At 67.5% G+C, this 115,343-nt stretch carries 97 protein-coding genes, 1 tRNA gene and 1 pseudogene (2 of these 99 running past the window's edge); 55 read left to right on the top strand and 44 right to left on the bottom strand.

Going from position 1 to position 115,343, the window contains the following annotated elements; all coding sequences use genetic code 11:
* From argH to OCQ_RS14650, 7 genes are all read left to right on the top strand, one after another.
* Positions 1-1,100, top strand: partial view of an argininosuccinate lyase gene (argH, locus tag OCQ_RS14680; protein ID WP_014385092.1) — the 3' portion only. Its footprint begins 331 nt before the window's first position; only the last 1,100 of its 1,431 coding nucleotides appear in the window; the start codon falls outside the window, past its left edge; the stop codon is at positions 1,098-1,100.
* A 111-nt stretch (positions 1,101-1,211) separates the two neighbouring features.
* Entirely contained in the window at positions 1,212-2,273 is a 1,062-nt protein-coding gene (locus OCQ_RS14675; RefSeq protein ID WP_008257616.1) for a type III polyketide synthase, read from the top strand.
* A gap of 129 nt (positions 2,274-2,402) precedes the next feature.
* Positions 2,403-8,792: a type I polyketide synthase gene (locus OCQ_RS14670; protein ID WP_014385091.1), complete on the top strand. Its 6,390-nt coding sequence runs from the start codon at positions 2,403-2,405 to the stop codon at positions 8,790-8,792.
* Positions 8,773-15,168, top strand: a complete 6,396-nt coding sequence (locus OCQ_RS14665; protein ID WP_008257611.1) for a type I polyketide synthase — start codon at positions 8,773-8,775, stop codon at positions 15,166-15,168. Before OCQ_RS14670 ends, OCQ_RS14665 begins: the two co-directional genes overlap by 20 nt.
* A 2-nt stretch (positions 15,169-15,170) precedes the next feature.
* Complete coding sequence (locus OCQ_RS14660; protein WP_014385090.1) at positions 15,171-18,272, top strand: type I polyketide synthase; 3,102 nt, start codon at positions 15,171-15,173, stop codon at positions 18,270-18,272.
* 160 nt (positions 18,273-18,432) lie between these two features.
* The gene (locus OCQ_RS14655) at positions 18,433-19,494 is read left to right on the top strand and encodes a type III polyketide synthase (protein ID WP_008257608.1); all 1,062 of its coding nucleotides are present in this window, start codon (positions 18,433-18,435) and stop codon (positions 19,492-19,494) included.
* A 56-nt stretch (positions 19,495-19,550) separates the two neighbouring features.
* The gene (locus OCQ_RS14650) at positions 19,551-20,843 is read left to right on the top strand and encodes an HNH endonuclease signature motif containing protein (protein WP_014385089.1); all 1,293 of its coding nucleotides are present in this window, start codon (positions 19,551-19,553) and stop codon (positions 20,841-20,843) included.
* 104 nt (positions 20,844-20,947) lie between these two features.
* Here the strand turns inward: OCQ_RS14650 and OCQ_RS14645 are convergent, their stop codons facing one another.
* From OCQ_RS14645 to OCQ_RS14610, 8 genes are all read right to left on the bottom strand, one after another.
* Positions 20,948-22,765, bottom strand: coding sequence for an ABC-F family ATP-binding cassette domain-containing protein (locus OCQ_RS14645; RefSeq protein ID WP_014385088.1), 1,818 nt, complete (start codon positions 22,763-22,765; stop codon positions 20,948-20,950).
* Positions 22,766-22,788: 23 nt separating this feature from the next.
* Positions 22,789-23,475 (bottom strand): PAS and ANTAR domain-containing protein, encoded by a 687-nt coding sequence (locus tag OCQ_RS14640; protein ID WP_179960077.1) that lies wholly within the window; start codon positions 23,473-23,475, stop codon positions 22,789-22,791.
* A gap of 90 nt (positions 23,476-23,565) precedes the next feature.
* Complete coding sequence (locus OCQ_RS14635) at positions 23,566-24,684, bottom strand: enolase C-terminal domain-like protein (protein ID WP_051019787.1); 1,119 nt, start codon at positions 24,682-24,684, stop codon at positions 23,566-23,568.
* Positions 24,681-25,697 carry an SDR family oxidoreductase gene (locus OCQ_RS14630; RefSeq protein ID WP_014380313.1) on the bottom strand — a complete coding sequence of 339 codons (1,017 nt, stop codon included), beginning with the start codon at positions 25,695-25,697 and terminating at the stop codon, positions 24,681-24,683. The genes OCQ_RS14635 and OCQ_RS14630 overlap by 4 nt, the downstream gene beginning before the upstream one ends.
* Before the next feature lie 33 nt (positions 25,698-25,730).
* Entirely contained in the window at positions 25,731-27,521 is a 1,791-nt protein-coding gene (locus OCQ_RS14625) for a glycoside hydrolase family 15 protein (protein ID WP_008257603.1), read from the bottom strand.
* On the bottom strand, positions 27,514-29,211 hold the full coding sequence (locus tag OCQ_RS14620; RefSeq protein WP_008257601.1) for a GMC family oxidoreductase: 1,698 nt from the start codon (positions 29,209-29,211) through the stop codon (positions 27,514-27,516). The genes OCQ_RS14625 and OCQ_RS14620 overlap by 8 nt, the downstream gene beginning before the upstream one ends.
* Positions 29,211-29,954 (bottom strand): gluconate 2-dehydrogenase subunit 3 family protein, encoded by a 744-nt coding sequence (locus OCQ_RS14615; RefSeq protein WP_008257600.1) that lies wholly within the window; start codon positions 29,952-29,954, stop codon positions 29,211-29,213. The genes OCQ_RS14620 and OCQ_RS14615 overlap by 1 nt, the downstream gene beginning before the upstream one ends.
* A gap of 17 nt (positions 29,955-29,971) precedes the next feature.
* The gene (locus tag OCQ_RS14610) at positions 29,972-30,478 is read right to left on the bottom strand and encodes a hypothetical protein (protein ID WP_008257599.1); all 507 of its coding nucleotides are present in this window, start codon (positions 30,476-30,478) and stop codon (positions 29,972-29,974) included.
* Positions 30,479-31,005: 527 nt separating this feature from the next.
* On the opposite strand from OCQ_RS14610, the gene OCQ_RS14605 reads away from it, so the two are divergent.
* Together OCQ_RS14605 and OCQ_RS14600 are read left to right on the top strand one after the other, a co-directional pair.
* A complete protein-coding gene (locus OCQ_RS14605; protein WP_232065662.1) occupies positions 31,006-33,993 on the top strand; it encodes an acyl-CoA synthetase in 2,988 nt (995 codons plus the stop codon).
* Positions 33,990-34,217: a Trm112 family protein gene (locus tag OCQ_RS14600; RefSeq protein WP_014382737.1), complete on the top strand. Its 228-nt coding sequence runs from the start codon at positions 33,990-33,992 to the stop codon at positions 34,215-34,217. Before OCQ_RS14605 ends, OCQ_RS14600 begins: the two co-directional genes overlap by 4 nt.
* On the opposite strand, the gene OCQ_RS14595 is transcribed toward OCQ_RS14600, so the two are convergent.
* The 4 genes from OCQ_RS14595 to OCQ_RS14575 all read right to left on the bottom strand — a co-directional run bounded on the left by OCQ_RS14595 (position 34,183) and on the right by OCQ_RS14575 (position 37,962).
* Positions 34,183-34,806 carry a TetR/AcrR family transcriptional regulator gene (locus OCQ_RS14595; protein ID WP_026071361.1) on the bottom strand — a complete coding sequence of 208 codons (624 nt, stop codon included), beginning with the start codon at positions 34,804-34,806 and terminating at the stop codon, positions 34,183-34,185. The two genes, OCQ_RS14600 and OCQ_RS14595, sit on opposite strands and share 35 nt — an antisense overlap.
* 283 nt (positions 34,807-35,089) lie before the next feature.
* Complete coding sequence (locus OCQ_RS14585; RefSeq protein ID WP_072501338.1) at positions 35,090-35,908, bottom strand: ABC transporter permease; 819 nt, start codon at positions 35,906-35,908, stop codon at positions 35,090-35,092.
* Complete coding sequence (locus tag OCQ_RS14580) at positions 35,842-36,606, bottom strand: ABC transporter ATP-binding protein (RefSeq protein WP_014382735.1); 765 nt, start codon at positions 36,604-36,606, stop codon at positions 35,842-35,844. Before OCQ_RS14580 ends, OCQ_RS14585 begins: the two co-directional genes overlap by 67 nt.
* Before the next feature lie 75 nt (positions 36,607-36,681).
* On the bottom strand, positions 36,682-37,962 hold the full coding sequence (locus tag OCQ_RS14575) for an ammonium transporter (protein ID WP_020188604.1): 1,281 nt from the start codon (positions 37,960-37,962) through the stop codon (positions 36,682-36,684).
* Between the two features lie 96 nt (positions 37,963-38,058).
* Here OCQ_RS14575 and OCQ_RS14570 point away from each other — a divergent pair, with 96 nt between their 5' ends.
* The 14 genes from OCQ_RS14570 to xerD all read left to right on the top strand — a co-directional run bounded on the left by OCQ_RS14570 (position 38,059) and on the right by xerD (position 51,909).
* On the top strand, positions 38,059-38,703 hold the full coding sequence (locus tag OCQ_RS14570; protein WP_014380308.1) for a DNA-3-methyladenine glycosylase: 645 nt from the start codon (positions 38,059-38,061) through the stop codon (positions 38,701-38,703).
* Positions 38,704-38,795: 92 nt separating this feature from the next.
* Entirely contained in the window at positions 38,796-40,058 is a 1,263-nt protein-coding gene (gene tyrS / locus OCQ_RS14565) for a tyrosine--tRNA ligase (protein ID WP_009955608.1), read from the top strand.
* A gap of 99 nt (positions 40,059-40,157) precedes the next feature.
* Complete coding sequence (locus OCQ_RS14560; RefSeq protein ID WP_009955607.1) at positions 40,158-40,532, top strand: DUF732 domain-containing protein; 375 nt, start codon at positions 40,158-40,160, stop codon at positions 40,530-40,532.
* Positions 40,533-40,560: 28 nt separating this feature from the next.
* On the top strand, positions 40,561-41,361 hold the full coding sequence (locus OCQ_RS14555; protein WP_225331121.1) for a tetratricopeptide repeat protein: 801 nt from the start codon (positions 40,561-40,563) through the stop codon (positions 41,359-41,361).
* A gap of 18 nt (positions 41,362-41,379) precedes the next feature.
* On the top strand, positions 41,380-42,387 hold the full coding sequence (locus OCQ_RS14550) for an HAD-IIA family hydrolase (RefSeq protein WP_014380305.1): 1,008 nt from the start codon (positions 41,380-41,382) through the stop codon (positions 42,385-42,387).
* A 12-nt stretch (positions 42,388-42,399) separates the two neighbouring features.
* Positions 42,400-42,585, top strand: a complete 186-nt coding sequence (locus tag OCQ_RS14545; RefSeq protein ID WP_009955065.1) for a hypothetical protein — start codon at positions 42,400-42,402, stop codon at positions 42,583-42,585.
* A gap of 8 nt (positions 42,586-42,593) precedes the next feature.
* Entirely contained in the window at positions 42,594-43,403 is an 810-nt protein-coding gene (locus OCQ_RS14540; protein ID WP_009955066.1) for a TlyA family RNA methyltransferase, read from the top strand.
* A gap of 23 nt (positions 43,404-43,426) precedes the next feature.
* Positions 43,427-44,326, top strand: coding sequence for an NAD kinase (locus tag OCQ_RS14535; RefSeq protein WP_014380303.1), 900 nt, complete (start codon positions 43,427-43,429; stop codon positions 44,324-44,326).
* Between the two features lie 25 nt (positions 44,327-44,351).
* Positions 44,352-46,118 (top strand): DNA repair protein RecN, encoded by a 1,767-nt coding sequence (gene recN, locus OCQ_RS14530; protein ID WP_014385081.1) that lies wholly within the window; start codon positions 44,352-44,354, stop codon positions 46,116-46,118.
* A gap of 234 nt (positions 46,119-46,352) precedes the next feature.
* Positions 46,353-47,534, top strand: a complete 1,182-nt coding sequence (gene steA / locus OCQ_RS14525) for a putative cytokinetic ring protein SteA (RefSeq protein WP_009955069.1) — start codon at positions 46,353-46,355, stop codon at positions 47,532-47,534.
* On the top strand, positions 47,535-48,479 hold the full coding sequence (locus OCQ_RS14520) for a copper transporter (protein WP_014385080.1): 945 nt from the start codon (positions 47,535-47,537) through the stop codon (positions 48,477-48,479).
* Positions 48,480-48,603: 124 nt separating this feature from the next.
* On the top strand, positions 48,604-50,355 hold the full coding sequence (locus tag OCQ_RS14515; RefSeq protein ID WP_014382727.1) for a CTP synthase: 1,752 nt from the start codon (positions 48,604-48,606) through the stop codon (positions 50,353-50,355).
* The gene (locus OCQ_RS14510) at positions 50,348-50,971 is read left to right on the top strand and encodes an NUDIX domain-containing protein (RefSeq protein WP_014382726.1); all 624 of its coding nucleotides are present in this window, start codon (positions 50,348-50,350) and stop codon (positions 50,969-50,971) included. The genes OCQ_RS14515 and OCQ_RS14510 overlap by 8 nt, the downstream gene beginning before the upstream one ends.
* Positions 50,968-51,909 (top strand): site-specific tyrosine recombinase XerD, encoded by a 942-nt coding sequence (gene xerD, locus OCQ_RS14505; RefSeq protein ID WP_008257558.1) that lies wholly within the window; start codon positions 50,968-50,970, stop codon positions 51,907-51,909. The genes OCQ_RS14510 and xerD overlap by 4 nt, the downstream gene beginning before the upstream one ends.
* A gap of 101 nt (positions 51,910-52,010) precedes the next feature.
* On the opposite strand, the gene OCQ_RS14500 is transcribed toward xerD, so the two are convergent.
* Entirely contained in the window at positions 52,011-52,760 is a 750-nt protein-coding gene (locus OCQ_RS14500) for an O-methyltransferase (protein ID WP_014385079.1), read from the bottom strand.
* A 234-nt stretch (positions 52,761-52,994) separates the two neighbouring features.
* Between OCQ_RS14500 and OCQ_RS14495 the strand changes: the two genes are divergently transcribed.
* The 7 genes from OCQ_RS14495 (at position 52,995) to OCQ_RS14465 (ending at position 58,514) form a co-directional block, all read left to right on the top strand.
* Positions 52,995-53,858: a ParA family protein gene (locus tag OCQ_RS14495; RefSeq protein ID WP_008257550.1), complete on the top strand. Its 864-nt coding sequence runs from the start codon at positions 52,995-52,997 to the stop codon at positions 53,856-53,858.
* A complete protein-coding gene (locus OCQ_RS14490) occupies positions 53,855-54,673 on the top strand; it encodes a segregation/condensation protein A (RefSeq protein ID WP_008257548.1) in 819 nt (272 codons plus the stop codon). Before OCQ_RS14495 ends, OCQ_RS14490 begins: the two co-directional genes overlap by 4 nt.
* Positions 54,670-55,446, top strand: a complete 777-nt coding sequence (scpB, locus tag OCQ_RS14485) for an SMC-Scp complex subunit ScpB (protein ID WP_014385078.1) — start codon at positions 54,670-54,672, stop codon at positions 55,444-55,446. The genes OCQ_RS14490 and scpB overlap by 4 nt, the downstream gene beginning before the upstream one ends.
* Positions 55,446-56,189 carry a pseudouridine synthase gene (locus tag OCQ_RS14480; RefSeq protein WP_008257544.1) on the top strand — a complete coding sequence of 248 codons (744 nt, stop codon included), beginning with the start codon at positions 55,446-55,448 and terminating at the stop codon, positions 56,187-56,189. The genes scpB and OCQ_RS14480 overlap by 1 nt, the downstream gene beginning before the upstream one ends.
* A complete protein-coding gene (gene cmk, locus OCQ_RS14475; RefSeq protein WP_139826592.1) occupies positions 56,186-56,857 on the top strand; it encodes a (d)CMP kinase in 672 nt (223 codons plus the stop codon). The genes OCQ_RS14480 and cmk overlap by 4 nt, the downstream gene beginning before the upstream one ends.
* On the top strand, positions 56,854-58,254 hold the full coding sequence (gene der / locus OCQ_RS14470) for a ribosome biogenesis GTPase Der (protein ID WP_008257539.1): 1,401 nt from the start codon (positions 56,854-56,856) through the stop codon (positions 58,252-58,254). Before cmk ends, der begins: the two co-directional genes overlap by 4 nt.
* A 183-nt stretch (positions 58,255-58,437) precedes the next feature.
* A tRNA-Pro gene (locus OCQ_RS14465) sits at positions 58,438-58,514 on the top strand.
* 154 nt (positions 58,515-58,668) lie between these two features.
* Here the strand turns inward: OCQ_RS14465 and OCQ_RS14460 are convergent.
* The 5 genes from OCQ_RS14460 to OCQ_RS26810 form a co-directional block, all read right to left on the bottom strand.
* Positions 58,669-59,963 (bottom strand): IS3 family transposase gene (locus OCQ_RS14460; protein WP_139826619.1). Its coding sequence is split into 2 segments (ribosomal slippage): positions 58,669-59,690 and positions 59,690-59,963, totalling 1,296 coding nucleotides; the frame shifts between segments, so codons are not numbered across the junction.
* Entirely contained in the window at positions 59,899-61,122 is a 1,224-nt protein-coding gene (locus tag OCQ_RS14450) for a tyrosine-type recombinase/integrase (RefSeq protein ID WP_041785031.1), read from the bottom strand. The genes OCQ_RS14460 and OCQ_RS14450 overlap by 65 nt, the downstream gene beginning before the upstream one ends.
* Positions 61,122-61,331, bottom strand: a complete 210-nt coding sequence (locus OCQ_RS26125) for a helix-turn-helix transcriptional regulator (RefSeq protein WP_008257535.1) — start codon at positions 61,329-61,331, stop codon at positions 61,122-61,124. Before OCQ_RS26125 ends, OCQ_RS14450 begins: the two co-directional genes overlap by 1 nt.
* A gap of 205 nt (positions 61,332-61,536) precedes the next feature.
* On the bottom strand, positions 61,537-61,971 hold the full coding sequence (locus OCQ_RS14445) for a hypothetical protein (RefSeq protein ID WP_041785691.1): 435 nt from the start codon (positions 61,969-61,971) through the stop codon (positions 61,537-61,539).
* Between the two features lie 660 nt (positions 61,972-62,631).
* Positions 62,632-62,775, bottom strand: coding sequence for a hypothetical protein (locus OCQ_RS26810; RefSeq protein ID WP_014385073.1), 144 nt, complete (start codon positions 62,773-62,775; stop codon positions 62,632-62,634).
* Positions 62,776-63,329: 554 nt separating this feature from the next.
* Here OCQ_RS26810 and OCQ_RS26740 point away from each other — a divergent pair.
* Both OCQ_RS26740 and OCQ_RS14440 read left to right on the top strand, forming a co-directional pair.
* Entirely contained in the window at positions 63,330-63,548 is a 219-nt protein-coding gene (locus OCQ_RS26740; RefSeq protein WP_162130191.1) for a hypothetical protein, read from the top strand.
* A gap of 620 nt (positions 63,549-64,168) precedes the next feature.
* The gene (locus tag OCQ_RS14440; RefSeq protein WP_041785028.1) at positions 64,169-64,447 is read left to right on the top strand and encodes a helix-turn-helix domain-containing protein; all 279 of its coding nucleotides are present in this window, start codon (positions 64,169-64,171) and stop codon (positions 64,445-64,447) included.
* Positions 64,448-64,916: 469 nt separating this feature from the next.
* Here OCQ_RS14440 and OCQ_RS14435 read toward each other — a convergent pair whose 3' ends face one another.
* The 3 genes from OCQ_RS14435 to OCQ_RS14425 form a co-directional block, all read right to left on the bottom strand.
* Positions 64,917-66,008 carry an ATP-binding protein gene (locus tag OCQ_RS14435; protein ID WP_232065606.1) on the bottom strand — a complete coding sequence of 364 codons (1,092 nt, stop codon included), beginning with the start codon at positions 66,006-66,008 and terminating at the stop codon, positions 64,917-64,919.
* 341 nt (positions 66,009-66,349) lie between these two features.
* Positions 66,350-66,847 carry a hypothetical protein gene (locus OCQ_RS27105; protein ID WP_014385068.1) on the bottom strand — a complete coding sequence of 166 codons (498 nt, stop codon included), beginning with the start codon at positions 66,845-66,847 and terminating at the stop codon, positions 66,350-66,352.
* A gap of 195 nt (positions 66,848-67,042) precedes the next feature.
* Complete coding sequence (locus OCQ_RS14425; protein ID WP_232065605.1) at positions 67,043-67,438, bottom strand: hypothetical protein; 396 nt, start codon at positions 67,436-67,438, stop codon at positions 67,043-67,045.
* A 507-nt stretch (positions 67,439-67,945) separates the two neighbouring features.
* Between OCQ_RS14425 and OCQ_RS27100 the strand changes: the two genes are divergently transcribed.
* Positions 67,946-68,293 (top strand): hypothetical protein, encoded by a 348-nt coding sequence (locus OCQ_RS27100; RefSeq protein WP_014385064.1) that lies wholly within the window; start codon positions 67,946-67,948, stop codon positions 68,291-68,293.
* A gap of 295 nt (positions 68,294-68,588) precedes the next feature.
* On the opposite strand, the gene OCQ_RS14415 is transcribed toward OCQ_RS27100, so the two are convergent.
* From OCQ_RS14415 to OCQ_RS14410, 3 genes are all read right to left on the bottom strand, one after another.
* Positions 68,589-69,275, bottom strand: coding sequence for a CAP domain-containing protein (locus tag OCQ_RS14415; protein ID WP_014385063.1), 687 nt, complete (start codon positions 69,273-69,275; stop codon positions 68,589-68,591).
* 293 nt (positions 69,276-69,568) lie between these two features.
* Positions 69,569-70,009: a lipoprotein LpqH gene (locus OCQ_RS26115; RefSeq protein ID WP_080588024.1), complete on the bottom strand. Its 441-nt coding sequence runs from the start codon at positions 70,007-70,009 to the stop codon at positions 69,569-69,571.
* A 121-nt stretch (positions 70,010-70,130) separates the two neighbouring features.
* Positions 70,131-70,625, bottom strand: a complete 495-nt coding sequence (locus OCQ_RS14410; protein WP_014385061.1) for a TetR/AcrR family transcriptional regulator — start codon at positions 70,623-70,625, stop codon at positions 70,131-70,133.
* Between the two features lie 1,526 nt (positions 70,626-72,151).
* Here OCQ_RS14410 and OCQ_RS14405 point away from each other — a divergent pair.
* The 10 genes from OCQ_RS14405 (at position 72,152) to OCQ_RS14360 (ending at position 82,946) form a co-directional block, all read left to right on the top strand.
* A complete protein-coding gene (locus OCQ_RS14405; protein WP_232065660.1) occupies positions 72,152-72,844 on the top strand; it encodes an MlaE family ABC transporter permease in 693 nt (230 codons plus the stop codon).
* A gap of 35 nt (positions 72,845-72,879) precedes the next feature.
* Positions 72,880-73,695, top strand: coding sequence for an ABC transporter permease (locus OCQ_RS14400; RefSeq protein ID WP_051019785.1), 816 nt, complete (start codon positions 72,880-72,882; stop codon positions 73,693-73,695).
* 5 nt (positions 73,696-73,700) lie between these two features.
* On the top strand, positions 73,701-75,173 hold the full coding sequence (locus tag OCQ_RS14395; protein WP_014385058.1) for an MCE family protein: 1,473 nt from the start codon (positions 73,701-73,703) through the stop codon (positions 75,171-75,173).
* A gap of 28 nt (positions 75,174-75,201) precedes the next feature.
* Entirely contained in the window at positions 75,202-76,230 is a 1,029-nt protein-coding gene (locus OCQ_RS14390; RefSeq protein ID WP_014385057.1) for an MCE family protein, read from the top strand.
* Positions 76,227-77,618: an MCE family protein gene (locus OCQ_RS14385; protein ID WP_014385056.1), complete on the top strand. Its 1,392-nt coding sequence runs from the start codon at positions 76,227-76,229 to the stop codon at positions 77,616-77,618. The genes OCQ_RS14390 and OCQ_RS14385 overlap by 4 nt, the downstream gene beginning before the upstream one ends.
* Positions 77,615-78,955 (top strand): virulence factor Mce family protein, encoded by a 1,341-nt coding sequence (locus tag OCQ_RS14380; protein WP_014385055.1) that lies wholly within the window; start codon positions 77,615-77,617, stop codon positions 78,953-78,955. The genes OCQ_RS14385 and OCQ_RS14380 overlap by 4 nt, the downstream gene beginning before the upstream one ends.
* Positions 78,952-80,112 (top strand): virulence factor Mce family protein, encoded by a 1,161-nt coding sequence (locus tag OCQ_RS14375; protein WP_014385054.1) that lies wholly within the window; start codon positions 78,952-78,954, stop codon positions 80,110-80,112. Before OCQ_RS14380 ends, OCQ_RS14375 begins: the two co-directional genes overlap by 4 nt.
* Position 80,113: 1 nt before the next feature.
* The gene (locus tag OCQ_RS14370; RefSeq protein ID WP_041785023.1) at positions 80,114-81,586 is read left to right on the top strand and encodes an MCE family protein; all 1,473 of its coding nucleotides are present in this window, start codon (positions 80,114-80,116) and stop codon (positions 81,584-81,586) included.
* On the top strand, positions 81,550-82,209 hold the full coding sequence (locus OCQ_RS14365; RefSeq protein ID WP_014385052.1) for a hypothetical protein: 660 nt from the start codon (positions 81,550-81,552) through the stop codon (positions 82,207-82,209). The genes OCQ_RS14370 and OCQ_RS14365 overlap by 37 nt, the downstream gene beginning before the upstream one ends.
* Positions 82,210-82,271: 62 nt before the next feature.
* Entirely contained in the window at positions 82,272-82,946 is a 675-nt protein-coding gene (locus OCQ_RS14360; protein WP_014385051.1) for a hypothetical protein, read from the top strand.
* Between the two features lie 606 nt (positions 82,947-83,552).
* On the opposite strand, the gene OCQ_RS14355 is transcribed toward OCQ_RS14360, so the two are convergent.
* From OCQ_RS14355 to OCQ_RS14345, 3 genes are all read right to left on the bottom strand, one after another.
* A complete protein-coding gene (locus OCQ_RS14355) occupies positions 83,553-84,782 on the bottom strand; it encodes a CaiB/BaiF CoA transferase family protein (protein ID WP_014385049.1) in 1,230 nt (409 codons plus the stop codon).
* A gap of 37 nt (positions 84,783-84,819) precedes the next feature.
* Complete coding sequence (locus OCQ_RS14350) at positions 84,820-85,599, bottom strand: FadR/GntR family transcriptional regulator (protein WP_041785021.1); 780 nt, start codon at positions 85,597-85,599, stop codon at positions 84,820-84,822.
* Positions 85,600-85,675: 76 nt separating this feature from the next.
* Entirely contained in the window at positions 85,676-86,671 is a 996-nt protein-coding gene (locus tag OCQ_RS14345; protein ID WP_014385047.1) for an LLM class flavin-dependent oxidoreductase, read from the bottom strand.
* Positions 86,672-86,848: 177 nt separating this feature from the next.
* On the opposite strand from OCQ_RS14345, the gene OCQ_RS14340 reads away from it, so the two are divergent.
* Both OCQ_RS14340 and OCQ_RS14335 read left to right on the top strand, forming a co-directional pair.
* Positions 86,849-87,862, top strand: coding sequence for a Rieske 2Fe-2S domain-containing protein (locus OCQ_RS14340; RefSeq protein WP_041785019.1), 1,014 nt, complete (start codon positions 86,849-86,851; stop codon positions 87,860-87,862).
* Entirely contained in the window at positions 87,852-88,463 is a 612-nt protein-coding gene (locus OCQ_RS14335) for a TetR/AcrR family transcriptional regulator (protein ID WP_014385045.1), read from the top strand. Before OCQ_RS14340 ends, OCQ_RS14335 begins: the two co-directional genes overlap by 11 nt.
* Here the strand turns inward: OCQ_RS14335 and OCQ_RS14330 are convergent.
* Entirely contained in the window at positions 88,447-89,064 is a 618-nt protein-coding gene (locus tag OCQ_RS14330; RefSeq protein ID WP_041785017.1) for an isochorismatase family protein, read from the bottom strand. The genes OCQ_RS14335 and OCQ_RS14330 overlap by 17 nt on opposite strands.
* Before the next feature lie 67 nt (positions 89,065-89,131).
* Between OCQ_RS14330 and OCQ_RS26110 the strand changes: the two are divergent.
* Positions 89,132-89,362 (top strand): annotated as a pseudogene (locus OCQ_RS26110) (acyl-CoA synthetase); the annotation flags it as partial.
* 1 nt (position 89,363) lies between these two features.
* On the opposite strand, the gene OCQ_RS14325 reads toward OCQ_RS26110, so the two are convergent.
* From OCQ_RS14325 to OCQ_RS14315, 3 genes are read right to left on the bottom strand one after another with little or no spacing between them, the layout of a single operon-like run.
* On the bottom strand, positions 89,364-90,476 hold the full coding sequence (locus tag OCQ_RS14325) for a cytochrome P450 (RefSeq protein ID WP_080588022.1): 1,113 nt from the start codon (positions 90,474-90,476) through the stop codon (positions 89,364-89,366).
* Positions 90,477-90,535: 59 nt separating this feature from the next.
* A complete protein-coding gene (locus tag OCQ_RS14320) occupies positions 90,536-91,333 on the bottom strand; it encodes an SDR family oxidoreductase (protein WP_014385041.1) in 798 nt (265 codons plus the stop codon).
* A 13-nt stretch (positions 91,334-91,346) separates the two neighbouring features.
* On the bottom strand, positions 91,347-92,174 hold the full coding sequence (locus OCQ_RS14315) for a mycofactocin-coupled SDR family oxidoreductase (protein WP_014385040.1): 828 nt from the start codon (positions 92,172-92,174) through the stop codon (positions 91,347-91,349).
* Positions 92,175-92,341: 167 nt separating this feature from the next.
* On the opposite strand from OCQ_RS14315, the gene OCQ_RS14310 reads away from it, so the two are divergent.
* Positions 92,342-93,169, top strand: a complete 828-nt coding sequence (locus tag OCQ_RS14310; protein WP_014385039.1) for an enoyl-CoA hydratase/isomerase family protein — start codon at positions 92,342-92,344, stop codon at positions 93,167-93,169.
* A gap of 45 nt (positions 93,170-93,214) precedes the next feature.
* On the opposite strand, the gene OCQ_RS14305 is transcribed toward OCQ_RS14310, so the two are convergent.
* The 4 genes from OCQ_RS14305 to OCQ_RS14290 are packed head-to-tail and all read right to left on the bottom strand — an operon-like array spanning position 93,215 to position 97,084.
* Positions 93,215-93,994 (bottom strand): SDR family oxidoreductase, encoded by a 780-nt coding sequence (locus OCQ_RS14305; protein WP_041785015.1) that lies wholly within the window; start codon positions 93,992-93,994, stop codon positions 93,215-93,217.
* A gap of 10 nt (positions 93,995-94,004) precedes the next feature.
* Entirely contained in the window at positions 94,005-95,102 is a 1,098-nt protein-coding gene (locus OCQ_RS14300) for an acyl-CoA dehydrogenase family protein (protein WP_014385037.1), read from the bottom strand.
* Positions 95,099-96,250, bottom strand: a complete 1,152-nt coding sequence (locus OCQ_RS14295; protein ID WP_014385036.1) for an acyl-CoA dehydrogenase family protein — start codon at positions 96,248-96,250, stop codon at positions 95,099-95,101. The genes OCQ_RS14300 and OCQ_RS14295 overlap by 4 nt, the downstream gene beginning before the upstream one ends.
* A 9-nt stretch (positions 96,251-96,259) precedes the next feature.
* Complete coding sequence (locus OCQ_RS14290) at positions 96,260-97,084, bottom strand: SDR family oxidoreductase (RefSeq protein WP_014385035.1); 825 nt, start codon at positions 97,082-97,084, stop codon at positions 96,260-96,262.
* 148 nt (positions 97,085-97,232) lie between these two features.
* Between OCQ_RS14290 and OCQ_RS14285 the strand changes: the two genes are divergently transcribed.
* From OCQ_RS14285 to OCQ_RS14275, 3 genes are read left to right on the top strand one after another with little or no spacing between them, the layout of a single operon-like run.
* A complete protein-coding gene (locus tag OCQ_RS14285; RefSeq protein ID WP_014385034.1) occupies positions 97,233-98,453 on the top strand; it encodes an OB-fold domain-containing protein in 1,221 nt (406 codons plus the stop codon).
* Positions 98,450-99,610, top strand: a complete 1,161-nt coding sequence (locus OCQ_RS14280) for a thiolase C-terminal domain-containing protein (protein ID WP_014385033.1) — start codon at positions 98,450-98,452, stop codon at positions 99,608-99,610. The genes OCQ_RS14285 and OCQ_RS14280 overlap by 4 nt, the downstream gene beginning before the upstream one ends.
* A gap of 12 nt (positions 99,611-99,622) precedes the next feature.
* Positions 99,623-100,432, top strand: a complete 810-nt coding sequence (locus OCQ_RS14275; protein WP_014385032.1) for an enoyl-CoA hydratase/isomerase family protein — start codon at positions 99,623-99,625, stop codon at positions 100,430-100,432.
* Positions 100,433-100,495: 63 nt separating this feature from the next.
* Here the strand turns inward: OCQ_RS14275 and OCQ_RS14270 are convergent, their stop codons facing one another.
* A complete protein-coding gene (locus OCQ_RS14270) occupies positions 100,496-101,161 on the bottom strand; it encodes a TetR family transcriptional regulator (protein ID WP_014385031.1) in 666 nt (221 codons plus the stop codon).
* A 112-nt stretch (positions 101,162-101,273) separates the two neighbouring features.
* On the opposite strand from OCQ_RS14270, the gene OCQ_RS14265 reads away from it, so the two are divergent.
* A complete protein-coding gene (locus tag OCQ_RS14265; RefSeq protein WP_014385030.1) occupies positions 101,274-103,394 on the top strand; it encodes a tannase/feruloyl esterase family alpha/beta hydrolase in 2,121 nt (706 codons plus the stop codon).
* A gap of 12 nt (positions 103,395-103,406) precedes the next feature.
* Here OCQ_RS14265 and OCQ_RS14260 read toward each other — a convergent pair whose 3' ends face one another.
* The 5 genes from OCQ_RS14260 to OCQ_RS14240 form a co-directional block, all read right to left on the bottom strand.
* Positions 103,407-104,234, bottom strand: coding sequence for a PaaI family thioesterase (locus tag OCQ_RS14260; RefSeq protein WP_014385029.1), 828 nt, complete (start codon positions 104,232-104,234; stop codon positions 103,407-103,409).
* The gene (locus OCQ_RS14255) at positions 104,231-104,971 is read right to left on the bottom strand and encodes a FadR/GntR family transcriptional regulator (protein WP_014385028.1); all 741 of its coding nucleotides are present in this window, start codon (positions 104,969-104,971) and stop codon (positions 104,231-104,233) included. The genes OCQ_RS14260 and OCQ_RS14255 overlap by 4 nt, the downstream gene beginning before the upstream one ends.
* Positions 104,972-105,080: 109 nt before the next feature.
* Complete coding sequence (locus OCQ_RS14250; RefSeq protein ID WP_014385027.1) at positions 105,081-106,223, bottom strand: acyl-CoA dehydrogenase family protein; 1,143 nt, start codon at positions 106,221-106,223, stop codon at positions 105,081-105,083.
* 25 nt (positions 106,224-106,248) lie between these two features.
* Positions 106,249-107,280, bottom strand: coding sequence for an acyl-CoA dehydrogenase family protein (locus OCQ_RS14245; RefSeq protein WP_014385026.1), 1,032 nt, complete (start codon positions 107,278-107,280; stop codon positions 106,249-106,251).
* A 53-nt stretch (positions 107,281-107,333) separates the two neighbouring features.
* On the bottom strand, positions 107,334-108,539 hold the full coding sequence (locus OCQ_RS14240; protein WP_014385025.1) for an acyl-CoA dehydrogenase family protein: 1,206 nt from the start codon (positions 108,537-108,539) through the stop codon (positions 107,334-107,336).
* A gap of 111 nt (positions 108,540-108,650) precedes the next feature.
* On the opposite strand from OCQ_RS14240, the gene OCQ_RS14235 reads away from it, so the two are divergent.
* The 4 genes from OCQ_RS14235 to OCQ_RS14220 are packed head-to-tail and all read left to right on the top strand — an operon-like array spanning position 108,651 to position 113,112.
* Entirely contained in the window at positions 108,651-110,144 is a 1,494-nt protein-coding gene (locus OCQ_RS14235) for an aldehyde dehydrogenase family protein (protein ID WP_014385024.1), read from the top strand.
* Positions 110,141-111,352 carry a CaiB/BaiF CoA transferase family protein gene (locus OCQ_RS14230; protein ID WP_014385023.1) on the top strand — a complete coding sequence of 404 codons (1,212 nt, stop codon included), beginning with the start codon at positions 110,141-110,143 and terminating at the stop codon, positions 111,350-111,352. Before OCQ_RS14235 ends, OCQ_RS14230 begins: the two co-directional genes overlap by 4 nt.
* Entirely contained in the window at positions 111,352-112,320 is a 969-nt protein-coding gene (locus tag OCQ_RS14225) for a VOC family protein (RefSeq protein ID WP_014385022.1), read from the top strand. The genes OCQ_RS14230 and OCQ_RS14225 overlap by 1 nt, the downstream gene beginning before the upstream one ends.
* A gap of 15 nt (positions 112,321-112,335) precedes the next feature.
* Positions 112,336-113,112 carry an SDR family NAD(P)-dependent oxidoreductase gene (locus OCQ_RS14220; protein ID WP_014385021.1) on the top strand — a complete coding sequence of 259 codons (777 nt, stop codon included), beginning with the start codon at positions 112,336-112,338 and terminating at the stop codon, positions 113,110-113,112.
* Between the two features lie 12 nt (positions 113,113-113,124).
* Here OCQ_RS14220 and OCQ_RS14215 read toward each other — a convergent pair whose 3' ends face one another.
* The 3 genes in view from OCQ_RS14215 to OCQ_RS14205 are tightly spaced (at most 15 nt apart) and all read right to left on the bottom strand, a layout consistent with a single transcriptional unit that may run on beyond the window.
* Positions 113,125-114,036, bottom strand: coding sequence for an SDR family NAD(P)-dependent oxidoreductase (locus OCQ_RS14215; RefSeq protein WP_080588021.1), 912 nt, complete (start codon positions 114,034-114,036; stop codon positions 113,125-113,127).
* Between the two features lie 15 nt (positions 114,037-114,051).
* Positions 114,052-115,245, bottom strand: coding sequence for an acetyl-CoA hydrolase/transferase C-terminal domain-containing protein (locus OCQ_RS14210; RefSeq protein WP_014385019.1), 1,194 nt, complete (start codon positions 115,243-115,245; stop codon positions 114,052-114,054).
* Positions 115,242-115,343 carry the 3' end of an acyl-CoA dehydrogenase family protein gene (locus OCQ_RS14205; RefSeq protein ID WP_014385018.1) on the bottom strand. The gene runs 1,044 nt beyond the window's last position, so the window shows 102 of its 1,146 coding nt (coding positions 1,045-1,146); its start codon lies off the right edge, out of view; it ends in the stop codon at positions 115,242-115,244. The genes OCQ_RS14210 and OCQ_RS14205 overlap by 4 nt, the downstream gene beginning before the upstream one ends.

The following is a 115,343-nucleotide window of genomic DNA, read 5'->3' as shown; positions in this document are numbered from 1 at the left end:
GCCGGTCGCGCAACGACCAGGTGGCCACCCTGTTCCGGATGTGGCTGCGCGACGCGGTGCGCCGGGTCGCCGCCGGGGCGCTGGACGTCGTCGGCGCGCTGGCCGCCCAGGCCGCCGCCCACCCCGACGCCATCATGCCCGGCAAAACCCACCTGCAGTCCGCCCAGCCGGTGCTGCTGGCCCACCACCTGCTCGCGCACGCCCACCCGCTGCTGCGCGACGTCGACCGCCTCGTCGACTTCGACAAGCGGGCCGCGATCTCCCCGTACGGCTCCGGGGCGCTGGCCGGGTCGTCGCTGGGCCTGGACCCCGGCGCGATCGCCGCTGAGCTCGGCTTCGCGGCCCCCGCCGACAACTCCATCGACGCCACCGCGTCCCGAGATTTCGCCGCGGAGGCGGCGTTCGTCCTCGCCATGATCGGCGTCGACCTGTCCCGGCTGGCCGAGGACGTCATCCTGTGGAGCTCGACCGAATTCGGCTACGTCACCCTGCACGACTCGTGGTCCACCGGCAGCTCGATCATGCCGCAGAAGAAGAACCCGGACATCGCCGAGCTGGCCCGCGGCAAGTCGGGTCGGCTGATCGGAAACCTGGCCGGCCTGCTGGCCACGCTGAAGGCCCAGCCGCTCGCCTACAACCGTGACCTGCAGGAAGACAAGGAACCGGTGTTCGATTCGGTGGCCCAGCTGGAGCTGGTGCTGCCCGCGATGGCGGGGCTGGTGGGAAGCCTGACGTTCGACGTCGACCGGATGGCCGCCCTCGCGCCGGCCGGCTACACGCTGGCGACCGACATCGCCGAATGGCTGGTGCGCCAGGGGGTGCCGTTCCGCTCCGCGCACGAGGCCGCCGGTGCGGCCGTGCGCGCCGCCGAGCAGCGCGGCGTCGGGCTCGACGAGCTGACCGACGACGAGCTGGCCGCCATCAGCGGCGACCTGACACCGCAGGTTCGCGAGGTCTTGACGATCGAGGGCTCGGTGGCGTCGCGCGACGCGTGGGGCGGCACCGCGCCGGTCCGGGTCGCCGAGCAGATCGAAAACGTCCTGGCCAGCGCCGGAACGCTCAAAGAGCGGCTCGAGGACCGGGCGCGCGGGAGCCGTTGAGATGACGTCGGTTTCCGTGCCCCGCGCTGTCGCGCCGACTAGACTGCGGGCTCAAAGCGATCCGGATGAACGTTTCGGGCCGGATCCCCGTGACCAAGGGGTGGGAAACCAATGAGCGTCGTCGCCGGCGTCTTCGGTGCGCTACCGCCGCACCGTTATTCGCAGCGCGAGCTCACCGACTTCTTCGTCAGCATCCCCGAGTTCGCGGACTACGAAGACATCGTCCGGCAGCTGCACGCCAGCGCCAAAGTCGACAGCCGCCACCTGGTGCTGCCGCTCGAGCAATACCCCACGCTGACCGACTTCGGCATGGCCAACCGGATCTTCACCGAGCACGCCGTGAACCTCGGCTGCGAGGCGCTGTCCGGCGCGCTCGACGAGGCGGGACTGCGGGCGCAGGACGTCGACGTGCTGATCACGACGACCGTCACGGGGCTGACGGTGCCGTCGGTGGACGCCCGGATCGCCGCGCGGCTCGGCCTGCGCGACGACGTGCGCCGGGTGCCGCTGTTCGGCCTCGGCTGCGTGGCCGGAGCGGCCGGTGTCGCCCGAGCGAACGACTACCTGCGTGGCGCGCCCGACGCCGTCGCCGCCCTGGTCTCGGTCGAGCTGTGCTCGCTGACCTACCCCGGATACAAGCCGTCGCTGGCGGGGATGGTCGGCAGCGCCCTGTTCGCCGACGGCGCCGCGGCGGTGGTGGCCGTGGGCGACCGGCGCGCCGAACAGCTCGCCGCCGCCGGGCCCAGCGTGCTGGATTCGCGCAGCCACTTGTATCCCGATTCGCTGCGCACCATGGGCTTCGACGTGCGTTCGGGCGGATTCGAGCTCGTGCTGTCGAAGGACGTCGCGGCGGTCGTGGAGCAATACATCGAGGACGACGTCACCCAGTTTCTCGGCGCCCATGGCCTGACGCCGACCGACATCGGCGCGTTCGTCAGCCACCCCGGCGGACCCAAGGTCATCGAGGCGATCAACGCGGCGCTCAGCCTGCCGCCGGAGGCCCTCGAACTCACCTGGCGTTCGCTCGGCGAGATCGGCAATCTTTCGTCGGCGTCGGTGTTGCACGTGCTGCGCGACACCCTCGCCAAGCCGCCGCCGAGCGGAAGTCCCGGCCTGATGCTCGCGATGGGGCCGGGATTCTGTTCCGAATTGGTGTTGTTGCGTTGGCACTGATGGTCGCTCGTGTACCTCCGTTCCTGCCCTGAGGCGCCCTCTTGGGGCGGCGGGGAGGTTGTGACGGTGGGTCGACCGACGGCCCTTTGGAGGAGTCGGCGCTGTGAGTGACACGAAAGGCCGCGTTCGATGAACGGCAACACCGAAGAGCTCGTCCGGGCCCTTCGCCAATCGCTGAAGGAAAACGAGCGGCTCAAGCGCGAGAACCGCCAATACCTCGCCGCCACCACCGAACCGGTGGCGGTGGTGGGCATGGGATGCCGCTATCCCGGTGGGGTGGACTCGCCAGAGGCGTTGTGGGAGATGGTGGTTGAGGGCCGCGACGTCATCTCGGAGTTCCCGTCGGACCGCGGCTGGAGCCTGGCCGGGCTCTTCGATGCGGATCCGGACGCGGTCGGAAAGTCCTACGCGCGCTGCGGCGGGTTCCTCTCGGACGTCGGGGATTTCGACGCCGCCTTCTTCGGGATCGCGCCCAGCGAGGCGCTGGCGATGGACCCGCAGCAACGCCTGTTGCTCGAGGTGTCGTGGGAGGCGTTGGAGCGGGCCGGAATCGATCCCGTCACCCTGCGCGGTTCCTCGACCGGCGTGTTCGCCGGGATCTTTCACGGCTCCTACGGGGGACAGGGCCGGGTGCCGGGACACTTGGAGCGATACGGCCTGCGCGGCTCGACGCTCAGTGTGGCATCCGGGCGGGTGGCGTACTCGTTGGGGCTCGAGGGCCCGGCGGTCTCCGTCGACACGGCGTGTTCGTCGTCGCTGGTGGCCCTCCATTTGGCGGCGCAGTCGTTGCGTTCCGGTGAATGCGATCTGGCGCTGGCCGGCGGCGTGACGGTGATGGCCACGCCGGCGATGTTCATCGAATTCAGTCGCCAGCGGGCGCTGGCCGCCGACGGCCGCTGCAAGGCCTACGCGGGCGCGGCCGACGGCACCGGGTTTTCCGAGGGCGTCGGCGTGCTCGTGCTGGAGCGGCTGGCCGACGCGCGCCGGCTCGGGCATCCGGTGCTGGCCGTGATACGCGGGTCTGCGGTGAACCAGGACGGCGCGTCCAACGGGCTTGCGACGCCCAACGGGCCCTCGCAGCAACGGGTGATCCGGGCGGCGCTGGCCAACGCGCGGCTGGGCGCCGCGGACGTGGACCTGGTGGAGGGCCATGGGACCGGCACCACGCTCGGGGATCCGATTGAGGCGCAGGCGCTTCTGGCCACCTACGGGCAGGACCGGCCCGCGGACCGGCCGCTGTGGCTGGGGTCGATCAAATCCAACATGGGTCACACGTCGGCCGCGGCCGGCGCCGGCGGAGTGATCAAGATGGTGCAGGCGATCCGCCACGGCGTGATGCCCAAGACGCTGCACGTGGATGAGCCGACGCCGCACGTGGATTGGTCGGCCGGCGCGGTGTCGCTGCTGACCGAATCGCGGCCGTGGTCCACGCCCGACCGGCCGCGCCGCGCGGGCGTCTCGTCGTTCGGCATCAGCGGCACCAACGCGCACGTCATCGTCGAGCAGTATGCGCCGGAGCCCGAAAGCGACTCGCCCCCAGGCGATGACGTGGTGGCGCCGTGGGTCCTCTCGGCCCGGTCGGCCGAGGCGCTTGCGAACCAGGCGGCGCGGCTGCTGGCGCACGTGAAGGCCCACCCCGCGCTGCGGGTGGTCGACGTGGGCTGGTCGCTGGTCGCGACGCGGTCGCGCTTCGAGCACCGCGCGGTGGTCGTGGGTGCCACCGGCGCGCAGCTGCTGCGGGGGCTGGCCGAGTTGGCGGCCGGCGAGCAGGGGGCAGGCGTCGCGGTGGGCCGGGCGCAGTCGCCCGGCAAGACGGTGTTCGTGTTCCCCGGCCAGGGCTCGCAATGGGCCGGCATGGGCGCCCAATTGCTGGACGGCTCAACGGTGTTCGCCGAGCAGCTGCACCGGTGCGCGGGGGCGCTCGCCGATCATGTCGACTGGTCGCTGATCGACGTCATCCGCGGCGCGCCGGGCGCGCCCGGACTGGACCGGGTGGACGTGGTGCAGCCGGCGCTGTGGGCGGTCATGGTGTCGCTCGCGGAGTTGTGGCGTTCGGTGGGCGTGGTGCCCGATGCGGTGATCGGTCATTCCCAGGGCGAAATCGCTGCGGCCTGCGTGGCGGGGGCGCTGTCGCTGGAAGACGCCGCCCGGGTGGTGGCGCTGCGCAGCAGGCTGCTGGTGGGGCTGTCGGGCCGGGGCGGCATGGTCTCGCTGGCCTGCGCCCTGCCGCGCGCCGAGCAGCTGATCGCGCCGTGGGATGAGCGATTGAATATCGCCACGGTCAACGGTGTTTCGGCGGTGGTGGTCTCCGGCGAGGTGGACGCGCTGACCGAATTGATGCGGCGGTGCGAAGCCGACAACATCCGCGCCCGCCGCATCGATGTCGACTACGCCTCGCATTCCGCCGCGGTGGACGCGATCCGCGAGCCGCTCGCCGCGGCGCTGGACGGCATTGCACCGCGGTCGTCCTCGGTCGCGTTCTTCTCCACCGTGACCGGTGAGCTCATGGACACCGCGGGACTGGACGCCGACTACTGGTTCCGCAGCATCCGGCAGACGGTGCAGTTCGAGCGGGCCGTCCGCGGCGCCTGCGAGGCGGGCTATCGGGCGTTCATCGAATCCAGCCCGCACCCCGTGCTGATGGCCGCCATCGAAGAGACCATGCCCGACGACGAACAGGGCTGCGTCATCCCGTCGTTGGGCCGCGACGACGGCGGCCCGGACCGCTTCTGGCTCTCGGCCGGGCAGGCGTTCGTGGCGGGCGTGGGTGTGGACTGGCGCGCCGCGTTCGACGGCCTGGGCGGCCGGCGTGTCGACCTGCCCACGTACGGGTTTGTGCGGCAACACTTTTGGCTTCCAGGCGGATCGACGGGCTCGTCTGACGCCGCCACCCTGGGGGTTAGCGGTGCCGAGCACGGGCTGCTCGGCGCGGTGGTGCCCCGGCCCGACTCCGGCGGTGTGGCGCTCACGGGCCGGGTGTCGACGGCCGCCCACCCCTGGTTGGCCGATCACGCGGTGGGCCAGACCGTCTTGTTCCCCGGCGCGGGATTCGTCGAGCTGGCCATCCGCGCGGGTGACGAGGTCGGCTGCGGCGTGCTCGACGAGCTGACCCTGTCGGCGCCCTTGGTGCTGCCCGCCGGCGACGGAGTGCAGGTGCAACTCGTGGTCGGGGCGGCCGACGAGTCGGGCCGGCGTCGGCTGTCGGTGTATTCGGATGCCGCGCAGCCGGGTTCGGAGTGGGTGTTGCACGCCGAGGGACTGTTGCGGCCGGGGGCGGTGACTCCGGCCGCGGACCTCTCGGTGTGGCCGCCCGTCGGGGCGACCGCGGTCGAGGTCTCGGGCGCCTACGCCGCGCTCGCCCGGCGCGGCTACGAATACGGCCGCGCATTCCAGGGATTGCGGGCGATGTGGCAGCGCGGGGACGAGCTCTTCGCCGAGGTCGCCGTGCCCGACGCCGCCGCGGCCGACGGCGGCTTCGGAATCCATCCCGTGCTGTTGGACGCCGCGCTGCAAGCGATCGGGGCCGCCGGCGAGCAGGACATGACCGTGTTGCCGTTCTCCTGGCAGGGCGTGTCGTTGCACGCGTCGGGCGCGGCGCGGGCGCGGGTACGGATCGCGCCCGCCGGCGCCGGGGCGGTCTCGGTGGAATTGGCGGACGGAGCGGGGCTGCCGGTGCTGTCGGTGGGCGCGTTGGCCATGCGCCCGGTCTCCGCCGAGCAATTGGCCACCGCGGCGGCACCCACGCAGCGCCCGCTCGCCCAGGGAGTGCTCGACCTGACCTGGTCACCGATCACGCTGGGCGGCGAGGACGACGGCGCAAAGGCCACGGTGTGGGAGTTGGCAGATCACGGCGGCGACGTGGTGAAGTCGGTGCACGCGGCGGCCGCCGAGGCCTTGGAGGTGCTGCAATCGTGGTTGCGCGCCGACGGCGACGGGGTGCTGGCCGTGCGGACCCGCGGCGCGGTCGCGCTTGCCGGCGAAGACGTTTCGGACCTTTCCGGCGCCGCGGTGTGGGGCCTGGTGCGCTCGGCGCAGGCCGAGCACCCCGGCCGCATGGTGCTGATCGACTCCGACGGGTCGCTGGATCCCCACGCGGTAATCGGTTGCGGTGAGCCGCAAGTGGTGGTCCGCGGGGGCGTCGCCTATGCGGCCCGGCTGCGGCTGGTGCGGGCGGACTCCGCGATCGGCCTGCCGGCCGGTGGCTGGCGGTTGGACGCCGGCGGCGAGGGCACCCTGGAGGACCTCGTCGTAAGCCCTTGCCCGCGAACCGAATTGATCGCGGGGCAGGTGCGGGTGGCGGTGGCCGCGGTCGGGGTCAACTTCCGCGATGTGCTGGTGGCGCTGGGGATGTATCCCGGCGGCGGCCAGCTGGGGGCCGAGGGCGCCGGTGTGGTCGTCGAGGTCGCCCCCGACGTGACCGGGTTGGCCGTCGGTGATCCGGTCATGGGGTTGTTGGGGGTCGTCGGCTCCGAGGCGGTGGTCGACCAGCGATTGGTGACACCGGTGCCCGACGGGCTGTCGCTGGTCGCGGCCGCCGGCGTGCCGGTGGTATTCCTCACCGCGCTGTACGGGTTGTCGGTGCTGGCGGGGCTGCGCTGCGGGGAGCGCGTGTTGGTGCACACCGCCACCGGGGGAGTGGGCATGGCCGCGGTGCAACTGGCGCGGCACTGGGGTGCGGAGGTGTTCGTCACCGCAAGCCGCGGCAAGTGGGATACCTTGCGCGCGATGGGATTCGACGACGACCACATCGGGGATTCCCGCACGCTCGAGTTCGAGGAGAAGTTCCGCGCGGTGGCGGGTGACCGCGCCTTCGATGTCGTGCTCAATTCCCTGGCCGGCGATTTCACCGACGCCTCGCTGCGGCTGTTGGCGCCCGGTGGGCGATTCATCGAGATGGGCAAGACCGACGTCCGCGACCCGCGCGTCGTCGCCGAACAATATGGGGGCGCCCAGTACCGGGCCTTCGACCTGTTGGAGGCCGGCCCGGACCGGACGGCGGCCATGCTGGCCGAGATCGTCGGATTGTTGACCCGCGGGGTCTTGACACCGTTGCCGCAGAAGACATTCGACGTCCGCTGCGCCGCGGCGGCCTACCGGTACGTCAGCCAGGCCCGCCACGTCGGCAAGGTCGCGCTCACCGTGCCGTCGGGGCCCGGCGAGGTGCTCAGCGGCTGCGGCGGCGGGCTGGCCGGGGGCAGTGTGGTGATCACCGGCGGCACTGGGATGGCCGGTTCGGCGCTGGCCCGCCACCTCGTCGACCGCTACGGGGTGGCCCACGTGGTGCTGGTCAGCCGGGCCGGCGCGGAGGCCCCCGGTGTCGCGGAACTGGTGGACGGGCTGAAGCGGGCCGGCGCCGACGTGTCGGTGGAGGCCTGCGACGTCGCCGATCCCGACGCGGTGGGGGCGATGCTTTCCCGGATACCGGCGCACTATCCGCTGCGCGGCGTCGTTCACGCCGCCGGGATCCTCGACGACGGGTTGATCTCGTCGCTGACCCCGGACCGGGTGGACGCGGTGCTGCGGGCCAAGGTCGACGGTGCCTGGAACCTGCACCAGCTCACCCGCGATCTGGATTTGTCGGCGTTCGTGGTGTTTTCGTCGATGGCCGGGATCGTGGGGACCCCGGGACAGGCCAACTACGCGGCGGCCAACAGCTTCCTCGACGGGCTGGCCGCCTACCGGCGCGCCCACGGCCTCGCGGGCCTGTCGCTGGCCTGGGGCCTGTGGGAACAGGCCTCGGCGATGACGGCGCACCTCGGCGACCGGGACAAGGCCCGGATGAGCAGGATCGGCCTGGCGCCGCTGCCCACCGGGCAGGCCTTGGCGGCCTTCGACGCCGCCATGCTGGTCGACCGTCCGGTGCTGGTGGCCGCCGCCGTGGACCGGGCCGACCTGTCGGACAACGTCGCCGCGCTGCCGCCGCTGCTGCGCGAACTCGCCGCCGGCCCGGCCCGGCGCGTGGTCGACGACACCGGCGCCGCCGCGTCCAGCACGGGTCTGAGCGCACGCCTGAACGGCCTGAGCCCCGAGGCCCGGCAGCGCGAATTGATCGACCTGGTTCGCGGCAACGCCGCGATGGTCCTGGGCGTGCCGAACCCGGCCGACATCAACGTCGGCCGCGCGTTCCAGGAGCTCGGCTTCGACTCGCTCACCGCGGTCGAGCTGCGTAACCGGCTCAAAAACGCGACGGGCCTTACCCTTTCGCCAACACTCATCTTCGACTACCCCACGCCGACCGTGCTGGCTGGGCACCTGGACACACAACTGGCGGGGGCCGGCACCGACGTGCAGCCGAACCTGATGGCCCGGGTCAACGACATCACCCGCGAACTGCAGGCGCTGCTGGGCGCGCCCGACTGGAATGCCGACGACCGCTCGGTGCTGCGGGCGCGCATCCACACCCTGCTCGGCGCCATTGCGCCCGCCGATCCGGCCGACTCCGAACACCTCGACGATGACCTCGATGCCGCCACCGAAAGCCAACTCTTTGCGATCCTCGATGAAGAACTCGGCCGCTGACACCCCGCCAGGAGCGGCAACGCCCGGCACCGCGCAGCACGTCGACTACCTGAAGCGCCTCACGGCGGATCTCAGGCGGACCCGGCGGCGCGTCGCCGAGCTGGAAGGCCAACTGTCCGAACCGGTCGCGGTGGTGGGCATGGCCTGCCGCTACGCCGGCGGCGTGGACACCCCGGAAGCCCTCTGGGAGCTGGTCGCCGAGGGGCGGGACACGGTGTCGGACTTCCCGCTCGATCGCGGCTGGGACGTCGAGGGCCTCTACGACCCGGACCCGGACGCGAAAGGCAAGATGTACACCCGCCACGGCAGCTTCCTGCAGCACGCGGGGGACTTCGACGCCGGGTTCTTCGGCATCGGGCCCAGCGAGGCGCTGGCCATGGACCCCCAGCAGCGGATGATGCTGGAGATCTGCTGGGAGGCGTTGGAGCGCGCGGGAATTGACCCCTTCGCGCTGCGCGGCACGGCGACCGGAGTCTTCGCGGGGGTCATTCACGCCGGGTATGGCGGCGAGGTGAAAGGCGAGCTGGAGGGCTACGGGCTCACGGGCTCGACCTTGAGCGTCACCTCGGGCCGGGTGTCGTACGTGTTGGGGCTGGAAGGCCCGGCGGTCTCGGTGGACACCGCGTGCTCGTCCTCGTTGGTCTCCATGCACCTGGCCGCGCAGTCGTTGCGGTCCGGGGAATGCGACCTGGCGCTGGCCGGGGGAGTGACCGTCATGGCGACCCCGGCGGCGTTCGTCGAATTCAGCCGGCAGCGGGCGCTGGCGCCCGACGGTCGCTGCAAGGTGTACGCCGGGGCGGCGGACGGGACTTCGTGGTCGGAGGGCGCCGGTGTGCTGGTGCTGGAGCGGCTGGCCGACGCGCGGCGCCTGGGACACCCGGTCCTGGCGCTGCTGCGGGGCACCGCGGTGAACCAGGACGGCGCGTCCAACGGCTTGACCGCACCCAACGGGCCGTCGCAGCAGCGGGTCATCCGGGCCGCGTTGGCCAACGCCGGACTGACGGCGGCGGACGTGGATGCCGTGGAGGGCCACGGGACCGGGACCGTGCTCGGGGACCCCATCGAGGCGCAGGCGCTGCTCGCGACGTACGGACAGGACCGCCCGGCGGACCGCCCGCTGTGGCTGGGATCGATCAAATCCAACATCGGCCACACCTCGGCCGCGGCGGGCGTGGCCGGGGTGATCAAGATGGTGCAGGCGATGCGGCACGGGGTGTTGCCCAGGACGCTGCACGTGGATGTCCCGTCGCCCCACGTGGATTGGTCGGCCGGGGCGGTGTCGCTGCTGACCGACCCGCGGCCCTGGCCGGATCACGACGGGCCGCGGCGGGCAGGCGTCTCCTCCTTCGGGATCAGCGGCACCAACGCCCACGTGATCGTCGAGCAGGCACCCGCCGAACCCAACGACGTGCCCGCGGCGCACGACGGCTCGAATCCCATTGTCCCGTGGGTGGTTTCGGCACGCTCGACCGACGCGCTGGCCGGTCAGGCCCAACGCCTGCTGGACCACCTGGGCGCCACACCGGATGTGCCCGCGGTGGACGTGGGCTGGTCGTTGGCGACCACCCGGGCGGCGTTCGAGCACCGCGCGGTGCTGATCGGCGCCGACCGTGCGGGCCTGTCAGCCGGCCTGGCGGGGTTGGCCGCGGGGGCGCCGGTCCCGGGCGCGATCACCGGGCGCACCCGCGCGGCGGGCAAGCGCGTGTTCGTGTTTCCCGGTCAGGGTTCGCAGTGGCTGGGCATGGGCGCGGCCTTGTACGAACGCTTTCCCGCGTTCGCCCAGGCTTTTGACGAGACGGTGACCGCGGTGGACGCCCACTGCCGGCTGCCGTTGCGCGAGGTGATGTGGGGCTCCGACGCGGAGTTGTTGCAGAGCACCGAATTCGCCCAGCCGGCGCTGTTCGCGCTGGAGATCGCGATGGCCGCGCTGTGGGAAGCCCTGGGCGTCACACCGGATGTGGTGATCGGCCACTCCGTGGGGGAGATCGCCGCGGCCTGCGTCGCGGGCGCGCTCTCGCTGTCCGACGCGGCGCGATTGGTCGCGAGCCGGGGCCGGTTGATGGCGCAGTTGCCGCCCGGTGGGGTGATGATGGCCGTGACCGCGACCGAGGCCGACGTGGCGCCGCTGCTGAACGGCGACGTCGGCATCGCGGCGGTCAACGGCCCGCAATCGCTCGTGCTTTCGGGCTCGGAGTCGGCGGTGAAGGTGGTCGCGGACCGGCTGGCGGCCGGGGGCGCCCGGGTGCGGCAGCTGGCGGTCTCGCACGCGTTCCACTCGCCGCTGATGGAACCCATGATGGGGGACTTCGCCGCGGTGGTGGCCGGCGTGTCGGCACGCGAGCCGCGGATCGCGTTGGTGTCCAACCTGACCGGGCAGCTGGCCGGGCCCGACTATGGGACGGTCGCGTACTGGGTTGACCATGTGCGCAAGCCGGTTCGGTTCGTCGACGGCGTGCAACTGGCCGAATCGCTAGGCGCCGGTGTGTTTTTAGAGGTCGGCCCCGGGGCGGCGATGACGGCCGCGGTCGACCAGTGCCTGACCACCGACCGCGCGATGTCGGTGGTGTCGATGGCCAAGGGCCGCCCCGAGGTCGACTCGCTGCTGTCGGCGGCCGGACAGCTGTTCGCGACAGGTTCGGACCTGGACTGGTCGGCGGCGTTCACCGGGCTGAGCGCGCGGCGCATCCCGTTGCCGACGTATGCCTTTGTGCGGCGCCGGTTTTGGCTGTCGAGCGATTCGGTGGGATCGGCGAACATCGCCAGCCTGGGTCTGACCGAGGCCGAGCACGCGTTGCTGGGGGCGGTAGTGGACCGGCCGGATTCCGGCGGTGTGGTGTTGACGGGCCGGCTGTCGACGGCCGCCCAACCGTGGCTGGGCGACCACGCCGTGGCCGGCACGGTGCTGTTCCCCGGGGCGGGCTTCGTGGAGCTGGCGTTGCGGGCGGGTGACGAGGTCGGCTGCTCGGTGATCGAGGAACTGACGCTGTCGGCACCGCTAGCGGTCCCGGTGGGCGGGGTCGTGCAGCTGCAGGTGGTGGTGGAGGCGGCCGACGGCACCGGAGCGCGGGCCGTCTCCGTGTATTCGCGTGCGGCGCAAACGGATTGGATTTTGCACGCCGAGGGCTTGTTGCGCGACGGCGCGACCACCCCGGTGACGGATCTGTCGGTGTGGCCCCCCGTCGGCGCCGAGGCGGTGGACGTGGCCGGCGCGTACGACGGCCTGGCGGACCGCGGCTACGGGTACGGCCCGGCCTTTCAGGGGTTGCGGGCCGTGTGGCGGCGGGGGGCCGAAACGTTCGCCGAGGTCGAGCTCCCGCAGCACGCCGGTGTCGCGACCGGCGGCTTCGGCATCCACCCGGTGCTGCTGGACGCGGCGTTGCACGCGCTCGGGGTGGCCGACGAGCGGATCGAGACCGTGTTGCCGTTCTCCTGGCAGGGCGTGAGCCTCTACGCCGCCGGTGCATCGCGGGTCCGGGTGCGGCTGGCACCGGCGGGCACCGGCGCCGTGTCGGTCGACCTGGCCGACGCGTCGGGCCTGCCGGTGCTCTCGGTGCGGGAGTTGGTGACGCGCGCCGTGTCGGCCGACCAATTGAGGGCGGCGCTGGCGGCCCGCGCCGGGAGCGGCGAGCTCCTCGACGTGGTATGGTCGCCGATCTCGCTCCCGGGCAACGGGGTTGGCCAGGGCGTGACCGTATGGGAGCCGCCCCCCGGCGCTTCGATCACCGCGGTCTACACCGCGGCGCACGAGGCCCTCGGCGTCCTGCAGTCCTGGCTGTCCGGCGACGCGGCCGGGACGTTGGTGGTGCAGACCCGTGGTGCGGTGACCCTGTCCGCTGACGACGTCTCCGACCTGGCCGGCGCGGCCGTCTGGGGGCTGGTGCGCTCGGCGCAGGCCGAGCATCCGGGCCGCATCGTGTTGGTCGACACCGACGGCTCGTTGGACGTCGCGACGGTGATCGGTTGCGGCGAACCGCAATTGGTGGTGCGCGACGGCATCGCCCACAGTGCCCGGCTGAAGCCGGCCGGCCAGCGGGCGCTGTTGTCGCTGCCCGCGCCGCCGTCGGTGTGGCGGCTGGCCGCCGGCGACGCCGGGACGCTGGAGGATCTGGCGGTCCAGGAGTACCCGCCGGCGGAGCTGGAAGCCGGACAGGTGCGGGTGGCGGTGGCCGCGGCCGGGGTGAATTTCCGGGACGTGCTGGTGGCGCTGGGCATGTATCCCGGTGCCGCGCAGTTGGGTGCCGAGGGCGCCGGCATCGTGACCGAAGTCGGTTCCGGCGTCACCGATGTGGCCGTCGGCGACGCGGTGATGGGGATCTTCGGGCTGGCGGGCTCGGAGGCGACCGTCGATCGGCGGCTGGTCACGCGGGTGCCGCGGGGCTGGTCGATGGCTCAGGCCGCCGGCGTGCCGGTGGTGTTCCTGACCGCGTACTACGGGCTCTCGGTGTTGGCCGGATTGCGGGCGGGCCAACGGGTGCTGGTGCACGCGGCCACCGGCGGGGTCGGCATGGCCGCGGTGCAGCTGGCCCGGCATTGGGGCGCGGAGGTATTCGCGACGGCCAGTCGCGGCAAATGGGACACGCTGCGCGCCATCGGTTTCGACGATGCCCACATCGCGGATTCGCGGACGCTGGAGTTCGAGCACAAGTTCCGCGCGGCGGTGGGCGCCGGGGGCTTCGGCGTGGTGCTCAACTCCCTGGCCGGTGAATTCAACGATGCGTCCCTGCGGCTCTTGGGCCGGGGTGGTCGTTTCATCGAGATGGGCAAGACCGACCTGCGTGATCCGGATGTCGTCGCGCACGCCCACCCCGGGGTGGGGTACCGCGCCTTCGACCTGATGGAGGCCGGCCCGGATCGAATCGCGGAGATGCTGGCCGAATTGATGACGTTGTTCGCCGGTGGGGCCCTGGCGCCGTTGCCGGTCAAGGCTTTCGACGCGCGTAGCGCCGCCGACGCCTACCGCTTTGTCAGCCAGGCCCGTCACATCGGCAAGGTCGTGCTCACCATGCCGGACGGCCCCGCGGGGCTGGCGGGCGGGACCGCGCTCATCACCGGCGGCACCGGCATGGCGGGGTCGGCGGTGGCTCGCCACCTCGTCGAGCGGCATCGGGTGCCCCACGTGATGCTGGTCAGTCGCGGCGGGGAGCAGGCGGCCGGAATCGCCGAGCTGGCAGGCGAATTGCGCGACCTGGGCGCCTCGGTGTCGGTGGTGGCCTGCGATGTCGGCGACCGGGACGCGGTCGCGGCCCTGCTGGCGCGGGTGCCCTCGCACTACCCGCTGCGGTCGGTGTTCCACGCCGCGGGGGTGATCGACGACGCGATGGTCGCGTCATTGACTCCCGCGCGTATCGACGCGGTGTTGCGCGCCAAGGTTGACGGCGCGTGGCACCTGCACGAGCTGACCAAAGAACTGGACCTGGCCGCGTTCGTGGCCTTTTCGTCCATGGCCGGCATCGTGGGTGCGCCGGGTCAGGGCAACTATGCGGCGGCCAACAGCTTCCTCGACGCGCTGGCGGCCCATCGCCACGCCCGGGGACTGCCGGGATTGTCGGTGGCGTGGGGGATGTGGGAAGAGCCGTCGGCGATGACGCACCACCTCGGCGAGGCCGATCGGGCCAGGATGAGCCGGGCCGGGCTGAGCGCGTTGTCCACCCGGCAAGCGCTGGACCTGTTGGACGCCGCGCTGCTCGGCGACCGGCCCATGGTGGTGGGCACCCGCCTCGACCGGGGCGCGCTGGCGCACCACAGCGCCACGCTGCCGCCGCTGCTGAGCCAGCTGGCCACCCGCCCCGCCCGGCGGGTCCTCGAGCACACCGACATGGTGTCCCTGACGGGCCTGCGGGCGCGCCTGGACGGCCTGAGTCCCGAACAGCGACAAGCCGAATTGGTGGAACTGGTCTGCGGCAACGCGGCCACGGTACTGGGGCACACCACCGCCGACGTCAACGCCGACGACGCGTTCGGTGACCTCGGTTTCGACTCGCTGACCGCCGTCGAACTGCGAAACCGGCTCAAAATCGCTACCGGGCTAACCCTGTCACCCACGCTGATCTTCGATCACCCCACGCCGGCCGCCTTGGCCGAACACCTCGGAACCGAACTGGCCACCGGCTCCGTCGCCGCCCCGGCCACCGAGCCCGATCGCATCGCCCGGTTCGACGACATCGCGCGGGAACTGCAGGCACTGCTGGGCCGGCCCGGGCTGAGCCCCGCCGACCGGGCACAGCTCGTCGCCCGGCTCGAGGGTCTGCTGGCGACGGCGACCGGCCCGACGCCGTCCGCGCTGCCCGATCAGCCTGAGGACGCGTTCGACGACGACCTCGCCACCGCCACCGAGAGTCAGCTCTTTGCCATCCTCGACGACGAAGTCGGCCCCTGACCTTGGCCTCGACAGACGTAGCGATCATCGGGCTGGCGTGCAAGTTCCCCGGAGCGGCCGGCCCCGAGGCCTTGTGGCGGCTCATCCGCGACGGGCGGGAGAACACCCAATTCGCCGGGGAGGCACAGCAATTCGACGCCGACTTCTTCAACCTGTCGCCGCGCGAGGCGTGCGCGATGGACCCGAGGCAACGGCTGGCCCTCGAACTGACCTGGGAGCTGTTCGAGAACGCATTCATCGTTCCCGACACACTGCGGACAGAACCGGTTTCGGTGTACCTCGGGGTGATGACGGATGACTACGCCGCGCTGACCCTGCGCGACCTCGCCGACAACCTCGACCACCACACGTTCACCGGCATCAGCCGGGCGATGATCGCCAACCGGATCTCGTATGCCTTCGGGCTGCAGGGGCCCAGCATGACCGTCGACTCCGGCCAGTCCTCGTCCCTGGTGGCGGTGCACCTCGGATGCGAAAGCGTGCGGACCGGGCAGTCGTCGCTGGCCATCGCGGGCGGGGTTCACCTCAACCTGGCCGACGAAATCGCCATGCTGGAACGGGAATTCGGCGCCGTGTCGGTGTCCGGCCACACCTACGCTTTCGATCGGCGCGCCGACGGTTACGTGCGCGGTGAGGGCGCGGGGCTGGTGCTGCTGAAGCCCCTGCCGGCCGCGCTCGACGACGGCGATCGCATCCACGCCGTCATTCGCGGCAGCGCCGTCGCCAACGCCGGGCACAGCCCGGCCGGCCAGACCGTGCCGTCGGCGCGTGGCGAGGCCGACGTGATCCGCCGCGCGCTCGCCGACGCCGGCCTCGAGGCGGCGGACATCGACTACGTCGAGGCCCACGGCACGGGAACCAAAGTGGGTGACGCGATCGAAGCCCAAGCGCTGGGTGAGGTTTTCGGCGTGCGCGCACACGATCCGGTTCGGGTGGGATCGGTGAAGACCAACATCGGCCACGCCGGCGGCGCCGCCGGGGTGGCGGGTCTGCTCAAGGCCGTCCTGTCGATCCACCATTCGACGATTCCGCCGAGCCTCAACCATGCCGGCCCAGATCCCGAGGTGGATCTGAATCGCCTTGGACTGCAAGTCAATACCGTGGCGGTGCCCTGGCCGTCCACGCGCCACCCGCGGCGGGCCGGGGTGTCCTCGTTCGGCATGGGCGGGACGAACGCGCACCTCGTCGTGGAACAGCCTCCCGCCCAACCCGATGCGGCGCAATCGAACTCAGGCTTCACGGTGCCGTGGGTGCTCTCGGCCCGATCCGAACGCGCGCTCACCAACCAGGTGCGGCGGCTGTCGGACCACCTGGCCGAGCGGGAGGATCTCACCCCCCTCGACGTGGCCTGGTCATTGGTCAGCACCCGGGCGTCTTTCGAGCATCGCGCGGTCGTGGTGGGTGGCGATCGTGGGGAGTTGGCAACGGGATTGGCGGCGCTGGCGGCGGGGCAGCCACATTCGGGTGTGTCGGTGGGCCGGGGCATGCCGCCGGGCAAAACGGTGTTCGTCTTTCCCGGCCAGGGTTCGCAGTGGCTCGGGATGGGGCGCCAACTCTACGACCGCTTCGAGGTGTTCGCCCGCGCCTTCGACGAGGCCGTCGAAGTGGTGGACGGGCATGTGCGGCTGCCCTTGCGCGAGGTGATGTGGGGCGCGGGCCCGGAGTTGTTGCAGAGCACGGAGTTTGCCCAGCCGGCATTGTTCGCGTTGGGGATCGCGCTGGCGGCGTTGTGGCAATCCTTCGGTGTCGCACCGGATGTGGTGATGGGACATTCGGTGGGGGAGATCACCGCGGCGTGCGTGGCCGGGGCGCTGTCGCTGCCCGATGCGGCCCGGCTGGTGGCGGCCCGCGGCCGGCTGATGGGACGGCTGCCGGCCGGTGGGGTGATGGTGGCGGTCGGCGCCGGCGAGGCCGAGGTGGCCGCGTTGATGGACGGTGGGGTGAGCATCGCGGCGGTCAACGGCCCGCAGTCGGTGGTGCTCTCCGGCGAACAGACACCGGTCGCGGCGCTGGCCGATCGGCTGGCGCAAACCGGTCGGCGCGTACACCGGTTGGCGGTCTCCCACGCGTTTCATTCGCCAATGATGGAGCCCATGCTGGGCGAGTTTTCCGCGGTGGCGGCCGGCATCGAACCGCGGCGCCCCCGAGTCGAGTTGGTCTCGAACCTGACCGGGCGGCCGGCCGATGCCGAGTACGGATCGGCGCAGTACTGGGTGGAACACGTGCGCCGGCCGGTGCGCTTCTTCGAGGGGGTGCGCGCCGCCGAGGCGGGCGGCGCCGCGATTTTCCTCGAGCTGGGACCGGGCGCGGCGCTGACGGCCGCCGTGGACCAATCGCTGAGCGCCGAGCGGGCGGCGTCGCTGGCCACCATGCCCAAGGACCGCCCCGAGACGGAATCGACGCTGGCCGCCGCCGGGCAGCTGTTCACCCGCGGACTCGACCTCGACTGGGCGGGCGTCTTCGCCGGCCTGAACGCGCGGCGGGTCGAATTGCCGACGTATGGCTTTGCGCGAGAGAGGTTTTGGCTCGGCGACGGGCGCGGGCCGGGGGGATCGGGGGCCGCGCCCGCCGCCGTGACGCGCTCGCCCGACTTGGCCCAGCGGTTGCACGGCCTGCCGCGCGACGAACAGCAGCGTGTGCTGCTCGGGTTGGTGTGCGAGCACGCGGCGGCCGTGCTGGGATATCCGGGCGGACAGGCCATCGACCACGACCGCGCCTTCGGCGACCTCGGGTTCGACTCACTGACCGGGGTCGAATTGCGCAATCGCCTCACCACACATGCCGGGACGGCGTTGTCACGCACGGTGATCTTCGACTACCCGACCCCGGCCGCGCTGGCCGATCATCTTCGCCGGCAACTACTCCATGACGATCGCGAGGAATCCGACGACGAAAAACTATGGTCCGCGCTGAGGAGGATTCCTGTGCGTGAACTTCGCAGAACGGGATTGCTCGACAAACTCCTATTACTCGCCGGTGTGCCGGAAACACCCGAAGGCGACGCAAATGAACCCGGTCCCAGCGGTGACGATATCGATTCTTTGAGCCCCGACGATTTAATCGCCATGGCGCTCAATGCGGCGGAAGACGACGAAATCGAATGACGAATTCCCCGCTGGCGGACATGATTACGCGTACACCACGCGCAGTCAATCTGACATGTGTTGAATACCAGAAACTTTTGCAAGACCACAGCCAACCGAATAAACTTCCGGCATTACGCGGAATCGTGTTCACGTTGGTTGGCAATCAAGAGAGTAGAGCATGAGCGTCATCGCGGGTGTGTTCGGCGCTTTGCCGCCGCATCGGTACAGCCAACGCGAAATCACCGACCACATCGTCGAGTTCCCCGCGTTGAAGGAACACGAAGAGATCGTCCGGCGTCTGCACGCCGCCGCCAAGGTCAACAGCCGCCACTTCGTCCTGCCGCTCGAGCGGTACCACGCGCTGACCGACTTCGGTGATGCCAATGAGGTCTTCATCGACAAGGCCGTGGAACTTGGCTGCGACGCGCTGCTCGGCGCCCTCGACGAGGCGGGGCTCGTCCCGCAAGACATCGACACGATCGTCACCACGACCGTCACCGGCGTCGCGGTGCCGTCGCTCGACGCCCGGATCGTGGGGCGCCTCGGCCTGCGCCCGGACGTGCGCCGCGTGCCGCTGTTCGGGCTGGGCTGCGCCGGCGGGGCGGCGGGGGTCGGCAGGCTGCACGACTACCTGCGTGGCGCCCCCGACGGCGTCGCCGCCCTGGTGTCGGTCGAGCTGTGCTCGCTGACCTTCCCCGCGGTCGGCCCGACGGTGTCGGGGCTGGTCGGGACCGCGATGTTCGGCGATGGTGCCGCCGCGGTGGTCGCCGTCGGCGACCGTCGCGCCGAGCAGCTGAGCGCGGCCGGGCCCGACATCCTCGATTCGCGCAGCCGCCTGTACCCCGAATCGCTGCACATCATGGGCTGGAACGTCGGCTCGGCCGGCATTCAGCTGGTGATGTCGCCGGAACTGCCCGCCGTCATCGACCGGTACCTGGCCGACGACGTGAGCCGGTTCCTCGCCGCGCACCAGCTGACCAAGGACGACGTCGGCGCCTGGGTGACGCACCCCGGCGGCCCCAAAGTCATCAATACCATCGCCAAGTGCCTCGAGCTGCCGCCGGAGGCGCACGAGCTGACCTGGCGCTCGCTCGGCGAAATCGCGAACCTGTCGTCCGCGTCGGTGCTGCACATCCTGCGGGACACCATCGCCAAGCCACCGCCCGGCGGAAGCCCCGGGCTGATGATCGCGACGGGACCCGGCTTCGGGTCCGAACTGGTGCTGCTGCGCTGGCACTGAGCGGGTCGCTTCCGTAGGCGGCCGGTGTTGTCGGTGGTGGCTGTGATGATGACAGCATGTCGTCGATCGCGTCCGCTGAGGCCGTGGTGGTCACTGCGAGTGACCGTCTTGAGGTGCTGTTCGGGGAGTTGGCGGAGTTGGCGGGTCAGCGCAATGCGATTGATGGGCGCATTGTGGAGATCGTCGCCGAGATTGATCGTGACCAATTGTGTGGTGTGACCGGGGCGCGCTCGGTGCCGGCGTTGGTGGCCTGGAAGCTGGGCTGCTCGTCGGCCAACGCGCACACGATCGCCACCATCGCGGGCAGGCTCGAGGAGTTCCCGCGCTGCACCGCCGGCCTGCGGGAGGGTCGGCTGTCGGCCGATCAGGTCGGGGTGATCGCGGCGCGCGCCGGGCAGGGATCCGATGAGCATTACGCGCAGCTGGCCGCGGTCGCGACGGTCAATCAGCTGCGTACCGCGGTCAAGCTGGAACCGCGACCCGAACCTGAACCTCGGTCCGAGTCAGAGTCCGAGTCCGAGCTCGAACCTCGGCCCGAGATCGAGCCTGAGCGTTCGATCACTACGACCGCCACTGAGTGGGGCGCCTGTTATCGGATCACGCTGGGCCACTTGGATGCCGCGAAGTTCGACGCCGCTTTGGCGTCTCATCGTGAGGCGCTGATCGCCGAGTGGAAACACGACCACGCAAACGGCGCGGGCGTTTCCGATCAGCGGCCCCCGTTGCCCAGCACCGTCGATGCGTTCATGCGGCTGGTCGAGGCGGGTTGGGACGCCGAGGCCGCCCGTCGCCCGCATGGGCAGCACACCACCGTGGTGGCCCACCTCGACGTCGGGCAGCGCGTGGCAACCCTGCATCTGGGTCCGCTGCTCTCGGATGCCGAACGCCGCTTGTTGACCTGCGATGCCACCTGTGAGGTCTGGTTCGAACGCGACGGGCAGGTTATTGGGGCCGGGCGGGTGACGCGGGTGATCAATCGGCGGCTTCGCCGCGCGCTGGAATATCGCGACCGCACGTGCGCGGTGCCCGGCTGCGGGGCCACCCGGGGCCTGCACGCGCATCACCTGTGGCACTGGGAGGACGGTGGCCCCACGGAGTTGGCCAACCTGGTGCTGGTCTGCCCCTATCACCACCGGTTGCATCACCGGGGCGTTATCACCCTCACCGGACCCGCAGACGCCCTGACCGTGACCGACGACGCCGGCCGGGTACTGAGCCCGGGCTCACTGGCACACCCACCCACCCGACCCCCGCCCGCGGTGCCGCCGTGTCCGGGACCTACCGGGGAACGCGCCGACTGGTGGTGGTATGACCCCTTCCAACCCCAACCACCACCGACAAACAACTAGCCCGGCCAGTGCTAGCGATCAAACACGTTGGTGCATAACGAAATTCGTTCGCACCACCAGGTCGCACACCTACACCGCATCACGAAAGCTGTAGCCGCTCACCGCTATTCGAGCAATTCCGAAAGCTCCAGCCAACGGCTCTCGGTCGCGGCGACCTCGTCTTCGAGCGCGCGCAGCTCCTGCGTGAGCCGGGTGATGCCGACATGGTCGGACTGGTCGTGGGCGGCGAGTTCGTGGTGTTTGTCCTCGATCCGGTCCGCCAGCCGCGCGAGCTGGCGGTCGAGGGAGGCTACTTCTTTCTCGGCGGCGCGGCGCTGGGCGCCCGACATCGCGGGCCGCGACGCCTGCGACGGCTGCGACTCCTGCGCCGACCGCGAAGCCTGCGCCGGCCGCGCCTCTTCGGTGCCCGCCCCGTCCTGCCGCCGCTCGGCCAGCCGCAGGTACTCGTCGACGCCGCCGGGCAGGTGCCGCAACCGGCCGTCGAGCACCGCGTACTGCTGATCGGTGACCCGCTCCAGCAGATAGCGGTCGTGCGAGACGACGATCAGCGTTCCCGCCCAGGAGTCGAGCAGATCCTCCATTGCCGCCAGCGTGTCGGTGTCCACGTCGTTGGTCGGCTCGTCGAGCAGCAACACGTTGGGCTCGGACAGCAACGTGAGCATCAGCTGCAGCCGCCGACGCTCGCCGCCGGAGAGATCCGCCACGCGGGCGGACAGCTGGCCGCGTCCGAAGCCGAGCCGCTCGAGCAGCTGGGCCGGGGTCACCTCACGGCCGTCGACCTGGTAGGCGCCGGGCAGCCGGCCCAGCACGTCGGCGATCCGGTCGTCGTCGACCGCGCCCAGCGCGTCGCCCTGTTGGTCGAGGACCGCCAGCCGCACCGTCTTGCCGCGTTTGACGCGGCCGGCATCGGGCGCGATCGTGCCGTCGATCAACCCCAGCAGCGTGGACTTCCCGGCGCCGTTGGCCCCGACGATGCCGGTGCGCTCGCCCGGGGCGATCCGCCACTCGACGTCGCGCAGCACCGGCCGGCCGCCAAACGAGACCGACACGTCGAGCAGATCGATCACGTCCTTGCCGAGCCGGGCGCTCGCCAACTTGGCCAACTCGACGGTGTCACGCAGCGGCGGCACGTCGGCGATCAGCTGGTTGGCGGCCTCGATCCGGAACTTGGGCTTGGAGGTCCGCGCCGGGGCGCCGCGACGCAGCCACGCCAGCTCCTTGCGCATCAGGTTCTGCCGCTTGGCTTCGGCGGCGGCGGCCATCCGGTCTCGCTCGACGCGCTGCAGCACGTAGGCCGCGTACCCGCCGTCGAACGGCTCGACGATCCCGTCGTGCACCTCCCACGTCGTGGTGGCGACCTCATCGAGGAACCAGCGGTCGTGGGTGACGAGCAGCAGCCCGCCGGTGTTGCGCGCCCAGCGCCCCTTCAGGTGGCCGGCCAGCCAGGTGATCCCCTCGATGTCCAGGTGGTTGGTGGGCTCGTCGAGCGCGATGACGTCCCATTCGCCCACCAGCAACCTGGCCAGCTGCACCCGCCGGCGCTGCCCACCGGAGAGCGTGGCAACCGTTGCGTCCCAAGCGATGTCGGAGACCAGCCCGGTGACCACGTCGCGGACCCGCGGGTCGCCGGCCCACTGGTGTTCGGCGGCGTCGCCGACCAGGGTCCACCCCACGGTGTGGTCGGGGTCCAGGGTGTCGGCCTGGCTTAGCGCGCCGACCCGCAGCCCGCTGCGCCGGGTGACCCGGCCGGAGTCGGGCTGTTGCTGGCCGGTGAGCAGCCGCAGCAGGCTGGACTTGCCGTCGCCGTTGCGCCCGACGATGCCGATTCGCGCGCCGTCGTTGACCCCGAGCGTGATCGACCCGAACACCACCCGGGTCGGGTATTCGAGGTGTACGGCCTCGGCTCCGAGTAGGTGCGCCACCGGCCCGACCCTACTGGCGCGTGCTATTCCAGCGTCAGCAGCGCCTGGTCCACATGGCTTTGCGTTTCCGCTGACGCCTTGCTGGCCACGGCGTCCAGGAAGCGGCCGGCGACGTCGCGCACCTTGAGGTTGGACTCCTGGGAACGCCACACCAGGATGTCGAACGCCCGCTCGGCGGAAATGCCGTAGGTGACCATCAGCACGCCCTTGGCCTGCTCGATGCGGGCTCGGGCGTCGGCGACCGCCGACAGCACGTTGGTGATGTCGGTGTGCAGCGAGTCGGTGACGTCGACGTAGAAGCCGGACGTGCCGGCCAGCGCACCGGCGTCGTCGACCATCCGATCCCCGGCGACGACGACGCAGTGGGTGCGCCCGGCGGTGTCGATGATGCGGTGTCGGCTGCTGAACGGCTTCCCCTTAATCACCCGCTCCAGCACGGCGGCCACCCGTTCGCGGTCCTCGGGATGCTTGTGTTGCAGCAACAGTTCCGTGGTGGGCTGCACCTGTCCGGGCTTGTAGCCGTGCATGCGCGCCACCGCGTCCGACCATTCCCAGCGATGGCCGTCCAGAAAGAACCGGAACCGGCCGACGCGCTGCGGATCGCCGAGACCGAGCACCGAGTCGACCGCGCTGAGGTCGCGCTCCTCGACGACGTCACGCATGAGCGCCTCGTGGCGCTCCACGGTTTCGTCGTCCGAGTTCACTTTCATCGCGCCTTGCTCCATTTCCGTTTGTGAAAACCCTGGCGTATCGGTTCCCGTTTTTTGCCCCGTCCATGCCTGCCGGCAGCGGCGGGGTTCTCAGGCCACCCGGTACCGCTCGGCGTCGCTGTGCTTGAACTCCAGGCCGAACCCGGGCCGGTGTTGATCCGGCCGCAGGGCGCCGCCCTCGGGGGCGAGCGCGCCCTCGAAGAGCATGTGCTCGATGCGGTGGTGATCGTGGAAGTACTCCAGGTGCCGCAGATTCGGGATGGCGGTGGCGACGTGGGCGTGCAGGTTGGGGGCGCAGTGCCCGGAGACGTCCACGTTGCGGGCGGCGGCCACGGCGGCGGCGCGCACCCAGTCGGTGATGCCCCCGCAGCGGGTGACGTCGATCTGCAGGCAGTCGACCGCGCCGGCGGCCAGCATTCGGTGGAAATAGGCCAGGTCATAGCCGTATTCGCCGGCGGTGACGTCCGGGGTCACCTGGTCGCGCACCTCGCGGAGCCCGGCCAGGTCGTCCGAGGAGACGGGTTCTTCGAACCACGTGACGTCATGATCGGCCATGGCGTGGGCCACCCGGATCGCCTGCTTGCGTTGGTAGGCTCCGTTGGCGTCGACGTAGAGTTCGGTGCCGGGCCCTATCACCTTGCGTGCCAAGGCTATTCGATCAAGATCGCGACGCTCGTCGGAGCCCCATGACTCGCCGATCTTGATTTTGACGCGCGGGATCTGCCACTCGTCGACCCAGCGTTCGAGCTGGGCGCGGGTGGTGCGTTCGTCATACGTGGTGAAGCCGCCGCTGCCGTAGATCGGCACCGCGGGATGCGCCATGCCGAGCAGTCGGCACACCGGCAGCGCCAGCAGCTTGCCCTTGAGGTCCCACAGCGCGGTGTCGATCGCCGAAATCGCGCACGACACCAACCCCGGCCGCCCGTTGTTGCGCATCGCCTTGACCATCGACTCCCACCGGGCGGGGATGTCGACGGCGTTGTGCCCGGTGAGCGTGCCGGCCAGCGGCCCGGTGATCAGCTTGCCGCAGGCGCCGTCGCCATAGGTGTAGCCGATTCCGCGCTCGCCTCCGGCCGACACCTCGGCCAGCACCAGCGTGGTCGACGACCAGGCCAGGGTCCCGTCGGCTTCCGGTGCGTCGGTGGGGATCTTGTAGACCTGCGCGCTGACCTCGTCGATGGTCGTGTCGAGCCGGGCGGCGGTCGTCATCGCGCCCACCGGCGGCCGGCGCGCGCCGCGAGCCACGCGCCCACACCCGCGGCGCCCAGCGCGCCGGTGCCGCTGACGACCGGGTGCTGCGACGCCCACAGCTGCGGGCTGTGGGTGTGCGACTCGTCGTCGAATTCGCCGCGGGCGCCGTGATCGCTGCCGGGTTGCGAGTCGAGCGGTTCCCAGAGGTTGTGGGGCCGGCCGGCGCTGACGTGCTCCTCGGTCTGCTGCGAGTCGTATCCGGTGCGGCCGAGGTAGCGGTCCAGCAGCGGCGCGACGAACTTCTGCGCCAGCAGCGTCACCATGGTGGAGTCGCCGACCCAATACTGTTTGCGCCCTGGGTGATCCGCGGCGTACAGCACGCCGCGGGCGGCGACCTCGGGCTGATAGATCGGCGGCACCGGTTGGGGGTGGCGGGGCAGCCGGGACAGCACCCACGAGAACTGCGGGGTGTTGACCGCGGGCATCTGCACCACGGTGATCCGCACCTTCGAGCCCTCGTGAAGCAGCTCGCAGCGCACCGACTCGGTGAACCCGTTGATGGCGTGTTTGGCTCCGCAGTAGGCCGATTGGAGCGGGATGGATCGTTGCCCGAGCGCGGAGCCGACCTGCACGATGGTGCCGCGGTCGCGGGGGCGCATCTTGGCCAGCGCGGCCATGGTGCCGTGCACGTAGCCGAGGTAGGACACCTCGGTCACGCGTTTGAACTCCTCGGGGCTGATCTCGGTGAACGGCGCGAACACCGAGGTGAACGCGACGTTGACCCACACGTCGATGGGACCGAATGCGGCTTCGGCCTCGTCGGCGGCGGCGACGACGGCCGCGTGGTCGGCCACGTCGGTCGGGATGGCCAGGGCTTTGCCGCCGCCGTTCTCGACGTCACGGGCCGCGCCTTCCAGCCCGGCGGCGCCGCGGGCGAGCAGGGCGACGTTCGCGCCGCGCTGCCCGAACTCCTTCGCGGTGGCGCGCCCGATGCCGGCGCTGGCTCCCGTGATCACCACTGTCTGAGTCATCGCAATCCCTTTCGCTCGGTGTCGGGCACCCGATCAGTCATGGTGGGCGGCGTCGTCGGTGAGGGTGGCGGTGCATTCCAGCATCAGCGCGTGCGCGAATGCCTGTGGGAGGTTGCCGCGGAGCTGGCGCTGCTGCACGTCGTATTCCTCGCAGAACAGGCCCGGCGGCCCGCAGGCGGTGCGGTTGCGCTCGAACCACCGCATCGCGCAATGGGCATGGCCCTGTTGGTGTTCGGCCAGCGCCATCATGAACCCGCAGAGCAGGAACGCTCCCTCGGCGTCGCCGAGGTCGCGTTCGTCGTGCCGGAAGCGGTAGACGAACCCGTCGTCGGCGAGTTCCCGGCGAACGGCGTCCAGCGTGGCGATGGTCCGCGGGTCGTCGGCGGGCACGGCCCCGCGCACCGGCGGCAGCAGCAGCGATGCGTCGACCCCCTTCTGCCCGGGGCTGCGTTGCCAATACCCGTGCGGGTGCAGGCTTTCCGATGCGGTCTCGGCGAGGATCGCGTCGGCCAGCGGAGCGCACGCAGCCACCTCGGGTCCGGCGCCGGCCAGTTTCGCGACGGCGCGTAACCCCCCCACGCAGGCCAGACGTGACTGCGTCCAGCGCTCGTTGTCGATCTCCCAGACGCCCGCATCCGGTTCGCGCCAACGCTTTTCGATGGCCTTGATCGCGGTCTGCGCCGCGCGCCAGCCGTCGGCATCGAGTCGGTCGGCGGCGCCCGCCTTGGCCAGCAGCTGGAGTGCCTCGCCGAAGGCATCCAGCTGGAATTGCTGATTGACCCAGTTGCCGATCTTGTCGGCGCCGCCGGGATAGCCGGGCAGGTCGAGCGTTTCCTCCCCGGGCACGGCGCCGCCGGTGATGGTGTAGGCGGGCTTGAGGTTCGGGCCGTCCTCGAGCAGCCGGGCGCTGATGAACTCCACCGCCCGGTCGAGCAGCTCGGTCGTGCCGACGGCGGCGGCGGCCATGCCCGCGTACACCTGGTCGCGGATCCAGGAATAGCGGTAGTCGTAATTCTGGTTGGAGTGCGCGCGTTCGGGCAGGCTCATGGTGGCGGCGGCGACCATGCCGCCGCCGCTGCTGGTCAGTCCCCGCAGCACGGCGTAGGAGCTGCGCCCGTCGCGGGGAGCGATGGTGCAGCTCAGCTCGGGCACACTGCGCTGCCAGGCCGCGGGGGTGGCCTCCCAGGCCAGGTCGGGGTCCGGGGGCTGGTCGGGCAGTGCGTGTTCCGACAGTTCGAGCACCAGGTCGTGGTGCTGGCCCTCCTCGAGTGTGATCTCACAGGTGAGCAACTCGCCCTTCTCCTGGGCGGCCCGGACGGGGCGCGCGTCGCAACCGGCCTGCCAGCGCCAGCGCAGCGGCCCCGAGCGGGCGCTCCACACCCGGTCATGAACGGTCGCCTTGCCGGGGCCGTGCCGGCCGAATCCCGCACTCGGCGCCAGCAGCACCCGCACCCGCGCCGTCCCGCGGCAGCCGGTGAGCCGCCGCAGCAGCACCGCCCGGTCCGGGTCGCCCGGAAAGGCCAGCGCGTCACGGCATTCCACGATGCCGTCGCGGGTGGTCCACCGGTTGCGCCAGATCAGGCTGCCCGGTTCGTAGTAGCCGCCCCAGACGTGCCGCACGTCGGTCGGGGTGACGGCGTAAACCCCGCCGCCGCCAATGAGATTGGAGAAGACGGCGTCGGAATCCCAGTGCGGCGCGCACATCCACGCCACGTCGCCCTGCGGTCCGATCAGCGCGCCCCGCTCGCCGTCTGCGAGCAGCGCGTACTCGCGCAGCACGCGGGGGGCGAAGGTGGTCGCGGTGTCGATCTTCAGGTCAGCCACGGGCTCCAGCCTTCGACCCCCGCCCCACGCCGGTATCGATCTTTCCGGTGGCCATTCGTTCGGCGAGCCGCGAGGCCAACGCCATGATCGTCAGCGCGGGATTGGCGGAACCCTGGGTGGGGCACACCGAGCCGTCGGCGAGAAACAGGTTCGGCATGCCCCAGACCCGGTGATCGGAGTCGACCACCGAATTCTGTGGCCCGGTGCCCATGCGGGCGCCGCCGATCAGGTGGGCGAAGCGCTCGATGGTCAGCACGTCCTGGGCGTCGGCGGCGTGCAGGATGTCGCCGATCACCTTGGTGGAGTAGGCCATGTTGGCCTTGTCGTTGTCGCAGAGCGTGTAGTCGAACCGGGCGACCGGGATGCCGTACGGGTCCTTCTCTTCGGCCAGCGTCACCCGATTGTCCGGCAGCGGTAACAACTCGTTGAGCACGCCGACGGTCGCCCAGTGGTTGTAGTCGCGCATGTACTCGCGCAGGGCGCGGCCCCAGTGCCCGTCCGCCATCACGTGTTCGGCCCAGCCGATGGGCATGGGCGACACCGTCTGGATGGAGAACCCGCGGGCGAACCCGCGAGAGAGGTCGGTCTCGTAGAACTGTTCGGAGGTCACCTCCGGGGGAGGCGCCTTGTACATCCGGACCTCCTCGGACCAGCGGCCCGCGGACTGGGTGGCGCCCTGCACCATCACGTAGCGCCCGACCTGATCGTCGTTGTTGCCCAACCCGTTCGGAAAGCGCTCGCTCACCGAGTTCAACAACAGGCGCGGTGTTTCGATCGAATACCCAGCTACGGCAACAACTTTGGCGCGCTGCAACCGTTCTTTGCCGCCCACCTCGTCGTAGTAGACCACACCCCGCGCCGCGCCCGTCTCGTCGAGTTCGACGCGCGAGGCCATGCAGTTGGCGCGGATCTCCACGTCGTGGGCCAGCGCGTCGGGAAGGTGCGTGACGTACGGGCTGGCCTTGGCGTTGACCTTGCAGCCCTGCAGGCAGTAGCCGCGGTAGATGCAGTGCGGGCGGTTGCCGAACGTGCCGTTGACGATGCCCACAGGCCCCACCCGCATCTCAATACCGAGCTTGAGCGCGCCCCGCCAGATTTTGGCTGCCGCCCCCGAAATGGGATGCGGGGCAAAGGGATAGCGATGCGGGTCGCCCCACGGCCAATTCTGGCCGGCCACCGGCAACTCGAGCTCGACCTGCTCGTAGTGGGGTCGGATGTCCTCGTAGCGCAGGGGCCAGTCGGCGCCCACCCCGTCGAGGGTGCGGGTCGCGAAATCGCTGGGGTGGAACCGCGGGGTGTAGCCGGCGTAGTGCACCATGGAGCCGCCCACCCCGCGCCCGGAGTTGTTCTTGCCCAGCTCAATTGGGTCGTCACCGCCGATGATGCGCTTCTGGGTCCAGTACAGCGCGTGGGAGCCGGCCTCGTCGGACACCCAGTCCTCGTCGGGGTGCCAGAAAGGGCCGGCCTCGAGGATCACGACCCGCCAGCCGGCGCGCGCCAGCCGCTGCGCCAGCACCGAGCCGCCGGCGCCGGCCCCGACGACCACCAGGTCGACCTCGTCGTCGTCGCGGTAGCGGCGCATGGTCTTTTCGCCGGGCAGGTCGCGCGAGTGCACGTCGAGCAGGAACCGCGACTCGTTGTCCTTCGGGCCGACGGCCCCCTTGAGCAGGCCCCGCCAGAAGTCGCCCATCACAACTCACCGTTCTGCACGACCTGCACGGGGTCTTCGTCGGTGGCGCCGGGCATCTCGTACGGTTCGCGCGCGGCGTCGGGCCCGGTGGCGCCGCCCAGGCGCATGAATCCGCGCGGGTAGGCGGGGCCGCCGAACCCGATCTCGTTCCAGGCCCACGGGTGGGAGTAGAAGCCGGACAGCGTCATTCGCATGCACACCGACCAGGCGCGCTTGACGTTCAGGTTCTCCCAGGCGCCGCCCTCCAGCTCGCCCTGCGAGAACTGCCCGACGATCTGTTCGCGGGTTTCGGTCCCGGCGGCGGCGAAGGAGGATGCGCCGTATCTGGCGGCGGTCTCGTCGAGCCCGCGCAGCACCAACCGCCACGTGTCGCGGTCGTCGGGCATGTCCGCGTACTGGTAGCCGTCGAGGCGCCCGTCGGCGAGCTTGGAGTCGACCGATTCGGCCGCCGGGACGCGCGGCTCGGCGTCCTGCGCGAGCACCGTGTCGCAGAACGCGCGCAGGCACGGCTCCTCCTCTGCGGTGAAAAACCGCAGGGGGCCGGGAGGTTCGAGCCGGGCCAGCACGACTTTCCTGGTGGCCTCGTCCCAGGTGCCGGCGGTTTCCAGCACGTCGAAATCGGGGTAGCGCCCGATCATCTGGGGTGTGGTGCCGCGGCGCTGCTTGGGCAGCCAGGACGGGTGCGGCGGCTTGCCGTGGGGGCGCAGGTTGGGCAGGTGGTCGGGGCGTGAGGTGTCAGCCATCTCAGTGATCCCGATGCCTAACCCCGGAACCGTTCGCGGCGCAGGATCGACGCCAGCAGCCCCATTCCGCCGACCATGCACATCAATCCCGGCGCCGCGATCGGCGGGCCCATGGGCACGTTGTAGGACGCGTGCTTCCATCCGCCCGGCTTGCGGGCGACGCCGCGCGCGTGCAGGTATTCGCCCATCAGACCGTTGGCCGTGTAGATGCCGGCGGTGATCGGGAGCCACAGCTTGGCCCAGCGCCGCGAGAACACGCCCCCGACGCCGGCGACGACCACCGGCGGCGTCACCACGATCGGGCTCCACATCCACTTGTTGCCGAAGCTCGCCTTGTAGTGCTCGAAGTAGATTTCGGCCGTCGTGACGAGCGCCGCAACGGCGGTCAGCCCGGACAGCGAGCGTTCGAAACGACCGTGTGCGACGTCGTACAGCGCCCGCTCGGCCAGGTGCGAGACCTCGCCCAGTCCGTCACTTCCGGCGGTGCGGCCTTTGCGCCGTCCGCCGCTGCCGAGCAACAACATGTGAAGTCCCTTCTGCGCTTGCGTCGTGCCGGATCACCGGCCCGGGCTGGTTTCCTGGGTGAGTCGTGGGGGGCGCAGCGGCACTGCGCTGGGGTGTGCCGTGACCGTGCCGGCCGAGTACGTCCATCGCGTCATGCAGTGACCTCTCCTTCGGGCTGGAAGGAACGCGGTCCGGCGGTCTCATAGCGCCCAGCTGTGGATTTCAACCGAAACGGTCGCGACGACGCGTCGTGACCGAAGCGCATCGACTGCGTACCCCGTGCCCTGCCGCACAAACTGGCGCGCAGGTGATTCACAGCGAGCCACCAGGCGGGGCGCCGGTGGCTAACGACCTACCGCCGCGGCACACGCCGAGTCGTCGGCCGAAGCCGACGGCGAGCCACCGCCTTCCCAGCGGAGCCCGGGTCTGTTCGCACGGCGCCCGCCGCCGCCGGATCGGTGTAACCACCGCCCTTCTAGCTGCCCAGATGTGCCATGATGTCCAAGCTGTCAAGACTCAGGGAGCAGCAGTGGATGTCAATCTTTCGATGGTCACACGACCGGTCGCGCGGCTGATCGCTACCGCGCAGAACGGGCTGGAAGTCTTGCGACTGGGGGGCTTGGAAACCGGCACGGTGCCGTCGCCGTCCCAGATCGTCGAGAGCGTGCCGATGTACAAGCTCCGGCGGTACTTCCCGCCGGACAGTCGGCCCGGCCAATCGCCCGTCGGGCCGCCGGTGCTGATGGTGCATCCGATGATGATGTCCGCCGACATGTGGGACGTCACCCGCGACGAAGGCGCGGTGGGGATCCTGCACAGCCGGGGGCTCGATCCCTGGGTCATCGACTTCGGCGAACCCGACAAGGTCGAAGGCGGCATGCGCCGCACGCTGGCCGATCACATCGTCGCGCTCAGTCAGGCCATCGACACGGTCCGGGACACCACGGGCAGCGACATCCATCTGGTCGGCTATTCGCAGGGCGGCATGTGGTGTTACCAGGTCGCCGCCTACCGGCGTTCGAAGAGCCTGGCCAGCATCGTCACCTTCGGCTCCCCGGTCGACACCCTGGCCGCCTTGCCGATGGGCATCCCGGCAAACTTCGCCGCGCCCGCCGCCAACTTCATGGCCGACCACGTCTTCAGCCGGCTGGCCATCCCCAGCTGGATGGCGCGCACCGGCTTCCAGATGCTCGACCCCCTCAAGACCGCCAAGGCGCGGGTCGACTTCGTCCGCCAGCTGCACGACCGCGAGGCGCTGCTGCCGCGCGAGCAGCAGCGGCGCTTCCTCGAACGCGAAGGCTGGATCGCGTGGTCCGGTCCCGCGATCTCCGAGCTGCTCAAGCAGTTCATCGCCCACAACCGGATGATGACCGGGGGTTTCGCCGTCAACGGACAGATGGTCACCCTGACCGACATCACCTGCCCGGTGCTGGCCTTCGTCGGCGAGGTCGACGACATCGGCCAGCCGGCCTCGGTGCGCGGCATCCGGCGCGCGGCACCGGACGCCGACGTCTACGAATCCACCATCCGCACGGGCCATTTCGGCCTGGTCGTCGGGTCCAAGGCGGCCCAACAAAGCTGGCCGACCGTCGCGGAATGGGTGCGATGGCTGTCCGCCGGCGGCGATAAGCCCACCAGCATCGCGCCGATGGCCGACCAGCCCGCCGAGCACACCGACAGCGGCGTGGCGCTGAGCTCCCGGCTCGCGCACGGCATCGGGGAGGCCTCCGAGGCGGCGCTGGGCATGGTCCGCGGCGCGGCCAACACCGTCGTCGCGGCCAACAAATCCGTGCGCACCCTGGCCGTCGAAACGGCCCGCACGCTGCCACGACTGGTCCGGCTGGGGCAGATCAACGACCACACCAGGATCTCGCTGGGCCGCATCATCGAGGAGCAGGCGCACGACGCCCCGCAGGGCGAATTCCTGTTGTTCGACGGGCGGGTGCATACCTACGAGGCGGTGAACCGGCGCATCAACAACGTCGTCCGCGGCCTCATCGAGGTCGGGGTGCGCCAGGGCGACCGGGTCGGCGTGCTGATGGAGACCCGGCCCAGCGCGCTGGTGGCCATCGCCGCGCTGTCCCGCCTGGGCGCCATCGCGGTGGTGATGCGGCCCGACGCCGACCTGGCCGCCTCGGTGCGGCTCGGGGGAGTGACCGAGATCCTCACCGACCCCACTAACCTCGACGCGGTGCTGGAGTCGGACGGGCAACTGCTGCGGCAGGTGCTGGTGCTCGGCGGCGGCGAGACGCGGGACCTGCACCTGCCCGAGGACTCCGACGAGCAGCCCCAGGTCATCGACATGGAACAGATCGACCCGGACGCCGTCGAGCTGCCCGGCTGGTATCGGCCCAACCCGGGGCTGGCCCGGGACCTGGCGTTCATCGCGTTCAGCTCGGCCGGCGGCGAGCTGGTGGCCAAGCAGATCACCAACTACCGCTGGGCGGTCTCGGCGTTCGGTACGGCCTCGACGGCCGCCCTCGACCGCCGCGACACCGTGTACTGCCTGACACCGCTGCACCACGAGTCCGCGCTGCTGGTCAGCCTGGGCGGCGCGGTGGTCGGCGGCACCCGCATCGCGCTGTCGCGCGGCCTGGACCGGACCCGATTCATCCAGGAGGTGCGCCAGTACGGCGTCACCGTGGTGTCCTACACCTGGGCCATGCTCGGCGAGATCCTCGACAACCCGGCCGATCCGCCCTTCGTCCTGCACGGCAACCACCCGGTGCGCCTGTTCATCGGCTCCGGCATGCCGACCGGGCTGTGGGGGCGTGTCGTCGAGGCGTTCGCGCCCGCTCACGTCGTCGAGTTCTTCGCCACCACCGACGGTCAGGCGGTGCTGGCCAACGTGTCCGGCGCCAAAATCGGCAGCAAGGGCCGCCCGCTGCCGGGTGCCGGGCGCATCGAGTTGGGCGCCTACGACACCGAACACGACCTGATCCTGGAAAACGAGCGGGGCTTCGTGCAGATCGCCGAACCCAAACAGGTCGGGGTTCTGCTCGCCGCGTCCAACGGCCCGATCGATCCGAGCGCCTCCGTCAAGCGCGGGGTGTTCGCCGCCGGCGACACCTGGATCTCGACCGAGTACCTCTTCTACCGCGACGACGACGGCGACTACTGGCTGGCGGGCCGGCGCGGCTCGGTGGTGCGGACCCCGCGGGGGCTGGTCTACGCCGAGCCGGTCACCGACGCGCTGGGTTGCATCAACGGCGTCGACCTCGCGGTGACCTACAACGTGCCCGTGCGCGACCACGAGGTGGCGGTGTCGGCGGTGACGCTGTTGCCGGGCGCCTCCATCACGGCGGCCGACCTGACCGAGGCCTTCGCCAAGATCCCGATCGGGCTCGGGCCCGACATCGTCTGCGTGGTCCCGGAGATGACGCTGAGCGCGACCTACCGCCCGACCGTCAGTGCGCTGCGGGCCGCCGGGATTCCCAAGGCGGGACGGCACGTCTGGTATTTCGATGCGGAGACCGAACACTACCGCCGGCTGACTCCCGGGGTGCGTTCCGAGCTGAGCGGGGCCCGGTCATGATCGACGACGCGCTGCTGAACATCCTGGTGTGCCCGGCCGACCGCGGCCCACTGGTGTTGGTATCCCGAACGGGCGGTGGGGAAGTGCTCTACAACCCCCGGTTGCGCCGCGCCTACCGGATCGAGGACGGCATCCCGGTGCTGCTGATCGACGAGGCCCGCGACGTCGACGACGACGAGCACGCCCGGCTCATGGCGCAAGGCCCTCCGGCAGATCCCCAGTGAGGTAGCGCTGCAGGTTGGGCGCGATGATTCGCGCGACCTGCTCGGCCGGCAGCGACGCGAACGGCTCCAGTTGCAGGATGTAGCGCGCCATCACCACACCCACCAGTTGCGACGCCACGAATTGGATGCGAATAATTCCACTTCCCGGTGGATCGTCCACGCGGGCACCGACTTCGACGGCGATCACGTCCTGAATGAACGCGCGAAACAGGTTGATCTCCGACCCCGCCAGGATCGAGCGCAGCGTCGCGATGAACGCCGCGCCGATCTCGGAATCCCACAGCGGCAACAACATCGACGGAATCTGGTAGCCGAGCTCCTCGACGGGCACCTCGCGCAGCGGGCCGATGACGTCCATCGGATCGACCGGGATGTGGACGGCCGCGGCGAACAGCTGCTCCTTGGTGCCGAAGTAATGGTGCACCAACGCCGAATCCACCCCCGCCGACGCGGCCACCGCACGTATCGACGTGTTACGAATACCGTTGCGCGCGAACAATTCCCGGGCGCTAGCCAGTATCCGCTCCCGGGTATCGGAGTTCCCGGAGGGCCGGCCCCGTCGCCGGCGGCCGGTGTTGGTAGTCGTCACTGGTCGCTCGCCACAATCTCATGGTGGCGACCCGCTGCGCCCGGCTGCGTCGCGCTTGCGATCGCCACTATCTCATGGTGGCGACCCGCTGCGCCCGGCTGCGCCGCGCTTGCGATCGCCACTATCTCATGGTGGCGACCCGCTGCGCCCGGCTGCGCCGCGCTTGCGATCGCCACTATCTCATGGTGGCGACCCGCTGCGCCCGGCTGCGCCGCGCTTGCGATCGCCACTATCTCATGGTGGCGACCCGCTGCGCCCGGCTGCGCCGCGCTTGCGATCGCCACTAGCCGGTCCGTCGCCGCAGCGTCGCCGCCGCCAGGCACAGCGCCGCCAGGGCGAAGGCCAAGACCACGATGATGTCGCGCACCGCGATGAAGGTCAGCTCCGGGTGCGCACCCACCTGTTGCAGGGCCTCGAGCGCGTAGCTGGCCGGCAGCACATTGCTGATCCATTGCAGCCAGTGTGGCATCACCGCCCGCGGCACGATGATGCCGGCCAGCAGCAGCTGCGGCACCATCACCAGCGGGATGAACTGCACGGCCTGAAACTCGGTGCGCGCGAACGCACTACACAACAGGCCCAGGCCGACTCCCAGCACGGCGTTGACGATCGCGATCACGAACACCCACAACGGGCTGCCCGCCGTGTCGAAGCCGAGCAGCCAGAACGACACGATGCACGCCAGAACGGCTTGCGCCGCAGCGGCCGTCGAGAAGGCGGTGCCGTAGGCGATCAGCAGGTCGAGCCGGCGCAGCGGAGTGGTCAGGATGCGCTCCAGCGTTCCCGAGGCCCGTTCGCGTTGCATGGTGATCGCCGTGATGATGAACATCACGAACAGCGGGAACAGGCCGAGCAGGATCAGGCAGGCGTTGTTGAACGGGGTCGGGCCGCCCGGGCGGTGCGGGGCGTTTTCGAACATGAAGTACATCAGGGTGATCACCAGGACCGGCACCAACAGGATCATCGCGACGCTGCGGTGATCGGCGGCCAACTGGCGCAGGATCCGCGTCGTGGTCGCCGTATACCCGTTGAGCCCTAACCGGCTTCGCGCATGGTGCTGCGCTTGATGATGGACAGAAACGCGTCCTCCAGTGACGTGCATCCGGTGTCCTCTCGCAGTTGGGACGGGGTGGTGTGGGCGACCAGCCGGCCTTCGCGCATCAGCAGCAGGTCCCCGCAGTGGTCGGCCTCGTCCATGACGTGGCTGGAAACCAGCAATGTGGTCCCCGCGCGGGCCAATTCGGCGAACTGGTCCCACAGGTCCGCGCGCAGCACCGGATCGAGTCCCACGGTGGGCTCGTCGAGCACCAGCAGATCGGGCTGGCAGACCAGCGCGCAGGCCAGCGACACCCGGGTGCGTTGGCCACCGGACAGGTTGCCGCACAAGGCCGTTCGGTGATCGCTGAGCCCGACTCGTTCGATGGCGGCGTCGGCGGCCCGGCCGTCGAACCCGTACAGCGTGGCGAAGTAGCGAACGTTGTCGATGATGCGAAGGTCGTTGTAGATGGTCGGGTCCTGCGGCAGGTAGCCGACGCGACGGCGCAGTTCGGCGCTGCCGGCAGGCTTGCCGAGCACGAAGACGCGGCCCGAGGTCACGATCTGGGTGCCGACGATGCATCGGATCAGCGTGGTCTTGCCGCAGCCGGACGGGCCGAGCAGGCCGGTGATGCTGCCCGCCGCGATCTGCACGGAGAAGTCGTGCAGGGCCGGGCGTTTACCGCGGATCACGCGCAGGTGATCGATCTCTACCGCCGGCTCGGCCCGGTCCGGGATTAATTCATCACGGGATGAACTCATCATGTGATGAATATTCGTCGCGCGTGGCCGCGCTGTCAAGGGGTCGCAGCATCCGGGCCTTCGCAGCCCCGGGCGGGCCTAGTTGAAGCGCTCGCCGATCGCCGGGCGTCGCTGCGGCAGGTGCCCGTGCACGCCTTCGGCGTAGGCGGTTTCGGCGTGCTGGGTGAGGTCGGCGCCGGTGGTTTCGTCTTCGGTACTGAGCCGGAAACCCACCACCCGATCGATCACCTTGGCGAGCACGAACGACACGGTGAACGCGTAGAACGCGACGACCGCGATCGCCAGCGTCTGCTTGCCCAGCTGGCCGACGCCGCCGCCGTAGAACAGGCCGCGCGGGCCCGCCGTCATGACCGCCGTGGCGAGCAGCCCGATCAGGAACACACCGACCACGCCGCCGACGAAGTGCACGCCCACCACGTCGAGCGAATCGTCATAGTTGAAGCGCAACTTCGCGCCCACCGCGAACGAGCACACGACACCCGCCGCCAGGCCGACGATCGTCGCGCCGAGGGTGTTGACGGTCCCGCACGATGGGGTGATGGCCACCAGGCCGGCGACCACGCCCGACGCCGCACCGAACGTGGTGGGCCTGCCGTCGCGAATCTGTTCGACCGCAAGCCAACCCAGCATGCCCAGACATCCCGCGACCAAGGTGTTGAGGAAGATGGCCGCGGCGGTTCCGTTGGCGGCCAGGGCGGAGCCGGCGTTGAACCCGAACCAGCCGAACCACAGCAGCCCGACACCGACGAACAGCAGCGGCAGGTTGTGCGGCCGCATGGCGTCCTTCTTGAAACCGATGCGCGGCCCGAGCACCAGCGCCAGCGCCAGCGCGGAGGAACCCGAGACGATCTCGACGACCAGCCCGCCCGCATAGTCGAGGACGCCCAACTTGGCCAGCCAGCCGCCCGGCCCCCAGACCCAGTGGGCGACAATCGAATACACGGCGATCGTCCAGACCGGGACGAAAACCATCCAGGCGGCGAACTTCGCGCGGTCGGCGATCGCGCCACTGACCAGCGCGGCCGTGATGATCGCGAACGTCAATTGGAACGTGGCATACAGCAACTCGGGCACCGCCGTGCCGTGCACCGTGTCGGGGGTGATGCCGAGCATCCCGAAATGCCTGAGGTTGCCGACGAACCCGCTGGCCCCGTCTTCGGAGAACGCGAGGGTGTAGCCGATCAGCAGCCACGCCACGGTCACCAGCGGGATGGAGATGAAGCTCATCATCATCATGTTGAGCACCCCGGTGGTGCGGACCATGCCGCCGTAGAAGATCGCCAGGCCGGGCGTCATCAGCAAGACCAGCGCGGTGCTGGCCAGCAGCCACGCCGTGGCGGCCGGGTCTATCGCGTGCATGTCGGCCTCCTTCGGGTCCCGGACACCGGGATACTGCCATGTTCGGGCCGCCGGTAGGTTCGTTGGGTTACTGAAAAGAGGATTCAGGATCTTCAATTGGTCGAGGCTGGACGACGATCTCGCGCAAGCACGGCGGCGGCGCAGCTGTTGGTCGACCCGGTCGAGGCCGCGCGCCGGTTACTGGGCGCCACCCTCACCGCGCGGGGTGTGAGCGGGATAGTCGTCGAGGTCGAGGCCTACGGGGGAGTGCCCGACGGTCCGTGGCCGGACGCCGCGGCGCACTCTTACAAGGGCCTGCGCGCCCGCAATTTCGTGATGTTCGGGCCGCCGGGGCGGCTCTACACCTACCGCAGCCACGGCATCCATGTCTGCGCGAACGTCTCGTGCGGTCCCGACGGCACCGCGGCCGCGGTGTTGCTGCGGGCGGCCGCGATCGAGGACGGCACCGACGCCGCCCGGGCCCGCCGCGGCGAGCTGGTGCACACCGCCGCGCTGGCGCGCGGGCCGGGGAACCTGTGCGCTGCCATGGGAATCACCATGGACGACAACGGAATCGACCTGTTCGACGGCAACAGCCCGGTGACGCTCGAGCTGCACGAACCGCTGAGCTCGATGTCCGGCCCGCGGGTCGGTGTCAGCCAGGCCGCCGACCGGCCCTGGCGGTTGTGGCTTCCCGGGCGCCCGGAGGTGTCGGCGTATCGCCGCAGCCCGCGCGCGCCGGCCCCGGGTGCCAGCGACTAACCCGCGGCGAACGTCGGGTCGCTGGGGGAAGCGCCCCGAATCCGCGCCACAAGTCGACGCCCGCCGTCGGCGCTCTGGAAGACTCGTACACCATGATCCTCGACGAGCTGGGCTGGCGCGGCCTGATCGCGCAGTCCACCGACCTCGATGCGCTGGCGGCCGAAGCCCGGCGCGGGCCGATGACGGTGTACGCCGGCTTCGACCCCACCGCGCCGAGCCTGCACGCCGGCCACCTGGTGCCCCTGCTGGCACTGCGCCGCTTCCAGCGCGCCGGCCACCGCCCCATCGTGCTCGCCGGCGGCGCCACCGGGATGATCGGCGACCCCCGCGACGTTGGTGAGCGCACCCTCAACGAGGCCGACACCGTCGCCGAGTGGACCGAACGGATCGGCGGACAGTTGCAACGCTTCGTCGACTTCGACGATTCACCGACCGGCGCCGTCGTCGTCAACAACCTGGACTGGACGCGCCCGCTGTCGGCGATCGAGTTCCTGCGCGACATCGGCAAGCACTTCTCGGTCAACGTCATGCTGGACCGCGACACCGTGCGGCGCCGCCTGGACGGCGACGGCATCTCCTACACCGAATTCAGCTACATGCTCCTTCAGGCCAACGACTACGTCGAACTGCACCGCCGCTACGGCTGTCGCCTGCAGATCGGCGGCTCCGACCAGTGGGGCAACATCATCGCCGGGGTCCGGCTGGTCCGCCAGCAGCTCGGCGCCTCGGTCCACGCGCTGACCGTGCCCCTGGTGACCGCCGCCGACGGCACCAAGTTCGGCAAGTCCACCGGTGGCGGCAGCCTGTGGCTGGACCCCGCGCTGACCACCCCGTATGCCTGGTACCAGTACTTCTTCAACACCGCCGACGCCGACGTGATCCGCTACTTGCGCTGGTTCACCTTCCTGTCGGCCGACGAGCTGGGCGAGCTGGAGCAGGCCACGGCCGAGCGCCCCCAACAACGCGCCGCGCAGCGGCGGCTGGCGCGCGAACTGACCGTGCTGGTGCACGGCGAGGCGGCCACCGAGGCCGTCGAGCACGCCAGCCGGGCGCTCTTCGGGCAGGGCGAGCTGGGCCGGCTGGACGAGGCCACGCTGTCCGCGGCGCTGCGCGAGACGTCGGTCGCCGAGCTCAAACCCGGTGGCCCCGACGGGATCGTCGACCTGCTGGTGGCCAGCGGGCTGTCCGAGAGCCGCAAGGCCGCGCGGCGCACCATCGGCGAGGGCGGCGTCTCGGTCAACAACGTCCGCATCGAAAGCGAGGAGTGGGCCCCGCAGCCGGCGGACTTCCTGCACGGCCGGTGGCTGGTGCTGCGCCGCGGCAAGCGCACCGTCGCGGGGGTCGAAAAAGTCTAGACCGCCCGGGCGCCGTGGAGCCTCCGCGAAACACGCGCGTGCACAGATCTTTACCTCACCGTGTCGTCGGCGTGACCCGAAAGGACCACTGTTGTCACGGTGATTTTCGCGACGCGTGTGCGGTCGACCGTCCTGCGGAGCCTGGGGGTGATCACGGGCCTGGTGGCGCTGGCCGCGGCTCTGTCGGGGGCGATGTCGGCGCCGATCCGCGCGGACATGCTCAGCAATGCGTTCCTGTCGGCGCTGACGAACGCCGGGATCGCCTATAGCCAGCCGACCGGCACCACCGCGATGGGACAGTCGGTGTGCCCGATGCTGTTCGAGCCCGGCGGGTCCTTCGACGCGGTGACGTCCAAGATGGCCGAGGGCAACGGCATGTCGTACGAGACGGCCGGCAGGTTCACCATCGTGGCGATCGCGACCTACTGCCCGGCGCTGATCGCGCCGCTCCTGGGCAACCGGCTGCCGAGTTAGGTGTGGCGCTGCCCGTATTCTCGGCAGCGTGGTCGACGACAGGCAGAGGCACCGCGGCGAGCGGAGGGCGCGGCCGGCATCCGGCAACTGGTCCGGTCCGGGCCGTGCGCGGCCGGCTCAGCCGCAGAGCGGCCCGCGCCGCGACGCCCAGGCCGATCGCGCCCCGCAGGACGGGCCGCCGATCCCGCCCGGCGTGGAAGCCAAGCAGCTGGCACCCGACGTTCGCCGCGAACTGAGCACCCTGGACCGGGCCACCGCCGACGCGGTGGCCCGCCACCTCGTCGCCGCGGGCGAGCTGCTCGACGAGGACCCGGAGGCGGCGTTGCGTCACGCCCGCGCGGCGCGGGCCCGGTCCAGCCGCATCGCCACCATCCGGGAGGCGGTCGGCATCGCCGCCTACCACTGCGGCGACTGGTCGCAGGCGCTGGCGGAGTTCCGCGCCGCACGCCGCATGGGCAGCAAGTCCGCGTTGCTCCCGCTGATCGCCGATTGCGAACGCGGACTTGGCCGTCCGGAGCGCGCCATCGAGCTCGCGCGCGGACCGGAGGCCGCCGAGCTGTCCGGGGACGACGCCGACGAGCTCCGCATCGTCGCCGCCGGGGCGCGCGCGGACCTCGGGCAGCTGGAGCAGGCGCTGACCGTATTGTCCACGCCGCAACTGGATCCCAGCCGCACCGGCTCCACGGCCGCGCGGCTCTTTTACGCCTACGCGGACACGCTGCTCGCGCTCGACCGCACCGACGATGCGCTGCAATGGTTCCTGCGTTCGGCCGCCGCCGACGTCGACGGAGTCACCGACGCCGAAGACCGGGTCAGTGAACTCGGCTGACACGACGGAACCGACGACGTGAAAAGCCTTGCGCAGGAATACGATTGCCTACTGATCGACCTCGACGGGACGGCATTTCGCGGCCGCCAGCCCACCGAGGGCGCCGTTGAGGCGCTGGCCGAGGTGCGCAGTCGCGCGTATTTCGTCACCAACAACGCCTCCCGCAGCGCCGACGAGGTCGCCGCGCACCTGACCGAACTCGGCTTCACCGCCACCGCCGACGACGTCGCCACCAGCGCCCAGAGCGCGGCCCGGCTGCTCGCCGACCAGCTGCCCCCGGACTCGCCGGTGCTGATCGTGGGCACCGAGGCCCTGGCCGGCGAGATCACCGCCGTCGGGCTGCGCCCAGTGCGCAGCAACGACGACGACCCGGCCGCCGTCGTGCAGGGCCTGTCCCTGACCATCGGCTGGCCCGAGCTCGCCGAGGCGGCGCTGGCGATCCGGGCCGGCGCGCGATGGGTGGCGGCCAACGTCGACCTCACCCTGCCCACCGAGCGCGGGTTGCTGCCCGGCAACGGCTCGTTGGTGGCCGCGCTGCGGGCGGCCACCGGCGCCGAACCCCAGGTGGCGGGCAAGCCGGCGCCCGCCCTGCTGCGCGACGCGGCGGCCCGGGGCGACTTCCGCGCGCCCCTGGTGATCGGCGACCGGCTCGACACCGACATCGAGGGCGCCAACGCCGCCGAGCTGCCCAGCCTGATGGTGCTCACCGGGGTCAACTCCGCGCGGGACGCGGTGTACGCCAAGCCCGCCCAGCGCCCCACCTACATCGGCCACGATCTGCGCTCGCTGCACGCCGACGCCGGGCGCCTCGCGGTCGGCCCGCAACCGGGCTGGCGGGTCGACGTCGCGGACGGGGCGGTCACGGTCCGCGGGGACGGGCCGGACGACGGGGACGGCCTGTCGATCGTGCGCGCGGTCGCCGGCGCGGTGTGGGGCGCCCCGGGGTCTGGCGCCGTGCGCATCGAGGCCGGCGACGACCGGGCGCGCGCCGCGCTGCAGCGCTGGTCTTTGGTGCGCACCGACTAACGTAGGAACGCGATGAGTATCGACCCCGATCAGATTCGCGCCGAGATCGACGCCCTGCTGGCCCGGCTGCCCCGACCCGGCGACCAGGAGGACCCCGAGAAGGCGCCCTCGCTCGACGAGCTCGAAGAGATCGCGCGCCGGCTCTCCGAGGCCCACGACGTCCTGTTGGCCGCGCTGGAGTCGGCGGAGAAGGGCTGAGTGCGCGCATGTCTCGACGCGCCCGCGTTGACGCCGAGCTGGTGCGGCGCGGCCTGGCCCGGTCGCGTCAGCAGGCCGCGGAGTTGATCGGCGCCGGCAAGGTGAGCATCGACGGGATGCCGGCGCGCAAGCCCGGCACCGCCGTCGCCGTCACCGCCGCCCTGACCGTGGCCACCGACGGCGAACGCGGCTGGGTCTCGCGCGGCGCGCACAAACTCATCGGCGCGCTGGACGCCTTCGGGATCTCCGTCGCGGGCCGCCGCTGCCTGGACGCCGGCGCGTCGACGGGCGGCTTCACCGAAGTCCTGCTGGACCGCGGGGCCGCCGAAGTGGTGGCCGTGGACGTGGGATACGGCCAGCTGGCGTGGTCGCTGCGCAGCGATGCGCGGGTCGTCGTCGTCGAGCGGACCAACGTTCGTGACCTGACGCCCGAGGCGATCGGCGGGCCGGCCGACCTCGTCGTGGCCGACCTGTCGTTCATCTCGTTGGCCACAGTGTTGCCGGCGCTGGCTGGATGCGCCGCACCGAACGCGGATATCGTTCCCATGGTGAAGCCACAGTTTGAGGTGGGGAAGGGCCAGGTCGGCGCGGGCGGTGTGGTGCACGACCCCGGCCTGCGCGCCGACGCCGTGACGTCGGTCGCGCGCCGCGCCGCCGAGCTGGGTTGGCACACCGTCGACGTCACCGCGAGCCCGCTGCCGGGGCCGTCGGGCAACGTCGAATATTTCCTTCGGCTGCGCGCCCAGGCCGATCGTCCGCTCGCCGGCGACGCCCTGGTGGCGGCGGTGCGGCACGCGGTGGAAAGCGGGCCGCAGTGACTCCAGCCGAACGCACCGTCTTGATGGTCGTCCACACCGGCCGCGAAGAAGCCACCGAGACGGCCCGCCGTGTACAGAAAACGCTGGGCGACAACGGAATCGGGCTTCGGGTGCTGTCCGCCGAGGCTGTCGACCGGGGACCGTTGCACCTGGCCCCCGACGACATGCGGGCGATGGGCGTCGAGATCGAGGTCGTCGACGCCGACCCCCGGGCCGCCGAAGGCTGCGAACTGGTGCTGGTACTCGGCGGCGACGGGACGTTCCTGCGGGCCGCCGAGCTCGCGCGCAACGCCGGCATCCCGGTGCTGGGCGTGAACCTCGGGCGGATCGGCTTTCTGGCCGAGGCCGAGGCCGAGGCCATCGACCGGGTGCTGGACCACGTTGTCGCACAGGACTACCGGGTGGAGAACCGCCTGACGCTCGACGTGGTCGTGCGCCAGGGCGGCCGGGTCTCCGCGCACGGCTGGGCCCTCAACGAGGTCAGCCTGGAAAAGGGCCCCCGGCTCGGCGTACTCGGGGTGGTGGTCGAAATCGACGGGCGGCCGGTGTCCGCCTTCGGCTGCGACGGCGTCCTGGTGTCGACCCCGACGGGTTCCACCGCCTACGCGTTCTCCGCGGGCGGCCCGGTGCTCTGGCCCGACCTGGAGGCAATCCTGGTGGTACCCAACAACGCTCACGCGCTGTTCGGTCGCCCCATGGTCACCAGCCCGAACGCCACCATCGCGATCGAGGTGGAGGCGGACGGCCACGACGCCCTGGTGTTCTGCGACGGCCGCCGCGAGATGCTCATCCCGGCCGGCAGCCGCATCGAGGTGAAACGTTGTGACACGGCGGTGAAATGGGCCCGGCTGGACAGCGCCCCGTTCACGGACCGGTTGGTGCGCAAGTTCCGGCTGCCGGTGACCGGGTGGCGCGGAAACTGACGGCACAGCACGGGATCCTGACTGAATGCTGACTGAAATCCGGATCGAGTCGCTCGGGGCGATCAGCTCGGCGGTCGGCGAGTTCGACCGCGGCCTGACCGTGCTGACGGGGGAGACCGGCACTGGAAAGACCATGGTGGTCACCGGCTTGCATCTGCTCGGCGGCGCCCGCGCCGACGCCACCCGGGTCCGGTCGGGGGCCGAGCGGGCCCTCGTCGAAGGGCGGTTCAGCACAACGGATCTCGACGAGGCCATGGTCGTGCGGCTCGACGAGATGCTCGACGCGTCGGGCGCCGAACGCGACGAGGACGGCAGCGTCATCGCGCTGCGCTCGGTCAGCCGTGACGGGCCGTCGCGGGCCTACCTCGGCGGCCGCAGCGTGCCCGCCAAATCGCTGGGCGACTTCACCGCCGGGCTGCTGACCCTGCACGGGCAGAACGACCAGCTGCGCCTCATCCGGCCCGAGGAGCAGTGCGCGGCGCTGGACCGCTTCGCCAAGGCCGGACCCGCGCTCGAGCGGTACTGCAAACTGCGCGACGCCTGGCTGTCGGCGCGGCGCGACCTGCTCGACCGCCGCAACCGCATGCGCGAGCTCGCACTGGAGGCCGACCGGCTGACGTTCGCCCTCAACGAGATCGACGCCGTCGACCCGCAACCGGGCGAGGACGACGCCCTGGTCGCCGAGATCGTGCGGCTCTCCGAACTGGACACCCTGCGCGAGGCCGCCGCCACCGCCCGCGCGGCGCTGTCCTCCGAGGAGACCGACGGCCTCAGTGCCACCGACAGCCTGGGAAAGGCAAGGGCCGCACTGGAATCCACCGGCGACGCCAAGCTGACGGCGCTGGCCGGCCAGATCGGCGAGGTGCTGACCGTGCTCGTCGACGCGGCCGGCGAACTGGGCGGCTTCCTCGAGGAGCTGCCGGTCGACGCCAGCGCCCTGGAATCCAAGCTGGCCCGTCAGGCCGAACTGCGCACCCTGACCCGCAAGTACGCCGCGGACATCGACGGCGTGATCGGGTGGGCCCAGGAGTCGCGGCAACGGCTGGCCCAGCTCGACGTCTCCGAGGAGGGTTTGGCGGCGCTGGCAGCCCGGGTCGACGAGCTCGGCCGCGAATTGGCCCAGGCCGCGGTCGATCTCAGCGCCACGCGGCGCAAGGCCGCCAAGCGGCTCGCCAAGGAGGTCACCGCCGAGCTGTCCGGGCTGGCGATGGCCGACGCCCAATTCACCATCGACGTGACCCTGGATGCCGCGCCGGACACCGCGTCGGACCCCGACGATTCGGCCGCGCTGCGGCTGCCGTCGGGCGAGCTCGTCCACGCCGGCGCCGACGGCGTCGACCAGGTCGAGTTCGGTTTCGCCGCGCACCGGGGCATGGACCAGCTGCCGCTGGCCAAGAGCGCCTCCGGTGGCGAGCTGTCCCGGGTGATGCTCGCCCTGGAGGTGGTGCTGGCCACGTCCCGCAAAGAGGCCGCGGGCACCACCATGGTGTTCGACGAGGTCGACGCCGGGGTGGGCGGCCGCGCGGCGGTGCAGATCGGGCGCCGGCTGGCGCGATTGGCGCGCACCCACCAGGTCATCGTGGTCACGCACCTGCCGCAGGTTGCGGCGTACGCCGACGTGCACCTGGTGGTGCACGCCGCGGGGCCCAAGGGGACCAGCGTGGTACGGCGCCTGGGCGGCGACGAGCGGGTCGCCGAGCTGGCGCGGATGCTGGCCGGGCTGGGCGAATCCGACAGCGGCCGCGCGCACGCCCGCGAGCTGCTCGAGGCGGCGCAAAAGGACGAGATCTAGGCCCGTGTTGCGGCCGCGGCCGTCTCCGCCCCTGTGTCCGCGCCCCTGTCTCGGGCCCCTGTCTCCGCGAGCGTCGACTTGTGGCGGCCAACCCCGGCGTGTCGCCGCATCAAGTCGACGTTCGAGACCAGTTCGGCACAGAGCTGTTACTAATGGGACTCTAGATAACTTCTGGGGCTAATGTTACGGCGCGCCTCCCCGCGTCGTCCGCGCATCACCGACAGAATCGCCCCCATGAAGATGTCAGGCCTGCTTTCCCGTAATCCCGCCCGGCCGGGCCTCGTCGGCACTGCCCGCGTTGACCGCAACATCGACCGATTGCTGCGCAGGGTCTGCCCCGGCGACATCGTCGTGCTCGACATCCTCGATCTGGATCGCATCACGGCGGACGCCCTGGTGGAGGCCGACATCGCCGCCGTCGTCAACGCCTCGCCGTCGGTGTCGGGCCGCTACCCCAACCTGGGGCCCGAGGTCCTGGTCAACAACGGGGTCACGCTGATCGACGAGGCCGGACCCGACGTCTTCAAGAAGGTCAAAGACGGCGCCAAGATCCGCCTGCACGAGGGCGGGGTGTACGCCGGCGACCGGCGGCTGGTCCGCGGCACCGAGCGCACCGACCACGACATCGCCGATTTGATGCGGGAGGCCAAGAGCGGCCTGTCCGCCCATCTGGAGGCGTTCGCCGGCAACACCATCGAGTTCATCAAGAGCGAGAGCCCGCTGCTGATCGACGGCATCGGCATCCCCGACGTCGACGTCGACCTGCGCCGCCGGCACGTGGTGATCGTCGCCGACGAGCCCAGCGCCGAGGACGACCTCAAGTCGCTCAAGCCGTTCATCAAGGAGTATCAGCCGGCGCTGATCGGGGTGGGCAGCGGCGCGGACGTGTTGCGCAAGGCGGGGTATCGCCCGCAGGTGATCGTTGGCGACCCCGACCAGATCAGCACCGACGCCCTGAAGTGCGGGGCCCAGGTCGTGCTGCCCGCCGACGCCGACGGGCACGCGCCGGGGCTCGAACGCATCCAGGACCTGGGCGTCGGCGCGATGACGTTCCCGGCCGCGGGGTCGGCGATCGATTTGGCCCTGCTGCTGGCCGACCACCACGGCGCCGCGCTGCTGGTGACCGCCGGCCACACCGCCAACATCGAGACGTTCTTCGACCGCACCCGCGCCCACAGCAACCCGTCCACGTTCCTGACCCGGCTGCGGGTGGGGGAGAAGGTGGTGGACGCCAAGGCCGTGGCCACCCTGTACCGCAACCACATCTCGGCGGGGGCCATCGCGCTGCTGGCGCTGACGATGCTGATCGCCGTCATCGTCGCGCTGTGGGTGTCTCGCACCGACGGTGTGGTGCTGCACTGGGTCACCGACTACTGGAACCACTTCTGCCTGATGGTGCAGAAGTGGGTCACCTAGATGATCTCGCTGCGCCAACACGCCCTGTCGCTGGCCGCCGTGTTCCTGGCGCTGGCCGTGGGCGTCGTGCTGGGTTCCGGCTTCCTGTCGGACACGTTGCTGTCCAGCCTGCGTGACGAGAAGAAGGACCTCAACGCCCAGATCAGCGGGCTCAACGACCAGAAGAACGTGTTGAACGAAAAGCTCAGCGCGGCAAACAATTTCGACACCCAGCTGGCCGGCCGGATCGTGCACGACGCGCTGGCCGGCAAGTCGGTGGTAGTGTTCCGCACCCCGGACGCCAAGGACGACGACGTGGCCGCGGTGTCGAAGTTCATCGGTCAGGCTGGCGGGACGGTGACCGGGACGGTGTCGTTGACGCAGGAGTTCGTCGAGGCCAACTCGGCGGAGAAGCTGCAGACGGTGGTGAACTCGTCGGTGCTGCCCGCCGGACAGCAGCTGAGCACCAAGCTCGTCGACCAGGGTTCGCAGGCGGGTGACCTGATGGGCATCGCCCTGCTGGCCAACCCCAACCCCGCGGTGCCCCCGGTGGACGACACCCAGCGCAACACCGTGCTGGCGGCGCTGCGCGACACCGGCTTCATCACCTATCAGGCGAGCGATCACATGGGCGCGGCCAACGCCGCGCTCGTCGTCACCGGTGGCGCGCTACCGCAGGACGCCGGGAACCAGGGGGCGAGCGTGGCGCGGTTCTCCGCCGCGCTGGCCCCGCACGGCTCGGGCACGCTGCTCGCCGGGCGCGACGGTTCGGCGACCGGCGGCGCCGCCGTCGCGGTGGCCCGCGCCGACGCCGGCCTGAACTCCGCGATCAGCACGGTCGACGACGTGGACGCCGCGCCGGGACGCATCACCGCGGTGCTCGGCCTGCACGACCTGCTGGGCGGCGGTCACGCGGGTCAGTACGGCACCGGTCACGGGGCGACGTCGATCACGGTGCCTCAGTAGCGGGCGTGTTCACCGCGGCTCGGCGCCGTGGATGTTAGGGTGGGTTTCCGTGGGTCGGCAGGCCCATCTAGTTGTTCGCTAGAAACATTTTTCAAGCCCTGCCCGTCTTCACGGAGGTCGCCTGTTGCGAAAGCACCCGCAAACCGCCACCAAGCACCTCTTCGTCAGCGGGGGCGTCGCATCCTCGTTGGGTAAGGGATTGACCGCCAGCAGCCTCGGTCAGCTCCTGACGGCGCGCGGGCTGTACGTGACGATGCAAAAGCTCGATCCGTACCTCAACGTCGACCCGGGCACCATGAATCCGTTCCAGCACGGCGAGGTCTTCGTCACCGAGGACGGCGCCGAGACCGACCTCGACGTCGGGCACTACGAGCGCTTCCTGGATCGCGATCTGTCCGGCTCGGCGAATGTCACTACGGGGCAGGTGTATTCGAGCGTCATCGCCAAGGAACGCCGCGGAGAGTACCTCGGCGACACCGTCCAGGTGATCCCGCACATCACCGACGAGATCAAAGGGCGCATCATGGCGATGGCCCAGCCCGACGCGCAGGGCAACCGCCCCGACGTGGTCATCACCGAAATCGGCGGCACCGTCGGTGACATCGAGTCGCAGCCCTTTCTGGAGGCGGCCCGCCAGGTGCGCCACGACCTGGGTCGCGAGAACGTCTTCTTCCTACACGTCTCGCTGGTGCCCTACCTGGCCCCGTCGGGTGAACTCAAGACCAAACCCACGCAGCACTCCGTGGCCGCGCTGCGCAGCATCGGTATCACCCCGGACGCGCTGATCCTGCGCTGCGACCGCGACGTTCCCGAGGCGCTGAAGAACAAGATCGCGCTGATGTGCGACGTCGACATCGACGGCGTCATCTCCACCCCGGACGCGCCGTCGATCTATGACATTCCGAAGGTGCTGCACCGCGAAGAACTCGACGCCTATGTGGTGCGCCGGCTCAACCTGCCGTTCCGCGATGTCGACTGGACCGAATGGGACGACCTGCTGCGCCGGGTGCATGAGCCGCATGAAACGGTGCGAATCGCCTTGGTGGGCAAGTACGTTGAACTCTCCGATGCCTACCTGTCGGTCACCGAGGCGCTGCGCGCCGGCGGTTTCAAGCACCACGCCAAGGTCGAGTTGCTCTGGGTGGCGTCCGACGACTGCGAGACCGGGCCCGGTGCGGCGGCGGCGCTGGCCGACGTGCAGGGTGTGCTGATTCCCGGCGGGTTCGGCATCCGCGGCATCGAGGGCAAGCTCGGTGCCATCCACTACGCGCGCGCCCGGGGCCTGCCGGTGCTGGGCCTGTGCCTCGGGCTGCAATGCATCGTGATCGAGGCCGCCCGCTCGGCCGGCCTGACCGAGGCCAACTCGGCCGAATTCGACCCAGACACACCGGATCCCGTCATCTCCACGATGGCCGACCAGGTCGACATCGTCGCCGGCGAGGCCGACCTCGGCGGCACCATGCGGCTGGGCGCCTATCCCGCCGTGCTGGAACCGGATTCGATTGTGGCCCAGGCGTATGGCGCCACGGAGGTGTCCGAACGCCACCGGCACCGCTACGAGGTCAATAACGCCTACCGCGACAAGATCGCGGAAAGCGGCCTCAGGTTTTCCGGCACCTCACCCGACGGTCACCTGGTCGAGTTCGTCGAGTACCCGCCGGACGTGCACCCCTTCATCGTCGGCACGCAGGCTCATCCGGAGCTCAAGAGCCGGCCCACCCGGCCGCACCCGTTGTTCGTCGCGTTCGTCGGGGCGGCCCTCGAATACAAGGCCGGCGAACGGTTGCCGGTGGAAATCCCCGAGCAGTCGTCCAACGGCATCCAGCATCGGGACAGCGCCGCGCGGCCCATACCTGAGCCCGCGTCCCGTGGCTGAACACGTCTTCTCCACGGCGTCCTCCGAAACGCTGTACACCGGAAAGATTTTCGCGCTGCGCAGCGACCGGGTGCGGATGCCGGGCGACACCACCGCGGTGCGCGAGGTCGTCGAGCACTACGGCGCCGTGGCCGTCGCGGCGCTGGACGCCGACAACAACATCCCGCTGGTCTACCAGTACCGGCACGCGTTCGGGCGGCGGCTCTGGGAGTTGCCCGCCGGGCTGCTCGACGTCGCGGGGGAGCCGCCGCAGCAGACGGCCGCCCGCGAACTCCACGAGGAGGTCGGCCTGCGGGCGGACACCTGGCGGGTGCTGGTCGACCTCAACTCCGCGCCGGGCTTCAGCGACGAATCCGTACGGATTTATCTGGCCACCGGGCTGACCGAGGTGGGCAGGCCCGAGGCGCACCACGAGGAAGCCGACATGACGATGACCTGGGTTCCCATCGCGGAGGCCGCCCGTCGGGTGTTCAGCGGCGACATCGTGAACTCGATTGCCATCGCGGGGATCTTGGCGGCCCACGCCGTCACCGAGGGGTTCGCGCAGCCGCGGCCGGTGGACAGTCCCTGGATCGACCGGCCGACGGCGTTCGCGGCCCGAAAGGCCGGGCCATGACGACGGTGGCGCTGGATTCCCAACTCCAGGGTTACCTCGACCACCTCACGATCGAGCGCGGCGTCGCGGCGAACACCCTGAGCTCGTATCGCCGCGATTTGCGCCGCTACACAAAACACTTGTCGGACCGTGGAATTCACGATCTGGCCAAGGTGGGCGAGGACGACGTCAGCGAGTTCCTGGTGGCGCTGCGCCGCGGCGACCCCGAGACCGGGGCGGCGGCGCTGTCGGCGGTGTCGGCGGCGCGGGCCCTGATTGCGGTGCGCGGCCTGCACCGCTTCGCCGCCGCCGAGGGGCTGGCCGAACTCGACGTAGCCCGCGCGGTCCGCCCGCCCACGCCCGGCCGCCGGCTGCCCAAGAGCCTGACCGTCGACCAGGTCTTGGCGCTGCTGGAGGGCGCGGGGGGCGACAGCCCGGCCGACGGCCCGCTGACCCTGCGCAACCGCGCGCTGCTGGAGCTGCTGTATTCGACCGGCGCGCGGATCTCCGAGGCCGTCGGCCTCGATGTGGACGACGTCGACACGCAGGCCCGCTCAGTGTTGTTGCGCGGCAAGGGCGCTAAGCAGCGGCTGGTGCCGATCGGGCGCCCCGCCGTGGCCGCGCTGGACGCCTATCTGGTGCGCGGACGTTCGGATCTGGCGCGCCGGGGGCGCGGGACGCCGGCCATCTTCCTCAACGTCCGCGGCGGGCGACTGTCGCGTCAGAGCGCGTGGCAGGTCCTGCAGGACGCGGCCGAGCGCTCCGGCATCACCTCGGGGGTGTCGCCGCACATGCTGCGGCACTCGTTCGCCACGCATCTGCTCGAGGGCGGCGCCGACGTGCGGGTCGTGCAGGAGTTGCTCGGGCACGCCTCGGTGACGACGACGCAGATCTACACCATGGTGACCGTGCACGCGTTGCGCGAAGTGTGGGCCGAGGCCCACCCGCGGGCGCGATAATCCGCGCTCGGGCGCGCTCCCTTTGCGTCCCCCGCCGAACGTGGAGTTGTTGCGCGAAAACGGCGAAATCGTCGACAACAAGTCGACGCTCGAGCGTCAGTTCAGCCCAGGAATTCGGACTCCAGCACCAGGTCGGACACCAACGATTGGTACTCGAGGTGGGTCTTGTGCTCGACGGTGTTCCACCGCGTGCCCTGATGCCGGTGCATGTACCCGCGGTACTTCGGTGCGCCCGGCACCCGCACATTGTCGGCGACCACGATCGAGCCCGGATGCAGCCAGCCCCGATCCAGGATGCTCTTCAGGTCGTCGAGGTAGGCGTCCTTGTCGTGATCGAGGAACACGAAATCGAGTGCGCCAGCGGCAAACCCGTGTTCGGCCAGCGCATCCAGGGTGCGGCCGCCGTCGCCGATGGTGCCGACCACACACGTCACACGGTCGGCCACGCCGGCATGCGCCCAGATCTGGCGGGCGTTGGCGGCGTTGGCCTCGGCGAGTTCGACCGAGAACACCTTGGCCTTCGGCGCGGCCCGGGCGATGCGCAGCGCGCCGTAGCCGCAGTAGGTGCCCAATTCGAGCGCCAGCGCCGGATCGGCGCGCCGCACCGCGGCGTCGAGCAGCAGTCCCTTCTCGTCGCCGACGTTGATCAACATCGACTTCTCGTAGGCGAACTTGTCGATGGTCGTCAGCACGTCGTCGACGTCGCCGGCCCGGGCGTTGCGCAGCACGTATTCGACGGCGCCGGCTTCGCGCCCGTCGCCGATCTGGCCCGTGGTGGTGATGTTGCGATTCCCGACGGCCATCCGCCAGACCGACCACCGCAGCAGGGGTATCCGTCGCTTGAGATCCATAGGGGCCACGATAGGCCGACCGCCGGCGGTGCCCTCGCTGGCGACAGCTTTTCGCGGCCGGCATATCGCCCCCAAACTGGTGCTGCTGTGACTGGAGTGAATAGGCTGTCGGGATGTGCGTTTCACCACCGATTTCCGCTCATATTGGCTGGTTAATTGCCTGCGGGTCGCCGGGTTTCGGCGCGCGGACCCGTTAGACTTTCGGTCGATGTTCACCTCCCGGACACCCCCGCCATGACCGAGCAGCCGGACAACGGCGTCGAGCTCGGCCTGACCGGGCGGCCGCCACGGGCGATCCCGGAGCCACAGCCGCGCACCTCGCACGGCCCGGCCAAAGTCGTCGCCATGTGCAACCAGAAGGGGGGCGTCGGGAAAACCACGTCGACCATCAATCTGGGTGCCGCGCTCGCCGAGTACGGCCGCCGGGTGCTGCTGGTGGACATGGACCCGCAGGGCGCGCTGTCCGCCGGCCTGGGCGTCCCGCACTACGAGCTGGAAAAGACCATCCACAACGTGCTGGTGGAGCCGCGCGTGTCGATCGACGACGTGCTGCTGCAGACCCGGGTCAAGCACATGGATCTGGTGCCGTCCAACATCGACCTGTCGGCCGCCGAGATCCAGTTGGTCAACGAGGTGGGACGCGAGCAGACGCTGGGCCGGGCGCTGCACCCGGTGCTGGATCGCTACGACTACGTGCTGATCGACTGCCAGCCGTCGCTGGGTCTGCTCACCGTCAACGGCCTGGCCTGTTCGGACGGGGTGGTGATTCCCACCGAGTGCGAGTACTTCTCGCTGCGCGGTCTGGCGCTGCTCACCGACACCGTCGACAAGGTGCGCGACCGGCTGAACCCGAAGCTGGAGATCAGCGGGATCCTGTTGACCCGGTACGACCCGCGCACGGTCAACTCGCGCGAGGTGATGGCCCGGGTGGTGGAGCGGTTCGGCGACCTGGTGTTCGACACCGTCATCACCCGCACCGTCCGGTTCCCGGAGACCAGCGTGGCCGGCGAACCCATCACCACGTGGGCCCCGCGATCGACCGGGGCCATCGCCTATCGCGCGCTGGCCCGCGAATTCATCGACCGATTCGGCGCGTGAACGCGACCGCAAATGGTGAGGCGCCCCAGCAGAACGGCTTTCAGGTCCGCCTGACCAATTTCGAGGGGCCGTTCGATCTGCTGCTGCAGCTGATCTTCGCCCATCGCCTGGACGTGACCGAGGTGGCACTGCACCAGGTCACCGACGACTTCATCGCCTACACCCGCGAAATCGGTCCCCAGCTGGAGCTCGAGGAGACCACCGCGTTCCTGGTGGTGGCCGCGACCCTGCTCGACCTGAAGGCCGCCCGGCTGCTGCCGGCCGGGCAGGTCGACGACGACGAAGACCTGGCGCTGCTGGAGGTGCGCGACCTGTTGTTCGCCCGGCTGCTGCAGTACCGCGCGTTCAAGCACGTCGCCGAGATGTTCGCCGAGCTGGAGGCCACCGCGCTGCGCAGCTACCCGCGCGCCGTGTCGCTGGAGGACCGGTTCACCGAGCTGTTGCCCGAGGTGATGATCGGCGTCGACGCCGACCGCTTCGCCCAGATCGCGGCGATCGCGTTCAGCCCGCGGCCCGTCCCGACAGTGTCGGTGGCGCACCTGCACGAGGTGCAGGTCTCCGTCCCCGAGCAGGCCAAGAAGTTGCTGGCGATCCTTCAGGCGCGGGGCAGCGGGGCGTGGGCGACGTTCTCCGAGCTGGTCGCCGATTGTGAGGCGTCGATGGAGGTGGTCGGGCGGTTCCTGGCGCTGCTCGAACTGTATCGGTCGCGGGCGGTAGCATTCGACCAGTCAGAGCCGCTTGGCGTGCTCCAAATTTCGTGGACCGGGGAACGTCCGGTCAGTGAAGCCTTGGTAGAAGTGCGGGACGAATCATGATGGGCGCCGGTGACGACGCAGAGCGCAGCGATGCGGAGGAACGGCATCTGAACGGTGCGGAGCCCAGCGACGCCGCGCAACCCGAAGTCGACCTGGATTCCGACCTCGACGTGGGCATCCCGGACATCGCCGAGGCCGCGCCGATGGAGTCCGAGGAACTCGGCTCGGTGCTCGAGGCGCTGCTGCTGGTGGTGGACACCCCGGTCACCGCGGAGGGGCTGGCGTCCGCCACGCAACAGCCGGTGTATCGGATCGCCACCAAGCTGCAGGAGATGGCCGAGGAACTGACCGCGCGCGACAGCGGCATCGACCTGCGGAAGAACAGCGAGGGCTGGCGCATGTATACCCGCGCCCGGTTCGCGCCGTACGTGGAAAAGCTGCTGCTGGACGGCGCGCGGTCCAAGCTCACCCGGGCCGCGCTGGAGACGCTGGCCGTGGTCGCCTACCGCCAGCCCGTGACGCGTGCGCGGGTGAGCGCGGTGCGCGGCGTCAACGTCGACGCGGTGATGCGCACGCTGCTGGCGCGCGGCCTGATCACCGAAGCCGGGGTGGACGACGACAGCGGCGCGACGACGTTCGCGACCACCGAGCTTTTCTTGGAGCGCCTGGGGCTGACGTCGCTGGCCGACCTGCCGGACATCGCGCCGCTGCTGCCCGACGTGGACACGATCGAGGATCTCAGCGAATCCCTGGACAGCGAGCCACGTTTCATCAAACTTTCCGGCGGCCAGGCGGCCGACCCGGCGCTGACCTTCGACGTGGACCAGGATTGATGGTCGAAGCTGAGGGGATCCGGCTGCAAAAGGTGTTGTCCCAGGCCGGAATTGCGTCGCGGCGGGCCGCCGAGAAGTTGATCATCGAGGGCCGCGTCGAGGTGGACGGGCAGGTGGTGACCGAATTGGGCACCCGCGTCGACCCGGACGTCTCGGTGATCCGTGTGGACGGGGCCCGGATCGTCCTCGACGATTCGCAGGTGTATCTGGCGCTGAACAAGCCGCGCGGCGTGCACTCGACCATGTCGGACGACCGCGGGCGGCCGTGTATCGGTGATTTGATCGAACGGCGAGTTCGCGGGAACAAGAACCTGTTTCACGTCGGGCGCTTGGACGCGGACACCGAAGGGCTGATCCTGCTGACCAACGACGGTGAACTCGCGCACCGGTTGATGCATCCCTCCCACGAGGTGCCCAAGACGTACCTGGCGACGGTGACCGGGTCGGTGCCCCGCGGTGTCGGCAAGGCGCTGCGTGCCGGGATCGAGTTGGAGGACGGTCCCGCGCGGGTCGACGAGTTCGCGGTGGTGGACGCGATCCCGGGTAAGACGCTGGTGCGGGTCACGTTGCACGAGGGCCGCAATCGCATCGTGCGCCGGCTGCTGGCGGCGGCCGGGTTCCCGGTGGAAGCGTTGGTGCGCACCGACATTGGGCCGGTGTCGCTCGGCAAGCAGCGCCCGGGCAGCTTCCGGGCGCTGGGCCGCGACGAGATCGGGCAGCTCTACAAGGCGGTGGGCCTGTGAGTGGGGTAGTGGTGGCCATCGACGGCCCGGCGGGTACCGGAAAGTCTTCGGTGTCAAAGGGATTGGCGTGCGCTTTAGGGGCCCGCTACCTCGATACGGGGGCGATGTACCGGATGGTGACGCTGGCCGTGTTGCGTGCGGGCGTCGATCCGGGCGACGTCGACGCGGTCGGCCGGGTCGGGTCGACGGCGCAGCTGTCGGTGGACGGCGATCGGTGTTTGCTTGCCGGAGAGGACGTTTCCACCGAGATTCGGGGGGATGCCGTCACCGGCGCCGTCTCGGCGGTGTCGGCGGTGCCCGCGGTGCGCGCCCGGCTGGTCGAGTTGCAGCGCGAGATGGCCGCTGGGCCGGGCGATGTCGTCGTCGAGGGCCGCGACATCGGCACCGTCGTCCTGCCCGACGCGCCGGTGAAGATCTTTTTGACCGCGTCGGCAGAAACGCGGGCGCGTCGGCGCAACGACCAGAACGTGGCGGCCGGGCTGGCCGACGACTACGACGCCGCGCTCGCCGACGTCCGCCGTCGCGACCATCTGGATTCCACGCGGGCGGTGTCGCCGCTGCGGGCCGCCCCCGACGCGGTGGTCGTCGACACCAGCAAGATGACCGAGGCGCAGGTGATCACCCATCTGCGGGACTTGGTCGACCAGCGAAGCGGGGCGGTGCGGTGACCCAGGACGGCACATGGAGTGACGAAAGCGACTGGGAATCCGTCGAATTCGGCATCGACGAACAGGAGGAGGCCGGCCCGGCGCCCGTGGTGGCGGTGGTGGGCCGGCCCAACGTCGGCAAGTCCACGCTGGTGAACCGGATCCTGGGCCGTCGCGAAGCGGTGGTTCAGGACATCCCGGGCGTCACCCGCGACCGGGTGTCCTACGACGCGCTGTGGACCGGCCGCCGGTTCGTCGTGCAGGACACCGGCGGATGGGAGCCCGACGCCAAGGGGCTGCAGCAGCTGGTGGCCGAGCAGGCCTCGGTGGCCATGCGCACCGCGGACGCGGTGATCCTGGTGGTCGACGCCGTCGTCGGCGCCACCTCGGCCGACGAAGCCGCCGCCCGGATCCTCCTGCGGTCGGGAAAGCCAGTGTTCCTGGCCGCCAACAAGGTTGACAGCGACAAGGCCGAAGCGGACGCGGCGATGTTGTGGTCGCTGGGGCTCGGTGAGCCGCACGCGATCAGCGCCATGCACGGCCGCGGGGTGGCCGATCTGCTTGACGAGGTGCTGGCCGCGCTGCCCGCGGTGTCGGAGGTGGGCCCCAAACCCGGTGGCCCGCGGCGCGTGGCGCTGGTCGGTAAACCCAACGTGGGCAAGAGCTCGCTGCTGAACAAGCTAGCCGGCGATCAGCGCTCGGTGGTGCACGATGTCGCGGGGACGACGGTGGACCCGGTGGACTCCCTCATCGAGCTGGGCGACAGGGTGTGGCGGTTCGTCGACACGGCGGGTTTGCGGCGCAAGGTCGGTCAGGCCAGCGGCCACGAGTTCTACGCATCGGTGCGCACGCACTCGGCCATCGACGCGGCCGAGGTGGTGATCGTGCTGATCGATGCGTCGGACCCGCTGACCGAACAGGACCAGCGGGTGCTGTCGATGGTCATCGAAGCCGGCCGGGCCCTGGTGCTGGCGTTCAACAAGTGGGACCTGGTCGACGAGGACCGGCGCGAGCTGCTGGAGCGCGAGATCGACCGCGAACTCGTGCAGCTGCGGTGGGCGCCGCGCGTCAACATCTCCGCCAAGACCGGCCGCGCCGTGCAAAAGCTGGTGCCGGCCATGGAGACCTCGCTGGCGTCGTGGGATGCGCGGATCGCCACCGGCCCGCTGAATTCCTGGCTGAAAGAGGTGGTGGCGGCCACCCCGCCACCGGTGCGCGGCGGCAAGCAGCCGCGGATCCTGTTCGCCACCCAGGCCACCGCCCGGCCCCCGACGTTCGTGCTGTTCACCACCGGCTTCCTCGAGGCGGGCTATCGGCGTTTCCTGGAGCGCCGGCTGCGCGAGACCTTCGGCTTCGAGGGGTCGCCGATGCGGATCAACGTGCGCGTGCGCGAAAAGCGGGGCGCCCGGCGGCGCTGAGCGCCGGGGCTCTCGCGACGGTGTCGGTCACTTCCGGACCAGGTGGTGATTCTCGAACCCGATAGCGCATGCGCTAGCACGTTGGATGACGAGGCGCTGGTCGCCCAGACGCTGGGCGCCTGGCGAATTGGTGGAGCGCTTACGGTAGGCTTTCGACCTGCTGCCGGTGGAACCACTGGCGCGCGGGCTGTGGCGCAGTTTGGTAGCGCACTTGACTGGGGGTCAAGTGGTCGCAGGTTCAAATCCTGTCAGCCCGACCAGAGAAGACGTGTCCTGATCTGCGGTGACGCGATTAGGTCAGGATGAGATGACGCTTAGTTGGGGACCACTTGGGGACCACAAGTGCCGCTCAAGCAGGTCGCCCGCGTTGATGACGGATTGCCGGTCGGGGTGCAGATTGAACCATCCCGAGTTTCATGCACCCTCGGGGTTCTGTGAGCCGGCCGATTGGTCGGTCACGAGTTGGGAATAGTAGCGGGTCTCGGCTTCGGCGGGTGGGATGCGTCCGAGGCGGTGCATGAGGCGCTGCTGGTTGTACCAGGCGACGTAGTCGGCGGTGATGTACTCGACGTCGCCCACGGTGTTGAGCTTGCCGCGGCGGAACGGGGAGTCGGCTCGGACGCACTCGTTTTTGTAGAGCCCGATCGTGGTCTCGGCCAACGCGTTATCGTAGGCGTCACCGACACTACCGACCGACGGTCGGATCCCCGAAAGACTCAGTGTCTCACCGAATCTCACGCTCGTATATTGCGACCCGGCATCGCTGTGGTGGATCGCACCGTCGATCGGATGCCCCTGGCGGCGGCGTAGTGCGGCGGCCTGACGGATGGCTGATTCGACGAAGCGGGTGTGCTTGGAGGCCGACGCCTCCCACCCCAAGATGGCTCCGGCATAAGCGTCGATGACAAACGCGACATAGACGAAGATCCCGGTCACCAACTTCACGTAGGTGAAGTCAGCCACGAGCAGCAGGTTGGGAGCGGGCACGGCGAACTGGCGGTCCACCAGATCCGGTGGCCGCACCGCGGCCGGGTCCGGGATCGTGGTGCGCACCTTCTTGCAGCGTCGCACGCCCTGCCAGCCGTTTTTACGCATCAGCCGTTCCACCGTGGACTTGGCCACCGGGATGCCCTCGCGCTGCAGATGGGCCCACATCTTCAGCGACCCGTACAGCGACTCCGGTTTGCGGCGGCCCTGCTCGTCGGGCTCGTAGCAGCCGGCCAGGATCTGCGTGATCGTGGCATCCCACAGGGCCCGTTTCGAGGGCGCCCGCGTAGCCCAGGCGTGAAACGTTCTCGGGGCGATCGGCATCCCGTGCTCGGAGAGCACGCGGCAGATCGGAGCGACCCCGAAACGGTCCCTGTTCTCGGCGATGAACTCGCAGACCGTGGCTGTCAGCGGCGGTTGCGCGGGTCGCTCTCCCGCACGAAGAAACTCGTTGCCGCTTTGAGGATTTCGATGGTCTGCTCCAGCTCGGCGTTACGGCGCTTGAGCGCGCGGATCTGCGCCGCAGCGTCACTGGACACACCGTCGCGCTCACCCTCGTCGACCTGATGCCGACGGATCCAACTTCGCAGCGTCTCGGCGGTCATCCCCAGCCGCTGAGACACCGCAGTGATCGCCGCCCACTCGCTTGGATAGTCATCACGATGATCCAGCACCAAACGCACAGCCCTGGCCCGGGTCTCCGGGTCGTACTTGCTCGCCACGACATGCACCTTCCCAAGAAGAGAGGTGCGCATCAAACGCGGGACGGTTCAGATAGCGCTGGGTCGTTGTGAGTGCTCCGTGACCGGCGATCTTGCGGAGGATGTGTACCGGAACGCCGGCATCGGCCATCCACGTCAGTCCCGTATGCCGTAAGCCATGACGCGTGAGCTTTTCGTAGCCGAGCTGGGTGACCACGGCGTCCCAAGAGGTGGCGTCGCGCAGCGTGGCTGTGGTGATCCTTCCGCCCCTGGGGCCGATGAAGAGTCGCGCATCGGGGTTGCTTGCGACGACGTCCATCCGTCGCTGGACGAGTTCGCGGACAGCCGGGATCAACGGGACTTCGCGCGCACGTTTGCCCTTAGTGTTCTTGTCCACCAAGCCACCCGGCGATGGGGTGGTCTGACGGCGCACCGTCCATATCCACTCGTGGGTGTTGATGTCGCGCACCAGGCATCCGGCCACTTCGCCGATGCGGGCGGCGGTGCACGCCTCGAAGATGACTGCATCACCCCAACCCCGATAACGGCCCGCCGACCGGGCGACGAGTGCATCGGCGAGGGTGGTGAGGGCAGTCCAATTCGGGAGCGCAAGTGCCCGTGGATCGTCGAGTTCGTCCTCGGCGAGCTTGTATTGGCGCTGCCAACCGGAGACTCGAGCCGGATTGCGGTCAATGATGCCGTCTCGCAGCGCTTGTTCCATGATCCGGACGAGCACGGCGAGGCTGTTCTTGACAGTTGATCGACTGCATTCGTCCGCGATCCACGCGTGCACAGCTCGATCCACTGCACCATTGGTGACCATGGCAATGGGCAGGTGTCCGAGCGTCGGGACAACGCGTTTGCGCCAGCCGGCCAGGTAGGGATCGGTGGTCTTGGACTCAAGCCCCCGCAGCGCCAATGCCATGTTCGTGGTGCCGTATTCCGCCAGCGTCGTCGTGGCCGTCTTCGGGTCGACCCCGTGCGCCGCGGCGCGTTCCATCCGGGCGGCCCAGTCGACCGCGGCTTCACGCGTTGCAAACGAAGCTGATTTCGAAGCGCGGCTCTTGGTGATCGGGTCGATCCACCGAACCCGAGCGCGGAAGGGAGCGGCCCGGGTGGGGCGCTCCTCGATGTCAACTGATAACGAAACACCAAGTGGAAGTGTCAGTTCTTTGGCCATCACGCGACCTCGCCGGGGTCAACGTGCCGACTGGACAACCATGCCTCGACGTCGTTGGAGTTATACATGTACACCCGGTCCGAAACGCGTACAAAGGCCGGGCCTTTGGGCGGATGCGACGTACGCCAGCGTCGAATGGTGGATGCGTCGACGTGGAGCAGCTCGGCAAGTTCGGCTGAGCTGTACCAGTGCCCGTCTAGCAAGGCCATCGTGCTGCGTTCCCTTCCCGCATCGGCCGGCGCGAGCTTTCGGGCGCCAGTGTCATGCGGTACCTCGTTTTTAAAGGCTAGAGCTGGCGGTGGCGTTACGCGACGGTCGGCCGTGACGAGAATTGGCGCATCTTCCCGCGCTCACCGGGTGGTCGGCAGTCGTGCGCCGCCGCTCCACTCCGGCGCGGTGTGTGTGGCCGCCGGCTTAGTAGCGACCTTTGCGGGCCGCGCGTTCTGCTGCGCGGCGCTGCTGGCGGCTGAGCATGACGTCGTGCTGGCCAGCTTGGTGCAGCGGGTAAGCGGCGCTCGCCACGACAGACTCCAATTCCGCCACGCGGATTCGCAATTGCCGCAACTCCTCAGACTCATGGCGCAGGCGGGCCAGTTCCTGGTCGCGCTGATCGGCCGCGTCGACGTCATGGCGGAGACGCTTGCGGAGCGTCTCGATCTCGTCGCGGGCCTGCCGGTACGACGGATCATCCGACAGAACCCGCTGGAGATCTACCGAGGCCGCGAACTGCTCCATCGCGGACCGCAACTCGTCGCCGATGTCGCCCGACGCGTACCGGTGCACAAGGGATTGCAGGAGGGTTTTGCATTGGTAGTCCGAGCTAAGAAACAGGCGCGCCAAGGTCTCCATGGAGGGCAGCGGTAGGCGCGCATCAGGGTCGGGGCGGTGCGCGCGAGGCACCTCGACGACACGCACCGCCGCGCCGGAATCAAGGGCTGCGATGCGCTCCGCGGATGCTCGCCGCCGGCAACGCGCGGAGCACCACACAGGCCGTCGACCCGGCCCCTTATCGGGTACTTCGAAAGATGCACCGCAGCGCGGGCACACCCGTTCCGAAACCGTTCTTGCCTCTAAGGCCACTGCGCTAACGCCCACTACCACACGGCTCCTAGAAAACGTCTGGACGAAATGTTATCAATACGAGACCTTAGTGCAAGAGGTGTGATGTTCGGCGGACGGTGAAAATTAGCAGCGCTAACTTCCAGGAAAGTGCACCCGAGCGCACGGGTCATTTGCACTGCAAAGAGCGTTTGGCCGGTTGACGCGCCAGGCAGTGCGGTGGGACGTGAACCGAAATGATCGGGGCGCGGATGGTTGAGCCATGGCGCGGTGATGGTTCTACCGGCGCGCGGCGCTTCTGCGAACCGATGGTCCTCCGTCGTGCGACCTAGAAAACCGCGCGCCGGGTTATCCCGCCACGCTCGAGGGGAGAGCGGCTCTGGCACGGACACGACCTAGGGCACGGAGACGAATGGCCTTCTCGCCCTTCGTTTCGGCAGTCGGCGAGGTCTACACCGAGAACGTCAATTGCGGGAAGCACACGTCAAAATGAGTCTGGTCCGCAGCGAGCCAGTCGTCGCTGACGATTCCGTGCACCACTGACAGCGGCACAGGGTCCATCGCAACTAAGACTTGCGCTAACGCTTGCTCCATCAGCGGCAGACTACCGAGGGCTCGGGGCCGACGCGGGTACCGCGTGTGCCAACACGCGGTACCCGACGTGGAAGCCCCAACGTGCGCCCCCACGGTTTCTTGGCCGTTGAAACGCGAGGTCGGGTGTCACGACGTATGAGTGGCAGGGGAGCGGCGCGCAGTGGCGGCTTTTCCGAGCTGGCGCGCCACCCTAGCGGTGGTCCCGAACAATGATGGCGGCATGTTGGCGCGAGATGGCGACGGCTGGCGGGACTGTGGTCGTGATTGGCTCGCGGAGCGGCGCAGAGTGCGGAGCGGGCAGCGGAACACCTAGCGGCTCCAGCCCCGGACCGAACGAAGGCTTGAATATTGCCTGGCACGCTGACCGACTTGGGGAGTCGTCGGCCGGCGCAGCGGGGTCCGAGCGCATTGCCGACCGTGGGCGATGCGTCGTTTCCGGTTCTGGAAACGCTGCCGGAGAAGGCCGCCAATCGAAGCGCGCCCTACTAGTAGTACATTCGGCTCCGGAAAGGTTTGCTGCCGTGCTTGTACGGATCGCTTCAGGAAGGCGCGTTATGAGTGGTTCCAAACGGGGGCGACGTAGCGGCTCCGAGCGCCGACGTCTGACTGAGACGGTTGTCGTTCGCCTTGCACCGGCTGAAAAGAAGATCTTGGAAGAAGCGGCCGCGCGGATGGGCATTAGCATCGTCCGACTCGTGCGCGAGTCCATCAACGGCCATATGCGCGAGCCGGTGCTGGCGACTGGCGAAAGGAATAAAACCACCGAACGTTAAGAAGAGTGAGCGGGGTTCAGCAACCGCTGACAGTGCCTACGCCGAAGAGGTGGTTGTGCCGCTGGGACAGGACTGACGTACTCGCTGCCTCAGTGAGGCTCTACTGCACTGGGCAGGCGAATGCCCAATTTCGGCGCCAGCATGATTTCCAGGGGCCAGCACCCTCGGTCGGGCAGTATCGCGATGCGCACGAATACATCCCGGCCTGGCGGCACTTTGGCTGCATACGTGCCATGACCGACCGGCGTCTCCCTCCGCCTGAAATTGATCAAGCGTCATAGCATCAATCGCAGTGGGATCGGCACCCATTGGTTGCGCAAATGTTCGGATTCCCCCATTCCAGCTACCAGTTTGTCGAGGTAGCAGATCGACTCCGTGAGCCGGTCAAGGGCATCAACGCTTAACGCCGGCAACCGAGTTGGCCCCATGCGGTAATGCAACGAGTAGCCCGTGCCTCCAGCCATGAGCTGAGCGCCTCACCCTCGGGTGGCCAAGTCGGATGGAAAAAGTACGGATAGACCCGATTGATGTCGGTCGGGGCTAAAAGACGCCAAGGCCGACGGCGAAATGTATTACTAGTAGGGCAGACAGTTGGGCGCTGACGCCGATTACTTGAGAGCGTGCCCACGCGCCCGAGCCAAAATAGTCCGGAGCGGGTCGCCCAGTGGGAACGCTGGCGATCCGTCGTGGGGCACAACATCCGCGAGTTACGGATCCAGCAAGGGATGACTCAAGAGGCGCTTGCATTGCGGTCGGGTGTTACACGCAATGTCCTCATCGATGTTGAGCACGGGCGCCGCGGATTGCTCTATGAGCGCCTTTTCGACATTGCCGAGGCCCTGCAAGTTCCGGTAAACGAGCTCTTGGTTGCGCGTACGCGGCGCCGAAACAAGCGGTAAAGCAGGTTTTTTGACGCAACCGGCGATCTGTTTCGCGCCGGGCCGATGTAGCGGCCGGTTCTCCTCGAAAGGCGCCGGTACGTTCGTCAGGCCCTGGGAGGGCAAGCGGGTGCGTCGATTGACTTTGGTCGTCCTGCGCGGTCGGTTCCAACCCGAACGCCGACTCTTCGGAACAGCCACCCCCAGGGCACTCTCGATCGTACTACTAGTAGTGCTACATCACATCCGTTTCTCGAACGAAAGCGCTTGCGATCACGTTGTTCGGGTCGACTTGGCCGCGAATCCTCGATGCCAATCCGATTTACGATTTACGGCGTGTCGCGCCTGTTGACAAGAACATGACCGCGCAGGAGTTCAGCCATCGTTTCCCAATCGACCAAGTCTTCCAGCCCTTACTGCGCTGATCCGTGCGCTTCTGCGGGTCGTGGCGCCGATCAGCGACTGGTTGAGCCTAGGACTGCGCTGTTGATCACAGGTAGTTGCCCTGGGGTAGTTCGGGTTTGAAGCGGCCGGACTGGATGGTGGCCAGGAGCGCGGTGTCGCTGACCGTCCCGGTGGCTAGAACGGTACGCCGAACGATTTCGCGGATGTCGGCGCCATTGGTTTCGGTATTGAAGTGGCAGGCGACTTGACTGGAATCGACGGATTCGGCTCCGGGAATGCCCCGCAGGTAGGTGGTCAGGATCCGTGCTGCCGCCGCGCGTGTGGGATAGCCGATCTCGATGATCGAGTCGAAGCGTGCGGTCCGGATCGCCGCCGCGTCCAGAGCCGCGACGTCGTTTGTGGAAGCCAACGTCAAGATCGGCGCTGAGGGGTCTGTGTCCATGACAGCCAAGAACTCCGAGAGAGGACGAACCTCGCTGTGGTGGCGGCGATTGCCGACGATGAGGTCGATGTCCTCAAGCACGATCACGGTGGGCCCTAGTGCACGGGCCTCTTTGTACACGGCGGACAGCACTGATTTGCCTGCGCGGGCGTCGACATTGATCACGGTAAACGGCCCGACGAGTTCGGCGGCGATGGTTTGCGAGATCGCGGTCTTGCCGACGCCCGGCGGCCCGGCGAGCAAGATTCCGCGGCGTACTCCCAGCCCCAACTGGGTCATCAACTGCCGGTGGGTGGTCAACGCGGCGATATTGAGGTCGATCTCTTCCCATACCGACTCGGGCACAATCACATTCGTGCGGCTAAGGGTTGGGATGTCCGTGACCTCAAGAACCAGGCCGTTGTTCTCGGATGCGGTCAGCGCTCGACCACGGTAGAGGTTTTTGGCGCCATCGGCGTCGGTCATGATCGCCTCGATCACGGCGACGGCATGACCGCGATCAGCAGGGGTGGTGTAGACCTGCAGCCGTGGCGTATCGGAATACAGCGTCGATGAACTTAGCCGGACCACGACGGGCGCGGGGGCGAGCTGGCCGGCTGTGAAGAACGCCGACAGCCGCGCAGGCGGCGCAAGGTGTTTGTCGCCAATCTCGATGTGCGCCCAGGTCGGTGGCTCATCGTCGTCGCTGGGCCCGATCGGGGGATCGAAGCGGTCGATCAACGCGGCCAGCGCCAACCCGGCCGCGACGTGTCCGATCGAGGACAGCCGCCGTGACTCACATACCAGATCCGACCCCGATCGGCCCAACATCGCATGCAGAAACCCCGCGAGGGTGACTTGCGTGGTTACCGACCCCGTCAAAATTTGGCCGACTAACTGCACTGCCCGCCGAACCGACGAATCCTCACCGGCCAACACCGCGGCTAGGGCTGGTGGCTCAACGTCGGACATGCTCAGCAGTATGCCCGCACCTACCGACGCACCGCAGGACCGGCCATCGCTGACACCTTTGGCCCGCGTGGAAATAGCGGGCGCAATAGGGTCGCCGAGCGTTTTCCGGCGGCGACCGGCAACAACTAGCTGCCCGGCGAGCCTTGCTGGATCACCTTGGGAACCGGTAGGCCATCTCGACGTAGGTCGCCGGGGAGGCACGGCGATGTTGCGACGATGGTCGGTGGATAGTCGGGAGGATATGCCGCCTTGATTTGTATATGGTATCCGTCTGGGAAGTAACCGAATTGGTTGGGTTTTTCGAAGCCGTCGCGCTCGATCACCGTGATGCCCCAGCTTCGCCAAAGTTCTCCGGCGTGTGCGATGAGATCTGCCGGCTTCATGCCGGCGGGCCCGATCACTTTGGCGAACAACGAAAATTCGGCGGGGCCGGGGCCGGGGCCGGGGCCGGTGTAGTTGTCATCGCAGCCGAGGTTGCTGCCGCCGATGGTGTCGCTCGTGTCTAGGACGGTGCCCGGTGGCAACCCGTCGACTGTTTTCTGTAGGTACCGAACCAGTGAGTCCTGGGCCTCTTGTTGGCTTTTCGGGATCTTCGGTGACGGCGCAATGGGTGTGGGTTCCATGGGCCCTCCTGGAATCATTGTCGCGCAGGACGGGGCTGATGACCCCGACCCTGTGTGCTTGGTTGGATTGGTCGATGAGCACGCGGCAAGTACGGCCGCTGCCAACAGAACAGCAAGAACGTGAAGTAATCCGCGGGATTCTTCGTTTGTTTTCATTCTGGCCTCGCGGGAGGAGGCCGGGCTGGCATCGTTGCTTCAGGTGTGATGCAGTTCGTCGAGGTTTCCGTCAGCCCACTCGTCCGCGGCCGCCACGGCATCGGGATGATCGGACATCCAGTTGCCGTGCGCCGTGCATCGCAGGCACAACTCGTCCTGGTCTGCGTGTCGCGGCAGCAAGCCGTAGTGAGCGCGGATGTGTCCCTCGCTGAATGTGCGGCCTGCGCGGTAGTCGGCTTCTGCTTCGATGAGCGATTCACGAACGCCCGGTAGTGCCAACCGGAAGTCTGTGTCGTCGTCGGCCCACTGATCGGCATTACCAGTCACCCCATCAGGGTAGTGGCGTATTGCGATAAACCGGATCTGCTGACTATCGCGATGGGCGGTAGCTTCACGACAATGTCGGCAAAATCCGAGCTGGACCGGATTGGTCACCACATCGCCGATGAGGCGTAGACCGGGGTTTGGCGGAGGGCGCGCCGCTGTTCGCTCGCAGTGGCGGCGGATCAGTTCACGTCACTTGGCGCGCAGCGTCGAGCTCGCGGTGGATCCTCGACATCGTCCCGAGCAGATCGAGCGCATCCTGCTCGGTCCAGCCGGGGTTCGTGGGCCCCAAGGCTTTCGGAAGCCTGCGAAGGCACCTTCGGCCAGGAGCGCTGCGCCCTCGTGCTCGTTGTGCTCGGTAAGCCGCGATGGACAGGTATGCCCGCGTCACCCGGACCTTGTTCGATACGACCCTTGATCCCGACAACCAGCGCGGCTCCCTCACGTCCACCGAAGAATTGCAGTCGGTGATTGCGAAGTTCGAGCCGACAGATACGGCACAGCTGGAATTACTGGGCTCGTACGCCTGGGTCATTGGACAGTTGCGGCAACCGAATCCACGCGCTTCCCCTCGACACACAACATAGGCTGTCTCGCAGCTACGGCTCGTCCACAACGGTGGCGAACACCCTCAACGGTCTTGCAGAGTTCGACCCCGCCGCCACACCGCTCAGTCAAGTCCAACTGGACAGGCTTGGGGTCTGGAACGCACAGTCATCCAACCCATTTCAGCCGCGCACGTACTCTGCAGACATCGCCACCCTGGTGACAACCCTCTTCAGGGAGACGCTGTGCTACTTGGAGGAGTTCTCTCACTTCATCATTCGCAACAAGGTGCTGTTAACGATCACAACGCAGAAACGTCCCGTGCTCGGTTGCTGGGCGGACGATCCTCGCCCGATGCCAGACGCGCTGTTAAACGAGCTTCTCTATCGGGAAATGCTGGGATGGGCTGAGTTCGGCTGATCTGCACAACGCAACGGCGCCGTGCTTATCAGCGGGTTCGGGGTGGGTCAGACAGCCTCCGCGAGGCAGCGCGTCCCGCGAACAGCCATACAACCGACAAGCCGAACCTCGTGTTCTTTGATGTCAGGCAACTGTTCTCGCGGAGGCGGTGCCGAGATGCCGGCTTCATCAAGCAAAGGTAGGGGCCACAGAGCGCCCGATTTCGCTCGGTGAGCGCTCGAACCAAGCTTAGTTTCGCGGGCTCTCGCGGCCTAATCGGTTACGCGCCGGGCTCCGATGACGTTCTGGCCCTTGCCTATTGCGGCGGATTGCCAGGCGGCGGGTAGACACCCCGCAGGATCCAGGGGAACCAATTGATGCCGAACTCGAGCTCGTCGCTGGCGTCATAGTCGGGGCTGGGATCGATCGGTATATTAGTCTCGCTTTGCGCTGCGCCCATGGGCGACACTTCATTTGCCCCGGTGCCGGCCGGTTGTACGGGCTGTCCATAAACAGCCACGACGACGGTGCGATCCGGGCTGTTTTCCGACCAGACTCCCATCTGGGAATTGGCGCAGTTGGACATGATGGCGTTGTAGCCGGGGTTGTAGTACCACCGGTTGATCAAATCGTTTCCGCTGATTGCGATGGATTGGTTGATCGCCACTGTTTCCGCGGCCTGACCGTGGAAGCCTGCCGCGTTCGCGCGGTCCTGGGGGGTGGATCCGTCTGAGCCGATGTCGCCGTCGAGGTTGCGGTTGTTCAGCACATCCCTACTGTGCCGCTGCGCGGCGAGTTGCAGCTGTGGGTTGATCCTGACGTCGTTGGTGCAGCCTGCCTGATGCTGCATGGTGTAGACGTTGGCAACGACACCGTCGTTGAGGCGTTTGTTGTTCGGTATGAGCGTGTTGTTGTCATTATCCGCATGCGCGGCAGGGGCATACAGCAGGGCGCTGGTGGCGACTAACAACAAGGCGCGCGGTGTCAGCGGCCGATACTGCATGTCGTTTCCTCCTTGTCCGCCACCGAGTAGGCGGAGGCCGGTGGCGCGCCGCGGAAGCGCCTACGACCAATTACTGCCTTGGCCATGGTGATTGCGCCACAGTTCGGCCCTTGCTTTCGAGCGACCAGAATTAGACAGACATATTACGCTTTAGCCGCCACGAAGCAAGGAGAGCTTTCGCTCAGGTGGATCATCGGGGCCGCTCTCGCGATCGCCCGAACGCGGCGCATCTGCTCAACCACTGTCGCCAGGCTGAGTGCCAACTGGGTTGGTTCGTGATCGGCGGCAACGGGCTAACACGCGACCCGGATTGCGAATGTGCCTGTTGTCCGCACGCTGGGGTGGTCGGTGTCGAACCCGTCGGCGGTACCACGGATCATGTACGTCTGACCCGTCATACTTACGCCGGCGTTGCCGTCGAGCCCTTTCATGTAGCTCCCGGTGAAACCGCCCAAGTTAGTGATGCTGACGGATTTGGCAGTGAGCCCAGTTTCGTTGGATATCAGTGCCGTAACGCCTGCAGCCGTGTCACCAGTAGTGATCGTCGTTAATGCTCCTATTGGCGAGCACTTCACCGAAGTCGTCGCCGGGAGTTCCTTGTCGTTAATCGTCACCCTCGCGGTTCCTGCGGCCAGTGCGTCCGACGGAGGCGAGGCAAGGGGCGACGATGAGCAAGCCGCGATACCCGACGCGACCAGAGCCGCCGCCGTCGTGTTGAAGAACCGTTTCTGCACGAGCCCACCTCGGTTTCGTCTCGTCACTTCTGCCCAACCTTCCGCTAGAGAAATGTAGCCGCCGCGAGGGCCACCGGTGATGAATCGCTCAACCAACAATGGCGCCTGCACGCCGATCCCGCTACGCCCGAGGAGTCAGTGAGGCGACGAGCAGGTTCCGCAGCAGGCCCTCGTCACCACCGTCTTCGGGACTAGCCGGTTCAGCAATGAGGCTGAAGTTGATCCGGACAATCCAGCGGGCAAGGGTGCTGGCTGGTAGGTCGCGCCGAATCTCGCCGGCAACCGCAGCGGCCTCGAGCCGCCGCACGAGCGTGTCAGCGAGTTTGGCTCGCCACAACTCGGAGCCTTCGGCGGCGTGATAGGCGGCACCGAGCGCTTGATGTTCTTCGATCAGCGATCGCATTATCGGTGAGCTGCGGGCGATGTCGGTGCCCCGCAGGCATGCTGCGACGAGCTGAGTCATAAATGGGTCGTCGGTCTGCCAGCATCGTTCGACGGCTTCCGCGGTGGCGGCGAGGACCCGCACAAAGGAGGCAGCCAGCAGGGCGTCTTTCGTTGGGAAGTAGTAGTACACCGTCGACCGGTGCACGCCTGCGCGTCGGGCGATGTCGCTCATCCGGGTGCGTACCGGGCCTTTGTCCGCGTAGCAGGCATCGGCTGCGGCGAGTAGCCTTCGGCGCGCCTCGTCCTCATCGGCAGGTGAGTCGGCGCCCCACGACCGCGCGCGGTGTTTCTCGGGTCGAGCGGTCACAAGAGCACACTATGGGTTTCCTGGCATTCCGGTGACGCACTTCGCAGTTACGGTCGGACACCTTGGTCGAAGCATCCGTCGACCGACCGTAATCAGGAGGACACGCAGGCAGGCGCACCATCGCGGTCATATCCGCACCGACTCGGCAACGGATATACAGTGGGCGCGGCTCGCCGCCGTGGAGCATCTGACGGGTGTCGTCCGGCTCATCAGCAACGTGTTTAAACCAGCTAATGGTCTAATGAGATAAATAGATAAATGTTTTGCTGTTGTGAGCTAATGCCCGACGCGGCCCATTCGCATGCTCCTCTTCTGCTCGGCCGACACCCTAAGCCGAGACGGGTTGACCGACTAGCCTGTTGGCGGAGAAAAATTGCCGAATCTGTTCGAGGGTGGCGCAAGCGGCAAGATTTGAGGGCAACTCGGCGTTGCAACCGCACCGCCGACGCCAGCGAACACCCGCGCAGCCCAAAAGTGCTGGTCATACGTCCGGCGGGCTGCCAACCGTTCGGTGGCTTTGAGGCCGGCGCCACCATGTGCGACGTGGTACGCCTCCTGCGGTGCGCCGCTTCGCACTCGGGCCGCAGCGCCCCAGTTTGAGATACAGAGCGCGAATTTACCACCATTTATCTTCTCGGCTCGCAACTATTCGATGTCTGCGCGATGCGTGACTAAATAAGGTTTAGAAGCATCGAGTGTCTGCACAAATAAGCTTTTTATTTTAGCTGCGGTAAGTCCTATTTGTGCGCTCACAAGAAATCTTGGCGCAAAGTGCGGCGTGCCAATATATTCTGATCTTAGAGGCGACCAAGCGGATGAAAAAGCTGATCTCAGCGAATGATTGAAAGCTAAAGAAGCCGGTTTCGCTGATCTGGAACGGATGCTCCGGCTCGGCTATGTGCGGCACGGTCGTGCCCTGGGGGCCTACTCTATGAGACCTGCGCTTAAGGGTTTCACCTGCGGGAGGGCGCAGCGGTCGGCGCCGACCAAGGAGCGCGTGATCGATCAGGTTCATCAATGATTGCGACATTTGTATTGACTTTGTCGGAACCTCACAGCAAAGCAGTCATAGTTCGACAGATGTCTACCGAATCTGGGTTATGGAGAATAAAAGCCGTTTATGTTGCTCTTCATGAAAGTCGTGGTAGCGTCCCGCTGTGCCGTGGGCCACACTGTGGAACGGGTGCACATGCATAAACCGCTACGGAGAGGATTCATCCGCTCAAATGTCGGGCGAGGATAGAACGGGAGCCTTAGTGGTCGCGACGGAAACTAGGCCTGACCCGCCGGCCACCAGTTTGCGGACTGGGGGCATCGACCCTAGGCCGGAGACCTACACCAAGCCGCTACGCGAGGTCGGCAGCTTCTTCGCGTTGTCGCTGGACATCGCGATGCAAATGGTGCGTCCGCCCTTCGCCTGGCGAGAGTTCATTCATCAGAGTTGGTTTGTGGCCCGGGTGACCATCTTCCCGACCGTTGCCGTGTCGATCCCGTTCAACGCGTTCGCCGTCTTCATCATCAACATCCTGCTGGTCGAGATCGGCGCTGCTGACCTCTCCGGCACCGGCGCTGCGCTGGCGTGCGTCGTGTACATCGGCCCGATATCGACGGTTCTGGTCGTCGCGGGTTGTGGCGCCACCGCGATGTGCGCCGAATTGGGGGCCCGCACCATCCGCGAAGAAATCGATGCGATGCGGGTGATGGGAATCAACCCGGTCCAGCGCCTCCTAGTGCCGAGGGTTCTTGCGCTCACTGTCAACGGGCTACTGCTGAATGCCATCAACACGATCGTCGGTCTGGTGACCAGCTACTTCTTCTCCGTCGGCTTCCAACATGTCAACCCCGGTTCCTACGCGGCGAGCTTGACACTGCTCGTCGGGGTCACCGAGGTCGTCATAGCGTTCGTCAAGGCAACACTTTTCGGCGTGATCGCCGGCTTCATCGCCTGCTACAAGGGCACCACTGTGGGCGGAGGCCCGCAAGGCGTCGGCAACGCGGTCAACGAAACCGTGGTGTACACGTTCATGGCTTTATTTGTGATCAACGTGGTGCTCACCGCAGTCACGACGAAGGCGACGATGTGAGCGCCGCCCCCGCCGGACTGCGGCTGCCGCGGCTGATGAATACCGTGCGTGGCCTGATCAACGAGTGGAATCGGCTGGGAAGCCAGACTGCGTTCTACGTCAGGGCACTTGGCTTCATGTGGGAAGCCGTTGTCCGCTACAAAGTGGAGACGCTGCGACTGATCGCCAACATGAGTCTGGGTGTTGGTGCGCTGGCCGTGATCGGCGGCACCGTGGTCATCGTCACCACCTTGACGATGTCTGTCGGTGGACTTGTCGCCATCCAGCTATTCCGGTCGTTGTCCGATGTGGGGGTCCAGGCGTTGAGCGGTTTTGCCTCCGCTTACATCAACACGCGTCTCGCCGCGCCGCTGGTCGCCTGTATCGGCCTCGCGGCCACTATCGGCGCCGGTGCCACTGCGCAGTTGGGCGCCATGCGAATCAACGAGGAGGTCGACGCGCTCGAGGTGATGGGCATCCGCACAATCACCTACCTGGTCTCCACCCGGGTGGTGGCCGGTGTGGTCGTCGCAGTTCCGTTATGGTGCATGGCCTCGCTGGCCGGCTATATGGCCACGCGGACCCTTGTCATTTTCGCGTATGGGCAGGCTCCCGGGGTCTACGACCACTACTTCCACACCTACCTGCAGCCGAAAGACCTTATCTGGTCGATGCTGCAAGTCATCGGGACGGCCACATCGATCATGCTGGTACACACCTATTACGGTTTTAACGCCTCTGGCGGCCCTGCGGGCGTCGGTGAGGCGGTCGGTCGTGCGGTACGCGCATCCCTGGTCGTTGCGGTAGCGGTGACTTTGGCGGTGGCGATGGCCGCCTACGGTGTGTCCGGCGACTTCAACCTGTCGGGATAGCGACGATGACAAGGAAACGGCGCGAGGCCGGCCTGCACCCGGCGCTGTGGACGGTGATCCTTTTCGCCTTCATCATCGGCGCGGTTGTGCTGACGCTAGGGGCGTTCAACAGAGACTTCAGGCCGTACGCCAGGGTGACCCTCACCTCGGACCGGTCGGGCCTGGTCATGGAACCCGGCGCGAAGGTGAAGTTGCGCGGCGTCCAGGTCGGCCGGGTGGCGTCGATTCAGCAGGGCGACCCGGTGAAACTTCAGCTGGAACTGTATCCAGAGCAGCTCAAATACATTCCCTCCAACGTCGGAGCCGAGATCACCGCCACCACAGCGTTCGGCGCCAAGTATGTCGACCTGCTCACCCCCACCGACCCGAGCCCGAAGCGGCTGACGGCCGGAGCGGTGGTGGAGTCACGCAACGTGACCACCGAAGTAAACACGGTGTTCCAGAATTTGGTGGCGGTGCTGAACAAGGTCGACGTCGCCAAACTCAACGGTGTCCTCACGGCGCTGGCCGAAGGGTTTCGCGGCAAGGGTCCGGCCATCGGCGAGGCGACCACCGACTTCAACCAGGTCCTGACGGAGATCAACCCCCGCAGCGAAACCATCCGCGCGGATTTCCATGCGCTGAAGGGGTTCAGCGACACCTACGCCGCAGCCGCACGCGACATTGTGACGGTACTGGACGCTGCCAGTGCGACTAGCTCCACCATCACCAACAACGCCAAGCAGCTTGACTCGTTGCTGCTCGACGTCACTGGACTTTCCCGTAGCGGGGTCAACCTGCTCGGTCCGAACAAGGACAACCTGGTGCACGGCATTAACCTGCTCGAGTCGACCACCAGCCTGTTGATGAAATACAACCCGGAACTGACCTGCTTGCTGGTCGGCGGCAAGAACGTCGTTGATTTCGGCTTCTTGGATGTTGCCGGTGGCCGCAACGGCTTCTCGGTGATCCTGGACGCCGGACTGCTATTGGGCGACGACACATACAGTTTCCCCGAGAATCTGCCGATCAACGGCATCAAGGGCGGCCCCGGCGGCCAGCCCGGTTGTGGATCGTTGCCAGACGTGTCGAAAAACTTCCCGCAGCGCTACCTGGTCACCAACTCGGGGTGGGGCACCGGGATGGATGTGCGTCCTAACCCCGGTATCGGCTTCCCGGGCTACGTCGATTACTTCCCCGTCACCCGCGGAACACCGAAACCGCCCAGCTTGCGCCACCCGGGAGGCCCGGCTCCCGGCCCGATCCCGTACCCGGGTGCACCACCGTACGGGGCGCCGATGTACGCCCCGGACGGAACGCCGCTGTATCCCGGGCTGCCGCCGGCGCCCCCGCCGGGCAGGCCCCGGGAACCGGGGCCGCCGCCGGCCGGATCCGAACCGTTCTTGCCCGCAACGCCGGGCGGACCGCAACCAACATGCGGGCTGGTCACCGGGCCGTGCGAGCCGCCGCCACCGCCGCCGTTTGCCCCAGCGCCCTGACGGCCGAAAGTCATAGAGGAAGGCAGAGATGCGAGAGAATTTGGGAGGCGCGCTGTGGCGCCTCGCCATCTACGCCGTCGTCTGCGTAACGGGTGCGTTCGGGCTGATCGCCGTCTTCGCGCAGATGCGTTTCCAGTCGGAGAAGACCTACACGGCCCAGTTCGTCAATGTATCGGGGCTGGAGGGTGGCAACTTCGTCCGCATCGCGGGTGTCGAGGTCGGCAAGGTCAAGAACATCGCCGTCCAGCCCGACTCGACGGTGCGCGTCGAGTTCACCGCCTCCGACTCGGTAGTGCTCACCGAGGGCACCAGGGCCGCGATCCGTTTCGCCGACCTCGTGGGCGGCAGGTACGTGGCGCTTGAGGAAGGAGCCGGGGGAGTCAAGAGACTTAATCCGGGCGGGACCATCCCACTGAGCCGGACCGAACCTGCGCTGGACCTGGACGCATTGATCGGCGGTTTTCGGCCGCTGTTTCGCGCACTGGATCCAGACCAGGTGAACAAACTGACCGGTCAACTGATCGCTGCCTTCCAGGGACAGGGCGCCACGATCAGCTCATTCCTCAGCCAGGCCGCAGCCCTGACCAACACCCTGGCCGACCGGGATCAACTGATAGGTCAAGTCGTCGTCAATCTGAATACCGTGCTCGGCTCGCTGAGCGGCCAGAGCAAACAGTTCGCCAAGGCCGTCGACTCGTTGTCTGAACTCGTAGCTGGCCTGAACGCCCGCAAGCAAGACATCAGCAACGGCGTGGCCTACGCCAACGCAGCTGCCGGGTCAATCGCCGGCCTGCTAGCGCAGGCTCGCCCACCGCTGAAGAAAGTGGTTCACGAGGCGGATCGAACGGCCGCAACCATATTGGCCGATCACGACTACTTCGACAACTTCCTCAACACCTGGCCCGATGCGACTCAAATACTCAACAGGCAGGGCATGTACGGCGACTTCTTCAGCTTCTACTTCTGCGAAATCGTGTTGAAGGTCAACGGCAAGGGCGGCCAACCCGTATACGTCAAGCTGGCCGGTCAGCCCACCGGGAGGTGCACGCCGCGATGAGGCCCTTCTCCGAACGCAACCCACTTGTCATCGGCGCCATCGGCGTCGGCATCATTCTCGTTCTGATGCTGGTGTCCGTGAACTACGACAAGTTGCCGTTCTTCAGCAACGGGAAGACCTACTCGGCGTACTTCGCTGAGGCCGGCGGGCTGATGTCTGGCAACGTGGTCCAAGTGTCCGGCTTCCGGGTCGGGCAGGTCTCCAGCGTCGAGCTGGACGGACCCCGGGTGCTGGTCAAGTTCGACGTCGCCGACAACATCCGCCTCGGTGACCGCACCGAGGCGGCAATCAAGTTGAAGACTCTGCTCGGAACCAAGATTCTCGAGGTCACCCCCCGAGGGGAGGGGAAGCTGAGCGGTCCGATACCCCTCGACCGGACCACTCCGGCCTATCAACTGCCCGACGCCCTGGGTGACCTCACGACAACCATCAGCGGCCTGAACACCAAACGACTGTCGGATTCGCTCGCAGTGCTGTCCGACACTTTCTCTGATACGCCACCCGACCTGAAGGCCGCGGTTCAAGGGGTCGCACGCTTCTCGCAGACATTAGACGAGCGCGACGCGCAACTGCGAAACCTGCTGAGTAACGCCAACAAGGCAACGAAGGTGCTGTCTGAACGCAGCGACGAACTGGTCAACCTGGTCGCCAACACCAACGCGTTGCTGGTCCAGCTGCGAAGTCAAAGCAACGCACTTAACCAAATCGCCCACAACCTTTCCGCGCTGGCCCAGCAGTTAAAAGGCCTCATCGCCGAGAACCGCGACACGTTGAAACCGGCGCTGGACAAACTCAACGGCGTGTTGACGATCGTCGACAACCGCAAAGACCGCGTGCAGAAGGCACTCGTCGGGCTTAACAGATACGCCTTGGGGCTCGGTGAATCGGTGGGATCAGGGCCGTTCTTCAAGGCCTATGTTGTCAACCTGCTACCCGGACAGTGGCTGCAGCCGTTCATCGATGCCGCCTTCTCCGACCTCGGCCTGGACCCGAACGTGTTGCTGCCCTCGCAGCGCACTGACCCGCAGGTCGGCCAGCCGGGGACGCCGCCGCTTCCGGTTCCGTACCCGCGTACCGGGCAGGGCGGACCACCCCGGATGACCATTCCTGACGCGATCACCGGCAACCCGAGCGACCATCAGTGCGGTCCGCCCGGGGTGGCGTTGCCTGGTCCTGGCTGCTACCCGGCTCGCGAGCCGGTGCCCGCGCCACCACCCGGGGGGCCGCCGCCAGGACCGCCCGCGCCGCCGGGTCCCGGCCAAGGCCAATCCCTGCCGCCGCCGTCGGGACCGATCGAGCAGCCGGCACCCGGGCAGGTGCCGGCGGCGCAACCGCCCGTGATGAGCGGCCCGGGCCCCATTAGCCCGCCAGCTGGAGGTGGACAGTGACGTCTCGCAACGCCAAGATCGGCGTAGCCGTCGTGCTGGTGCTAGTCCTGGTCGGGGGCATCGTCACGGTGGCACGGTTGGCGAACGACATCGGCCGCACCAACGTCGTCGGATACTTCGCGAACAGCACAGGCATCTACAACGGAGACGACGTCGTTATTCTCGGCGTCCCCGTCGGCAAGGTCGAAAAGATCGAGCCGCTGCCCGACCGCGTCAAGATCACCTTCTGGTACAAGGACAAATACAAGGTGCCTGCTGACGCCAAGGCCGTGGTCCTGTCGCCGTCGCTGGTGACGCCTCGATCCATCCAGCTGACGCCGGCCTACACGGGTGGCGCGGTGATGCACGCAGGCGCGGTGATCCCGCAGGAACGCACCGCAGTCCCGGTGGAATGGGACGACTTCCGCCAGCAACTCGAGAAGCTGACGCAGGTATTGCAGCCCACCACAGCCGGCGGGACCAGCACACTAGGAGCGTTCATCAACACTGCGGCCGACAACTTGCGCGGCCAGGGCCCAGACATCCGTGACACCATTATCAAGCTGTCGCAGGCGATTTCCGCTCTGGGCGATCACAGCGACGACCTGTTCACCACTGTCAAAAACCTGTCGATTCTCGTCTCGGCGTTGCACGACAGCGGCGATCTGCTGCAACACCTCAACCAAAACCTGGCCGCGGTGACGAACCTGCTGGCCGACGACCCCCATGCGGTCGGCAACGCGGTTCGGGATCTCCACGACGTGGTCGACGACGTCCGAAACTTCGTGGCCGACAATCAAGAGTCGCTGGGAACCACCTCGGACAAATTGGCGTCGGTGACGCAGGCAGTGAACGACAGCCTCGACGACGTCAAACAACTCCTACACGTTGCGCCCACGGCCTTTCAGAACTTCCTCAACATCTACCAGCCTGCACAAGGCACGCTGAGTGGAGCGCTGGCATTCAACAACTTCGCCAACCCGATTCAGTTCCTGTGTTCGGCAATACAGGCCGCTTCCCGTCGGGGAGCCGAGGAGTCAGCGAAGCTATGCGTGCAGTATCTGGCGCCGATCTTGAAAAACCGCCAATACAACTTCCCGCCGCTGGGCGAGAATTTGTTCGTCGGAGCCTCAGCTCGTCCCAACGAAATCACCTACAGCGAGGACTGGTTGCGGCCCGACTACGTTCCCCCGCCACCGCCGGCGTCCGACCCGGGCAACCCCCCGCCTGCGGCGAATGCACCGCCGGCGGCCGGCAGCTCACCACTGGGGGCGGAAGCGCCAGGCGCCCAACCGCTTCCGACCGATCCAGCCGCCGGCCTGCGCGGGCTGATGGTGCCTCCCGGAGGCGGACAATGATTCGGGTGCGACACCGGCTGCGCGTTACCCGCGGGCTCGCGGCGGTGCTGGCCGTCGCCGCGCTTTCCGGGTGCGGTTTCCACGGCGCGAATTCGTTCAAATTGCCGGGCACCAAGGGCGGCGGTCCAGGCTCATACACCGTCCAAGCACAGATGCCCGATGTTCAAAACCTCCAACAGAATTCCCGCGTCAGAGTCAACGACGTCACTGTCGGCACCGTGACCAACATCCAACTTCAGGGTTGGCATGCGGTGGTCACGATGACGATCAACGGGGACGTCGATCTGCCGGCTAACGCAACGGCCACTCTGGGGCAGACCAGCCTGCTGGGCTCGGTGCACGTAGAGCTGGCACCACCCGCCGGTGTGCCGGCCAAGGGCAAGCTCAAAGCGGGATCGGTGATCCCGTTGACGTCCGCTAGCGCGTATCCGTCCACCGAACGGACGCTAGCCGCAGTGTCGTTGTTGGTGAACGGCGGTGGCCTAGGCCAGATCCAGGACATCATCAAGGCATTGAGCACCGCGTTTACCGGTCGTGAACAGGACCTGAGAAGCCTTCTCGGACAACTCGATAAGTTCGTCGGCTACCTCAACGATCAAAAGGACGACATCCTCGCCGCAACCGACAGCCTCAACAACGTGGTCGGTCAATTCGCCGACCAGAAGCCGGTGATCGATAAGGCGCTGAAGACACTGCCGGGTGCGTTGACCGTCCTTAAGGACGAACGGGACAACCTCGCCGACGCGCTCGGGGAGCTGAGCAAATTCGGCGCGCTTGCTGCTGATTCGGTAAACAAAACCAAGTCAAACCTGGTCAAAGAACTGAACGACCTCGGCCCGGTACTCCAATCCCTAGCCGACGCTGGACCGGCGCTGACTCGTTCGCTCGGGTTTTTCGGAACCTTCCCCTTCCCCAAGGACACGCTCAACAAGTGGCTACGCGGCGACTACGCGAACTTGACCGCGGTCCTCGACCTCACGCTGAGCCGGCTCGACGCGGGGTTCTTCACCGGCACCCGCTTTGAGTGCAATCTGACCGAGCTCGAGCTGCAGTGGGGCCGCACCATCGGGCAGATGCCCAGTCCGTGCATGGGCGGCAGCCAGTACAACCCCGGCAACCCATTAGTCGTCCCTTACCACTTCAATCAGGGTCCGTGACATCGTGTTAACGAAGCGCACCAGAATCCAATTGGCGGTTTTCGCCGTGGTCAGCTTGATCGCGGGCACCATCATGTTCTTCGCCTACATGCAGGTACCGACGGTCTTCTTCGGGATCGACCGGTACTCGGTCACGGTGCAGTTACCTCAAGCGGGTGGCCTGTACCCGGGCGGAAACGTCACTTACCGTGGAGTCGAGATTGGCCGGGTACAGGCCGTACGTCTCACCCAGACCGGTGCCGAGGCGGTGCTTCAGCTGAAATCGGACATTCACGTCCCCGCCGACCTCAACGCTCAAGTACACAGCGTTTCGGCAGTTGGCGAGCAATACGTCGAGCTGCTACCCCGTAGCTCACAAGGGCCGTCGCTGAAAGATGGTGACGTGATCGCCATGGACCGTACCTACGTTCCGCCGGACATCAACTCGCTCCTGGAGGCGACCAACCGCGGCCTGTCCGCCATCCCACGTGACAACCTGAAAACGGTGGTCGACGAGGGGTATGTCGCCTTCGGCGGGCTCGGGCCGGAACTCTCCCGGCTGGTGAAGGGGACGACCGATCTGGCGATCGGCGCCCACAAGAACCTGGATGCGATCACTACCTTGATCGACCAGTCGAAGCCGCTACTCGACAGCCAAACCGCGTCATCGGACTCGGTCCAGGCATGGGCCGCCCATTTGGCGACCATCACTTCGCAGCTACGGAGCAACGACTCCGCTGTGGCGGGCCTACTGCAAAAAGGCGGCCCAGCGGTCGACCAGGCCCGGGCGCTAATTGACCGGCTCAGCCCTACGTTGGCGATCGTGCTGGCCAACCTGGTCAGTGTTGGCCAGGTTGGGGTCACCTATCGGGACAACCTCGAAGGCCTCTTGGTGGAGTTACCGCAAGGCGCGGCCGACATCCAGGCGATCGGGGTGGCCAACCGAAATACGAAGCAGGACTACCTCGGTGCCTACCTGAGCTTCAACCTGAACCTCGGATGGCCGCCAGCATGCACCACCGGATTCCTGCCCGCCCAGCAGCAGCGGGCCGCCAGCTACGAAGACTATCCAGACCCCCCTAAAGGCGACTTCTACTGCCGGGTGCCGCAAGACTCGATGCTCAACGTGCGCGGCGCACGCAACTATCCGTGCGAGACCCGTCCGGGCAAGCGCGCCCCGACGGTGAAAATGTGCGAGAGCGACCAAGCCTACGTTCCGCTCAACGACGGGTGGAACTGGAAGGGTGATCCGAACGCAACATATACGGGGCAGGGTGTCCCGCAGTACAGGCCAGGCGAGGAGCCGCCAGGTCAGGCGCCACCTCGGCTGCCCCCCGGTCCACCGCCACCACCGATAGCGGCCTTTCAATACGATCCAGGCACCGGTATGTACATGGGACCCGACGGCCATGTTTACACGAAGGCCGAGTTGACCCCAGGCGCCGTAAAGGAGCAAACATGGCAGAGCATGCTGATGCCTCCCGCGAAGAATTGAACACCGACGAGGGTGCATCTGAATCGCGCGATGAGGTCGCCGAGGCGGAAGTCCAAACCGCGGACGCCGAGGATTACGACGGCGCGGTGGACGCCGATGTGGACGACGCTCCCAAAGACGTTGCCACTGAGAAGAAACCGACGTCGCCGGTCCGGCTGGCAATAGTGTTGGGTCTGGTCTTCGTGACCGCCTCGACCGCGCTGGCCGGCTGGCTGGGATTACGGGATTATCAGGCACATCAGATCCAGCAGCAGCGGGCGCTGTTGGTTCAGGTGGGGCGGCAGGGCGCACTGAACCTCACAACGATCGACTGGCAGCACGCCGACAGCGACATACAGCGCATTCTGGATTCCGCCACAGGCAGCTTTTACGACGACTTCTCCAAGCGCTCGAAACCCTTCGTTGAAGTGGTCAAGAAGGCGCAGTCGAAGTCAGCGGGGACGGTCGTTGAGGCGGGCCTCGAGTCGCAATCGGGCGACGAGGGCCAGGTGCTGGTTGCCGTTACCGTCAAAACCTCGAATGCCGGTGCGCCCGAAGAGGAGCCGCGACATTGGCGAATGCGAATTTCGGTGAAAAAAGTCGGCGACGAGGCAAAGGTCTCCAACGTCGAGTTTGTGCAGTGAGGAAATGGCAGAAGGGCATGCGCCGACTACCGATCCTACGAACCAGAGAAGGAACCCTCCCCGTGCGGGTTGAAACAGAACGCGAGACCGGCCAGGACGCGGCCGAGGTCTTCGCGGAGAAAACCGAGCAGTTTGCGATAGAGGTTGACGACCCCGAAGACACCGGGGACGCCACCGAGCACACCAGAGACACCGAACAGATTGCGGAATCGGAGAACACCGAAGATATTGAGCCACCAGCACGTTGGCGCCGGGTTATGTGGTCGCGAGTGTTGGCCTTTGGAGTGCTGCCGGTCTTGGCGCTAGTGATAGCGGCGGCCGCAGGTTATCTGAAGTGGCAAAACGCATGGGTCCGCGGGTCTGGAGTCGCGAGCCTCGAGTCCGTTGCGGCGGCAAAAGATTCCACCGCGGCGTTATTGTCCTACCAGCCCGACACCGTCGATAAGGATTTGGGGGCTGCCCGTGATCGGTTGACCGGCACCTTCAAGGACTCCTACACGCAGTTGACCCACGACGTGGTGATCCCCGGCGCGAAGAAGCAGCACATCTCGGCGGTCGCCACCGTTCCCGCTGCCGCTTCGGTTTCGGCGACTCCACAGCATGCGGTCGTCCTGGTGTGCGTCGATCAGACGGTGACCGTTGGCAACGACGCACCCACCGAAACGGCGTCCACCGTCCGGGTGACTTTGGACAAGACCGGTGCCCGCTGGCTTATTTCCTCGTTCGATCCTGTCTAGATGGAATACCCTGAGCGACGCGACGTCGTCCCGCCCTGACCTCAGAGGGTGGTTTGCGTTGGGCCGAAATTTTGGCAAAGCGTATACGGTGGCTGGAAGGTGCTGGCGCATCCCTGGGCCTTGACGACATAGGTTGTGCCAGGCTGGTAGGGATAGCGCACCTCCGCCGGGTTCTGCCCGTTCATCGATGCGCACTCTCCCTGCGAACCCCCGCCGGCCACGGACAGACATATCACCGACAAGTTGGGGCTGGCGTGGATCGTGCACGGGCCAGGCCGCAAAGTGGCTGACACGACGCTCAATCCGGACACCTGCACGACTTTCGGCGGCGTGAGGATGAAGGAGCACTGCCCGGGTCCGTCGTCGCCCGATGGCGACGCACGTGAGACGCCCGCGGGACAGACAGCAATGAATGCCGCCGATAGACCGGCCCAGAGCGCTGCCAGTGACCTTAACGCCGACATGCGAAGATAATATCCCGTTATATGTTTATATGTCTTCAGGAAGCCTGATAGTTCCACGAGTGGTGTGTGCTACGACGACACCGTTTGCCGGCCCAAACCCGTCCGGGAGATTACGCGCCTCGACGGCGCTACAACGCGGTGATCAGGTGATCGCGCCGGCGATCTTGAGCTCAATGAGGCGGTCGTCGTCGACGCCGAGTTCGCGCAACACCCCGTCGGTGTGCTCAGCGAACTGCGGCGCCCTGGCCAGGCTTGCCGCATCATCGTCGAACTTCACCGGATTGGCTACCAACCTTTGCGGATGACCTTCGGCATCGATGATTTCGGCGATGCGACCGTTGGCGGTCAGTGCCTCGTCATTGGCTATTTCCCAGGCATCCTGTACCGGTGCCCACTGCCCTCTGCCCTTGCGTAACAAGGCTTGGCACTGTTCGAAGGTCAAATTGCCGATCACATCGCCGACGATGCGTTGAGCAGTTTCGCTGTGCTCGGCCATCGCCTCGATCGATGTGAATCGTGGATCTTCGGCGACTTCGTGCAGACCCATCAGCCGGCAGAACTCCGGCCAATACCGCGTCGGCTGCAGCATCGACAACTGGACGAACCGTCCGTCCGACGTTCTATAGGCGCCGGTCAGCGGGTTGCCCGGGGCCTGGGTTCGGCGTTCCATCTTCGGCAGCGGGCCGCCCATCAGCATCGCCATGTTCACGTTGAACTGGGTTGCCCAAGCGCCGACCGCCAGCAGCGAAACATCGAGCACCGACGGTTCCCCCGTGGCCTGCCTGCCGTAGAGTGCCGCCGCGACACCCCCAGCGATGGTGATCCCGCCGATGTTGTCTCCGTAAGCCCCGGCGGGCATGAACGGGCTGTGTGGGGCGTCAGGCGATGTGAGGCCGTCCGCGCTGCCGCCTCGGGCCCAGAAAGCCGTCGCGTCGTAGGCACCGGCATCGCGGTCAGGCCCGTCGGAGCCGAAGCCGTTGCCGATGACATAAATGATGTCGGGGTTGACGCGGCGGACGTCGTCGACGTCGATGGACAGCTTCTTGCGCGATGACGGCAGGTAGTTCGTCAGGAACACGTCGCTTCGCCGGATCAGTTCGTCGAGCAGAGGGCGAGCCTCGGAATTGTCGAGGGCCAACCCGACACTGCGCTTTCCGCGGTTGGGCGCCTCCATGATCGGCGCGAACGACGATCCGGGTACCGTCGCCGCGGCGCCCAACACCTTGACCAACCCGCGCTGGGCATCGCCGGTGACGGGATGCTCGATCTTCACCACGTCGGCGCCCCAGTCGGCGAGCACCGCGCCCGCCGATGGCACGAAGGTGAACTGTGCAACCTCCAGAACGCGAACTCCGTTGAGCGGCTTATGCATCAGGTGTCCTTCGAGTGGAAGTGGGCGCGGTGCCCACTCAATGCATGATGTCCTGAACCTTCGTCTTCTCGTAGCCTTTGAGCAGTGCCGCACTGGCGTTCTCCATATGTCGCCGCCAATGCGCTTCGGCCTCAGCGCCTTCCCGGGCGGCCACCAGGTCGGCGAGCCGCGTATACGATCGCATCAGCTTGGTGTACTGAGCCTTGGGCACAACGTTCTGGACACTCAGAAATGCTGCGGTCATGTGCTTTTCGAAGATCTCGTGCAGCATGCCGGCGATCACGGTCAGGGTCGCGTTGCCCGACAGTTCCACCAGCCGACGGTGCAAGGTAGTGGAGGCTGCCGCTAATTTGCCCGTCTCCCACGCAGCGGGGACCTCTTCGATGAGGTCCCGTAACTCGCGGTGGGCTGTTACGGTGCCATTTTCTGCAAGCAGTCGGGCTGCATACGGTTCAATACCCATCCGTGCCGTCATCACGTCGGCGAGCGTCGTTCCTGCCAGAGCGAGCAGGAAGCCTGCCGGTCGCGCGACGATCTCGGGGCCCGGGACCCGAACCCGGGCGCCGGTGCGTGAGCCGCGCCGCACCTCCACGAGTCGGTCGGACTCCAAGACCCGCACCGCTTCTCGTAGCGATGGCCGGCTGACCTGAAAGTGATTCATGAGTTCGGCTTCGTAGGGGAGGAAGTCACCGTCTTTGAGCTGTCCCTCGACGATCATCCGCCGTAATGTATCCGCCACGATCTCGGCCGTCTTGGGCGACCGCACCGCACCGTTCTCTGACGTGGTCATCGGCGCGAGAGGTTCCCGTTTGGGCATCGCGACCTCCTGAATCTCGACGTGTACTACTCAGTACACCATGTAGGACGCTGATCTGGGACATTCGTGGCTTTCGTCAGTGCAGCCGCGACAGAACGCGTGTCGCGGCTGCACCATAGCCAGCGCGTCGTCGGCGTCCGACCAAGAAGCTTGGCGGTGATGCAAACGCCATGTCGGGCAGTCGTTTGCGAGCCGCGAGCATCTCGCGAGCTTGTGTCTCGTTGCCGCAGATCGCGATCGACCACAGCATATCGTCGCTAACGTGGTCGGCGATCGTTTCTGGATGGCCGCTACGGAAGGCCGAACGAATCCTGGCGACCTCGTCCCCCCAGCCGTGCAGTTCGACGAGTGAGTCGTAGGTCTTCACAGTGAGGTAGAAGCCGATCTGAAGCCGCGCGTCCCGGACAGCCCGGGCCGGGTTATCGTTGTCGATCGCGGTGATCAGCCAGCCCCACCGTCGTAGCTCCGCGGGATCGCGTCCGGTTGATTCGGCGCCGCGGGCCAGTTCGGGCTCTACGAGTTCGGTCCACCACCGATCGGTGAACAGTCCGTGTCCGAGCACGCCATCGGCGGTGCGACCTACCGTCCGCACCATGATCTTGTTGAAGGCTCCGATCAGGATGGGCACGTCCAAGCGGCCGAGCACCGGTGCACGGATGTCGGCGTCGACCGTGTAGAACCGGCCCTCGTAGCGGATGTGTTCGCCGTTCTCGGCGTGGAGGAACGCCCTGATCACCTCGATCAGTTCGGCCATCCGGGGTGCGGGGTGGGCGGCGTCGACACCGAACCAGTCCTTGTTCATCCGTGAGGTTCCGGACCCAAGTCCCAGAAAGACCCTGCCCGGGGCGAGCGTGGCGAGGTGTCGGACCGCAGCGGCGTGCACGAACGGGGATCGGGCGAACGCATAGGCGATCCCAGGGCCGACCTTCGCCTGCGAGGTACCGAGGGCCATCTCAGTCGCGGTGATGTAGGCGTTCAGATCGGCGAACTCGCCGGCGCAAAATGCCTGCGCCCCGGAGATTTCGGCCTGCGCCGCTAGCGCGGCCCCTGGCCATGGCAGACCCCAGTCCATGTGTCCTCGCATCCGTCGCCAAACATCACTTACCTAGTAATACATGTGATTGTACGTCCCGATCGGCAGCCATAGTCGATTGCCCGGTGGCCGATTTTTTTCGACAATTGCGTCAAAAATGAGTAGCCTCGAGGTATTGCTGTGCCAGGTGTCGTACGTGGAAGGGACGTTCCGATAATGCAAAGCTTGCCGAGCATGCTGCCCACCGGTTGGTTTCAGGTCGCCTGGAGTGGCGACATCGCCGTCGCCGAGGTGGTCCCGCTGCACTACTTCGGCCGGGATCTGGTCGCCTTTCGGCAGCTGGACGGGGTGGTGAATGTGCTGGACGCGCACTGCCAGCATCTTGGCGCGAGTTTGGCCCATGGTGGCTGCGTGGTCGAAGAAGGCATCCAGTGCCCATTTCACGGCTGGGTGTGGAACGGAGCTGGCCGCAACGTCCGCATTCCGTACCAGGATCGGCCCAACAAGGCCCGACGAGTACGTTCCTATCCGGTCGCTGAGCTCAATGATTCGATTTTGATCTGGCATGACAGCGCCGGCAGGGAGCCACTATGGGAAGCACCAGATGCTTTCACGGTGCTTGGCGATCACGTCCGATCGCAGCGGTTCCACCCGCTGGGCAGCGATTGCCGGACGCGGCACGAGCGAGTGAAGGTGCATCCCCAGGTGATCGCCGAGAACGCCGTCGACCCGCACCACTTCCAGTTCGTACACAGCACCGCGATCAGTCCCGTGGTGCTGCGTGAGAGGACTGACAGCTCTACCTGGTCGGCCAAGGTCGGCTTTGGCCGGAGGTGGAGCGACGGCTTGGACCGCGACGGCGACACGATGAACACGATCGAGATCTATTGGTCAGGCGTTGGTCTCAGCTACAACGGCGAACACGTCCGCGACGGAATCCGGGTCATCTCGATTTGCGCGACACCGGTGGACGACACCAGATCCGACATCTTCGCCGGCTACTGGATCAGCGAGGAAGCATCGGAAGGCCCGGGTGATTTCGAGGCGCGGCTGGCCGCTGCGAAACTCGCCCTGCCCGACGACATCCGGATCTGGGAGCACCAGAAGTATCTCGAACGGCCGGGCCTGGCAACCTCGGAGGGGGCGGGCTTTCGCGCACTGCGCCGGTGGGCGAGCGGGTTCTATCCAGAACCGCAGGCCGCAGCGGAACCGGTCACGCATGGCGCCTGAGGGCTCGGCCCGGCGGGCAACACGGAAATCCGACCGCACCCGAGAGTCAATTCTCGACGCCGCGCGGACGGCATTCGCGCGCAAGGGTTTCTCGGGCGTCACCATCAGGGACATCACTGACCTCGCTGCTGTCACCCGGGCGAACTTCTACTACTACTTCTCCGACAAGACCGAGCTCTTCATCGAACTCGGCACCGATACCTACCGCCAAGCACTTGCGATCGTCGACGGTTTCATGGAGCAGGGGACCCCGCCGAGCAGGGAGGACATCGATACCTGGGTTGCCAGGTACTTCAGCTACCTCGACCGCAACGGCGCGTTCGTCATCCGGTCCACAGCGGACATGCCTCCCGATCGGAAATTCCGCGCAGCGGTGGCACGCTCGCACTGGCGGACTGCCGCCGCACTTGGTGAGGGCATCGCAAAGTTGGCGCCGACCCCGCCTGACGTGGATCCCGTGGCAACCGGGCTAGTGGTGATGGCGATGCTCGAGCGCTCGTGGCTGATGGTCCAGCACAACGAGATCCCATCGACGACGCGCCAAGCGGTGCTGGTCGCGGCCGGCGAAATGCTATGGCGAACGGTCAATGGTCAGACTTGACCGGGGTCCATTCGCCGATCAGCTGATCGACCGTGGTCAGCCGGCCCAGCACGGCAATGGTGTTGTCCAGCACCTGTTGTGCATAGTCTTGAGGAGTGCCGCCGACGGCGTCGCGCGGCACGATGAGGTCGAAGCCGGCCTGTGTGACATGCCCGGCGGTGTGGGTGATCGCCAGGTTGAGCGAAACGCCGACAAGGACGATGGTACTCACGCCCAAGCCCTTGAGTACCGGCAGTAATTCGGAATCGAGCGTGGGGAATAGCCCGTGATGGCGTGGTAGCACCAGGTCGGTGGGCGCCAGTAGCTCGGGAAGCACTGTGGTGGCAGCGCTTCCGGGAGCCCACTGTGCGGTTGCCGGGCCCAGTGCGCGCCAGATGCGCGCCGTCCCGGTATGCCGACCGCCGAGGCTGCCCTCGTAGGTCGCATGCACCACCCGCGCGCCGAACTGGCGGGCTGAATCGAGAAGTCGACGCACGCTGGATACGAGTTCGGAGCTGTCGGCGGCCAGGGCGGGCAGGACGGACTCGGGACCCAGTACACCGTTCTGGCATTCCACGCAGATAACGGCCGTAGTCTCGGGGTCCCATGGTGTCGCAGCCATCTCTCAACCTTAGTCGATTTTTGACACTCGTGATGAAATAGTCGGTAGATTCCTTACAAGCTACGGAGATTCGGCTCTTGTGGTCACTCCGGACGATGAGATGAGTCAAGCCGGCATAGGTGTGGTGCAGAGGATCGATCCGGCCGACATCAACGAGAAGCTGTTGGGCTGGCTACGAAACCGGTTGGCGCACTACAAGTGTCCGCGGTCGCTCTCGTTCGAAGCGCAGCTGTCCCGGACGGACACCGGCAAGCTGTACAAACAGGAACTCGTCAAGAAATGCTCGCGCGGCAACTAGCTCAGCCCAGCTTCAGCGGCAGGCGTTCCAGCGAGAAGGTCTGCGCGGGGAACACGATGTGCGGTTCGTAGCCGTCCTCCACCGAGAACTCGGGGATGCGCTTGAGCCATTCGTCGAGGACGAGCGTGAGCTCCATGCGTGCCAGGTGAGAGCCGAGGCAGCGGTGCGGCCCTCCGCCAAAGCCCCAGTGCCGGTGGACCTTTCCGTCCATCACCACGTCGTCGGTCGAGGTCTCGTCGCTGTCGTCACGATTGATCGCGGCGATGCACAGCCGCACCCGGGTATCGGCAGGAAGGGTGATGTCGCCGATGGTGACCTCCGCGGTGGTGACCCGGGGCAACATCGGCGCGGGGGGCTCCAACCTGACGATCTCCTCGACGAACACGCTCATCTGGTTGGGATCCTCGCGCAGCGTGGTGCGCAGCTCAGGGTTACGGGCCAGTTCCAACAGCGCCGTGCTCATCGCCGCCGTGACGGTGTCCAGCCCGGCGAGCACGAACAGGAAACTCAGCCCCATCATCTCGGCATCGTCGAGGGCGTCTTCACCGGTGAGCACTTGGGACAGGATGTCCGGTCCGGGGTTGGCCCTTCGTTCGTTGATCGCCTCGGAGACGTAGGCGAGCAATTCCATTGCGGGCGTGAGGTCAGCGCCTTCGAGCGTCGGTGACTCTGCAAGCGCGATGACTGAGTCCTTCCATGCGATGAGCCGGTCGCGATCTTCCAGAGGCAGCCCGAACAAGGTCAGGAACACCTGTGACGGGTAGGGGATTGCCAGGTCGGCTACGACTTCGCACTCGCCCTTCTTGGCGATGTCGTCGACGATGTCGATCGCCTGTCTCTGGAGGGAGGGCAGCATTGCCTTTAAAGTGTGCGGGCTGAAGAAGGGCTGCAAGATCTTGCGGAATCGGGTGTGCTCGGGCGGGTCGAAGGAGATGGGTACCAACGGCAACGGGGCGCCGAGCACGTCGAAGGCTTTCTTTGACGAGAACAACTCCGGATTGCGCAGCGCGGCAAGCACGTCCTCGCGGTGCGCTAAGTAGTACCAGCCGTCGATGAACACCACCCGCCCGGCGTCGCGCACGGTCTTCCATCCCACCCCGCGGTCCGCTGCCATCGGCAGCCCTGCGAAGGAGAGTTCCGGTACGGCATGGGGTTTCACGTGTTCTCCTCCCGTCAGAACGCCGAGCGATGCAAGCCGCCGTCGACTTCGATCCAACTGCCGGTGACGTACCCAGCAGGGGCTGAGCACAAGTAGGCAATGAGCGAGGCGATCTCCCGAGGCTTCCCCATCCGTGCCGCCGGTACGCGGGCCTGGGTGAGCATGAAGTCGCGGCGCTCCTGCTCGGTGCTCGCGCCGAGGTGTTGATCCAAATAGGCCAGCGCGTTCTCGGTCTCGATCCAGCCGGGTGCGACGGTGTTGACGGTGATCCCGTATCGGGCGTACTCGTCGGAGACGGTCTTGAGCAGCCCGACCGTCGACGGACGGCTGGTATTGGCCACCGCGTGATGGATGTTGCCCGCGGGTTCCTTCGCTGTGCCTGATCCGATGTGGACGAAGCGGCCCCAACCCGCTTCCTTCATCGCGGGCAGCACCGCATGCAGGAGCAGGATCTGGCTCGTGGTGTGCATGTCGAAGGACTCGCGGTAGATGTTCACGTCGGTGATGTCCGCGAAGTCGCCGGGTTTCTGGTACTTGGCTTGACCGATGACGATGAGCGGCGGCCCCTGCTCGGTGGTCACTTCTCGCACCGCGCTCTGAAGCTGCTCGGCGTTGCTGACGTCGGCGGTGACGCCGATCGCGGTGCCACCCTCGCTACGAATCGATTCGACGGCGGCGTCGACGTCGGACTTGGTGCGGGCCAGTACCGCAACCCGCGCACCCTCTGCGGCAAGCAGTTTCGCGGCTTCGAAGCCGATTCCCTTACTGCCGCCGACGATCAGCGCCGATCGGCGGTCGATTCCGTAGTCCATCGCAGAATCCCGGTCAGCGCCTTACGTCCATGCCGGCGTCCACCTTCAGCATGCTTCCAGTGAACGAACGGCCCGCGTCGCTGAGCAGGAAGAGGATCGCGTTGCTCACGTCGCGTGGCTCGATCAGCGGCAGGTCCGGCAGCGCGGTCTGGACCGCGTTGACCATGCGAGGGTTGTCCTCGATCACTTTGAACAGCGCCGGGTTGTCGGTGATCATCGGGGTCGCACAATTCGTCGGCGCCACCGCATTGACGCGAATGCGGTCGGGGGCCAGCATGGCCGCGTACGCGCGGACCAGACCGACGACGGCGACCTTGGACATCAGGTAGGCGTCGCTCCCGCCGCGGCCGTCGGTCAGGTCCAGTAGGGCGATCATTGAACTCGTCGCGATCAGGTTGCCACCCTCGCCACGTTCCTTCATGTGCGGGATCGCCACCTGGAAGGCGTTCCACACCCCGATAAGCATGATGTCGAGCCCTAGCCGCAGCGCCTCTGATGCGTCGCGCTCGTCGGCGTTGGTGAGCACCACCCCGGCATTGGCGAGCACCGTGTCGACGTGGCCGAATTCGTTGACGCCCGCGTCGAACGCATCCTGCAACGCAGCGAAGTCTCGGACGTCGGCCTTGCGGGTGATCATCTTCCTGCCGGTTTTCTCCACCAGGCGGGCCGTCTCCTCGAGATCGTCTTCGGTGCCCAGGGCGTAGGGCACGATGTCGAGGTTCTCGCAGATGTCGACACCGATGATGTCGGCACCTTGCTCGGCGCACATCACCGCGTGCGAACGGCCTTGCCCGCGAGCGGCTCCGGTGATGAAGACGACCCTGCCGTCCAGTGAACCCATTCGTATGCCTCCAATAGCTCGCAATCGGCCGCGCTCAGCGCGTTGGTGGGGCGCGACGCAGTGACGTACGCCACGTCGAGGATGCTACGCCGACGGCTTGGAATCATACAACTATTTGGCTAATTTGGTGGACGACGGCACACTCAGAGCTTTGGAAGGGATCCCACATGCCCGACAGCCCCAATGGCGGTCCGCGCCCACCCGACGGTGACTGGTTGGGCAGCCCCTACCTGAGGTTTGAGCGTGAAGGCGCATTTGCGATCTGCACCTTGGACCGCCCCGAGGCCCGGAATGCGATGACGCCTGCGATGTACTTCGGGATCCGCTACGCGGTCAGTCGCGTCAATGCCGACCCCGACCTCGCCGGCCTGCTCATCACCGGCACCGGCGACGTCTTCGCACCGGGAGGTGACCTGGGTCAGAAAGCAGCAGACAACTGGATGGACTTCGCGTCCACCCTGGGAACCGACGTCACTCCGTTCGACACGCTGCGGCAGTCGGCCAAGCCGGTCGTGTCCGCGGTCAACGGCCTCTGTCAGGGCGGTGGCCTGCAGATCGCGATGTGCAGCGACCTCGCCGTGGTGAGCGATCGGGCTGTATTCCGGGTGCCGGAATTGTTCCGTGGCATCGCCGACACGTACTACAGCCAGGTGCTGGCCCGGCTCATTGGACCGGTCCGGACCAAGGACCTGATGTTCACCGGACGGACGCTGAACGCCGACGAGGCGCTCGACTGGGGAATGGTGAGCAGGGTTGTTCCGCACGACGACCTGTTGAGCGTCGCCAAGGAGCTGCTCGCGCAGTGCTGCCGGACCGCTCCGGGAGCGCGGGGGTTGGTCAAGGCGAGCCTGGACAACTACCTCGGGCTCTACGACCGGATCGGCATGACGACCAGTCTCTTCGGACCTGAAGCGGCCGAAGGCTTCCGGGCGTTCAAGCAGAAGAACTCGCCCGACTGGGTGCACCCGAAGCTTCGGGTAGAGGGGCGGTTGTAGCGCGCCGCTACAGGCCGGTGCGAGCCGGCCCGTAGCGCGCGCCGGTCACTTCGGAGTGAAGCGCTGCGCGCCGTCGAGGCGCATCACCTCGCCGTTGACGTAGCCATTGGACAGCAGAAACGTCGCGGCGTCGGCGTACTCGGCTGGAGTGCCTAGTCGCTTCGGGAACGGGATGTTGGCAGCGAACTTCGCGATAGCCTCCTCGCCGACCGACTCCATGATCGGCGTCTTCATCGTTCCAGGGGCGATGGTGTTGACCCGGATGCCCACCGAACTGAGGTCGCGAGCGGCAGCGATGGTCAACCCGATGACACCGGCTTTCGCTGCGGCATAAGCGGTCTGGCCGATCTGACCCTCATAGCCCGCGACCGAGGCTGTCATGACGATGGCACCCCGTTCGCCGTCCTCGCGGGGTTCGGCGGCGGCTACCGAAGCCGCTACCAGCCGTGTCAGGTTGTAGGTGCCGGTGAGATACAGGTTGATGGTCTTGGTGAAACCGGCCATGTCGGCCGGGCTGCCGTCGCGCTGCACGATCCGCTGGGCCACCCCGAAGCCGCCGTGTGCAACGACCGCGTAGCGCAGCTGACCGAGCTGGTTGGCCTGCTCGATGGCGCCCTGCACGCTGTCGTCGCTCGTTACGTCGGTGCTGACGAACAGTGCCCGGCCACCCAGCTCGTCGGCCAGCGCCTTGCCCTTGTCGGCGGCGAGATCGGCGATCACCACGCCAAGTCCTTCGGCATGGAGCCGACGCACCGTCGCCTCGCCCAGGCCACCTGCTCCTCCGCTGACAATCGCCGAGGCGCCCTCAAATTGCTGCACTGTCACTAGTTCTCCCTTATCTACTGTTGTTTTCCAATTGAGTCAGATCGCCCGTCACCAAACTCCACGGATCCTCGGCGGCCAGGACAAGCCGGCCGAGTCGCCGCGCGAAATGCGTGGTGCTGCCGTAATCGCTGGTCCAGCTCTGAGCGCGCAAGGTGAACAGCCATAGCGGGTGTTCACTGGTGACGCCGATCGCGCCGTGCAGCTGGTGGGCAACGCTGGTGACCGGCCCGACGGCCCGGCCGACCGCCACCTTGGCGACGGTGACGGCGTAGTCGGTGTGAGGCGACGCGAAGCCGTGCTCGGCAGCGGCGGCAACGGCCAATTCCGCAGCGGCACGGGCTCTTTCGATCTCTCCGGCCATGCCGGCCAGTGACTGCTGCACGGACTGGAAAGCGCTGAGCGGACGACCGAACTGGATGCGCTGGCGGGTGTGCTCTACCGACAGCGCTGCGGCGGCATCCAACACTCCGATGGTCTGCACACAGCGTGACCACGCGCCGCGCCGAGCCAGCTCGGCGCCCACCGTCGGGTCTACGGCGTGCAACTGGTCGGCCGACACGTCGAAGGCAATCGAGTCGCGCGGTTCGCCTGCCAGGTTGTGACCTTCTCGCAGCTCACCGGGCGTCACGTCGATCACGCCGACCTGAAGTCCAGCGGGCGCGCTGACGGCCAGCACCACGGCGGTGCACGCTCGTGCCCATGGCACCGCGTGCGCGGTGCCGGTGACCCGGCCGTGGTCGGTTTCGGCATCGGCGATCGCGACACTCAGCGGGCCGGCGGGCAGCTCGACGCCGGCCTGCTGTCCGAGCCACCCGGCAAGCGCGTCGGTTTCGGCCAACGGCACCGCGCCGGCGTGGCGGGCCACGCCGTAGAGCGCAACCGCCAACTCGCGCGGGCCGGCTCCCATGTCCGGCGTGCTCGTCAGCCTGGCCAGCCCGGTGTCCTCGAGGTTGCGCCAGAGCACGGCGTCGAACTGGTCTGGGACGCCGCGGTGGCCCAGCCCCGCGTCATAAGCGCGCTGCCCAATGTCGTCGACGAGTTGACGCAGCTCCGCATCGTCGTCCCGGGCGTCGGTCGCGGCGAACACCCCGCCGGCCAGAGCGCTCACCGCAGCCCCATTCCGCGGGCGACCACACCGCGCAGCACCTCGTTGGTGCCGCCGCGCAAGGTAAACATGGGCTTGTGCAGCCACGCGGTGTTCAGCATCGTCTGCAGTTCGGAATTCGGTGGCGTCGCCTCGAGTAGATCGGCGATCGACCCCACTGATTCGGCTTCAAAACGCGTGCCGAGGTCCTTCACCAGCGCCGCCTGATTGGCGGCATCGCCGCCCTCGGTGAGCGTGCGGGCCACTGACAACGACAGCTGCCGCAGCGAGATCAACCGCGCCATCAGGTCACCGATGTCGGCGGCGGTGCGGTCGTCGGGCAGCGAGACTCGGCCGAGTGCACGGATGGCAGCGAATAGCAGGGGGCCGGTGGACAGGATCCGTTCGGGCCCGCTGCGTTCGAACGACAATTCGGAGGTGACCTGGTGCCAACCGTTGCCGACGTCACCGAGCACGTCGGCATCGGGAACGAAGACCCCGTCGAACAGAACCTCGTTGAAGTGGTGTGCCCCCGACATCAAGATGATGGGTTCGACGCGGACGCCCTCGGCATCGCATGGCACCAAGAACTGGCTGAAGCCGGCATGCCGCTGCTGCGGGTCCGGCGGGCTGGTGCGGGCCAGCACGACGACCTGATGCGCGTGGTGGGCCCCGCTGGTCCACACCTTGCTACCGGAGAGCAGCCAGCCGCCGTCGCTGCGGACGGCCTTGGTCTGCACGGCGGCCAGGTCGGATCCGGCGCCGTGCTCGCTCATGCCGATCGATGAATAAAGCTTGCCCGCAACGATTTTGGGCAATAGACGTTCGCGCTGCTCCTCGGTGCCGTAGGTCAACAGGCCCGGCGCGACCTGGCGATCGGCGGTCCAGTGCGCCGCCACAGGCGCACCCGCCGCGATCAGCTCCTCGGTCACCACGTAGCGGTGGAGATGCCCCAGCCCGTGGCCGCCGTACCGCTTCGGGATGGTCAGGCCGGTGAACCCGGCGGCGCCCAGCCGGGCGGAGAACTCCTCGTCCCAACCGCCCAACCACGAGTCGACGCCGGGCTGCCACCCGAATTCAGCGCGGTCGGACTGTAAGAAGCCCCGCACGGCGAGCCGTAGCTTGACCAACTCGGGCTCACGGGCGCTCAAGGCGTCAAACGAATTCACCACAGCCGCTTCCTAAACCGTGGGCACCGGGGCCGACAGGAGATAGAAATTGGGCGTTAAGTCCTCCTCGCTCGGGGCCAATAGGTAACCCGACAGGTCCTCGCGGCCTTCTTCCCGCAGGATCTGCTCGTCGGTGTAGAAATGGCCGCTGCACGCCGCGGCGGGTCGGGTGACGAGCGCGTGCACCGCCTCGGCCATGATCTGTGGGCTACGGGCCTGCGCGCGTACCGCTGCCTCTCCCATTGCGACCATCATTCCGGTGCTGGCGATCGTGGTGGCCGGCCACAGCGAGTTCACCGCGATCGGCACCGAGGCGAACTCTTCGGCCCAGCCCAGGGTGAGCAGGCTTTCGGCGTACTTGCCCACGGTGTGCCCCACGTGGGCGCCTACCCATCTGGGGTCCATGTTCAGCGGGGGTGAGACGTTGACGACGTGCGCGTTGCCCGACCGGCGCAGGTGCGGAAGTGCGGCCTGCACCACCGCGAACGGCCCTTCCACATTGATTTCCAGCAGCCGGCGCAGGTTCTTAGGCGGCAACTGCGCGGTCGGCCGGAGATCCAGGGCCCCGGCGTTGTTGACGATGACGTCGATGCCGCCGAACTTCTCGGCCACCGAAGCGATCGCCGACGCCACCGCGTCCGCGTCCCGGACGTCGCAGGTCAGCGGGAGCGCCCGGCCACCCGCACGTTGCACGGCGTCCGCGGTCTCGGCAAGGGTGCCCGCGATCTTGGGATTCGGCGCCTCAGTTTTGGCCAGTAATGCCACGGCCGCACCGTCTTCGGCGATCCGCTCGGCGATGGCGGCGCCGATGCCGCGGCTGGCGCCGGTTATCACCACGACGCGATCCTCCAGAGTGCGAGGATGGGGATTGCCCACGGTTCGTTGACCCTTCCGTCGGTCGCTAGAGTATGCGGTCGAATGCTATAACTATATAGATCATTAGTCGCGCGATGTAACGCGCAGTCATCCACAAAAGCGGGGATCTATGACTCGGGTCTTTTCGGTCGGCACCTATCTGCCGCCCTGGGCTGTGCGCAACCGGCGGGTCAAGGGTCCCGACGAGGACGCGCTGACGATGGCCGTCGCCGCCGGCCGCGCGGCCGATCCCGACGCCACGGCGCGACGGGTGGTGCTGGTGTCTCGCGATTTTCCGCTGTTGGAAGGTGGCAACGGCGCGGTGCTATTGGCGGCGTTGTCGCTGCCGGCTGACACCGCCGTGACGGAGGTGCTGGGCGGCGCACCCGCGGTGTTGGACCAAATCGTCAGCGCCGGCGAAAGGACCCTGGTGATCGCCGCCGACGACAACGATCTCGCGACCGGGGCGGGCGCGGTGCTCACCGGCGATGACGGCGCCGTCGTGACCCCGCTGGCACGCCAGACGCGCAGCCTGCCGTTAAGCGCCCGTGGTGCCGACGGCGCCCGCCACGCCTACGTCGACCCCCGGCTGCAACGCGAGGTCGGGGTGCGCTCCACCCTGACCCGATTGGGCCTGACCGGAACTCCGACGGTGGCCGCGGCGGCAGGCGTGCCCCTGGCGCATGTCGCGGGCGACTTCGATACGACGCACGCCGTTGCGGATTCCGCTGTCTCCAGCGCGGCGATCATCCTGCTGTTGGCCGATGCGATCGAGGCGGGCATCGAGGGCCTGTTGCTCGCGGTCGAGCAGTCCAGCATCAGCGCGGCGCACCTGGCGTCCGCGGGAACCGAGACCCGGATCGCCCGCGATGAGTTTCCGGCCCAGGAATTACCGAAGGCCCGCGTCGCCGACGGTGTCGGCATCCCGATTTCGATGCCCGCATATGCGCGCGCTTTCGAGCCGAAGATCCGCTGGGAGGCAGCGGTTTTCGAGGAAAGCCCGGGCATCGACGCGGCGCCGCAGTTCCCGCCGCGGCTGCGAGTCGACAATGCCGGACGGTTGGCCACCGAATACCGGCTCGAGCCGCTGCCACGCACCGGCACCGTCTATACCCACACCACAGTGCGGATCCCGGTGCCCGACCTACCCAGCCCATACTCACTGGCCGTCGTTCAGCTCGACGACAGCCCGGTGCGGGTGCTGCTCAAGGTCACCGGGGTACGCGCCGGCGAGGCGGCGATAGGACAGCCGGGCTCAGTCGTGTTGCGCAGGATCGCCATTCGCGCCGGCATCCCCGACTACGGCTATGCATTCTGGCCGGGGCGGACGCTGGAAGGAGTCGTTGCATGAGAAACGTTGCCATCGTCGGCGCGGGGATGACGCCCTTTGCCGAACACTTCGCCCTTGGCGTCAAGGACCTGATCCCGATGGCCTACGCCGAAGCGGTCACCAAGGTAGACAAGGGCATTGAGAAATCCGACATCGAAGCCGCGTGGTTCGGTGAGCTTTCGACGACCGACGGGTTCCCATCCGGCATTTTGGCCGACACCCTTGACCTCACCGAGATTCCCGTGACGCGAGTCGAAAATGCTTGCGCCACGGGTAATGACGCGATCCGGAACGGAACGCTGGCCATCGCCTCGGGCCTCTACGACGTGGTGCTGGTGGTCGGGGCCGACAAGGTCCGCGAAACGTCATCGAACACCACGTTCTGGGACTGGGCGGCGATGACACGTGACAACGCCTGGGACTACCCCTTGGGACTGGTTGCGCCGGCCAACTTCGCGCTCCACGTGATGCGATACCTGCACGACTCGCCGGCGACGAAGGAACACATGGCGATGGTGGCGGTGAAGAACCATTTCCACGCGGTGAAGAACCCGAAAGCTCAACTGCGCTACGAGATCACCGTCGAGCAGGCGCTGGCCGCGCCGATCGTGGTCGAACCGTTCGGACTCTACGATTGCACCCCGCAGAGCGATGGCGCGGCCGCGGTGATCTTGGCCGCCGAGGAGGTCGTCGACCGTTACACGGACCGTCCGGTCTGGGTTCGCGGCGTCGGGCTGGGCATGGACCGGGTGATGCACCAGCACAAGGGCGACATGACGACCTTCCCGCCGACGGTGCGCGCCGCCAAGGCCGCGATGAAGATGGCCGGCGTGACGCCGCGCGACATCGACGTCGCTGAGGTCCACGACTGCTTCACCGGCGTCGAGTTGATCAGCTACGAGGATCTGGGGTTCGCCCATCGTTACGAGGCCTACAAGCTGGTCGAGGGCCGTGAACATTACGTTGGCGGATCGATTCCGATCAACCCGAGCGGCGGGTTGAAGGCGAAGGGGCACCCGCCGGGTGCCACGGGGGTGGCACAGTGCTACGAACTGTTCAATCAGCTTCGCGGTGAAGCAGAGAATCAGGTCGACGGTGCGCGAGTCGGGTTGGCCCACAATATCGGTGGGCCGACCGCGGTCTCCGCGGTCACCGTCCTTTCCAACGAGAAGAACTGACGGGACCATCACATGACCACTTCCGAGATCGCTACTCTGCCTGGCTACGAAGAATTTGCGCCGTGGCTACTGGTGGAGAAGCGCGGCAACGTCCACGTCGTGAGCATCAACCGGCCGGAGGCGTTCAACGCCGTCAACGAGCAGGTCCACCATGCGTTCGCCACGATCTGGCGGGTACTGACTGCCGACGACGACGTGCGGGCGGTGGTGACGACCGGTATCGGCAAGGCGTTCTCAGCCGGCGGCGACATGGTGATGTTCGGACGTCTGATCGACGACGCGGTGGCCCGCCAATTCCAGATAGCCGAGGCCCGCACGGTGTTCCTGGAGGTGATCAACTTCCCCAAGCCGCTGGTGTCGGCGGTCAACGGCCCGGCTGTCGGTCTCGGTTGTTCGATCGCGTTGCTGAGTGACTTCCTCGTGATGGGGGAGAGCAGCTATCTGGCCGACCCGCACGTCGCGGTCGGGTTGGTGGCCGGCGACGGCGGCGCGGCAATGCTGCCGCTGCTGATCGGTCTGATGAAGGCCAAAGAGTATGTGCTGCTGGGGGATCGGATCACTCCGGCAATTGCGGACAAGCTGAACCTCGTCACCAAAGTGGCCACCGATGACACCGTGCTGGACGAGGCGCTCGCGATAGGGGAGCGGTTGGCCGGTCTGCCGCCCCAGGCACTGCGCGCCAGCAAGGTTGCGATGAACATGCACCTGTCGCGAGCCGCGCTCGGTGTGCTGGAGTACGCGCTGGCCGAGGAGTACACGTCGTTCTCCACCCCGGAGTTCAAAAAGCGGGTGGCCGCGTTCCGGGCACGCTCGAAGAAGTAGGGGCTCGTCGGACCCTGCGGCGCAACGCCGTTCGAGCGGTGACCGCGTCACACGTCGGATCGGTTACGTGCGACGGGTGCGCGAACGCGAGGTCTTGGCGGCGCGTCGGCCACCGATCGCGTCGAGGCGAGCGAGGATGTCGAAGGCCTCCCCGAAGGATCGCACGAGGTCGTCGGCCCGGCCGGAGGACCACTGGTCCAATGCCGCGATCAGCGCGTTGCGCACAGCCCCTGCGACGATGATCGGACGCAGGTCCGTTGCCGGGTCGACGCCGAGCCGCTGGGCGTTGGTCCGCACGAATCGCTCGGTGAGCTCGGCGTCGCCGTTGATCGTGTCGACGAGGGCCGGGCTGTCGCGGACGAGCACCTTGAGCTGCTCGATCAGGGCGAGATCGACCGCGTCACCACCGAGGACACCGATGGCGGCCGCTCGCCACGAGGTCAGGAGGTCCTCGTTTGCGGGGCGCTGGTCCACCGCGTCGCACAGGACGACGAGGCTGCGGCGCGGGACCGCGAGGAGCACGTCCCGCTTCGTAGCGAAGTACCGGAAGAACGTCCGTGCGGAGATGTTGCATGCCCGGGCGATGTCGTCGGTCGTGACGTTGTCGTATCCCTGTTCGGCGAACAACCGGAGCGCGACCTGCTCGATCTCGCCCGCGACGAGGCGACGGCGACGATCCCAGACCCCTTCTTCGGAAAGCGGGGATGGCGCGGCGGACTTGGTTATCACGACACGACTCTAGACAACGTATGGCAGTGAGTGCCAGAGTTGGCAGACACCCGCAACTATTTACGCCCAGCGGGCGGCGTAGTGGCGGCGATGCGAGCGTGGGGAGGCATCGATGACCGAGACTGGCCGGCGTTCCGAGATCGGAAACGCCACGATCGACGTTGCGGGATACGTGTCGACGGACGGGTTCTTCGGTACGCCGTACGTGGACGTCGACGAGGAGCGATCGGAACCGATCGCGCATCGTTACGTCCACGGTGGGTTCGCGGACACCGCCACTCGCTGGGCGTTCTGGTTCCCGACCGACGGGCAGTACCGCGGACGGATCCTTCAGCCGCTCGAGGGCGCTCACGGTGGCCACGAGAACGCTTTCGACAACGACCTGATGGCGGATTTCCTTGGCGGGCTGCGGATGTGCGCCCGCCTCGGCGGTTGCATGGTGGAGTCCAACCAGGGTCATGTCGGCGACGACCTCGACCCCCGAGGGGGCGACGACCCGACGCTCTACGGACACCGCGCCAGCGCAGAGACGGCCCGACTGGCCAAGTTCGTCGCCGCGCAGGTCTACGGCGAGGCGCCCCATCACGCCTACGTCTGGGGAGGATCGGGCGGAGGGCGGCGGTCGCCGCTGTGCCTCGAGAACGCGCCCGACGCTTGGGACGGCGCGCTGCCGTTCATGGGCGGCGGGCCGATCGTGGAGCACGGCAGCACGGAGAAGATCGAGGGCGCCCAGGTGATGTCGTTCGCCACGATGTTCAACCGCCAGCGCCTGCTCGGCGACAAGACGGACGCGATCGCCGACGCTATGGCCCCCGGCGGGCATGGCGATCCCTTCGTCGGGTTGACCACCCACCAGCGCGAGGAGCTGGCCAGCCTGTACCGGCAGGGCTTCCCGCGTGGCGACGAGTACATGATCGGCAAGCCCCTCGGCCAGATGTGGCTCTGGACCTCGATGGCCACATCGCTGCTCGAGCAGGACCCCACCTACTTCGAGGATTTCTGGACCAAGCCCGGCTACGTCGGCTTCGACCAGCCGGGCCTCGTCGAGCGCGACATCCTGAACGAACGAGCCACCGTGGCGAAAGTGCTCACCGGCGCCGACGTCCTGGCGGATCCGCGCTTCCTCGAGTCCCGGCACCAGAACTTCCGCCTGCTGATCCTGGTGTTCTCGAGCCTTGGCGGAGATCCGTCGCTGCCCATGGTGGTCGAGCTCGAAGGCCTCGGGCAGACGGGCTATCGGCTCGGCGCGAGCGTCACCGTGCTCACCGGAGCGGCGGCCGGGCGGCGGCTCTACTGCGGAGCCCACGCCGACGACGTCTTTTACTGCGACGGCGTGGGCGAAGCTAACCTGCTCAGGTTCAGCGACGTGCTACCCGGCGACGAGGTACAGGTCGACAACCGCGACTTCCTGGCCTTCCATTACTTCGCCCGGCACCACCTGATGAGCGATCCACAGTTCGATTCCCTGCGCGTGGATGATCGACCCGTGTACCCGCAGCACCCCGTTCCGCGGCAGTCGGCCCTCATGGGCGTCGGCTACTCCGGGCTCTACAGCGGCAAGCTCATCTGGGTCCACCACACCAAGGACTCGTCGCTATGGCCCCCGCAGGGAATCATCTATCGCGAAGCCGTGCTGCGGGCACAGGGGGAGGAGGGCGCCAAGGAGCGGTTCCGGCTCCGCTGGGTCGAGAACGCCGAGCACGGCCCCTCGATGATGGTGCCCTCACTACCCAACCGGGCCAGCAACACCTGGCTGATCGACTACATGCCGTACATCGAGCAATCGCTGGCTGATCTGATCGCGTGGGTGGAGGACGGCATCGAGCCCGTCGACACCGCCTTCGGCTTCGCCGAGAACAAGGTGATCCTGTCCCCGGACGCCGCCGAGCGCCGCGGGATCCAAGCCGTCATCGCGGTCACCGTCAACGGCGGCGAGCGAGCGGAGGTGGGGGTGGGCGAAGCGGTCGAGCTGGAGCTCCGAGCGACGGTGCCTCCGGGCGCCGGCACGATCGTGTCCGCCGATTGGGACTTCGACGGCACCGGCTTCTTCCCGTTCAGCCACGACGGCGTCGACGGATCGGCGGCGTCCGTCACCCTCTCCACCAAGCACGCGTTCGATCGGCCAGGCGAGTATTTCGTGACCGGCCGAGTCCATTCGCATCGAGATGGTGACCCGGCCGCGAGCTCGTGCCGAATTGCCAACGTCGCGCAGGTCCGTGTGGTCGTCTCGTGAGCGCGGTCGACCTCAGCGGTAGGCGGTCACCCGCGCGGTGATCGCCACTTTGCCGTCGTCGCCGATGGCCTGCGCATCGCCCACGCCGGTGTTGCGACCTACGCGTAGCGGCGTGCCCTCATAGCGGGATTTAGTGCCGGCGAAGAACGGACGCAGAAAGTTCACTCGCAGCGACGCGGTCTGTAGCAGAGCGTCGGAACGGTCCCGGTTCAGGGCCGCCGATGCCGCGAGCTCCAAGCCGGCGGCGGCCACGCCCCCATGCACGATGTCAATGTCGTTGTTCAGGTTGCGGTCGACGCGCTGCGCCAGCACCGTCGCCGGACCATCCTCCGCAACGTGCACCGCCATCAGCTCGGCGAACGTGGTCTCAGCCGACCTGCGCAGGGTCTCCGGCCGTTGCTGGGGGACAACGTCATCGGCGTCGATGAAGAACGACCGCACCGTGCCGCCGCCGATCACCGTTCCGCGGTAGGTCAGCGTGCAGATCCCGAGCGAAGTCGTACCGAGCGGACCAAGTGTGTGCGCGGTGGCCAGCACGGGACCGTCGAGGTCCCCAACGCCGTCCAGGCCGAGCTCCATCGACAACTCGCTCGATACCGTCCACTGGCCGGGCCGACGCCGATAGTGGTTGACGATGCCGGCCGCCGCGTCCACGAGGATGGCCAACGGGCCGACCGTCGGCGCTCCGGTGAAAGGATTGCGACACCTTTCCATCGGCATGGTCAGCGCGGCAATGGCTTCCGCCGGGCGCGATTCGACGTACTCGATACCGAATCGGACTTGTATCGAGTCGGGTGTCTCGAGATCGTGCTGGTTTACCCGCTCGTCGACACCGGTCATTCGAGAAGGTCTACGACAGTGGACAATTCGGCGCCGGTCAGGACGAACTCCTCCGCCTTCTGCAGATGGCGCTTCCAGAGCTGGCCGGCCTTCTCGGCGTCGCCATCCTTGATCATGTCCAGCACCATCCGGTGGGTTTTCGCTGAGCGACGGACCGCCTGCTCGGCGCGCGTGCCCTTGGTGGGCTGGAGCGACCGGTTGGCCTGCTCGATAATGTGATGCAGCATGTCGCTGACGATTTGCAGGGTGCTGTTGCCGGACAGCCGCGCGATCGCGGCGTGGAAATCGGTGAGCTGATCGACGGCTTCGCTGCCGGGATTCAGCTGCGACTCACGTTCGACGATCTGCTCGAGTTCGGCGATCACCTTGGGGTTGCGGTCCTTGGCCAACTGCTCGACCATCGGAACTTCCAGAGTCACCCGGGCGTCGTAGACGTCCTTGACCGTGACGCCTTCGTATTCGAGGATCAAGCCGGCGTAGCGGGCGAGTGTCTCGCGCCGGGGCCGGGTGACGCGGGCCCCGCCGCGCACGCCTCGCTGGACCTGAATCAGCGACTCGGACTCGAGCACGCGGAACGCTTCCCGCAGTGTCGGCCGGGACACGCCGAAACGCTCCATCAGCTCCGATTCCGGGGGGAGCATGGTGCCTTCGGTGATTTCGCCGCGGATAAACATCCGCCGCAACACCGTGGCCACCCGATCGGCCATCTTCGGTTCCCGAAGACTGGTGACCTCCATTGCAACCTCCACCGCTATGCGAATATGCGAATCAAATAACCGTTTAGAAGGTTAGCCGAACCAGCCGGTGGATCCAGCGATTGGCGCCAGTCAGTAAGCAACGTCACCCCTAGTACCCCATCGCCCGTCCCATGAGGTCCTTCATGATCTCGGTGGTGCCGGCGTAGAGTCGCTGCACCCGCGAATCCCGCCAGAGCCTCGCCACTTCGTACTCGTTGATATAGCCGTAGCCGCCGTACATCTGTAGGCAGCGGTCGATGATCTCCCACTGAACTTCTGAGGTCCACCATTTCAGGCCTGCGGCATCCTGATCGGACAATGTGCCGTCGTTGACCGACAGCACGCATTGGTCGAGGTAGGTCTGAGCGGCATCGAGTTTGGTCTGCATTTCGGCGAGGAAGTGCCTGTTGACCTGAAACTTGCCGATCGGCTGACCGAACGCGGTGCGTTCGAGCGCATACGCCTTGGTCAGGTCCAGTGCTCGACGAGCGGCGGGCAGCGCGTAACAGGCCACACCGACCCGCTCACTGGGCAGATTGGAGACCAGATGGTAAAAGCCGCGGTTGAGTTCGCCGACCAAGTTCTCCTTGGGCACCTTGACGTCCTCGAAGAACAGCTCCGCGGTATCGGCGGAGTACTGGCCGATCTTGTCGAGCTTGCGGCCGCGGGTGAAGCCTTCCATGCCATCTTCGATCATCAGCAGGCTGATGCCTTTGTGCTTGGCGGTCGGGTCGGTCTTCACGGCAGTCAGCACCAGCTTGGACAGCAGGCCGTTGCTGATGAACGTCTTCTGGCCGTTGACAACCCAGTGGTCGCCCTCGTCGCGTGCGGTGGTCTTGATGCCCGCCAGGTCGGATCCGGCCGCAGGCTCTGACATCGCGATCGAGCCGATGTACTCACCGGAGACGAACTTGGGCAGCCAGCGGGCCTTCTGTTCGTCGGTGGTGAGGTGGTTGAGGTACGGCACCAGGATGTCGTTCTGGACGCCAAGACCGATGCCCACCGATCCGGTCAGGAACATCTCCTCGGAGATGATCTGGTTGAACCGGAAATCCTTGACCCCAAGGCCGCCGTACTTCTCGTCGAACTCCCACCCGATAAGGCCAGCGGCCCCCGCGGCCAGCCACGCCTCGCGACTGACTTTGCCGTCGCGTTCCCACTTCTCAATGTTCGGCACGCATTCCCGCTCGAAGAACTCGCGAGCGCTGGCTCGAAAGTCGTCGTGGATCTCGTCGAAGATGTTGCGGCGCATGGATTTCCCTTTGCTCGGCTTTCTTCTAGTCGGACCACGTGACGATGGCGGGCAATGCACGGCCCGGAGCGTAGATCTCGAACAGCCGTTCGCCGAGCAGCGCTTCGAGGTGATCGTGCGACCCACAGAGCGCATCAACCTGGAAGCCACGCGTGACGTAACGGTGCAGGTCGTGCTCGGCGGTCAGGCCGATCGCGCCGCACACCTGCAACGCCACGTCGCTGACCGCGCGGTGTGCGCGTCCGGCCGCGGCCTTGGCGGTCACGGCCGATAGCCGGCCGCCGTAGCGCCAGGACTCGCTCAGCAGCGCCCGCGCGCCGGCCAGCACCGCCGAGGCATCGGCGAGCGCGTGGCGCGGCGATTGGAACGACCCGATCGGGGCGCCGAATTGCACGCGCACGCTGACGTGTTCGACCGCGATGCGCAACGCCTGCTCGGCCAGCGCCACCAGTTCGGTGGCCAGCGCCCGGTGTGCCGCGGCCATCGCCCGGTCCCATTCGGTGGACGCTTCGACGAGACTGGCGTCCAGCGGACCACTGACCCGAGTCCAGAACGCCGATGCGTCGAAGGTGTCCATGCGCTCGCCGTCGAGCCGCGACGAGTCGACCACACCCACCGACACCGCCCCCATCGGCCTCGACACCGGGACGACCAACCGACCCTCGAGTGGGCCGAGCACGATGCCCGAGACCCGATCGTCATCGGAACCCGGAATATGTCCAGGGCTCAGCCCGGGCAGCAGAACGTGGTCGGCGGGTTCGTCGAGCAGTTCGGCGAGCTCAGCCAACATGACGCGATCAAGGCAGTCAGTGAGGGCCAGCGATCGACCCTCGGCGCGGAACAGCAGCTCGCACGCCTCGACGGGATACTCGGCTTCGATATCCGACCAGCCCAGCTCGGCCAGACGCGGACCGATCGCCACGTGTTCCGCCGAGCCCGATGTCGCTGCGGGGACGGCACCGTTGCCGGACTTGCCTGCCAGTTCTTCGAAGAGACGGAACACGGCTTCCTCGACCATTGGCCACGACTCGTCGATCGGTTGGCCCTCCTTGCTCATGGGCGTCGCTCCTGGTCGGGCCGCCAAGCGGCCCGCATCGTCGCGGGCGCGGCTCATCTCTTCTCCTTGGGCAACCCGAGGAGGTGGTCGGCGATGATGCCGCGCTGGACTTCGGCTGTGCCGCCCATGATCGTGGCGGCCCGCGAGTACCACCACTCGGCGCGCGCGGTGTTCAGCGCCGCGCCGCCGCGACCGGTTCCGGCCAGCATCTGCTCCCTGCCGATCTCGAGGACCAGGTCGTTCACTTGCTTTTCGGCCCGGCCGAAGAGGAGTTTGTCGATGCTGCTGTCCGCGCCGACTGATTCACCCGCAGCCAGTCGCCGGACAGTGGTGGCGGTCCGGGCCTGGGCGGCAATCACGTCGACGTAGACCTGGGCGAAGCGCTGGCGCTGCGCTTCGGTCGCACCGGCGATCACCATGTCCTCCCGCAGCCGGCTCAGCTCGATGAGCACTTTATTGAGGACGGCGTAGCCGTACATGCCACGTTCGTACTGCATCAGGTGCATCGCCACCGCCCAGCCACCGTCGACGTCGCCGATCACTCGTTCGCGGTCGACCCTGACATCGTCGAAGAACACTTCGGCCAGTTCGCGACGGCCACTTGCCAGCGCGATCGGCCGGATAGTGACCCCTGGCGCGTCGGCGTCGACCATGATCATCGTCAGTCCGCGGTGGCGGCTCTCCGTCGTACCGGTACGCAGCAGCACGAGCAGTCGGGTGGCCGTCGGACCCTGGCTGGTCCAGATCTTCTGCCCGTTGATGACGAAGCCGCCGTCGCCATCAGCGACCGCGCGGGTGCGCAGCGTGGCGAGGTCGCTCCCGGACTCCGGTTCGGAGAAGCTCTGGCCCCACCATTCGGCGCCGCTGAGGTAGCCGGGCAGGTAGGCCGCGGCCAGGCCGGGAGCGAACTTGAGCAGGGCCGGACCCAGGGTCTCCAACGTCCAATGTTGCGCCGGTATCGGCAGCATCGCGTAGCCGAGTTCCTCGTAGTACACGGCCCGATGGATTTCGTTTCCACCGAGACCGCCGGCCGCCTCCGGCCAGCCATACCGGTTCCAGCCGTCGGAGTGCAGCCGTGCCATCACTTGAGCGTCGTGGGCCAGGCCGTCCTCGGCGCTGGTGAATGCGGCCGAGCGCCAATCGTCGGCTGTTTCCAGGTCACGGAGGTAACGCCTGAAGTCCTGGCGGTACGACGCGACGTCGGCCGCATATTCGAGTCGGCCACTGCTGTCAATGGCGCTGTCGACAGGGACGGACAACCGACCCCCCTTCATGGACGCCGGACCCTGACGCATGCCAGAATCAGCTAAACAGTTATCTATAAGAGGCTACAATAACTCATGCCCACAATTCAGTGAGAGGGATCGCCAATGACGGCTTCACCCATCGCCGCCGCCACTGTCAACTTCAATCCCGAGGCCAGGCTGTTTATCGACGGGCGGCTGCGGGATTCGTCGACGGGGAAGACCGTCGACAACATCAATCCGGCGAATGAGGAAGTGCTCGGGCACGCCACCGACGCCAGCGCAGAGGACATGCAGGAGGCCATCGCCGCCGCCCGCCGTGCGTTCGACACCACCGACTGGTCGACTAACCACGAGTTCCGGCAACGCTGCCTGATGCAGTTGCACGAAGCGCTGCAGGAGGAAAAAGAGGACATCCGTGCTGAGCTGATCGCCGAAGTCGGCGCGACGGTGGGGATGACCTACATCGCGCAGCTGGAATGGCCGCTCGCCGACGCTATCCGGTATCCGGCCCAGCTGATCTCGACCTTCCAGTGGGAGCGGATGCTCGACGAGGACGCCAAGATGGGCGTGCCGTACAACCGCGTCGTGGTCAAGGAACCAATGGGTGTCGTCGGCGCCATCACGCCGTGGAATTTCCCGTTCGAGATCATCAGCAACAAAGTGGGCCAGATCCTGGCCACTGGGAACACGATGGTGCTCAAGCCGGCCGTCGAGACGCCGTGGAGCGCGTTGCGGTGGGGCCGGATCATCGCCGAGAAGACCGACATCCCGGCCGGTGTCGTCAACATCGTGCCGGCGTCGGACAATGACATCGCCCAGGTGCTCGCCACCGACCCGCGGATTGACATGGTGTCCTTCACGGGATCAACCGCGGTCGGCAAGCTGATCCAGCGGCTGTCGGCCGACACCATGAAGCGCAACATGCTTGAACTCGGCGGGAAGTCTGCGTATCTGGTGCTCGACGACGCCGACATGGGCATGGCGTTGCCCGGTTGCATTGGCGCGCTGATGCATTCCGGTCAGGGCTGTGCGTTGGCCACCAGGATGCTCGTGCCGCGCTCGCACTATGACCAGGCCGTCGAGGTCGCCAGCGCCACCTTCGGCTCCCTCACGGTCGGCGACCCCTCGGACCCGAATACTTTCTGCGGGCCGCTGGTGTCGGCTAAGCAGCAGGCCCGGGTGTTGAACTACATCGAGACCGCCAAGCGTGAGGGAGGCCGCGTCACCGCCGGCGGCGGGGTGCCGGAGGGCCTGGACCGCGGATATTTCGTGGCGCCGACCGTCGTCGCCGACGTCGCCCCGGACCACACGATCTTCCAGGAGGAGATTTTCGGGCCGGTGCTGTCCATCACGCCGTACGACGGCGGCGACGACGGCGCCGTCGAGATGGCCAACAACTCCACCTATGGCCTGGCGGGCGGAATCATGGGCTCCGACGAGCGGGCCATGGCAGTCGCGCGCCGCATCCGAACCGGCTCACTGATGATCAACAGCGGCATGTACTACGGCGCCGACGCGCCGTTCGGTGGGTACAAGATGAGCGGCATCGGCAGGCAGAACGGCATCGAAGGCTTCGAGCAACATCTGCAGACCAAGACGATCGGATACCCCCTGTGAGCGACATTCTCAGCGGAATCCGCGTCGTCGAACTCGCCGCGTGGACGTTCGTCCCCGCCGCCGGTGCCGTCCTCGCCGACTGGGGCGCCGACGTCATCAAGATCGAGCACCCCGAAACCGGTGATCCGCAGCGTGGCCTGATCAGCTCCGGAATCGTCACCGCCGCCGGGGGAGTGAATCACTTCATCGAGCAGCCCAACCGGGGCAAGCGCAGCATCGGGCTGGACACCTCTACCCCCGACGGGTTGGAGCTGCTGATGAAGCTGCTCGAAACCGCGGACGTCTTCGTCACCAACTTGCTGCCGGATTCGCGCCAGCGGATGGGGATCGACGTCGAGCAGGTACGTGCGCGCAACCCCAAGATCATCTATGCCCGCGGGCACGGCTACGGCACCCGCGGCGACCTCGCCTCGCAGGGCGGCTTCGACCTGGCTGCGTACTGGGCCCGAGGCGGAATCGGCGACGCCTACTCGGCGGGTGACGGTTCGTACCCGCCCATCCAGCGGCCGGCGTTCGGCGACTCCTACGGCGGGCTGGCGATCGCGGGCGGAATCGCTGCGGCGCTGGTGAAGCGCGAGCGCACCGGAGAACCGTCGGTGGTCGACGTGTCGCTGCTCAACGCCGCGATCTGGCAGTTGGGTCCGGACATCGTCGGATCAGGCGTCACCGGTCAAGACATCCCGAAGTTCAACCTGGACGAGATGCCCAACCCGGTAGCCAGCATCTACAAGACCCGCGACAACCGGTTCATCGCCTTCGTGCTGCTGCAGGCCGACCGATTCTGGGCGGACTTCTGCACCCGGCTGGGCCGCACCGACCTGATCGATGACGAGCGCTTCGCTTCGGCGATGGTGAGATTCGGCAACCGCAAGGAGTGCATCGCGGAACTGCGCCGGACCTTTGAGTCGCAGGACCTTTCCCATTGGGAGAAGGCTTTCGGCGGTTTCGAGGGGGTGTGGGACGTGATGCGCACCGCCCGCGAGGTACACGAGGACCCGCAGACGATCGCCAACGGGTATCTGCCGCGAGCTACTAATGCCAGTGGCAATGAGTTCGCGCTGGCGGCCAGCCCGGTGCAGTTCGACGAGGTGCCGCTGGACCTGACGTGTGCGCCCGGACACGGTGAACATACCGACGCGTTGCTGGCCGAGCTCGGCTTCAGTGAGGACGAAATCATCGAGTTCAAGATCAACTCGGTGGTGCTGTAGTGGGTTCGGAGGACCTCGCGCGGCGCTTCCTGCACGTCAATCTCAATTGCGAATCGCTGGACCGCACGGAGTACGTCTACGGGGACATACTGGGTCTGAGGGCACGTATGCGTACGGACCCGAAAATCGCCACCGACGGCACCATTCTCGGCCTCGACGGTGAAACATATTGCGCCACCGCATTTCTCTACGACGCGCGTGGCGGTCGCGCAGGTTGTGCGTTGGAGGCGATCGAATACCGCTCGCCTACGTTGAGTCGCGACCCGAGTCGCGACCCGGTGCGCCCCGGAATCCGGTCGGTGCAACTGGCGGTCGCTGACCTCGACGGCGCCGTGACCGCATTGCGCGACGGGGGACTGACGGTGGGCGATCCGGTCGACGGCCTCATCGATGACGGCAAGTCGGTCCTCGCGCTGGACCCTGATGGCGTGGTGATCGAGGTGGTCGAGTCACCGGTTGATGCCGGGGGCGCGAATGGCGCGTTATTCACACTGTTCAATGGGATCAGGATCGCCGCGATCGACGCGGCCGCGACGGGCGAGTTTCTCACCGCCATCGGGTTCGAAGAGGTAGATGCGCCGCGGGTGATGCGGGTCGCCGGTGCGCAGCTCAGCCCGGACGGCACAGGTGAAACCGATTGCGTCATAGCGCGTTACGCGCTGGCCGAGGATGGGAATCAGTTCGCACTGGTGGTGGTGCAACATCCTGGAACCGCGCATACCCCGGTGCCCTGGGCCGGTAACCGCCAGGGCCTCTACCGTTGCGCGCTGCGGGTGGAGGATGTGGGCGAGGCACTGGCGCAGGTGCCCGATTCGATTGAGCGGATGGGTGATCCAGTGTGGTGTCCGCTGCCGGGAACCAAGATCGAGGGCCTGCACATCGCATTTCTACGGTCGCCCGACGGCGTGGTGTTCGAGTTCGTCGAGCGGCCGCTCAGTCACTTCAGCCCCTCCACGGGAAGGAGCTGACGGATGCATCTCCAGATGGAGGGAAAAGGATATCTCGTCGTCGGCGGAACGGCCGGTATGGGGCTGGCGGCGGCACGGGCGCTGGCTCGCGAAAGCGCGTCCGTCGTCGTGGTCGGGCGCGACGAGGCCAAAGCCAAGGGCGCGACGGCCCAGATCGCCGAATCAGGCGCTGCCGCGGCGCACGGCTTGACCTTTGATGTGAGTCAACCCGGCGCGGCGGTCGCCGCCGTCGAGGAAGCCGTCAACATCCTGGGCCGACTCGACGGCATCGCCGTCACCATGGGCACCGCGGGGATGATGCCCATCGACTCGGACGACGACGCATGGGACACTGCGTTTCACGACGTCCTTCTGGCGACCACTCGTAGCGTGCAAGCTGCTTTGCCGCACCTCGCGGTCAACGGTGGCGCGATCGTGACCACCGCCGCATACTCGGCCCGCTCGCCACACGAGCCTCGGTTACCCTACGCCAGCCTCAAGGCGGCGGTCGCCACGTTCACCCGCGGCATTGCGCGCACCCACGGAAAATCGGGGATCCGGGCGAACAGCGTTGCCCCCGGCGCAGTGGAAACCGATGCGCTGCATGCCGTTCGGGGATACATCGCCGAAAGCAAGGGCTATCCCTACGACGAGGCACTCGAGCGGGCACTCGTGGAGGACTTCGGATTCGACGCCGCCCTCGGTCGGCCCGGGCAGCCTGACGAGATCGGCGCGCTGATCGCCTTCCTGCTCTCGGACATCTGTGCGTTCGTCACCGGACAGACCATCTACGCCGATGGCGGGGCGCCGTAATCCGTGAGGAGTTCAGGCCGTCGGTAGCGGTCCGGCGAGCCCGCGGGGAGAAGTGCCGTAGAGCCAGCTGACAGCCTGCCCGATCTCCGAAAATGTCAGCGAGACACCGTCTTTGGCATAATAGGCGCCGGGCGCCTCGGCGAAGCCATCGATGCGGGTCAGCTTGCCGCCGTTGATGCGGAGGATCTGCCCGGTGAGCCAAGACGAGCGGGCAGATTGCAGCCACGCCACCACCGCGGAGCTGCGTGCGGGATCGAGTGCGGGGTCGTCAGCTCGAGCACCGAACACGTCGGCGGTCATCCGCGACATGGCCAGCGGTGAGATCGCGTTGACCGCAACACCGTAACGCTGTGCCTCCATCGCGGTAACGAACGTCAGGTTGGCGATCGCGGCCTTGGCCGCGCCGTAAGCGCTCTGCCCGACATTGCCCCACAGGCCCGCGCCCGACACCGTGTTGACGATGTGCGCGTCAATCGAGTTGCCTGCCTTGAACTGTGCCCGCCAGTACTCACAGGCGTGCCGGGTGACGGCGAAGGTGCCCTTGAGATGTACGGCGATGACGGCGTCCCAATCGGCCTCACTAGAGGCGGCCACCATGGAGTCACGCAGGATGCCTGCGTTGTTCACCACACCGGTGAGGGAGCCGAACGTGTGGATGGCGGTCGACACCATGTCGGCGACGTCATCCCACGCCGACACCGAACCCGTGTGTGCCACGGCCTTGCCGCCGGCCGCTTCGATTTCGGCGACAACATCGGCCGCGGGGCCTTCACCTTCACCGCTGGAGCCATCCCGGCCGACGCCTGGATCGTTCACCACGACGGCGGCGCCCTGCTTGGCCAGCTCGAGGCAGTGGCCACGGCCGATACCCCGTCCGCCTCCGGTCACCAGGACGACCTTGCCGGTCAATGGGCCTTCAGGCATCGCGCGTTATCTCCTTCATTCCGTGAACAATTCGGTGATGAGCGTGCGGCGCTGCGCCCAGTCTGCCGTGCGCAGGTCGACGTATCCGGACTCGGTGACGATCAGATCGATGTCGTGGGCGGGTGTGGAGGCGGGCCGGCTGAGCTGCTCGACCAGGGGTGGGCGCCCGTTTACTCTCGTCGGAACGGCGATGATCGACAGTCCGCCGCTGCTCATTCGGGCTGCGGCGCAATAGTCGGGGTGCCCGCCGATGCCACCGATCACCTTGTCGTGCACGCCCTCGACGTTGACCTGCCCGTATTGGTCGATCTCGATGGCGGTGTTCACCGCGACCAGCGGTGCGCCGCGCGACAGTCGGGTGAAGTCGTGGGTGTAATCGAGCCCATGCAAGATGGGGCGCCCGTCGGCCCAGTCGTAGAGCGTGTCGCTGCCCAGCAGATACGTGGCGGACGGGGTTCCCGCCAGCAGGCCACGTCGGTCGAGGTCGACGACAGCGTCGGTGAGTAGCCCGGTGTCGATGTGCAGCGGCTTCCGCGCCCGCCGCAGCAATGCAGTGCCGAGCTGCCCCGGGCCGTACTGGATCCGGGCGCCCTCGGGGAGTAACTGTAGTACCGCGTCGGCGAGGGCATCGTGAATCGGTTCGGGCCCGCGCCGCGGTGTTTGCACCGGTCCGCTCCCGACAGCGCCGAGCACCTCGACGCGCGACGGGTTGAGTGGAGGCCCGGCATCCGCCGCGGGCGCCGAGGTGTCGATTACCGCGAGAGTCTTTGCGCCGCTGTCGATTACCGCGCGCTGCCAGGACACCTCGGTGCCGAACTGCAGCAATCCGTCCCGACGTACCAGCCGGGTGAGCAGCACGTCGGGCCGCAGCACGTCAGCCAGCAGCGCGGGAATCGCCGCCAGCCGCGTCGGTAGGAAACGCGCCTTCGGGCTTTGCAGTACCTCGCGCACGCCCCATCCCGGCATCAACGCAACCACGTCGGCGAATGCGTCTGCGTCGAGGCCGTCGATCGGGGCGGCCAGCCAGCCCAGCACCAGGCGCACCGCGCCGACCTCGCTGGCGGCGATGCTCAGCGCCGCGCCGACCGATGCTCCGTCGTCGAGGCAGCGCAGCGCGCCCACTCCGTCGCCGAGGGCAATCGTCATTCCGGGACGCAGCGCGGCGCGCAGCGCTGAGGTGAAGTCGGCCGCAGTCAAACTCGCTGTCATCGTGGTTCTTTGGGGAGCCCGAGTACCCGCTCACCGAGAATGTTGCGCTGAATCTCGCTGGTTCCGCCCAGGATCGTCTGTGCTCGTCCGACCAGCAT

This window comes from Mycobacterium paraintracellulare (genome assembly GCF_000276825.1).
In the GTDB taxonomy this organism is placed as follows: domain Bacteria; phylum Actinomycetota; class Actinomycetes; order Mycobacteriales; family Mycobacteriaceae; genus Mycobacterium; species Mycobacterium intracellulare.
The sequence above is the reverse complement of the archived record's forward strand: the minus strand, read 5'-3'. Positions and strand labels throughout refer to the sequence as shown.

Bases quoted from the DNA above. Each gene is read 5' to 3' on its own strand.
- OCQ_RS14415 (WP_014385063.1), bottom strand. From the start codon at position 69,275: ATGCAGTATCGGCCGCTGACACCGCGCGCCTTGTTGTTAGTCGCCACC.
- OCQ_RS14255 (WP_014385028.1), bottom strand. From the start codon at position 104,971: ATGGAGGTCACCAGTCTTCGGGAACCGAAGATGGCCGATCGGGTGGCC.
- OCQ_RS14520 (WP_014385080.1), top strand. From the start codon at position 47,535: ATGATCTCGCTGCGCCAACACGCCCTGTCGCTGGCCGCCGTGTTCCTG.
- OCQ_RS14395 (WP_014385058.1), top strand. From the start codon at position 73,701: ATGACAAGGAAACGGCGCGAGGCCGGCCTGCACCCGGCGCTGTGGACG.
- OCQ_RS26740 (WP_162130191.1), top strand. From the start codon at position 63,330: ATGAGTGGTTCCAAACGGGGGCGACGTAGCGGCTCCGAGCGCCGACGT.
- OCQ_RS14310 (WP_014385039.1), top strand. From the start codon at position 92,342: ATGCCCGACAGCCCCAATGGCGGTCCGCGCCCACCCGACGGTGACTGG.
- OCQ_RS14365 (WP_014385052.1), top strand. From the start codon at position 81,550: ATGGCAGAGCATGCTGATGCCTCCCGCGAAGAATTGAACACCGACGAG.
- OCQ_RS14635 (WP_051019787.1), bottom strand. From the start codon at position 24,684: ATGACGACCGCCGCCCGGCTCGACACGACCATCGACGAGGTCAGCGCG.
- OCQ_RS14315 (WP_014385040.1), bottom strand. From the start codon at position 92,174: ATGGGTTCACTGGACGGCAGGGTCGTCTTCATCACCGGAGCCGCTCGC.
- OCQ_RS14285 (WP_014385034.1), top strand. From the start codon at position 97,233: ATGACTCGGGTCTTTTCGGTCGGCACCTATCTGCCGCCCTGGGCTGTG.
- OCQ_RS14605 (WP_232065662.1), top strand. From the start codon at position 31,006: ATGGTCACACGACCGGTCGCGCGGCTGATCGCTACCGCGCAGAACGGG.
- OCQ_RS14545 (WP_009955065.1), top strand. From the start codon at position 42,400: ATGAGTATCGACCCCGATCAGATTCGCGCCGAGATCGACGCCCTGCTG.
- OCQ_RS14575 (WP_020188604.1), bottom strand. From the start codon at position 37,962: ATGCACGCGATAGACCCGGCCGCCACGGCGTGGCTGCTGGCCAGCACC.
- OCQ_RS14260 (WP_014385029.1), bottom strand. From the start codon at position 104,234: ATGACCGGTGTCGACGAGCGGGTAAACCAGCACGATCTCGAGACACCC.
- steA (WP_009955069.1), top strand. From the start codon at position 46,353: ATGAAGATGTCAGGCCTGCTTTCCCGTAATCCCGCCCGGCCGGGCCTC.
- OCQ_RS14540 (WP_009955066.1), top strand. From the start codon at position 42,594: ATGTCTCGACGCGCCCGCGTTGACGCCGAGCTGGTGCGGCGCGGCCTG.
- OCQ_RS14325 (WP_080588022.1), bottom strand. From the start codon at position 90,476: ATGGCAGCGGACCGCGGGGTGGGATGGAAGACCGTGCGCGACGCCGGG.
- OCQ_RS14650 (WP_014385089.1), top strand. From the start codon at position 19,551: ATGTCGTCGATCGCGTCCGCTGAGGCCGTGGTGGTCACTGCGAGTGAC.
- OCQ_RS14215 (WP_080588021.1), bottom strand. From the start codon at position 114,036: ATGCCTGAAGGCCCATTGACCGGCAAGGTCGTCCTGGTGACCGGAGGC.
- OCQ_RS14335 (WP_014385045.1), top strand. From the start codon at position 87,852: ATGGCGCCTGAGGGCTCGGCCCGGCGGGCAACACGGAAATCCGACCGC.
- OCQ_RS14265 (WP_014385030.1), top strand. From the start codon at position 101,274: ATGACCGAGACTGGCCGGCGTTCCGAGATCGGAAACGCCACGATCGAC.
- OCQ_RS14250 (WP_014385027.1), bottom strand. From the start codon at position 106,223: ATGCGCCGCAACATCTTCGACGAGATCCACGACGACTTTCGAGCCAGC.
- OCQ_RS14675 (WP_008257616.1), top strand. From the start codon at position 1,212: ATGAGCGTCGTCGCCGGCGTCTTCGGTGCGCTACCGCCGCACCGTTAT.
- OCQ_RS14400 (WP_051019785.1), top strand. From the start codon at position 72,880: ATGAATACCGTGCGTGGCCTGATCAACGAGTGGAATCGGCTGGGAAGC.
- OCQ_RS14445 (WP_041785691.1), bottom strand. From the start codon at position 61,971: ATGGAGACCTTGGCGCGCCTGTTTCTTAGCTCGGACTACCAATGCAAA.
- OCQ_RS14355 (WP_014385049.1), bottom strand. From the start codon at position 84,782: ATGCATAAGCCGCTCAACGGAGTTCGCGTTCTGGAGGTTGCACAGTTC.
- OCQ_RS14640 (WP_179960077.1), bottom strand. From the start codon at position 23,475: ATGAAAGTGAACTCGGACGACGAAACCGTGGAGCGCCACGAGGCGCTC.
- OCQ_RS14580 (WP_014382735.1), bottom strand. From the start codon at position 36,606: ATGATGAGTTCATCCCGTGATGAATTAATCCCGGACCGGGCCGAGCCG.
- OCQ_RS14345 (WP_014385047.1), bottom strand. From the start codon at position 86,671: ATGGACTGGGGTCTGCCATGGCCAGGGGCCGCGCTAGCGGCGCAGGCC.
- OCQ_RS14665 (WP_008257611.1), top strand. From the start codon at position 8,773: ATGAAGAACTCGGCCGCTGACACCCCGCCAGGAGCGGCAACGCCCGGC.
- OCQ_RS14535 (WP_014380303.1), top strand. From the start codon at position 43,427: ATGGTCGTCCACACCGGCCGCGAAGAAGCCACCGAGACGGCCCGCCGT.
- OCQ_RS14450 (WP_041785031.1), bottom strand. From the start codon at position 61,122: ATGGCCAAAGAACTGACACTTCCACTTGGTGTTTCGTTATCAGTTGAC.
- scpB (WP_014385078.1), top strand. From the start codon at position 54,670: ATGATGGGCGCCGGTGACGACGCAGAGCGCAGCGATGCGGAGGAACGG.
- OCQ_RS14210 (WP_014385019.1), bottom strand. From the start codon at position 115,245: ATGACAGCGAGTTTGACTGCGGCCGACTTCACCTCAGCGCTGCGCGCC.
- OCQ_RS14630 (WP_014380313.1), bottom strand. From the start codon at position 25,697: ATGACTCAGACAGTGGTGATCACGGGAGCCAGCGCCGGCATCGGGCGC.
- OCQ_RS14615 (WP_008257600.1), bottom strand. From the start codon at position 29,954: ATGGCTGACACCTCACGCCCCGACCACCTGCCCAACCTGCGCCCCCAC.
- OCQ_RS14375 (WP_014385054.1), top strand. From the start codon at position 78,952: ATGATTCGGGTGCGACACCGGCTGCGCGTTACCCGCGGGCTCGCGGCG.
- OCQ_RS14275 (WP_014385032.1), top strand. From the start codon at position 99,623: ATGACCACTTCCGAGATCGCTACTCTGCCTGGCTACGAAGAATTTGCG.
- OCQ_RS14495 (WP_008257550.1), top strand. From the start codon at position 52,995: ATGACCGAGCAGCCGGACAACGGCGTCGAGCTCGGCCTGACCGGGCGG.
- OCQ_RS14245 (WP_014385026.1), bottom strand. From the start codon at position 107,280: ATGAGCAAGGAGGGCCAACCGATCGACGAGTCGTGGCCAATGGTCGAG.
- tyrS (WP_009955608.1), top strand. From the start codon at position 38,796: ATGATCCTCGACGAGCTGGGCTGGCGCGGCCTGATCGCGCAGTCCACC.
- OCQ_RS14600 (WP_014382737.1), top strand. From the start codon at position 33,990: ATGATCGACGACGCGCTGCTGAACATCCTGGTGTGCCCGGCCGACCGC.
- OCQ_RS14405 (WP_232065660.1), top strand. From the start codon at position 72,152: ATGCAAATGGTGCGTCCGCCCTTCGCCTGGCGAGAGTTCATTCATCAG.
- OCQ_RS14235 (WP_014385024.1), top strand. From the start codon at position 108,651: ATGACGGCTTCACCCATCGCCGCCGCCACTGTCAACTTCAATCCCGAG.
- OCQ_RS26125 (WP_008257535.1), bottom strand. From the start codon at position 61,331: ATGGCCTTGCTAGACGGGCACTGGTACAGCTCAGCCGAACTTGCCGAG.
- OCQ_RS14610 (WP_008257599.1), bottom strand. From the start codon at position 30,478: ATGTTGTTGCTCGGCAGCGGCGGACGGCGCAAAGGCCGCACCGCCGGA.
- OCQ_RS14340 (WP_041785019.1), top strand. From the start codon at position 86,849: ATGCAAAGCTTGCCGAGCATGCTGCCCACCGGTTGGTTTCAGGTCGCC.
- OCQ_RS14220 (WP_014385021.1), top strand. From the start codon at position 112,336: ATGGAGGGAAAAGGATATCTCGTCGTCGGCGGAACGGCCGGTATGGGG.
- OCQ_RS14280 (WP_014385033.1), top strand. From the start codon at position 98,450: ATGAGAAACGTTGCCATCGTCGGCGCGGGGATGACGCCCTTTGCCGAA.
- OCQ_RS14585 (WP_072501338.1), bottom strand. From the start codon at position 35,908: ATGCACGTCACTGGAGGACGCGTTTCTGTCCATCATCAAGCGCAGCAC.
- OCQ_RS14350 (WP_041785021.1), bottom strand. From the start codon at position 85,599: ATGCCCAAACGGGAACCTCTCGCGCCGATGACCACGTCAGAGAACGGT.
- OCQ_RS27105 (WP_014385068.1), bottom strand. From the start codon at position 66,847: ATGGAACCCACACCCATTGCGCCGTCACCGAAGATCCCGAAAAGCCAA.
- OCQ_RS26810 (WP_014385073.1), bottom strand. From the start codon at position 62,775: ATGGAGCAAGCGTTAGCGCAAGTCTTAGTTGCGATGGACCCTGTGCCG.
- OCQ_RS14320 (WP_014385041.1), bottom strand. From the start codon at position 91,333: ATGGACTACGGAATCGACCGCCGATCGGCGCTGATCGTCGGCGGCAGT.
- OCQ_RS14330 (WP_041785017.1), bottom strand. From the start codon at position 89,064: ATGGCTGCGACACCATGGGACCCCGAGACTACGGCCGTTATCTGCGTG.
- OCQ_RS14620 (WP_008257601.1), bottom strand. From the start codon at position 29,211: ATGGGCGACTTCTGGCGGGGCCTGCTCAAGGGGGCCGTCGGCCCGAAG.
- OCQ_RS14670 (WP_014385091.1), top strand. From the start codon at position 2,403: ATGAACGGCAACACCGAAGAGCTCGTCCGGGCCCTTCGCCAATCGCTG.
- recN (WP_014385081.1), top strand. From the start codon at position 44,352: ATGCTGACTGAAATCCGGATCGAGTCGCTCGGGGCGATCAGCTCGGCG.
- OCQ_RS14500 (WP_014385079.1), bottom strand. From the start codon at position 52,760: ATGGATCTCAAGCGACGGATACCCCTGCTGCGGTGGTCGGTCTGGCGG.
- OCQ_RS14390 (WP_014385057.1), top strand. From the start codon at position 75,202: ATGCGAGAGAATTTGGGAGGCGCGCTGTGGCGCCTCGCCATCTACGCC.
- OCQ_RS14480 (WP_008257544.1), top strand. From the start codon at position 55,446: ATGGTCGAAGCTGAGGGGATCCGGCTGCAAAAGGTGTTGTCCCAGGCC.
- OCQ_RS14655 (WP_008257608.1), top strand. From the start codon at position 18,433: ATGAGCGTCATCGCGGGTGTGTTCGGCGCTTTGCCGCCGCATCGGTAC.
- OCQ_RS14410 (WP_014385061.1), bottom strand. From the start codon at position 70,625: ATGAGCGACATCGCCCGACGCGCAGGCGTGCACCGGTCGACGGTGTAC.
- OCQ_RS14385 (WP_014385056.1), top strand. From the start codon at position 76,227: ATGAGGCCCTTCTCCGAACGCAACCCACTTGTCATCGGCGCCATCGGC.
- xerD (WP_008257558.1), top strand. From the start codon at position 50,968: ATGACGACGGTGGCGCTGGATTCCCAACTCCAGGGTTACCTCGACCAC.